Annotated in this window: 104 protein-coding genes, 2 pseudogenes and 1 riboswitch (2 of these 107 only partly in view); of the genes and pseudogenes, 61 read left to right on the top strand and 45 right to left on the bottom strand. The window is 71.1% G+C overall.

Annotated features, from left to right (window positions below; translation table 11 throughout):
• The 4 genes in view from BKA18_RS33995 to BKA18_RS33980 are tightly spaced (each overlapping or abutting the next) and all read right to left on the bottom strand, a layout consistent with a single transcriptional unit that may run on beyond the window.
• Positions 1–1,558 carry the 5' portion of a thiamine pyrophosphate-binding protein gene (locus BKA18_RS33995; protein WP_366047315.1) on the bottom strand. The gene continues 56 nt to the left of window position 1, outside the view, so only the first 1,558 of its 1,614 coding nucleotides appear in the window; the start codon lies at positions 1,556–1,558; its stop codon lies off the left edge, out of view.
• A complete protein-coding gene (gene acdA, locus BKA18_RS33990) occupies positions 1,558–2,778 on the bottom strand; it encodes a 3-sulfinopropanoyl-CoA desulfinase (protein ID WP_366047314.1) in 1,221 nt (406 codons plus the stop codon). The genes BKA18_RS33995 and acdA overlap by 1 nt, the downstream gene beginning before the upstream one ends.
• The gene (locus BKA18_RS33985) at positions 2,766–3,995 is read right to left on the bottom strand and encodes a CaiB/BaiF CoA transferase family protein (RefSeq protein WP_366047313.1); all 1,230 of its coding nucleotides are present in this window, start codon (positions 3,993–3,995) and stop codon (positions 2,766–2,768) included. Before BKA18_RS33985 ends, acdA begins: the two co-directional genes overlap by 13 nt.
• Positions 3,992–5,191: a pyridoxal phosphate-dependent aminotransferase gene (locus tag BKA18_RS33980; protein WP_366047312.1), complete on the bottom strand. Its 1,200-nt coding sequence runs from the start codon at positions 5,189–5,191 to the stop codon at positions 3,992–3,994. The genes BKA18_RS33985 and BKA18_RS33980 overlap by 4 nt, the downstream gene beginning before the upstream one ends.
• Before the next feature lie 101 nt (positions 5,192–5,292).
• Here BKA18_RS33980 and BKA18_RS33975 point away from each other — a divergent pair, with 101 nt between their 5' ends.
• The 3 genes from BKA18_RS33975 (at position 5,293) to BKA18_RS33965 (ending at position 7,944) form a co-directional block, all read left to right on the top strand.
• Positions 5,293–6,189, top strand: coding sequence for a LysR family transcriptional regulator (locus BKA18_RS33975; RefSeq protein WP_366047311.1), 897 nt, complete (start codon positions 5,293–5,295; stop codon positions 6,187–6,189).
• A 405-nt stretch (positions 6,190–6,594) separates the two neighbouring features.
• Positions 6,595–6,855, top strand: coding sequence for a WhiB family transcriptional regulator (locus tag BKA18_RS33970; RefSeq protein WP_366047321.1), 261 nt, complete (start codon positions 6,595–6,597; stop codon positions 6,853–6,855).
• A gap of 519 nt (positions 6,856–7,374) precedes the next feature.
• Complete coding sequence (locus BKA18_RS33965; protein WP_366047310.1) at positions 7,375–7,944, top strand: hypothetical protein; 570 nt, start codon at positions 7,375–7,377, stop codon at positions 7,942–7,944.
• Positions 7,945–8,215: 271 nt separating this feature from the next.
• Here BKA18_RS33965 and BKA18_RS33960 read toward each other — a convergent pair whose 3' ends face one another.
• From BKA18_RS33960 to BKA18_RS33950, 3 genes are all read right to left on the bottom strand, one after another.
• The gene (locus tag BKA18_RS33960; RefSeq protein WP_366047309.1) at positions 8,216–8,764 is read right to left on the bottom strand and encodes a response regulator transcription factor; all 549 of its coding nucleotides are present in this window, start codon (positions 8,762–8,764) and stop codon (positions 8,216–8,218) included.
• A 350-nt stretch (positions 8,765–9,114) separates the two neighbouring features.
• Positions 9,115–9,999, bottom strand: coding sequence for a C40 family peptidase (locus tag BKA18_RS33955; protein WP_366047308.1), 885 nt, complete (start codon positions 9,997–9,999; stop codon positions 9,115–9,117).
• Positions 9,969–11,123 (bottom strand): SPFH domain-containing protein, encoded by a 1,155-nt coding sequence (locus tag BKA18_RS33950; RefSeq protein ID WP_366047307.1) that lies wholly within the window; start codon positions 11,121–11,123, stop codon positions 9,969–9,971. The genes BKA18_RS33955 and BKA18_RS33950 overlap by 31 nt, the downstream gene beginning before the upstream one ends.
• A gap of 343 nt (positions 11,124–11,466) precedes the next feature.
• Here BKA18_RS33950 and BKA18_RS33945 point away from each other — a divergent pair, with 343 nt between their 5' ends.
• Positions 11,467–13,188 carry a sigma-70 family RNA polymerase sigma factor gene (locus tag BKA18_RS33945; RefSeq protein ID WP_366047306.1) on the top strand — a complete coding sequence of 574 codons (1,722 nt, stop codon included), beginning with the start codon at positions 11,467–11,469 and terminating at the stop codon, positions 13,186–13,188.
• Positions 13,189–13,479: 291 nt separating this feature from the next.
• On the opposite strand, the pseudogene BKA18_RS33940 reads toward BKA18_RS33945, so the two are convergent.
• Positions 13,480–13,595: pseudogene (locus BKA18_RS33940) on the bottom strand (IS5/IS1182 family transposase); the annotation flags it as partial.
• Between the two features lie 232 nt (positions 13,596–13,827).
• Positions 13,828–14,934, bottom strand: coding sequence for a non-hydrolyzing UDP-N-acetylglucosamine 2-epimerase (gene wecB, locus BKA18_RS33935; protein WP_366047305.1), 1,107 nt, complete (start codon positions 14,932–14,934; stop codon positions 13,828–13,830).
• 285 nt (positions 14,935–15,219) lie between these two features.
• Between wecB and BKA18_RS33930 the strand changes: the two genes are divergently transcribed.
• From BKA18_RS33930 to BKA18_RS33885, 10 genes are all read left to right on the top strand, one after another.
• A complete protein-coding gene (locus BKA18_RS33930; RefSeq protein WP_366047304.1) occupies positions 15,220–15,348 on the top strand; it encodes a hypothetical protein in 129 nt (42 codons plus the stop codon).
• 692 nt (positions 15,349–16,040) lie between these two features.
• A complete protein-coding gene (locus tag BKA18_RS33925) occupies positions 16,041–16,856 on the top strand; it encodes an RNA polymerase sigma factor (RefSeq protein WP_366047303.1) in 816 nt (271 codons plus the stop codon).
• A gap of 195 nt (positions 16,857–17,051) precedes the next feature.
• The gene (locus BKA18_RS33920) at positions 17,052–18,368 is read left to right on the top strand and encodes a UDP-N-acetylglucosamine 1-carboxyvinyltransferase (RefSeq protein WP_366047302.1); all 1,317 of its coding nucleotides are present in this window, start codon (positions 17,052–17,054) and stop codon (positions 18,366–18,368) included.
• Between the two features lie 604 nt (positions 18,369–18,972).
• The gene (locus BKA18_RS33915) at positions 18,973–19,758 is read left to right on the top strand and encodes a hypothetical protein (protein WP_366047301.1); all 786 of its coding nucleotides are present in this window, start codon (positions 18,973–18,975) and stop codon (positions 19,756–19,758) included.
• A 2-nt stretch (positions 19,759–19,760) separates the two neighbouring features.
• A complete protein-coding gene (locus BKA18_RS33910; protein ID WP_366047300.1) occupies positions 19,761–21,056 on the top strand; it encodes a peptidoglycan-binding protein in 1,296 nt (431 codons plus the stop codon).
• Positions 21,056–21,808 (top strand): ABC transporter ATP-binding protein, encoded by a 753-nt coding sequence (locus BKA18_RS33905; protein ID WP_366047320.1) that lies wholly within the window; start codon positions 21,056–21,058, stop codon positions 21,806–21,808. Before BKA18_RS33910 ends, BKA18_RS33905 begins: the two co-directional genes overlap by 1 nt.
• Complete coding sequence (locus tag BKA18_RS33900) at positions 21,805–23,070, top strand: ABC transporter permease (protein ID WP_366047299.1); 1,266 nt, start codon at positions 21,805–21,807, stop codon at positions 23,068–23,070. The genes BKA18_RS33905 and BKA18_RS33900 overlap by 4 nt, the downstream gene beginning before the upstream one ends.
• A gap of 105 nt (positions 23,071–23,175) precedes the next feature.
• Positions 23,176–23,862: a response regulator transcription factor gene (locus tag BKA18_RS33895; protein WP_366047298.1), complete on the top strand. Its 687-nt coding sequence runs from the start codon at positions 23,176–23,178 to the stop codon at positions 23,860–23,862.
• A gap of 56 nt (positions 23,863–23,918) precedes the next feature.
• The gene (locus tag BKA18_RS33890; protein WP_366047297.1) at positions 23,919–25,304 is read left to right on the top strand and encodes a sensor histidine kinase; all 1,386 of its coding nucleotides are present in this window, start codon (positions 23,919–23,921) and stop codon (positions 25,302–25,304) included.
• Positions 25,301–25,831: a hypothetical protein gene (locus BKA18_RS33885; protein WP_366047296.1), complete on the top strand. Its 531-nt coding sequence runs from the start codon at positions 25,301–25,303 to the stop codon at positions 25,829–25,831. Before BKA18_RS33890 ends, BKA18_RS33885 begins: the two co-directional genes overlap by 4 nt.
• Before the next feature lie 69 nt (positions 25,832–25,900).
• Here BKA18_RS33885 and BKA18_RS33880 read toward each other — a convergent pair whose 3' ends face one another.
• From BKA18_RS33880 to BKA18_RS33870, 3 genes are all read right to left on the bottom strand, one after another.
• On the bottom strand, positions 25,901–26,215 hold the full coding sequence (locus BKA18_RS33880) for a hypothetical protein (RefSeq protein ID WP_366047295.1): 315 nt from the start codon (positions 26,213–26,215) through the stop codon (positions 25,901–25,903).
• Between the two features lie 454 nt (positions 26,216–26,669).
• Entirely contained in the window at positions 26,670–26,978 is a 309-nt protein-coding gene (locus BKA18_RS33875; protein WP_366047294.1) for a hypothetical protein, read from the bottom strand.
• A gap of 289 nt (positions 26,979–27,267) precedes the next feature.
• On the bottom strand, positions 27,268–27,522 hold the full coding sequence (locus BKA18_RS33870; RefSeq protein ID WP_366047293.1) for a hypothetical protein: 255 nt from the start codon (positions 27,520–27,522) through the stop codon (positions 27,268–27,270).
• A gap of 1,268 nt (positions 27,523–28,790) precedes the next feature.
• Here BKA18_RS33870 and BKA18_RS33865 point away from each other — a divergent pair.
• The 3 genes from BKA18_RS33865 (at position 28,791) to BKA18_RS33855 (ending at position 30,696) form a co-directional block, all read left to right on the top strand.
• On the top strand, positions 28,791–29,426 hold the full coding sequence (locus tag BKA18_RS33865; RefSeq protein ID WP_366047292.1) for an ATP-dependent Clp protease proteolytic subunit: 636 nt from the start codon (positions 28,791–28,793) through the stop codon (positions 29,424–29,426).
• Between the two features lie 5 nt (positions 29,427–29,431).
• Positions 29,432–29,740, top strand: a complete 309-nt coding sequence (locus BKA18_RS33860; protein WP_040897762.1) for a hypothetical protein — start codon at positions 29,432–29,434, stop codon at positions 29,738–29,740.
• Between the two features lie 310 nt (positions 29,741–30,050).
• Positions 30,051–30,218, top strand: a riboswitch (cyclic di-AMP (ydaO/yuaA leader).
• A gap of 4 nt (positions 30,219–30,222) precedes the next feature.
• The gene (locus BKA18_RS33855) at positions 30,223–30,696 is read left to right on the top strand and encodes a C40 family peptidase (RefSeq protein WP_366047291.1); all 474 of its coding nucleotides are present in this window, start codon (positions 30,223–30,225) and stop codon (positions 30,694–30,696) included.
• A gap of 193 nt (positions 30,697–30,889) precedes the next feature.
• Here the strand turns inward: BKA18_RS33855 and BKA18_RS33850 are convergent, their stop codons facing one another.
• Positions 30,890–32,104, bottom strand: a complete 1,215-nt coding sequence (locus tag BKA18_RS33850) for an 8-amino-7-oxononanoate synthase (protein WP_366047290.1) — start codon at positions 32,102–32,104, stop codon at positions 30,890–30,892.
• 156 nt (positions 32,105–32,260) lie between these two features.
• Between BKA18_RS33850 and bioB the strand changes: the two genes are divergently transcribed.
• From bioB to BKA18_RS33830, 4 genes and pseudogenes are all read left to right on the top strand, one after another.
• Positions 32,261–33,436: a biotin synthase BioB gene (gene bioB / locus BKA18_RS33845; RefSeq protein WP_366047289.1), complete on the top strand. Its 1,176-nt coding sequence runs from the start codon at positions 32,261–32,263 to the stop codon at positions 33,434–33,436.
• On the top strand, positions 33,429–34,733 hold the full coding sequence (locus BKA18_RS33840) for an adenosylmethionine--8-amino-7-oxononanoate transaminase (RefSeq protein ID WP_366047288.1): 1,305 nt from the start codon (positions 33,429–33,431) through the stop codon (positions 34,731–34,733). The genes bioB and BKA18_RS33840 overlap by 8 nt, the downstream gene beginning before the upstream one ends.
• Before the next feature lie 150 nt (positions 34,734–34,883).
• Positions 34,884–35,594 (top strand): annotated as a pseudogene (gene bioD, locus BKA18_RS33835) (dethiobiotin synthase); the annotation flags it as partial.
• Positions 35,595–35,772: 178 nt separating this feature from the next.
• Positions 35,773–36,444: a class I SAM-dependent methyltransferase gene (locus BKA18_RS33830; protein WP_366047287.1), complete on the top strand. Its 672-nt coding sequence runs from the start codon at positions 35,773–35,775 to the stop codon at positions 36,442–36,444.
• 50 nt (positions 36,445–36,494) lie between these two features.
• On the opposite strand, the gene BKA18_RS33825 is transcribed toward BKA18_RS33830, so the two are convergent.
• Both BKA18_RS33825 and BKA18_RS33820 read right to left on the bottom strand, forming a co-directional pair.
• Positions 36,495–36,866, bottom strand: a complete 372-nt coding sequence (locus tag BKA18_RS33825; RefSeq protein WP_006601620.1) for a hypothetical protein — start codon at positions 36,864–36,866, stop codon at positions 36,495–36,497.
• Positions 36,863–37,135 (bottom strand): toxin-antitoxin system HicB family antitoxin, encoded by a 273-nt coding sequence (locus BKA18_RS33820; RefSeq protein ID WP_006601621.1) that lies wholly within the window; start codon positions 37,133–37,135, stop codon positions 36,863–36,865. The genes BKA18_RS33825 and BKA18_RS33820 overlap by 4 nt, the downstream gene beginning before the upstream one ends.
• Positions 37,136–37,297: 162 nt before the next feature.
• Between BKA18_RS33820 and BKA18_RS33815 the strand changes: the two genes are divergently transcribed.
• The 7 genes from BKA18_RS33815 to BKA18_RS33785 all read left to right on the top strand — a co-directional run bounded on the left by BKA18_RS33815 (position 37,298) and on the right by BKA18_RS33785 (position 44,942).
• Positions 37,298–37,723 carry a GNAT family N-acetyltransferase gene (locus BKA18_RS33815; protein ID WP_366047286.1) on the top strand — a complete coding sequence of 142 codons (426 nt, stop codon included), beginning with the start codon at positions 37,298–37,300 and terminating at the stop codon, positions 37,721–37,723.
• 223 nt (positions 37,724–37,946) lie between these two features.
• A complete protein-coding gene (locus BKA18_RS33810) occupies positions 37,947–39,290 on the top strand; it encodes a hemolysin family protein (RefSeq protein WP_366047285.1) in 1,344 nt (447 codons plus the stop codon).
• Complete coding sequence (locus BKA18_RS33805; protein ID WP_093487592.1) at positions 39,287–40,306, top strand: hemolysin family protein; 1,020 nt, start codon at positions 39,287–39,289, stop codon at positions 40,304–40,306. The genes BKA18_RS33810 and BKA18_RS33805 overlap by 4 nt, the downstream gene beginning before the upstream one ends.
• 93 nt (positions 40,307–40,399) lie before the next feature.
• Positions 40,400–41,170, top strand: a complete 771-nt coding sequence (locus BKA18_RS33800; protein WP_366047284.1) for an SGNH/GDSL hydrolase family protein — start codon at positions 40,400–40,402, stop codon at positions 41,168–41,170.
• Between the two features lie 103 nt (positions 41,171–41,273).
• On the top strand, positions 41,274–42,716 hold the full coding sequence (purB, locus tag BKA18_RS33795; RefSeq protein ID WP_366047319.1) for an adenylosuccinate lyase: 1,443 nt from the start codon (positions 41,274–41,276) through the stop codon (positions 42,714–42,716).
• A 10-nt stretch (positions 42,717–42,726) separates the two neighbouring features.
• Positions 42,727–43,284, top strand: coding sequence for a G/U mismatch-specific DNA glycosylase (gene mug / locus BKA18_RS33790; protein ID WP_366047283.1), 558 nt, complete (start codon positions 42,727–42,729; stop codon positions 43,282–43,284).
• Positions 43,285–43,658: 374 nt separating this feature from the next.
• A complete protein-coding gene (locus BKA18_RS33785; protein WP_366047282.1) occupies positions 43,659–44,942 on the top strand; it encodes an MFS transporter in 1,284 nt (427 codons plus the stop codon).
• A 111-nt stretch (positions 44,943–45,053) separates the two neighbouring features.
• On the opposite strand, the gene BKA18_RS33780 is transcribed toward BKA18_RS33785, so the two are convergent.
• Positions 45,054–45,491, bottom strand: coding sequence for a hypothetical protein (locus BKA18_RS33780; RefSeq protein ID WP_366047281.1), 438 nt, complete (start codon positions 45,489–45,491; stop codon positions 45,054–45,056).
• 180 nt (positions 45,492–45,671) lie between these two features.
• On the opposite strand from BKA18_RS33780, the gene BKA18_RS33775 reads away from it, so the two are divergent.
• Complete coding sequence (locus tag BKA18_RS33775) at positions 45,672–46,829, top strand: ROK family transcriptional regulator (protein ID WP_366047280.1); 1,158 nt, start codon at positions 45,672–45,674, stop codon at positions 46,827–46,829.
• A gap of 18 nt (positions 46,830–46,847) precedes the next feature.
• On the opposite strand, the gene BKA18_RS33770 is transcribed toward BKA18_RS33775, so the two are convergent.
• Complete coding sequence (locus BKA18_RS33770) at positions 46,848–47,594, bottom strand: GntR family transcriptional regulator (RefSeq protein WP_366047279.1); 747 nt, start codon at positions 47,592–47,594, stop codon at positions 46,848–46,850.
• Positions 47,595–47,958: 364 nt separating this feature from the next.
• On the opposite strand from BKA18_RS33770, the gene BKA18_RS33765 reads away from it, so the two are divergent.
• Entirely contained in the window at positions 47,959–48,789 is an 831-nt protein-coding gene (locus tag BKA18_RS33765; protein WP_366047278.1) for an alpha/beta fold hydrolase, read from the top strand.
• Positions 48,790–48,876: 87 nt separating this feature from the next.
• On the opposite strand, the gene BKA18_RS33760 is transcribed toward BKA18_RS33765, so the two are convergent.
• Positions 48,877–49,281 carry a VOC family protein gene (locus BKA18_RS33760; protein WP_366047277.1) on the bottom strand — a complete coding sequence of 135 codons (405 nt, stop codon included), beginning with the start codon at positions 49,279–49,281 and terminating at the stop codon, positions 48,877–48,879.
• A 258-nt stretch (positions 49,282–49,539) separates the two neighbouring features.
• Here BKA18_RS33760 and BKA18_RS33755 point away from each other — a divergent pair, with 258 nt between their 5' ends.
• The 4 genes from BKA18_RS33755 to BKA18_RS33740 all read left to right on the top strand — a co-directional run bounded on the left by BKA18_RS33755 (position 49,540) and on the right by BKA18_RS33740 (position 56,002).
• Positions 49,540–51,114 carry an alkaline phosphatase D family protein gene (locus tag BKA18_RS33755; protein WP_366047275.1) on the top strand — a complete coding sequence of 525 codons (1,575 nt, stop codon included), beginning with the start codon at positions 49,540–49,542 and terminating at the stop codon, positions 51,112–51,114.
• An 84-nt stretch (positions 51,115–51,198) separates the two neighbouring features.
• The gene (locus BKA18_RS33750) at positions 51,199–52,596 is read left to right on the top strand and encodes a GNAT family N-acetyltransferase (RefSeq protein WP_366047274.1); all 1,398 of its coding nucleotides are present in this window, start codon (positions 51,199–51,201) and stop codon (positions 52,594–52,596) included.
• Positions 52,597–52,741: 145 nt separating this feature from the next.
• Positions 52,742–54,436, top strand: coding sequence for a DUF885 domain-containing protein (locus BKA18_RS33745; RefSeq protein WP_366047273.1), 1,695 nt, complete (start codon positions 52,742–52,744; stop codon positions 54,434–54,436).
• A gap of 78 nt (positions 54,437–54,514) precedes the next feature.
• Positions 54,515–56,002 (top strand): GNAT family N-acetyltransferase, encoded by a 1,488-nt coding sequence (locus tag BKA18_RS33740; protein ID WP_366047272.1) that lies wholly within the window; start codon positions 54,515–54,517, stop codon positions 56,000–56,002.
• Here the strand turns inward: BKA18_RS33740 and BKA18_RS33735 are convergent.
• From BKA18_RS33735 to BKA18_RS33720, 4 genes are all read right to left on the bottom strand, one after another.
• On the bottom strand, positions 55,974–56,816 hold the full coding sequence (locus tag BKA18_RS33735; protein ID WP_366047271.1) for an SDR family oxidoreductase: 843 nt from the start codon (positions 56,814–56,816) through the stop codon (positions 55,974–55,976). The two genes, BKA18_RS33740 and BKA18_RS33735, sit on opposite strands and share 29 nt — an antisense overlap.
• A gap of 104 nt (positions 56,817–56,920) precedes the next feature.
• Positions 56,921–60,169, bottom strand: coding sequence for an AAA family ATPase (locus BKA18_RS33730; RefSeq protein WP_366047270.1), 3,249 nt, complete (start codon positions 60,167–60,169; stop codon positions 56,921–56,923).
• Positions 60,166–61,332, bottom strand: a complete 1,167-nt coding sequence (locus BKA18_RS33725) for an exonuclease SbcCD subunit D (RefSeq protein ID WP_366047269.1) — start codon at positions 61,330–61,332, stop codon at positions 60,166–60,168. The genes BKA18_RS33730 and BKA18_RS33725 overlap by 4 nt, the downstream gene beginning before the upstream one ends.
• 226 nt (positions 61,333–61,558) lie before the next feature.
• Positions 61,559–61,948, bottom strand: coding sequence for a hypothetical protein (locus BKA18_RS33720; RefSeq protein WP_366047268.1), 390 nt, complete (start codon positions 61,946–61,948; stop codon positions 61,559–61,561).
• A 710-nt stretch (positions 61,949–62,658) separates the two neighbouring features.
• Between BKA18_RS33720 and BKA18_RS33715 the strand changes: the two genes are divergently transcribed.
• From BKA18_RS33715 to BKA18_RS33640, 16 genes are all read left to right on the top strand, one after another.
• Positions 62,659–64,440 carry a phage tail sheath family protein gene (locus BKA18_RS33715; protein ID WP_366047267.1) on the top strand — a complete coding sequence of 594 codons (1,782 nt, stop codon included), beginning with the start codon at positions 62,659–62,661 and terminating at the stop codon, positions 64,438–64,440.
• A gap of 11 nt (positions 64,441–64,451) precedes the next feature.
• Positions 64,452–64,973 carry a phage tail protein gene (locus BKA18_RS33710; protein WP_358924837.1) on the top strand — a complete coding sequence of 174 codons (522 nt, stop codon included), beginning with the start codon at positions 64,452–64,454 and terminating at the stop codon, positions 64,971–64,973.
• A gap of 5 nt (positions 64,974–64,978) precedes the next feature.
• Entirely contained in the window at positions 64,979–65,704 is a 726-nt protein-coding gene (locus BKA18_RS33705) for a hypothetical protein (protein ID WP_366047266.1), read from the top strand.
• A 1,406-nt stretch (positions 65,705–67,110) separates the two neighbouring features.
• Positions 67,111–67,260: a hypothetical protein gene (locus tag BKA18_RS33700; RefSeq protein WP_366047265.1), complete on the top strand. Its 150-nt coding sequence runs from the start codon at positions 67,111–67,113 to the stop codon at positions 67,258–67,260.
• The gene (locus tag BKA18_RS33695; protein WP_366047264.1) at positions 67,257–68,444 is read left to right on the top strand and encodes a Pvc16 family protein; all 1,188 of its coding nucleotides are present in this window, start codon (positions 67,257–67,259) and stop codon (positions 68,442–68,444) included. Before BKA18_RS33700 ends, BKA18_RS33695 begins: the two co-directional genes overlap by 4 nt.
• Positions 68,441–68,767, top strand: a complete 327-nt coding sequence (locus BKA18_RS33690; protein ID WP_366047263.1) for a hypothetical protein — start codon at positions 68,441–68,443, stop codon at positions 68,765–68,767. The genes BKA18_RS33695 and BKA18_RS33690 overlap by 4 nt, the downstream gene beginning before the upstream one ends.
• 31 nt (positions 68,768–68,798) lie before the next feature.
• Complete coding sequence (locus BKA18_RS33685) at positions 68,799–69,440, top strand: hypothetical protein (protein WP_366047262.1); 642 nt, start codon at positions 68,799–68,801, stop codon at positions 69,438–69,440.
• Between the two features lie 30 nt (positions 69,441–69,470).
• Positions 69,471–69,800, top strand: a complete 330-nt coding sequence (locus BKA18_RS33680) for a LysM domain-containing protein (RefSeq protein WP_366047261.1) — start codon at positions 69,471–69,473, stop codon at positions 69,798–69,800.
• Positions 69,797–70,915, top strand: coding sequence for a hypothetical protein (locus BKA18_RS33675; protein WP_366047260.1), 1,119 nt, complete (start codon positions 69,797–69,799; stop codon positions 70,913–70,915). The genes BKA18_RS33680 and BKA18_RS33675 overlap by 4 nt, the downstream gene beginning before the upstream one ends.
• Positions 70,912–71,445: a phage baseplate assembly protein V gene (locus BKA18_RS33670; protein WP_366047259.1), complete on the top strand. Its 534-nt coding sequence runs from the start codon at positions 70,912–70,914 to the stop codon at positions 71,443–71,445. The genes BKA18_RS33675 and BKA18_RS33670 overlap by 4 nt, the downstream gene beginning before the upstream one ends.
• Before the next feature lie 18 nt (positions 71,446–71,463).
• The gene (locus tag BKA18_RS33665) at positions 71,464–71,817 is read left to right on the top strand and encodes a hypothetical protein (protein WP_366047258.1); all 354 of its coding nucleotides are present in this window, start codon (positions 71,464–71,466) and stop codon (positions 71,815–71,817) included.
• 4 nt (positions 71,818–71,821) lie between these two features.
• A complete protein-coding gene (locus BKA18_RS33660; RefSeq protein WP_366047257.1) occupies positions 71,822–72,184 on the top strand; it encodes a GPW/gp25 family protein in 363 nt (120 codons plus the stop codon).
• Complete coding sequence (locus BKA18_RS33655; RefSeq protein ID WP_366047256.1) at positions 72,181–75,108, top strand: putative baseplate assembly protein; 2,928 nt, start codon at positions 72,181–72,183, stop codon at positions 75,106–75,108. Before BKA18_RS33660 ends, BKA18_RS33655 begins: the two co-directional genes overlap by 4 nt.
• Positions 75,105–78,230 carry a putative baseplate assembly protein gene (locus BKA18_RS33650; RefSeq protein WP_366047255.1) on the top strand — a complete coding sequence of 1,042 codons (3,126 nt, stop codon included), beginning with the start codon at positions 75,105–75,107 and terminating at the stop codon, positions 78,228–78,230. Before BKA18_RS33655 ends, BKA18_RS33650 begins: the two co-directional genes overlap by 4 nt.
• A complete protein-coding gene (locus tag BKA18_RS33645; protein WP_366047254.1) occupies positions 78,227–80,320 on the top strand; it encodes a hypothetical protein in 2,094 nt (697 codons plus the stop codon). The genes BKA18_RS33650 and BKA18_RS33645 overlap by 4 nt, the downstream gene beginning before the upstream one ends.
• Positions 80,321–80,366: 46 nt before the next feature.
• Positions 80,367–81,749 (top strand): DUF6519 domain-containing protein, encoded by a 1,383-nt coding sequence (locus BKA18_RS33640; RefSeq protein ID WP_366047253.1) that lies wholly within the window; start codon positions 80,367–80,369, stop codon positions 81,747–81,749.
• Positions 81,750–81,759: 10 nt separating this feature from the next.
• Here the strand turns inward: BKA18_RS33640 and BKA18_RS33635 are convergent, their stop codons facing one another.
• Entirely contained in the window at positions 81,760–82,116 is a 357-nt protein-coding gene (locus BKA18_RS33635; RefSeq protein ID WP_366047252.1) for a hypothetical protein, read from the bottom strand.
• A gap of 616 nt (positions 82,117–82,732) precedes the next feature.
• Here BKA18_RS33635 and BKA18_RS33630 point away from each other — a divergent pair.
• Together BKA18_RS33630 and BKA18_RS33625 are read left to right on the top strand one after the other, a co-directional pair.
• Positions 82,733–83,845 (top strand): endonuclease/exonuclease/phosphatase family protein, encoded by a 1,113-nt coding sequence (locus BKA18_RS33630; RefSeq protein WP_006601643.1) that lies wholly within the window; start codon positions 82,733–82,735, stop codon positions 83,843–83,845.
• A 20-nt stretch (positions 83,846–83,865) separates the two neighbouring features.
• A complete protein-coding gene (locus BKA18_RS33625; RefSeq protein WP_429638789.1) occupies positions 83,866–84,168 on the top strand; it encodes an acyl-CoA carboxylase epsilon subunit in 303 nt (100 codons plus the stop codon).
• Positions 84,169–84,221: 53 nt separating this feature from the next.
• On the opposite strand, the gene BKA18_RS33620 is transcribed toward BKA18_RS33625, so the two are convergent.
• Both BKA18_RS33620 and BKA18_RS33615 read right to left on the bottom strand, forming a co-directional pair.
• Entirely contained in the window at positions 84,222–85,724 is a 1,503-nt protein-coding gene (locus tag BKA18_RS33620; RefSeq protein WP_366047251.1) for an APC family permease, read from the bottom strand.
• Between the two features lie 211 nt (positions 85,725–85,935).
• Positions 85,936–86,562, bottom strand: coding sequence for a YigZ family protein (locus BKA18_RS33615; protein ID WP_366047250.1), 627 nt, complete (start codon positions 86,560–86,562; stop codon positions 85,936–85,938).
• Positions 86,563–86,824: 262 nt separating this feature from the next.
• Between BKA18_RS33615 and BKA18_RS33610 the strand changes: the two genes are divergently transcribed.
• Both BKA18_RS33610 and BKA18_RS33605 read left to right on the top strand, forming a co-directional pair.
• A complete protein-coding gene (locus BKA18_RS33610; RefSeq protein WP_366047249.1) occupies positions 86,825–87,607 on the top strand; it encodes a type VII secretion system-associated protein in 783 nt (260 codons plus the stop codon).
• Positions 87,608–87,780: 173 nt separating this feature from the next.
• Complete coding sequence (locus BKA18_RS33605; RefSeq protein WP_366047248.1) at positions 87,781–88,188, top strand: CoA-binding protein; 408 nt, start codon at positions 87,781–87,783, stop codon at positions 88,186–88,188.
• Between the two features lie 187 nt (positions 88,189–88,375).
• Here the strand turns inward: BKA18_RS33605 and BKA18_RS33600 are convergent, their stop codons facing one another.
• The 3 genes from BKA18_RS33600 to BKA18_RS33590 all read right to left on the bottom strand — a co-directional run bounded on the left by BKA18_RS33600 (position 88,376) and on the right by BKA18_RS33590 (position 90,381).
• Positions 88,376–89,008: a MarC family protein gene (locus BKA18_RS33600; RefSeq protein ID WP_366047247.1), complete on the bottom strand. Its 633-nt coding sequence runs from the start codon at positions 89,006–89,008 to the stop codon at positions 88,376–88,378.
• Between the two features lie 199 nt (positions 89,009–89,207).
• Positions 89,208–89,765 (bottom strand): YbaK/EbsC family protein, encoded by a 558-nt coding sequence (locus BKA18_RS33595; protein ID WP_366047246.1) that lies wholly within the window; start codon positions 89,763–89,765, stop codon positions 89,208–89,210.
• Positions 89,766–89,808: 43 nt separating this feature from the next.
• On the bottom strand, positions 89,809–90,381 hold the full coding sequence (locus BKA18_RS33590; RefSeq protein WP_366047245.1) for a helix-turn-helix domain-containing protein: 573 nt from the start codon (positions 90,379–90,381) through the stop codon (positions 89,809–89,811).
• A 107-nt stretch (positions 90,382–90,488) separates the two neighbouring features.
• On the opposite strand from BKA18_RS33590, the gene BKA18_RS33585 reads away from it, so the two are divergent.
• Positions 90,489–91,358, top strand: a complete 870-nt coding sequence (locus BKA18_RS33585; protein ID WP_040899570.1) for a DMT family transporter — start codon at positions 90,489–90,491, stop codon at positions 91,356–91,358.
• A gap of 44 nt (positions 91,359–91,402) precedes the next feature.
• Here BKA18_RS33585 and BKA18_RS33580 read toward each other — a convergent pair whose 3' ends face one another.
• Positions 91,403–92,167, bottom strand: coding sequence for an acyltransferase (locus BKA18_RS33580; RefSeq protein ID WP_366047244.1), 765 nt, complete (start codon positions 92,165–92,167; stop codon positions 91,403–91,405).
• Between the two features lie 143 nt (positions 92,168–92,310).
• Between BKA18_RS33580 and BKA18_RS33575 the strand changes: the two genes are divergently transcribed.
• Positions 92,311–92,850 (top strand): gamma carbonic anhydrase family protein, encoded by a 540-nt coding sequence (locus BKA18_RS33575; RefSeq protein ID WP_235448634.1) that lies wholly within the window; start codon positions 92,311–92,313, stop codon positions 92,848–92,850.
• A gap of 102 nt (positions 92,851–92,952) precedes the next feature.
• On the opposite strand, the gene BKA18_RS33570 is transcribed toward BKA18_RS33575, so the two are convergent.
• From BKA18_RS33570 to BKA18_RS33530, 9 genes are all read right to left on the bottom strand, one after another.
• Positions 92,953–93,717 carry an enoyl-CoA hydratase/isomerase family protein gene (locus tag BKA18_RS33570; RefSeq protein ID WP_006601654.1) on the bottom strand — a complete coding sequence of 255 codons (765 nt, stop codon included), beginning with the start codon at positions 93,715–93,717 and terminating at the stop codon, positions 92,953–92,955.
• 23 nt (positions 93,718–93,740) lie between these two features.
• On the bottom strand, positions 93,741–94,979 hold the full coding sequence (locus BKA18_RS33565; protein ID WP_040899572.1) for a cytochrome P450: 1,239 nt from the start codon (positions 94,977–94,979) through the stop codon (positions 93,741–93,743).
• 132 nt (positions 94,980–95,111) lie between these two features.
• Positions 95,112–96,476, bottom strand: a complete 1,365-nt coding sequence (locus BKA18_RS33560) for a cytochrome P450 (RefSeq protein WP_040897786.1) — start codon at positions 96,474–96,476, stop codon at positions 95,112–95,114.
• A gap of 10 nt (positions 96,477–96,486) precedes the next feature.
• Positions 96,487–97,077 carry a GTP-binding protein gene (locus BKA18_RS33555; protein ID WP_006601657.1) on the bottom strand — a complete coding sequence of 197 codons (591 nt, stop codon included), beginning with the start codon at positions 97,075–97,077 and terminating at the stop codon, positions 96,487–96,489.
• Positions 97,052–97,432, bottom strand: a complete 381-nt coding sequence (locus BKA18_RS33550) for a DUF742 domain-containing protein (protein ID WP_006601658.1) — start codon at positions 97,430–97,432, stop codon at positions 97,052–97,054. The genes BKA18_RS33555 and BKA18_RS33550 overlap by 26 nt, the downstream gene beginning before the upstream one ends.
• Positions 97,429–97,842, bottom strand: coding sequence for a roadblock/LC7 domain-containing protein (locus tag BKA18_RS33545; RefSeq protein ID WP_006601659.1), 414 nt, complete (start codon positions 97,840–97,842; stop codon positions 97,429–97,431). Before BKA18_RS33545 ends, BKA18_RS33550 begins: the two co-directional genes overlap by 4 nt.
• Positions 97,839–99,062 carry an ATP-binding protein gene (locus tag BKA18_RS33540; protein WP_366047243.1) on the bottom strand — a complete coding sequence of 408 codons (1,224 nt, stop codon included), beginning with the start codon at positions 99,060–99,062 and terminating at the stop codon, positions 97,839–97,841. The genes BKA18_RS33545 and BKA18_RS33540 overlap by 4 nt, the downstream gene beginning before the upstream one ends.
• 431 nt (positions 99,063–99,493) lie before the next feature.
• Positions 99,494–99,850 carry a DUF4333 domain-containing protein gene (locus BKA18_RS33535; protein ID WP_366047242.1) on the bottom strand — a complete coding sequence of 119 codons (357 nt, stop codon included), beginning with the start codon at positions 99,848–99,850 and terminating at the stop codon, positions 99,494–99,496.
• Between the two features lie 127 nt (positions 99,851–99,977).
• Entirely contained in the window at positions 99,978–100,973 is a 996-nt protein-coding gene (locus BKA18_RS33530; RefSeq protein WP_366047241.1) for an alpha/beta hydrolase, read from the bottom strand.
• A gap of 296 nt (positions 100,974–101,269) precedes the next feature.
• On the opposite strand from BKA18_RS33530, the gene BKA18_RS33525 reads away from it, so the two are divergent.
• Positions 101,270–103,615 (top strand): ATP-binding protein, encoded by a 2,346-nt coding sequence (locus tag BKA18_RS33525; protein ID WP_366047240.1) that lies wholly within the window; start codon positions 101,270–101,272, stop codon positions 103,613–103,615.
• 73 nt (positions 103,616–103,688) lie between these two features.
• Here BKA18_RS33525 and BKA18_RS33520 read toward each other — a convergent pair whose 3' ends face one another.
• Together BKA18_RS33520 and BKA18_RS33515 are read right to left on the bottom strand one after the other, a co-directional pair.
• On the bottom strand, positions 103,689–104,339 hold the full coding sequence (locus BKA18_RS33520; RefSeq protein ID WP_006601665.1) for a DedA family protein: 651 nt from the start codon (positions 104,337–104,339) through the stop codon (positions 103,689–103,691).
• A 275-nt stretch (positions 104,340–104,614) separates the two neighbouring features.
• Positions 104,615–105,070: a DUF4442 domain-containing protein gene (locus tag BKA18_RS33515; RefSeq protein WP_006601666.1), complete on the bottom strand. Its 456-nt coding sequence runs from the start codon at positions 105,068–105,070 to the stop codon at positions 104,615–104,617.
• A gap of 243 nt (positions 105,071–105,313) precedes the next feature.
• On the opposite strand from BKA18_RS33515, the gene BKA18_RS33510 reads away from it, so the two are divergent.
• Positions 105,314–106,597: an MFS transporter gene (locus tag BKA18_RS33510; protein WP_366047239.1), complete on the top strand. Its 1,284-nt coding sequence runs from the start codon at positions 105,314–105,316 to the stop codon at positions 106,595–106,597.
• A 21-nt stretch (positions 106,598–106,618) separates the two neighbouring features.
• Here the strand turns inward: BKA18_RS33510 and BKA18_RS33505 are convergent, their stop codons facing one another.
• The 4 genes from BKA18_RS33505 to BKA18_RS33490 form a co-directional block, all read right to left on the bottom strand.
• Positions 106,619–107,473, bottom strand: coding sequence for a spermidine synthase (locus BKA18_RS33505; protein ID WP_366047238.1), 855 nt, complete (start codon positions 107,471–107,473; stop codon positions 106,619–106,621).
• A 44-nt stretch (positions 107,474–107,517) separates the two neighbouring features.
• On the bottom strand, positions 107,518–108,360 hold the full coding sequence (locus BKA18_RS33500) for a patatin-like phospholipase family protein (RefSeq protein WP_366047237.1): 843 nt from the start codon (positions 108,358–108,360) through the stop codon (positions 107,518–107,520).
• A 135-nt stretch (positions 108,361–108,495) separates the two neighbouring features.
• Positions 108,496–109,668, bottom strand: a complete 1,173-nt coding sequence (tuf, locus tag BKA18_RS33495; protein WP_366047236.1) for an elongation factor Tu — start codon at positions 109,666–109,668, stop codon at positions 108,496–108,498.
• A gap of 109 nt (positions 109,669–109,777) precedes the next feature.
• Entirely contained in the window at positions 109,778–109,927 is a 150-nt protein-coding gene (locus BKA18_RS33490; protein WP_366047235.1) for a hypothetical protein, read from the bottom strand.
• Between the two features lie 177 nt (positions 109,928–110,104).
• Between BKA18_RS33490 and BKA18_RS33485 the strand changes: the two genes are divergently transcribed.
• Entirely contained in the window at positions 110,105–110,845 is a 741-nt protein-coding gene (locus BKA18_RS33485; protein WP_366047234.1) for a TVP38/TMEM64 family protein, read from the top strand.
• A 205-nt stretch (positions 110,846–111,050) separates the two neighbouring features.
• Positions 111,051–111,923 (top strand): undecaprenyl-diphosphate phosphatase, encoded by an 873-nt coding sequence (locus tag BKA18_RS33480; RefSeq protein WP_366047233.1) that lies wholly within the window; start codon positions 111,051–111,053, stop codon positions 111,921–111,923.
• Between the two features lie 216 nt (positions 111,924–112,139).
• Here BKA18_RS33480 and BKA18_RS33475 read toward each other — a convergent pair whose 3' ends face one another.
• On the bottom strand, positions 112,140–113,000 hold the full coding sequence (locus tag BKA18_RS33475) for a hypothetical protein (RefSeq protein WP_366047232.1): 861 nt from the start codon (positions 112,998–113,000) through the stop codon (positions 112,140–112,142).
• Between the two features lie 238 nt (positions 113,001–113,238).
• Between BKA18_RS33475 and BKA18_RS33470 the strand changes: the two genes are divergently transcribed.
• On the top strand, positions 113,239–113,835 hold the 5' portion of the coding sequence (locus tag BKA18_RS33470) for an SCO4651 family lipoprotein (RefSeq protein ID WP_366047231.1). Its footprint extends 276 nt past the window's final position; 597 of the gene's 873 nt are visible here — the first part of the coding sequence; the start codon lies at positions 113,239–113,241; the stop codon falls past the right edge of the window.

The raw sequence follows: 113,835 nt of genomic DNA, 5'->3' as shown, positions 1-113,835 counted from the left end.
CGGATGCGGCGAGGGCCTGTTCGACGGCCGCGGCCAGTTCCTCGCGGGAAGTGGCGTCGAATCCGAGGCCGCCAAGCGAGCGGCCCACGGCGGCGAAGTCGGTACCGAGGAAGTCGACGCCGAGGTTCGGCTGTCCGTTGGCGCGTTGCTTGATCTCGATCAGGGACAGTGATTGGTCGGCGAAGACGAACACGATGACCGGGGTTTTGGCATCGCGTGCCGTGGCCAGTTCGCCCAGTGTCATCTCCAGGCACGCGTCCCCCGTGAACACCGCCACGGGACGCGAGGGGTCGGCGAGTTTGGCCCCGATGCCCAGTGGCAGGGAGCTGCCCATGGTGCACAGTCCTGACGACTGCATGAGCGATCGCGGTTCGAAGCAGGTCCAGGTCTGGCTGAGCAGGATGCGGTGTGCTCCGCTGTCGACCGAGGCAATGGTGTCAGGCGGGAGCATACGGCGGGCGATATCGACGACGGCGGCTGGTCCCCACGGTTCGTCGAGGCGGTAGATGACGGCGAGCTGGTGCTTGACGCGGGCCGTCTCATCGGGCCGCCACGTCGAGGATTTGTCCAGTCCGTCGCGCAAAACCTTGAGGCCGCTTCGGATATCGCCGACGAAACTGTGCGAGGCCTGGTGCATGTAGTGGGTGTTGCGGCAGGCGGAGAGCTCGATCACGCGGTGCCGTTCGTCCCACACATTGCGCCACCCCGCGCGCATCTCGATGGGGTCGTACCCGGCCAGCAGGATCAGATCCGCGTTCCGGACGACGGGCAGCAGCACCTCATCGGCGCGCGGGGACAGGCCTGCGCCGCCGAGGACCAGCTCGTGGCGTTCGTCCACGATCCCCTTGGCCTTGTAGGTGGTGATCAGCGGGATGCCGAACTCGTCGACCAGGCAACGGATCTCATCCTCCGCGTGGTGGTGCAGTGCCTCAACGCCGGCGATGAGCACCGGTCGGCTGGCCTCTGCCAGCCACTGCCGGGCCTGCATGAGATCGTCCGAAGCCGCCGGCGCGCTTGCGGCGGGCGGAGTGCGGCGGGTTCCCGTCGCACGCGTTGCTTGCTGCGTGGCGACGGAGATCGGCACGTCGATGTGCACGGGACCGGGCGGATCGTCGATCGCGATCGCGATCGCCTTGTCGATCAGCGCCTCGGCCGCCGCGGGGGTCATGCGCAGCGATGCCTTGGTGATCGGCTTCATCAGCGCCGCGTGGTCGAAAACCTGGTGGCTATAGGTGGCGGCCTCGTCCTCGTCGACGCAGCCGGTGATGAACAGCATCGGCACGCGATCCTGCCAGGCGTTGGCCACGACGTTGGTCGCGTTCGCGACCCCGGGACCGAGCGTGGCGATCAGAACTCCGGGGGCGCCGCTGCGGTGGAACACGCCCTCGGCCATGAACCCACCCGAGTTCTCGTGTTTGACCAGCGTGAACTTGACACCTGCCTGGTGAATTCCCCGCATGAGGGCGAGAACCTCGCCGCCGGGAATGCCGAACGCGTGCCGGCAGCCTGCTTCGTGCAGCCGTCGACCGATGACCTGTGCGACTGTGGGAGACGCCATTACTGGGCCTTGTCAGGTGAGGGCTCGGGCTTGCGGAGGTAGCCATTGCGCGTTTGGGGCAGCTTCATCCCCAACACTGAACTGGCGAGCTGAGTGCGCAGAATCTGCGCGGTACCGCCTGCGATGGTGAACATGCGCGCGTCGCGGACGTGCCGCTCGAGCGGGAGGTCGCTGCCGTAACCAGAGGAACCGTGGATCTGCAGCGCGTCATTGGTGACCTTGCAGGCCATCTCGGCCGCAAAGATCTTGGCTTGTGCCGCCGCCGCCATGTCCGGGAAGTCCCCTTGGCCGCCGCACGCGGCCGCCCGCAGCAGGTGCCGCGCCGCGGCTATCTGTGTGGTCATGTCGGCCAACATCCACTGCAAGCCCTGGAACTCGGCGATCGGCCGGCCGAACTGATGGCGGTGCTTCGCGTAGGCGACGGCCTCCTCGAAAGCTCCCTGCGCGATGCCCAGCGCCACCGTCCCCGCGCCTACGCGCTGTGCGTTGTAGGCCCGCATCAGTTGAGCGAAGCCGCGCACCAACCCGCCTGGCGGTACGACCAGCATCGACTTGTGAATCATCAGGTCATGGAATTCCAGGTGGGTTTCCGGAATGCCCCGCACGCCCATCGCGCGGGTACGTTTGGTCACCACGAGTTCGCTCGGTGAGTCCTCGCCTTCGCGCAGGCAGATGAAGGCGCCGATACCCTGCTCCACACCATCGTCGACAACGCGGGCGAAGATCAGGTGCAGGCGGGAGACCCCGCCACCGGTGATCCAGTATTTCTCGCCGTTGAGGTAGTAGTGCTCGCCGTGCCGGTCGGCGCGGGTGGTCATCTCGCTGGCGGCGCTTCCTGCTCCCGGTTCCGAGATGCAGATCGCGGGTTTGTCGCCGGCCAGCACGGCAGCGGCGGCGAGACGGCGCTGTTCCTCCGTGCCGTAGCGCATGATCGCGCTGATCGCACCCAAGTTCGCTTCGACCGTGATGCGACCCATGGTGGCGCATGCCTTGGCGATTTCCTCGATGACCAGCACCGTGTCGAGGTAGCTCAACCCACGCCCGCCCAGGCTGACGGGAATGGTCATGCCCATGAACCCGGCTTCGCGCAGCTTGGCCACGTTGTCCCAGGGGTAGGCCTCCGTGCGGTCGGTTTCCGCCGCCGTCGGCGCGAACTCCAGCCTTGCAAGCTCACGTGCCTGAGCCTGCAAGGCCATCTGCTCGAAAGTTAGCTCGTACATGACTCACCTTTGTGGGCAGTGGTCGACGGCCCGGACCGAAGCCAGTCGTCGAGGACCTGGTCGCGGTGTTCGTTCAAGCGCGGCGGCACCCGCCGGTATGTGGGCGGCGTGGCAGACATCCGCAGTGGGTTGGCCAACAGCGTGATCTCGCGGGCGTCGGCCCAGTCACACGGCATGCGCACCTCGGCACCACGGGCCACCACATGCGGATCGGCGAAGACCTCGGCCAGGTCGTTGACCGGACCGCACGGCACGCCCACAGCTTGAAGCGCGTCCAGCCAGTGGCTGCGAGGTCGTGCTTGTAGTCGCTGCGCGATGCGTGCGCACAGCTCCTCGCGGTGCGCCACACGCGCAGGATTGGTGGCAAAGCGGCTGTCGGTGGCAAGTTCGTCCGCGCCGGCGACCGTGCAGAATCGAGCGAACTGCGAGTCGTTGCCCACTGCGAGGATCATCTGCGCGTCGCTGGTGTCGAACACCTGGTACGGCACGATGTTGGGGTGTCCATTGCCCAGGCGCCCGGGCACTGTGCGGGTCAGCAGGTAGTTGGTGCCCGCGTTGGCCAGCCACGCGATCTGCGTGTCCATCAGCGAGATGTCGATGTACTGCCCGGCACCGCCGGCCTGCCGGTGATGCAGGGCGGCCAGAATGCCTGCGACCGCATACATGCCCGTCATCACGTCCGCGATGCCGACGCCGGTCTTCATCGGTTCACCGTCCGGCTCACCCGTCACGCTCATGATCCCGCCCATGCCCTGGATCAGGAAGTCGTAGCCGGTCCGGTCCGCGTAGGGCCCCGTCTGCCCGAAACCGGTGATCGAGCAGTAGATCAGGCGCGGATGCCGCCGCCGAAGCTGGTCATAGGCCAACCCATAGCGCGCGAGGCTGCCCGGTTTGTGGTTTTCCACCAGCACATCGGCGCGCGCGACGAGTTCGAGCACCAGCTCGCGTCCCGCTGGACTGGCCAGGTCGATGGCGATCGAGCGCTTGTTGCGGTTGGCGCACAGGTAGTAGGCGCTTTCCGCGGTGGGCCGACCGTCCACGCCGGACACATAGGGCGGGCCCCACCGGCGGGTGTCGTCCCCTTCGCCAGGCTTCTCGACTTTCACCACGTCCGCTCCGAGGTCCCCGAGCAACTGGGTCGCGGTCGGGCCGGCAAGGATCCGGGAAAGGTCCAGAACCCGTACTCCGGCGAGAGCCTCGGGCGGCAAGCCGTTCATGACAGCCGCTCCAGCGCGGTGGCCAGCCGGTCGGCGGCCAGGTGCAGCCTGTCATCCGAGGTCGCATACGACAGCCGCATGAAGCCGGGCATACCGAAGCCGGAACCGGGGACGACGGCCACACCTTCGTCGAGCAGGTACGAAGCGAACGCGACGTCGTCGGTGATCAACCGGCCGTCCGGCGCGGTGCGCCCGAGAAACGCTCGCACGTCGGGGAACAGATAGAAGGCGCCCTGCGGGCGGGGCGCACGCAGCCCAGGAAACCCGGCGAACCGCTCGAGCAGCAGATCGCGGCGGTGCTGGAAGACCTGACAACGGCGACGTACCTCGTCCTGCGGCCCGTCGAGCGCGGCTGCCGCTGCGGCCTGCGACACCGAGGAGGTATGCGAGTTGATCTGCATTTGGATCTTGGTCATCGCCTCGACCAGGGCACGCGGCCCGCACGCGTAGCCGACGCGCCAACCGGTCATCGCATACGCTTTCGAAACCCCGTTGACGGTCAGGATGCGGTGGCGCAGATCGGGTGCGATCTCAGCCAGTGTCGCGAAGCGCGTGCCGTCGAAGAGGATGTGCTCATAGATTTCGTCACTCAGGATCAGGAAGTCTCGGTGATGGCTGCGGCGTACCACCTCGGCGAAGGCGAGCAACTGCTCGGCGGTGTAAGCGGTGCCGGATGGATTGCTCGGCGAGTTCAGCACCAGCCACTTCGTTCGCGTGGTGATCGCGTCCGCCAGCGCCTGCGGCTGTACTGCGTAGCCGGTATCCGGTGAGGTCTCCAGTGGCCTCAGCACGCCGCCGTTCATGCCGACGCTGTCGGCATAGGACGCCCAATAGGGCGCCGGGATCAGGACCTCATCACCGGGGTTGAGGGTGGCCAGGAACGCCTGGTAGACGACCTGTTTGGCTCCGCAGCCCACGGTGACGTCGGCAGCGGTGCACGGGATGCCGTTGTGGCCCTGGAACTTGCGGACGATCGCCTCCCGCAAAGTCACCGAACCGTTGATCGGGGTGTACCGGGTCTGGCCCGCGGCGATCGCCCGGACCGCGGCCTCGCCGACATGCTCGCGTGTGGGGAAATCCGACTCACCGAGCGTCATGTCGACTACGTTGCGGCCCCCACGTACCGCCTGCCGGGTCTGCTCCGCCATCACCTGGATCGGTGACGGCCGCAGCTTGCTGAGCGTGGTGGAGAACATGACCGACAGGACTCCTTTGTGCTCCGCCGAGCCCCGTTGTGGACTGACAACTCGCAGCCTAGGATTCAGTTTCCTCATCAACAATTGAAGTTGAGTTCAACATGAAGGATCCCGGCGCGTTCCCGACGCTCAAGCAACTGAACCTGTTCCTGGCCCTGGTCACCTCCGACACCATTGCGAGCGCCGGGACCAGTCTCGGCATGACCCCGTCAGCCACCAGTCACGCGCTGCGGGCACTCGAAGCCACTCTCGGGACGGCAGTCGTCGACCGCAACGCACCTGGTGTCGAGCTGACCTACGCCGGGCAGCAGATCCTCCCCCACGTCCGCGACGTCTTCGCGGCGCTGCAGTTGATCCAGACCACCGCAGCCGCCAGCGCGGGCCTGAAAGCCGGCCTGCTGCGGATCGGCTCGTTCGGCGCCAGCTCCTCGCTCACCCTGCTCCCACCTCTGCTCGCCGGGTTCCGGAAGCGCTACCCGGGAGTCGAGGTGTACGTGGCCGAGAAGACCGACCTCGAAATCGAGCAGGACCTGACCGAGCGGCGCATCGAGATCGGCGTGGTCACCCTGCCGAAACCGCAGTTCGACACCCTGCCGCTGGCCGTCGACGAGATGGTCGCGGTCGTCCCGGAGCGGCACGAGCTCGCCGACACCGACCCCGTCGACCTGCGTGACCTGGGGCAGCATCCCGTCATCCTCACCCACGCCGGCTCCCAGGAGCTGATCGCCCGCATGTTCACCCGCGCGGACATCCAGCCGAAGGTGACGCACGAACTGCAGCAGCTGATCTCACTCCTCGAGTTCGTGGCTCAGGGGCACGGCGTCTCGATCGTGGCGTCGCTTGCTCTTCCCGACCACTATGACGGCGTCGTCTATCGCAGGATCACCCCACGCGCGTCACGACGAGTCGGCCTGGCATGTCTCAACGAGGGACGGCTCTCCCCTGCGGCGGCGGCGCTGTGGCGTCAGGCTCGAACCATGCACACTCTCCCGGAGTGAGCACCGCCGGTTCACCGTCGAGATCAGCGCCCCGAGCGAGACCAACCCGGCAAGTAGCGTCGACAGCGCACCCAGCAGGGGCCCACGACGGCTGGTCCTCACAGCACGGAACCGCACCGCGCACAGAAACCGGTTCCAGCGGTCGCGATCATGTCCGTCTCGCCGCACTCAGCGGACAAGCTGAGGGCTCAGCCGGCGATCAGGACGTTGAAGGTGGGTCATCGAGCGCACCATGTCCTGGCTCACCCGCTGCCCCCGGCTCAACCACCAGGGGTGGCACCGGTGTCTTCCTGTCTGCGCATTCAGGAATTAGGTGGGTCGGACGGCGTCATGGACGGCCGAACGCGACTCTCAGTCCATGGAGGCAGATACGCGCTTCAAAGGATTGAAGGAGTGGACGTGTCGGTGAAGAAGCTTGACCTCGGTCTCGTGTCGGAGCGCACGTCGGCATACGAGGAGTGGACCGAGGGGGCGATGTGTGCGCAGACCGACCCCGAGCGGTTCTTCCCTGAATTGGGTGGCACCGCGGCGGACGCGAGAAAGATCTGCAGCCGGTGCGAGGTCAAGGCGGCATGCCTGGAGTACGCGCTGAAGAACAACGAGCCCTACGGGGTCTGGGGAGGACTCACCCGGCAAGAGCGTCGCCGTATGAAGCGCAGTTCTTGATCCGCCGACTGTCACAGCGGCCCGCTGTCATGTCGCAACCGCGCGGAGCCTTCCGCGTCATTTCTGGCCCTCCCGAGACTCAGGACTTACAAAGCCTCCTGCGTTTCGGAGGGGCTGGAATTGCCGTGCGGGGAGGACCAGGAGTCCATGAGCGACCTGAAGAGATCCGGCTGGGGTGGGGCGGGGGACGGCCGAGCCGTTCGGGGCAGCTGGCGCACCACCCGTGCCAGGGCACCAGCGACCGGGGCTGCGGTCGAGCCGGAGACCGTACGGCTGATTCGACTCGGCCGGGACCCGTTTCCGCACACCCTGTCCACCGGCGTTCCGGCTGCACCCGCACTCGCACCCCGCAAGGCCGAACTGGTTCGCCGCGCCAGGCTCGGGGAATGCCGCGCCGTTCACAGACTCTGCAGGTGGGCTTTGCGTCCGGCCAGGAGAATCATCGAGCGTTACCTCGGTCCGGCAGAGCGGGATGGTGCGGAGGAGCTGCTCTTCGGCTCCTGCCGGAGAGCCGTCCAGGTGCTGCAGCAGTCCCCCGAGGACGACCGGACCCTCGACTTCGAGCGAGAGGTGAGGATCGCCGTCAGGGTGGCCGCCGGCTGCCATGTGCTGCGCCGGGAGGTCTCGGGAGACGACAGGAGTACCGAGGAGACGCTTATCGCTTACGACGTCCTGGCCTCCCTCCCTGCGCACCACGCCGACGTCCTGTGGGCGATTGGGGTCGAGGGCGAACCGACGACGCGATACCCGCCCGGCCTGCTACAGACCAGCCGTGATGCCCTCGTCGACGCCTATCTGTGGCGGGCGCTGCGCCGCACCGGGACCGTGGAGTCACGAGGGGATCACCTGTCATATCTGACGGCCGCCTCATACGTGCGGTTCGAACTGACAGCTGGCCGGAGGGCCGACGTCCGCGCCCATCTGCAAAGGTGCACGCTGTGCCGGTTGCTGGTTGCGGAGGTCGCGGTCCCGGGCGCCAGTCTGCCGTCACAGCTCACCAGGGCGGTGACGACAGGCGGGCGAGCACCGGGACCGGGCTGGGCACGACGGGCATCGGTGGGTCGGCGGGCCGCACCGCCCACCGCCTGAGCCGACCGCGGCACCGGCCATGACGCTGGCGCGGACGATGCTGTCTGGCTGACAGGTCAGATGGGCCCGGTCCGCGCCCTGGCCCGGTCGCGCCGGTGGCTTTTGTGGGCGGAAACAAAGATGATCACGGCGAGGACGAGAGCCATCGCGATGGCGAAACCGACGAGAAGAAAATCAGCGGTGTGATAGCGGGGTGGCGGTATCACGTGGGTGAAGCCATTGGGGGCGGCTGCGGAGGGGGCTGCGGAGGCCGGTATCGCATGTGTGGGCGTCATGAAGCGGCTCTGTACTGGGCCTTGGACATGACCTCCGACGCGGAGGACGACGTTCCGGGCTGGGTCCGCGGGCCCCTGCCGGGCACTTCGGGCTGCGGCCGACGGAAGCCAGCAGGAGGCCCGGCCGGCGGCGGGTTGGGCACCGCGCCCGGGTTTCGCACGATTGCCATGGCGAGGGTGAGGGTGGCTGCGCGAACGCAGACCGCGCAGCCGCGCGCATAGACCGGGTGGACCTGGCACGGACTCCACGTCTGCCGGAGAGCGCGAAGTACATGCTCCCGGTCGTGCTTCCAGACAGGGTCGACGTTCTCGCTCAGATAGCCCCGCTCAATGGCTGCGATGACCGCGAGTGCCCGGTTCTTGACCCCGAAGGCCGCGTAGATGGCTCGCAGGTGCGACTGCACAGTGGCGCAGCTGATACTCAGTGCATCGGCGATCTGGTTCGCCGTGGCACCGCTCAGCATGTACCGCAGAACCTCCTCCTGCCGCGGGGTGAGCACGCGAGGCGGCGGTGGTGACGCGGGTGGCAGCGTGGGCATCGTCATGGCTGGGACCTCTCCCGTAGGGGGCAGGGCTGGTGCCGCTGTCAAAGACGGCACCTGGACAGAGACACCAGCCCCGCCCCTATGACGCCATCACGGACCAATGGCTTTGTAGTTCTCCTTCTTCTTGTCCACGAACGACTCAGACCTGGGCGTTCGCGGAGGCCTCTCATCGTTCTGTCCGGGCGAAATTCTCACTACGGCGTCCAGTTCTTGACTGGGCCCGGGACAGGTTGGCTGAGGCGGAGGGGCTGGCCTCGCGTTTCTCATCAACGTCTCCGATCGGGCACCGCGCTGGACACGTTGATGAGAAACGGACAGGTCACATGAGTCCCTACAGGCTTGCCTCCTTGTCAGGGACGGCCGAAGAAGGTGGGATAGTAACTGGACATGTACGAAATACGGATCTTCTTCCCTGGTCGGGGCGCCTCCACATAGCTTTCGTTGCCCAGGTAGACAGCCACGTGGTGGACGCCCGACTGCCGTCCGTTGGACGACCAGAAGAGCAGGTCACCGCGGCGGAGGCTGCTCCGCGAGATCTTCGTGACCGCTCCGTACTGGTCGGAGGCCACGCGCGGCAGGAGGATCCCGGCGCGCCGGTACGCCTGCTGTACCAGGCCGGAGCAGTCGTAGCCGACGGGGCCGTCGCCGCCCCAGATGTAGGGCTTGCCGAGCTGGGCGAGGGCGTAGTCCACAGCTCGTTCGACACCGGAGCTGCGGCTGGTGCGGGTGGGTGCCGTCTTCGGCTCCGAGGAGGTGGACGGGGAGCCGGCGGTATGCCTGCGCTGCAGGTAGATGTCGTAATGACTCGTCCAACGCCATTCCCCCTTGGACTTGAACCAGTACCTGGTCCCGTCCCACCCCTCGTGCTGCGGCGCCAGCCACGTCTGCTTGGCCGGAGCCTGCCGGGTGCGCTGGAGGTAGATGCTGTAGTGGCTCGTCCATCGCCACTCACCCTTGGACTTGAACCAGTACCTGGCCCCGTCCCATCCCGCCTTGCTCGGGGCCGGCATGGCCTCGGCCGAGGGAGCGGTGGCCACCCCCAGGCCCACCACGCCCGTGGCGAGGGCGAGCACCACACCGGCCGCCCGCCTACCACGGGCGCCGCCCTGGCGACTGTGCAGCGGTTGCTCGGTTCCCGCGGCCATGTCCAGGACACCGAGCTGCGTGGTGCAGTACTCGCAGTCGTCACCTCCCTCAACGGCACCTATTTCGACGAACTCTGTCGGTCCGGCCATTGGCTTCCCCATTCCTTGAGGTTCGCGCTCGGGGTGAGCAGCGAAAGCACGAGCAGGCGCAGGAACGAAGGGTCCTGGCCTGCGGACTGTTGCTCGTCGGCGCCTTCCTTGGCCCTGATCTGCTCAAGGGCAGCCCAGGCGACATCGACGGCGTCACTGATGACAGTGCTGCGCAGTTCGGCGTTGAGCTCGGCCTGCTGCAGTCTGCGGATGCTCTCGGCGACCTTCGTGTCGTAACCGAGGGAAAGCTGTTGGACGGAGTAGATCTCCAGGCCCAGCGAAGCCATCTCGGCGACCAGGGCGCGGGTCATTTCCTCGCCGAACCACTTCCCGTCCCGCAGCGTCGGACCGGGTGCGCCGAACCGGTCGCACGGCAGTGTCGCGGCGACTTCGCACACCGTTGCCGCCGCCTGTTCGCGAAGGAACTCCTCGTGGTCACTGACCGCGAAGGTGGCCCGGGCGGTGTCTTTTACCCGCCAGACAAATAGCAGGCTGACGACCACCGGATGACCGACGCGGTCCACAGCGGCCATGGAATCGCCCCGGAAGTGACGCAGCCGTACGTCCACACGGTGCCGCCTGAGGAAGGGGTTCACCCACAGCAGGCCTGCCCTGCGAACCGTGCCCCGGTATCGCCCCCACCGGGACAGCACGACGGCGAAACCTGCCCGGTTGCCCATCAGGCCACTCACCGCGAACAGCAGGAGAACGCCGAGACAGATGAGGGGTACCGGGGCCGGCTCGGGCAGGTTCACCCGACGCGGGAGGTAGGGGAGCCTCCCCGCGATCACGGCGATGGCGGCACCGCACAGCAGCACCCACAGCAGGGCGATCCAGCCGGGCAGGACCAGACGCGGGCGGTACTCACGTATGTCCGTGACGAGCCGCGGTGTCCGCCGCCGTACCTCGCCGGGTGTCGCTGGTTCGGGAGAGAGGTCAGAGCCGGGATCCGGTATCGGCAGGAGATCGGCAGGGAACTCAAGCGTGCTCTCGTTTTGTGTGGCCAACTCCTCGGGCTGATCCGGAACTTTGAATGGCGTGTTCCCCAGACGCTCAACGAAGAGGGGGAACTCATCGTCGGGCGGCATCGAATTCACGAGCGGCCCTACACGTTCGTCCTTCAACCGCGGCTTCCTCTTCACCATGTCAGCCGGCCGCATTGACCGGACCTGGGTTGATGAGGCCCCAACTGGCGCTGCATGACGCAGGGAAATCACGATTCTATGTGACGTACGACACAAGAAGTGTGGGGCGATCACCCCACGAGTGGGATTCCGCAGCTCAACCCCCCTCCACGGGAGCCCGGGTACGCCCACCCACCAGGCATCACCCCATCAATCTCATGGAGGCCGAAACTGGAGGTTATTGACGCTATAACTTACGGCTTTCTAACGTGTCACCACCCATTTCAGCCAAGGGTGCCTCGTTCCGGTAGCAGTCCCCCATCTCACCGCATGTAGAGGTCTCATGAGCGACAGACCTGCCACTCCCCAACCGTCCACCGAGGCCAGCGACGCCACACTGATCGCCTCGGTGCGTGTCGGCGACAGCGCGGCATACGAGGTGTTGTACTCGCGGCACCACAAGGCTGCCGCCGCCTGTGCCCGACGCTTCGCCACTCGCGAGGCAGACGTCGACGATTTGGTCGCCGAGGCCTTCGCCAACGTTCTGGACGTGCTGCGCAAGGGGGCTGGCCCCACCGAGTTCTTCCGCGCCTACCTACTGCGCACGATCCAGCACTGCGCTTTCCGTAGTGCCAGGGAGCAACAACGAACAGTACTCACGGATGTGTGGCACTCCAACGAGTTTGCCGAACCCGTGAGGGATGCCGCGACCGAGGCATTCGACAGCCGGGCGGTCGGCGAGGCCTTCAGATCCCTGCCCGAGCGCTGGCAGGCAGTGCTGTGGCACACCGAAGTGGAGGGCGAGGCGCCGACGGTCATCGGGGGCCTGCTGGGACTCCGACCGAACAGCGTCTCGGCACTGGCCTACCGTGCGCGTGAGGGCCTGCGCATCGCCTATATCCAGGCCCACATCACCACCATGACGGACGAGGCATGCCGCAAACACGCCGCCAAGCTGGGCGCCTACACGCGGGGCAAGCTGAGCCCGACGGAGACCGCCCTCGTGCAGGAACATCTGGACAACTGCGAGCACTGCCAAGGCCTTTACCTCGAACTGGCCGATGTCTCGTCCTCGATCCGCACGGCCGTCGTCCCGCTGTTCCTCGGCCCTGCCGCGGCCACCTATCTGCTGCGCACCCCGAGGCACGTCGCCCAGGCGCGCCATACTCGTATCCTCCACGAGGCCAAGTGGACGAGCGGCAAGGCCCTGATCGGAACGGCCACAGCCGGCGTCGTGCTGGGCGCCGGCGCCCTGGCCCTGACGCTCTCCGGAACCCACCACACCGCCGGCCACCACACGTATGCCGGAACGGTCGAACAGCCCTGGGCGCCTGGCAAGGAGCCATCGCCCTCGACGTCCCCCCGCGCGCCCTCCGTCAGCCCGACGCTGCCCCGGCAGCGTCCTGTGGCCGACGCACCAGCCGCCACGGTGGCGGAGTCGCCCGGCACCACACCAGCTCCCGGAGAGCCGACGAGCCCGAGTGCCTGGCTCGCGCGGCACGGCATTCGGTTGCCTTCCCGCGTCGATTGGGCTGCTGGGGCGCCGACCACCGACGCGGCAGACCACCCCACCGTGGGACCTACCGCCGTGGGACCGACCGTCGGGCCTGCACCGTCGGACGCGCCCGAATCCGCCTCACCCGTGCCGTCCACGTTGATGTCGTCCGAGACCGCGAATCCGAGGGCGACGCCGTCCCCTTCCAAGCCCGCGACCCCGCATGAGACTCGGACCCCGTCCGAGTCGGCATCGCCCACCGCACCCACGGCACCGAGGCCCACCCCGCCGGGCGGGGGCCGGACTGCTCCCCCCCTCCCCTCGACGGCAGTCCCCCCGGTCATCTGTTGGGTGTTCGAGCTGGACGGCCTCGACCTCACCATCGGAACGCGCTGCTCGACGACCACACCAATCCCCGTAGGTGGACCACTTCTTGAGGTCCGCCCGTCAGTGACAGCTGACCGAGGCCGCCCTCTCCCGGTTCGCCCCCTGCCGACCAGGGCTCCCAGTCCTTGTGAACCATCAGCCGTACCGGCCCCCACGAGGCCGCCCGGAACGACCAAACGGTAGTCACCACTGGGCGGCTCCGGACGGCCGAAGACCGAGGTACCGACCGATGACGAGGGCAGGGCGTAGATCCGCCGGGCGCTCGGAGCCTTGATCACCCCAGGCACTACTCCCGGTGACGTTCCGGAGGAACGACAGGCCCGCCGTTTCCATCACGCCGGGATCTTGGGTCCGCCACCATCGCGACCGGCTCCCTTCGAGCCGCCCCCGCGCACGCCCAACAGCACCAGGGTCGGGTTCGCCTCCTCCATGCCTCTCCGCGGGCGGACGCCGTCTGCCCAGACATACTCCTCGGCCCTCGACCATAGGCTTCATACCGTCGCTGTCAGCGGTGCTCCCAGCCGAGACGCCGACGACCAGGAGCAGTCCGTCCGCGTCCGAAGGATGTGCATCTTGGAACCGACTTGCCCCGGTGCACGTGGCTCAGATCTGTAGGTTCGCTGTGACCAGACAGAGGAACTTCCCGCCGCCCGGCAGGAATAGGTGATAGCGCTGACGTACTTGCTGTTCGGCGCTTCTGCGGTGGTTCCTCGGTTCAGGTCCGGGGCCTTCGCGGAAGCCGGGCCGGGGGTGGTGGTGCGGTGTCTGCGGCGCAGCCGCGGGCCTGCCAGGACTGCTGGAGAGAGACCCGTTGCACATTGCTCAGTCCTTCCCCTGTTCAATGAGCTGCTTGGTAGCCCAGGCGATCCGCGCTGCGGCAGTCCCGTTGCCATACGGGCAGGGCTCATTGGCCAGGCGGGCGACAAGTTTTCGGTGACGGGACAGGATTCCCGCGACCGCAGGAACGATCTGGTGCGGCGCAACCAGGCGGGCGAAGCCCGCCTCCATCGACTCGGCTCGTTCGGTCAAGGTGCGGACGACAACCAGCGGCCGCTTCAGAACGGTCACTTCCTCAGCTACGCCACCGGAGTCTGAGACCAGAACGGCGGCGTGCACGGCCAGCGACAGGAATTCGCGCGAGCTCACCGGATCGATGACCAATATCCGGGAAAGCACATCCTTGCAATCGGCCCTCTGCACCGCGTGCCTGGTACGCGGGTGCATCGGGAACAGCACCGGCATCCGGTCCACCAGACTGGCGAGGGCCTCGATGAGGGCACGCAGCGTCCGAGGATCATCGGTGTTTTCCGGGTGGTGGATGGTTGCCAGAATGTAGGCGTCCGGGTGCATTCCGTACCGACGCAGGAAGCCCAGCCGGTCCTCCCTGCTGGGCAGCTGCGACTCGACCGCCTCGACGATGGTGTTGCCGGTCAGTATGACGCGGTTGTTGGGTATCCCCTCGAGTGCCAGGTTGGCGTGGTTGTGCGGCGTCGCAGCACAGCACAGGTCAGCCAGGTGGTCGGTGATGACCCGGTTGTGCTCCTCGGGCGTTGTCCGGTCGTAAGACCGTAGGCCCGCGTCGATGTGGACCAGCGGTACCCCCACAGCATTGGCCGCGAGGGCACCGGCGGCGGCGGTGTTCGTGTCGCCCTGCACCACCACGGCCGAAGGCGCCAAGGCTGCGAACACCCGGCCCAGCTCGACAGTCAAGTAACCGAGGCAGTCGGCGCGGGTCATACCGCCCGCCTCGAGCCTCACCTCCGGCGTGGGCAGGCCGAGCTCGCGCCAGAACCGGCCGGACATGGACTCGTCGAAGTGCTGGCCGGTGTCGATCACCAGGGCGCTGCCGTCACCGAGCAGAGCATTCACCTCGCCGATGACCGGGGCCAGCTTGATGATCTCCGGGCGGGTACCGACGACGACCGCCACCCGATGCCGGTCGGGGACGCGGCGCCCTACCCCCGTCTCAGCTTGCCGCGGGGGCGGGATCTGAGGCCAGTTCATACGTCGCCCCGCGAAGCACGCCGTCGCCACCCAGTGATGCCGACGGCCAGGCTCACGGCTCCGAAAGCGCCAACCGCGACGGAGGAGTCGATCGGCGATCCCCCCAGGGTCTCGTCGACGCTGGTCGTCACGGGCGAGCCGTTTTTCGATGTGTCCTGCTCGGTCAGCGGCCCCGTCCCACGTGCGGTGCTGGTCAATGTACTGTCGGCTGTGCCCGACTCTGTTGCCTGCACTCCGATGGTCGCCGTACTGCCGACGGTACTGCCACAGGAGACCGGGGCCACCGCTGCCTGCGAAGCACCGTCCGTGCCGTCCCAGCTCCAGTCGAAGGTGAACTGAGCGCCACTCGTTGCCAGGTTCGAAACGCAACGCGACAACGTCTCGGGGCTGAGAGACTCGCTTGAGTCCGCCCAGGCACTACCGCCGTCATTCGATTTCCAGCCGCCGGTGTGGTCCCAGGCCGAGGTGGAGCTGAGTGACTGTTCGCAGCTCGGAGTGGCCGCGGAAGCGGTGGTCGCCCCTACGCCGCTCAGCGCGAGCCCGCTCAAGGAAAACAGCGCCGATGCGAAGCCGCGAACCACCTTTCCTGCTGTCCACGGCCGCGTCTCCATTTCCCTGCTTCTCTCGTCGCGTCCCCCACGTCTGCCGGTCCCGACAACATGGGGCTGTGATGTCAACATCCGGTCCTCGTTCTTTGTGAACACTGGCGAAACGAACCAGGCGATACAAGAGCCAGGTTGGGGTCTCGTCTCTACAGACGATCGAGGCGTTCTGCGATTGCACGCGGAGACCAACGCAGTTGTTCGCAGCAGGAGCCGGAGTTGCGCGCGCATGCAGAATCACGGCAGCCGTCCCCGTCGGACCAGCCTCCGAGAGTCAAACTCCCTAGACGAGCGGCCGCCTGGAGATCAAACGAGCCTGTGTGACTCTCCTCACATGAATGGCGTACGGCGTAAGCGATCTGGCCCCACGGTCTCTCGATTGCACACACCGCACTGCTGCGGCGGTCTACGCAGGAGGTACAGGCAACGATGGGGGCATTCCGCCAACGAAGTTGCGACAACTGGGTGCTGGCGACCGATAGAGAACTGGTGGAGGCCACCCGACAAGGGAAGATGGATGCCTATGCTGAGCTGTGGATTCGTTACGAGAATGCCGCCCTCAAACTGTGTCATAGCCTCACCCAAAGCAACGTTGACGACATCGTGTCCGAATCTTTCGCTCGGATCCTGCACCACCTGCGCGCAGGCAAGGGCCCGCACACCAACTTCCGGGCTTACCTGTTCACCACTGTCCGCACCCTGATCATCGACGCCAGCCGGGCAAGGTCCGCCGATGCGGTTCTGATCGGTGATCCAGAACGGCTTGATGCGCTGGCTGGGGCGACGAGGACACATGAGCCCTGCGACGTGGCTGACGTGGCCAAGTCTTCCTGGGACTCATTGGACGCGCTCGATCGATCCGTCGTCTGGGCAAGTGCGGTCCAGGGCTACAGCACGTCCGAGATCGGCGTGAAGCTCGGCATCCCGACACCCAAGGCCTCCGTCTGGCTTCACCGCGCCCGCAAACGGCTGCGCACCGCCTTCCTCACCGCCCATATCCCTGCAACCGATGACCCGGTGTGTGCGGCCTACCGGCGCCGCTTCGCCCCCTACCTCCAGGGCAAGTGCTCCAAACCACGCCGGACTGAACTCGCCGGCCACGTTGCGGCGTGCTCGCCATGCGCTGACGCCTTCGCGGCCGCGCGCCACGTCTACGTCCGGATGGCTCTGGCCAAGCCACGACGGGCCGGGACCCATCGAAGAGACGGACAGATCGATGGCGTCCCGGAAAGGCCGTTGGGCTGATGGGCTCCGTGGTGCTTCAGCCGCCTCCGGGCAAGTGCCTCGCGCTCACCCTGGAAGGCCGCATCGACGAGCCGACGAAATCCGCGTCATAGCGGCGGCACACCGGCCTCTCACTGCCCAGCCGTCAGCGCAAGCTCCCCGGCCTCCCCACGTTACCCCGGCTCTGTCATTCCTTCTCGCCCGTGGAGGGTCTTCGTGACCGTCACCAAGTCGCCATATGCCGACGCTCGTACGGCAACCGTCCGTCCAGGCCGCCCCCTGTCAGGGGTCATACGTGTCGACGGCTCGAAGACCGCGACGCTCATCCTGCTCGCTACAGCCGCCTCCACCCGCCGTGCCGTGAAGCTGGACAACGTGCCCGCCGACGAGGACACACTGGCAATGCTCGCCCTGATCAAAAGCTGCGGCTACCGTATCGCGCGGCCGGTCACCGGCCCAGAGACGGTGGTGATGCTGCCCGCCCCCGGCCGATCGTCGGCACCTGATATCGCACAAGCATCGCGGTTCCGCTCCTCGTACTACCTCCTCCCCGTACTACTGGCCTCCAGCGGCCAGGCAGCCTTGCCCTGGCCACCGGGCGCCGGGATCGGCGACCGCCGTATGGAGTTGCACTTCGGCGTCTACAAGGCGTTCGGTGACACGGTGGTGGTCAATGAGTACGGCTACCGAGTGCGCGCGACCGACAACAACCGCGATGAAGTTCAGATTCGTCTGCCGCGCCGATCCCGTAGCGCAAGCGTCGCAGCCATCGCTCGGGCCGTGATGAGCCAGACTCCTCTGCAACTCCGCAACCCCAACCTCAGTTCAGAGATCATCAGTCTCCTCAAATGCCTCAGCAGTTGTGGATGGAGGGTGGGGTTCAGCAAAGACGTGGTGACCGTCGGCCCACCATCGCACGGTCAAGACTGCGCACTTCCTTGGACAGTTCCGGGCGACAAGCCGGCGGCCGGGGCGCTGGCCTGTGCAGTCGCAGCCACTGGCGGGGTCGCTCGTGTAGAAGGCATCCGCGGTCGAGACCTCGCACCCGTAGTGGACGCCCTGAGGCAGCTCGGCATCCCCATCACCGAGGAGCCCGATGCCATCGCCGTCCACGCGGACCAGGTTCGTCCGACCAACCGTCCGTTGTGGGCCGTGGCTTCACTGGATCCCTATCGCTTGGATTCGGACCTCGAACCCGCGCTCATCGCTGTCGCCCTGGGCATGCCGGGTACACACACGTTCGCTGACGCCATCAACCCGAGGCGCCATGCCAAAGTGCTGTGTCAACTCACCAGGCTAGGTGCCCAGTTCGACGCCATCTCGTCCTCCCAGTGCCGCCTGACCGGACCGCAGCGGTTGACCGGCGGCATCGTGCAGGCGACCGACGACTTCGGCACCGGGTCCGCCCTCCTCGTCGCCGGCTTGACGGCCCGCGGCACCACGACCATCACCGGCTTGATCCGGCAATCGCACGCCGGCTTGCCGGCCGCGCTCCGCCACCTCGGTGCCGACATCACCGAGGTTCCGCGATGACACATCGCCACGTTCAACGGATCCTCACTGCTACCGATCTCCTTGCAGGCCTAAACCGAAGATGGACGGGCCGAGCCTCTCCCGGTCCGCTCCCAGTGACGTACCCGTTCAGCCGCCCAGAACGTGGCATGACAAGGTCATCTCATAGGTGACCAGAAGTTACGGGCCACATCCTCACCACCGTAGCCAGCCTCGCACCGACGTCGTCCCGTTCTTTCTGCTGAAATGCTGTGCCGCTAGCCGTCCGGCCCAAGTCAAGGACAGCCGTACCGGACGAGTCCCGCCGGTAGCGGGCGAGGTCGCACGCTCTCCCAAGACTGTTACACGCTCATGAGCGCCTGAAGTACAGCTCGTGCTCTGCGGCCGCCACCATCGACCGACAAGGAGGTGCGGAGCCGGCCAATTCGCCGGGAGACCCGCACCGCGGACGAACGGGAAAACGGGAACCCATATGAGCTTGCGACCAAGTTCACCTCTTCTCCTTGCGGCCGCAGCCGCAGCACTGTGCATGGCACTGACTGCCTGCGAAGCCGGAAGCGCAGGCTCCACGGGAGACGGCTCGGCCGCGGCAGGCGGTAGCGCGAAACCCACCCCGCTGTCGAGCATGTCCGCCCAGGGCCGGCAGGACAAGCTGCGCGTCATGGAGGACGCGGTCGCCGCGTGTATGCGCAAGCAGGGCTTCCGGTACGTGCCGGCCGTTCCACCGCAGTCGGATGAGACCAAGACGCCGTCGACCTACGCCGAGATGAAGGCGTACCGCAAGAAGTACGGCTTCGGCTACTTCGCCGCCTACGTGTACCCCAACGATCCGCATCTCGACGGTGCGTCCAGCACGTACACGGATCCCAACCAGGCCATCGTCGCCAAGCTCACGCCAGGCCAGAAGAAGGCCTATGACAAGGCGCTCCACGGGAACGAGAGCGAGAAGAAGGGCAACGGGGACCCCAACTCGTGCAATGCCCGGGGAGAAAAGGCGGCCGGGATCACGCGGCCCCCGGCCGGCAACGACGACCAGATCAACGCCCTGCATGAGCGTCAGCGGCAGGAGTTCAACACCGATCCCCAGCTGGTCGCCGCTGCGCAGACCTACGCCTCCTGCCTGCGCGGCAAGGGCTACATCGTGGCCGGCACCAATCCCAGCGCCGTCGAGAATACCGTGGAGGGGCCCTTCGCCCAGAAGCGAGTGCAGATGACCGACTCCTTCAGCCGGAAATTGGGCGCGGACACCGCCCGGCCGCTGATGAACAACGAGATCAAGGCAGCCCTGGACGATCTGGAATGCGGCAAGAAGTACTTCCCGCGGGCCCAAGCCCTGCAGAAGAGGCAGTCCGCCGCAATGGCCGACATCCCGGGGACGAAGGAGTACGCCGAGAAGCGCGGGCTGCAGTAGCCATGGCGACGACAAAGCAGGTACTGCTCTGCGTGGTCTCGGGTGTCGTGGTGATGGGTGTGGTGGGCTGGGCGGTGGGCAGCCAGGTGCAGTCCCCCGCGGACGCCGCCGCGGCTCACCGGCCGCCCGCCGCCTCGCTGATCACCGCCAGCGTGGAGAAGCGCATGCTGACCAGCACCGTGGTCACCCAGGGGACGGTCAGCTATGCCGCCGCCCGCCCGCTCAATTTCGCTGGAACGGTGGAGCCGTCCCGGGGAGCCGCCTCCGTCACACAGCCGCTGGTGACCAAGGTGGCGGTGAAGGCGGGCAGCAAGATCACCGAAGGTTCGGTGCTGCTGGAGGTGAGCGGTCGCCCGGTACTGGTGCTCAAGGGCGGTGTCCCGATGTACCGCACACTGGCTCGCGGAGCCACCGGCGACGACGTCAGGCAACTGCAGCAGGGGCTCACGGACATCGGTTTCCCTACTCCGGTGACCGGCACCTACGACGCGTCGACCGAACAGGCCGTGTCCCGCTGGTACGCGAGCCGCCACTACGCTCCCGCCACAGCGCCCCCCGAGCAGCCCGACTCCCCTGAAAGCAGCCAGCCGCCTTCCCCCACTGCTCCGGCCCGAACCGCCGCAAGACCCGCAGCCCCGGCCGGAGTGACCGTACCCTCAGGCGAGCTCATCTTCCTTCGGGACCTCCCGGCCCGGCTCACCAACCTGTCCGCTTCGGTCGGAGCGCCGGCCACCGGAAAGATCGGCTCGGTCTCCGGCTCCGCGCTGCAAATCCAGGGGCAGGTGATGGCCTCCGACGCCCAGCTGTTCAAAGCAGGAGCCACGGCCACCGTGCAGACCCCGGACGGCAAGCAGTTTCCCGCCTCTGTAACGGCCCTGGGCAGCGGCCGGACAGCCGGCACCAGCGGCGGGAGAGGATCTGCGGGGTCAGGGGGCGCGCCCCGCGATGCGGGCAGCAATACGTCCGGGGGCGACGGCACGCCGGCGACTACATCGATCCGGGTGGCGGTGCGGAATCCGCATGCACTTGCGCCCTACAACGGCCAGGCCGTCAAGGTCACAGTCCAGGTCGGCTCCACTAAGGGTAAGGCGCTGGTCGTTCCGGTCTCGGCGCTCTCCACCAAGGCCGACGGCAGGGCCTGGGTACGCGTCGCCCACGGCAATGGGAAAACCACCGATGTGGCGGTCACTCCCGGGCTGTCGGTGGCAGGCGAGGTGCAGGTGACCCCTGCGCAGGGTGGCGCCCTGAACTCCGGTGACCAGGTCGTCATCGGCACCCGCCAGGGGGGCGGTTCGTGATCGCGCCCCCGGCGACTGACGCCCCCCGCGAGGTGATCAGGCTGGAAGGAGTCAGCCGTACCTTCCCCTCCGAGCCGCCGGTCCACGCGCTGCGCGAGGTCGACCTCACGGTCCGTTCGGGTGACTACGTCGCCGTGGTCGGGCCCTCCGGCTCCGGCAAGTCAACCCTGCTCAACACGCTCGGCCTGCTCGACCGCCCGACCAGCGGCAGCTACCGGCTGGACGGCGTGGAGACCAACGCCCTGGGGGACGTGGACAGAACGTGGCTGCGCGGCAGCCGGATCGGATTCGTCTTCCAGTCCTTCCACCTGCTGGACCACCGCACCGTCGAGGAGAACGTCATGCTCGGCGAGGTCTATCGACGAGCGGACCGGGCCACCCGCAGACGGCGCGCGGTCGAGACGCTGCAGCGGGTCGGGGTGGATCACCGGGTCGGTTTTCGCCCCGATCGGCTGTCCGGCGGCGAACGCCAACGGGTGGCCATCGCCCGGGCGTTGCTGGGCGGTCCCTCGCTGCTGCTGTGCGACGAACCCACCGGCAACCTCGACACCGCCTCCACCTCCTCCGTTCTGGACCTGTTCGACGAATTGCAGGACCAGGGCACCACACTGCTGGTCATCACCCACGACAACCTGGTGAGCCGACGGGCCCGGCGGCGGGTGAGGATCCAGGACGGCCTTCTCACCGAGACCGACGAGTTCATCGAAGCCGCCGAGACAACACTCGTCCTCCCGACCGGAGACAGCCGATGACCGCTCTGCGCGCCCGCAAGCGGCGCCCGCGATCCAAGCGACCGGTCATGCACTGGCGCGACCTGGTGACCGAGGTGCTGGCGGGGGTACTGGCCCGCCCGGTCCGCTCGACGCTGACGACACTGGGCACGGTGCTCGGCATCACCACCCTGGTCATCACGCTCGGTGTCGGCGCCACCGCCGGCAACCAGATCAGTGGCAAGTTCACCGCGGCCGAGGCGACCCGGCTCACCGCCACCATTCCCGAAACGGCTCAGCCACGCGACCCCACCGCACCACCCGTGGTGTCCTGGGACGCCCTGCCGCAGCTCACCAGGTTGAACGGCGTCGTCACCGCCGCTGCGGTGGCCCAGCCCTCGAACATGTCCAACACATCGGTGCGCTCGAACAACCTGATCGACCCGCTGGGCGACAGCGCGCAGACCCTGCCGGTGGTGGCGGCGAGGGGGGCTCTGCCGGCAGCCGCCCAAGCCCGCGTGCGGCAGGGCCGGTTCTTCGACGAGGGCGACGACCAGCGAGCCGAACGGGTCGCGGTGCTCGGCGAGCAGGCCGCACGACAGCTGGGCATCTACCGGCTCGACAGCCTGCCGGCCGTCTTCATCGGCAACGACGCCTTTCTCGTGATCGGCATCCTGGGGGACATTCAGCGGCCCGACGCCGCGACACTCGCGTCCTCTGTCATCCTGCCCCCCAAGACAGCCGCGCAGCGTTTCGGGATCTCGCGGGTCACTTCCGTGCTCGTCACCACCCGGCTCGGTGCCGCGCCGCTGATAGCCCGGCAGGCCCCCCTGGCCCTTTCACCCGGTAGCTCGGAGAAGGTACGGGTGCTGGCCCCGCCCAACCCAGCGACGCTGCGAGCGGGAGTGGAGCACGATGTCAACGGCTTGTTCCTGATCCTGGGGCTGGTGTCACTCGTGGTCGGCGCCATCGGCATCGCGAACGTCACCCTGGTGACGGTGATGGAACGGGTCGGCGAGATCGGCCTGCGCCGGTCACTGGGAGCCTCCCGGCGGCACATCGCCGCCCAGTTCCTGGCCGAGTCAACAATGATCGGCCTGATCGGCGGGATCATCGGGGCAAGCCTCGGCATCGTAGCGGTCGTCGGCGTCTCTCTCGTCCAGGACTGGACACCCGTGCTGGATATGCGACTGGCCCTCGGAGCACCGGTGTCCGGAGCACTGGTCGGCCTGGTGGCAGGTTTGCACCCGTCGCTCCGGGCTGCGCGGATGGAGCCGGCGGAGGCGCTACGCGCCGGTACATGAGAGCGGGCCCCCGCCCGATCATGAGCAGGTGGGGGCAGAGTGACCGTTGCGTAACACTTATTCCCAGCCGATCAGTTTGAGCCAAATCCACGTGATACTTCCGCCATGGCAAGGGTGCTACTCATCGAGGACAACCCGTCGATGCGCGAGGGCCTCGTCCTCGCGCTGCACCGATTGGGCCACGCTGTACACGCCACGGCATCGGGCGAGGAGGGCCTGTCGGTGCTTCCAGATTTCCGGCCCGATGCCGTTGTGCTCGACCTGATGCTTCCGGGAATGCACGGCCACGAGGTCTGCCATCGGATCAGGGCCTTCTCGCAGGCCGCCATCGTCATGTCCACCGCCTGCGGGCAGGACCAGGACATCGTGCTGGGACTGGAGGCCGGCGCGGACGACTACGTGGTGAAGCCGGTCACGGCCCGCGTGCTCGACGCACGCCTCCGAGCGGTGCTGCGCCGGGTGGACTCGACGACCAGCGTCACGCCACCGTCGGTGGAGATTCACGGGCAGTTGAAGATCGACCGGGCAGGATGCCGCGTCTGGCTCGACGAACAACCCGTCGACCTCGCCTACATGGAACTGCGCCTCCTGCTCGAACTGTCGGCGGCCCCCGGCCGGGTCTTCAGTTTCCAGCAGTTGCTCGAGTCCGTCTGGGAACACCGTGACTACGGAGACCCACGGCTGGTGATCGCGTGTGTGTCCAGGCTGCGCAAACGGATCGAGGACCCCTCCGGTGGACAGCGGTACATCCACACCGTCCGAGGCGTCGGTTACCGGTTCGGCCTGCGGTGAGGCGCCCCCTACGCACTCTTCCGTCCAGTCTGCGGCTACGCCTGATCCTGGCATTCGTGCTGGTCACGGCGGCAAGCACGCTGGCCACCACCGTCTTCACCCTCCGTGAGGCGCGGGCGACCGTCCTGCAGGACGCTCAGGAAACCGTGGCCAAGCAGTTCCGGGAGCAGGTGGACTCCGCCGCGTCCGAACTCCCCTTCCCACCGGATCAGCATGGGCTCGACCAGTTCGCCGCGCACGTCGCGGCCGGCAGCGCACACGACTGGCGCGTCCTGGCACGGTACGACGGCCTCACGGCCAGCGCGCCCACCGACCCATCGTCTCTGATCAGCAACGAGCTCAAGGACGCCACGGCCGCTGCGCACGGCGGCTACCAGCGAGTTGTCCATGATGGCGAACCGCTGCTCACGGTCGGCCTCAGCGTGAATTACGCCGGTACATCCGCCACCCCCTCGGGGCTCCGGGCCTACCTGGTCACCTCCCTCAATACGCAACAGCAGACCCTCGACGCCCTGTGGTTGTCCGCGCAGCGCGGCGTCGTGCCGGGAGTACTGCTGGCGCTGCTTCTCGCACTGCTCCTCTCCAGGGGCGTCCTGCGTCCCGTTCGCGACCTCAATGAGGCCGCCCAGCAACTTGGTGCGGGGCGACTGAACGTCCGCCTCGCCGTGTCCGGCGCCCACGAACTCGCGGATCTCTCCCGCACGTTCAACAGCACGGCGGCTGCCCTGGAGACCACCGTCAGCGAACTGCGACGGATGGAGGAGAACGCCCGCCGCTTCGCCGCCGACGTCTCCCACGAGCTGCGCAACCCGCTGGCGGCGATGTCGGTCGTCACCGACGTCCTCGTCGATGACATGCCCGACCTCCTGCCGGACAGCGCCACCGCGGTACGCCTGATCATCGATCAGACCACCAATCTGGCCCGACTGGTGGAAGACCTCATGGAGATCTCCCGGTTCGACGCCGGTACCGCCAACCTCCAGCTGGAGGACGTCGACGTCACCGAACTCGTCCTCAAGGCGCTCAGCCGGCGCAGCTGGCTGGACCGCGTAACCGCAGACCTCCAGGACGGGGTGCGAGCCCGTCTCGACGCCCGCAGAGTCGACGTGGTGATCGCCAACCTCGTCGGCAACGCCCTACGTCACGGCGCGTCTCCAATCCGCATCCGCACCGAGGCCACGACCGACCGCGTGCTGTTCGAGGTGAGCGATCACGGTCCAGGGCTGCCTCCTGAGGTCCTGCCGCATGTCTTCGAACGCTTCTACAAGGCCGACTCCGCCCGCGCACCCTCCGAAGGAAGCGGCCTGGGGCTGTCGATCAGTGCCGAGAACATACGCCTGCACGGTGGAGCGATCACGGCGGAAAACGGTGTGGACGCGGGAGCATCCTTCCGGTTCACCCTGCCTCTGCGCCCGTCGGCCGAGAGCGAGGAGACACTATGACACCCCGCTGCTTCCTCCTCCTGCTGCCGGTTGTCGCCATCGCCGCCTCGGGATGTGCCATCCGCCCCAGCGGAGTCATGCCGCTGGACAGACCGGCGACCGGGATCAAGACCACCGCCAGCCTGTATTTCCTGGGCCCGGCCGGGCCCACCCCTGTGGTACGGCAGGTCGCAGGCCCGACGACCGCCGAAGCCGCGGTCAACACCCTGTTCGCCGGCCCCACCCCCAGTGAGCAGGCCCGCGGACTCAGCACCGAGGTGCCGATCTCGCCCGGACTCGTGCACGCCACGGCCGGCACCGGCAAGGTGGACGTGTTACTGCCCGTGGACGTGAGCGCGCTCTCGCCGCACGCCGTCAGCCAGATAGTCTGCACTGCCGTCAGCGCTCAGCGGTCCACCGACCCCACCCCCGTCAACATCGGGATCACCATCCGTGGTGGCAGCGAGTTCCTCGGCCCCCTCTATTGCGCCGGATCCCGGCCGCACGCCACCTCCAGCCTGCCAGGGTCAAGCTCACCCGGAGGCTGATCACCTCCGGCTACGGCCAAGATGGCGCGCCTGACGGGCAGATGTCGCCCTTGCAGGCGGGCGGATGGTTCAGGTCTTGCCTGCACCGGTGGCGGAGGGGGCTGCGGCGACCGCGTCGTCGACGACTGCCTGCGGGACGGTTTGCGGGGGGCGGCCCTGTTTGATGTGGTCGACGACGGGGGCGATGGCGTCGTACATACGCCGAGCCAGCGGCTCGTCGTCGTTGTCACCGTCGAAGTCGAAGCCGCCGTGGGCGTCGTGGTCAAGCTTGCGCAGGTACTCCACCAGCTGCGGGCCGGTGAGCGTGACCTGGATCAGGCCGCGTTTTCCTCGGTCGCCGCCGAGCTTGACCGGATTGACCTTGTCGAACTTGTCTGAGCGCACCGTGTCACGGCCGCTGTCGCGCGGGTGCGGTCCCACATGTCCTTGGTGCAGGTGACCTTGAACTCAGCCAGGCCAGCGGCTTTGTCCAGCCGCTTTTGGTGCTCAGACGGGGAATCGGTGGCGCAGCCCGAGGACCGCCAGCGCTACGGCGACCAGGGCCGCGCGGCGAGGGCTCATGGAATTCAGCACGACCGCATCCTGGGCGACCACACCAACGGGGCGGCGGTGTTTCGTCGTTCTCGGCCGGATCTGACCACCGATGGCCGGTGACGTATCGCTCGATGGTGTCAGCGAGCACCCCCGGACGCCCTGTGACGCTGAAGCGTGCGCCTTGCGGCGGCTTCGCGGCGGGCGCGACGTACTGCAGCGCCCTTGGCCATGTACAGCGATCCTCCGAGGGGATCCGGGCCACGATGTCCGCCGACGACCGCGATGGGCGGTTCATGGCGGCGCATCATCCGCTCGTGTGCAGGGCGTCGACGACCGCCATGCGGCGCACCCGGCGGGCGGACAGGACCGAGGCCGCGGCCTTGGCCCGCTGCCAGCGGTTGGTCGACAGGAGGTTGTCCAGGACGGCATGACCGATCGCACCCACCAGGGTGACCTCACCGGGGAGGATCCCGGTGGCGGTGGTGACCTGGTCGCGGGCCGTCTCATGGGCAACGGTGAAGCTGATCCGGTCCGGTTCCAGACACGGTCGGCTGGCGGCAGCGTCTGCGGTGACCTGCACGAGTGCCTCGTAGACGGCCAGCACGGCGTACACCTCCTGGTCGACCCCTCCGGGCGGCGCGAGCGCAGGATGCGGCCGTCCAGCATCGTGGCCTTGATCGAGAAGTACGCGGTCTCGGCCTGCCTTCTCTCGTGGTACAGCGCGACCAGTTCGCCGGCGGCGTAGCGGGTGTGGTCGGTGAGGCTGGTGACCAAGCGCCACTGCTCGCGGCGGACGGTGCCGTCCTGGTAGTTCACGGTGATCCATACTTCGACGATTCGCACCGTCAGCGTGCCCATGCCGAAGGTCGACGGGTAGGAGCCGTCCGGCAACCGCTTGGTGATCAGAGGGATGCGCCGGGCCCCGGACCGGCACAGGAAAACCGCCCCGGTGGAGCGGAGCTGATGCAGCAGGGCCAGCCGTCGAAGCCGGTGTCCAACAGTACGAGCATCCCGCGGGTCAGCCGGTCGAGCATCCGCTCGGCATACGTGGTCTCCCCTGCGCTCTCCGGACCGAAAGCGGTGGCGCTGCGACACTGCCGGCCCTCCACCCGGCTGCGCAGATTCCGAGTCCGCTGCAGAACATTTGACGTGCTCATTGATCTTCCACAGCTGCGACAGTGCATTGCGTCATCCGGTCACGTCATTCGACGCGGCGTTTATGCCAAGGCTCGGCCATGTCGCCCGGGCACCCAAGCAGTACGGCACTCCCCCGCCCTTCCCCCCTCCGCAACGACGCATTCCGGCACACGCGCTGCCTGGCGTACGCCTGCGGTCTCACGGCCTCTTGCACGCCCAGGACACCGCGACCGCGCAAGAATTGAGGTCCAAGAATGCACAACCAGAACAATGCGACGGAGCGCACTCCCTGGCCTCGGGTACATCTGCGCCCGTGAAGGCCACGGCCCTCGTCTGCCTCGTAACGTCCCCGCCCTCTGCTGCACTTCGGCCACCGCACCCGCATCGTCACCGCTGCCCTCCCTACGCCGTCGAGAACGGCGAGCCGGAACACAGCAAGACCGCGTCGAACACCACGCACCAGGCTCATCCCGAACGCAGCAAACCTCGCCGGAACCAACCGACGGGGTTCCTCACCTCTCACCTGCTATCACACGCGTCTCACCAACAGCATCGACGCACCTGGACCACAAGGACCTGACCTGAGAGAACGCTCCTGATCTAGACCACCTGGACGGCAAAAGACGCTTCCGACAACCTGCGCCAGGTGGGACCGTCAGCTCGGAGCGGGCGGCTGCAGCCAATCCAACAGAGCCGCAGCCCCAAGGTCTGCATCAGCCAAGATTCGGACCATTCCCGGGCCATCGGTCCCGGCAAAGTCCCCACCGCTGCCATATTCGCAGGTCAGCGAGCTGCTTGCGCTGTACCACCAGCAGACGAAGAACCTGCTGGGCTCTCCACACATGTGGCCGAGCACGACCGCTTGGCACCACGAAATTCCCGGCAACCTGCCACACCTGCGTTGCCAGCAGACCATCTGACCAGCGCCGCATAAGCGACTGACGACCCATCAGGACTAGCGTCAAATGAGCGCCACGAGCGTCATTTCAGCGTCAAGATATCGCCCGTAACGCCCACATCACACGGCCCGTTCGGCGGGATCCGCAGGGCGGCGCCCTTGGATACCCGCGGCCGGCCCATCTCGTCGATCGAGCACTCGACGACCCGCCCGGTCATCCGAAGGGTCTCCACCTTGTGCCGCAGTTCGAGGAACAGCTTGTGAGATATCCGCCCTCAGCGAACAGGAAAACAGCCTCTGACCTGGGACTTGTAGCTGATCACCAGGATGTGCTCCCATTCTCACGGGATGTACGTCCTGTACATTTTTCACAAAGAGAGAGGAGCAGACATGCTGCCGCCGACGGCCCGCCATGTCCTTCCGGAGTTCACCGAGCGCACCTCCCAGGGCACGCGCACCATGGACCCTTACTCCAAGCTGCTCAGCGAGCGCATCATCTTCCTGGGCACCCCGGTCGACGACGCCTCCGCCAACGACGTGATGGCACAGCTCATCCACCTCGAACACGCCGCGCCCGAGCAGGACATCTCGCTCTACATCAACTCCCCCGGCGGCTCGTTCACCGCGATGACCGCCATTTACGACACGATGAACTTCGTGTCGTGCGACGTGCAGACCGTCTGCCTGGGACAGGCCGCCTCCGCCGCCGCGGTGCTGCTGGCCGCCGGCACCCCCGGAAAGCGGCTGGCGCTGCCCGGCGCCCGGGTACTGATCCATCAGCCGTCCCTCCATGAGCCGATCCAGGGCCAGGCCACCGATCTGCAGATCCAGGCGGAGGAACTGCTGCGCACCCGCGAGATGTTGGAGGAGATGCTCGCGCGGCACACCGGACAACCCCGCGAGCGGATCGCCGCCGACATCGAGCGCGACAAGATCTTCGACGCCCACGCCGCCCAGGAGTACGGCCTGATCGACGGCCTCACCCGGCACCGCAAGCAGTCGGCCCCTCCCCTCAGTGCGCGGTGATCCGGATGCTGCCCCCCGAACTCCCGCCGCTGCCCGCCCTCACACGTGCCGAGGGTGAGTTGATCGACCGCTATCTGGAGGTGCTCGATCTGCTGGGCCGTATCAACCCGGCCCGTGGCGGGGGCACCTACAGCGGACTGCGTGCCGCCCAGGCACTGGTCGGCAAGGCCGCCGGACTGCGGGACGCACTGACGCTGATGCACCACCGCGGCGAGAGCGAACTGCACCGCGACACGCTGGCCCGGGCGTTGCGCGTGCTGGACGGCGAACGGCGGGCCGGGCTCGTGGCCGTGCCGCCGCCCGCGGAGCGCTGACGCGACACGCGGTACGGCTGCCCATACGGCGTAGCGCGCACGCCCGTCGCGAACCACCCCCGAATTGCCGGTTCACCCGGATTTTCTCGGGTCCCGGATGTTTCGCTCCTGGTCCGGGGCGTGCGACAGCCGGGACCCTGACACCCGAGGGAACAAAACCCACCATTCAGGCCAAATGTGACCCATCTCACATACGGCATTTTCAGCTCGGACTTTGGGCGGCGGGTGCGTGAGGATCCCTTCGACGACAAGACCCCGCCACAGCGACGGGGCGGTCCGGACGGGCGCCTAATCCCGCCGCCGTCCGGATGTCCGGTCGACGCTTTTGGATCGGCGGGAGCGGAGGACCCGAGCAGGACGGGGTCCACGGCCTTCACGGGCCGGCGGACTCCTTGGGGTGAAGCCGTACGCACGGCCGGGCATCTTCGCCTGCCCGAACCCGACAGGTCTTCCTTCGCAGGCGGCTGACGAAGGGTTTGCGCATGACTGTGCGCATGCATACGCCGAATCTGCTGGCGCGCACCGGCACCGTCGCCGCTCTGACGCTGGTCACGCTCGGCGGGACGACCATCACCCCAGGAGCCACCGGGGGCGCCGAAGCCGCCTCCGTGTCCGCACACGCGCTGCGGGTCGCCGCCTCCAAGAGGGGCTCCCCCTACCAGTACGGCGCCCAAGGGCCGGACGCCTTCGACTGTTCCGGGCTGACGCTGTACTCGTTCCTGCGCGCCGGCCGGGCCCTGCCCCGAACCGCCGCCGCGCAGTACAGCCGGACCCGGCACGTCACGGCCGACTCCCGGCGGCGCGGCGACCTGGTCTTCTTCCATTCGGCCAACGGCATTTACCACGTGGGCATCTACGCCGGGGACGGCAGGATGTGGCATGCGCCCAAGGCCGGGAGCACGGTGCGGCTGGAACGGATCTGGAGCCCCGGGGTCTGGTACGGGCGGGTGCGCTGACCCGGCGCGCTCGTCGTACAACCCGTCAATTACCGGCGGTCGTAAGCGCTTTGCCCGGGTTGCCTGGCAACGGGGCCGACCGCTGACCGCCGGGGTGGGCGGGCGGTTTCCGCCTGCGCACCGACCGGTGACGGTGCTGCCGCGCCGACGGCGGTGCCGCTCATCGGGCAAGCGCCACTTCGAGCCCCCGGGTTCAGTCGGTCGGCGCCGTGGCCAGGATCGTGCCGACCGCCGTGTCGATCTGGTCGTCCGTCAGGTCCGCGCGGGCGGTCAGCCGCAGCCGGGAGATCCCGTCGGGTACGGACGGGGGCCGGAAGCAGCCGACGACGAGGCCGGCCGCGCGGCAGTCGGCGGCCCAGCCGACCGCCGCCTCCGGCGAGGGGGCGCGTACCGAGACCACCGCGGCGTCCGGCCGCACCGCGACCAGGCCCGCCGCGGTGAGCCGGTCGTGCAGCCTCCGTGCGACCTGCCCGGCCCGGGCGGCGCGCTGGGGTTCACGGCCCAGCAGCCGCAGCGCGGCGAGCGCACCGCCGGCCGCCGCCGGGGCGAGACCGGTGTCGAAGATGAACGACCGGGCGGTGTTGACCAGGTGCTCGATGACCCGGGCCGGGCCGAGCACCGCACCGCCCTGGGAGCCCAGCGACTTGGAGAGCGTCACGGTGGTCACCACATCGCCGTCGCCGGCGAGCCCGGCCGCCCACAGTGCGCCGCGGCCGCCCTCCCCGAGGACGCCCAGGCCGTGTGCGTCATCGACGAGCAGTGCGGCGCCCCGCGTCCGGCAGACCTCGGCGAGGGCGGGGAGCGGGGCGGCGTCGCCGTCGACCGAGAACACCGAGTCGGTCACGGCGAGCGCCCGGCCGTCATGACCGTTCAGCGCGGCGCGTACGGCCTCGGGATCGGCGTGCGGGACCACTTGGGTGCGGGCCCGGGAGAGCCGGCAGCCGTCGATGAGGGAGGCGTGGTTGCCCGCGTCGGAGACGACCAGGGTGCCGGCGGCGGTGAGCGCGGTGACCGCGGCCAGATTGGCGGTATATCCGGACGACAGCACCAAAGCGGCATCGAAGCCGCAGAAGGCGGCGAGTTCCGACTCCAGCCGGGCGTGCAGTTCGGTGCTGCCGGTCACCAGCCGGGAGCCGGTGGCGCCCGCGCCCCAGCGGTGTGCGGCCGCGGCCGCGCCACGGGTGACCTCGGGGTGCCGGGCGAGTCCGAGGTAGTCATTGCCGGCCAGGTCGAGCAGCGGGTGGTCGGCCGGGCGGGGACGCAGGGTGCGGACCAGTCCGGCGCGCCGGCGCTCGTCGTGGGCCTCATCCAGCCAGTCGAAGGCGGCGCCGTGGGCCGGCCGGCGGGGCTCGGCGGGAGCCGCCGGCGAGCCGTCGCGGAGCAGCGTGGGGGCGGAGTCCTGCGGCATCGGCGTCCTTCGTCGGTGGGCCTCGATTGTGGGCTGTCGCTAGACGTTAGCGGTCGTTCCGCAGGCCCACAGTGTGGCGATACACACACCTGCATCCTGGGTCGTTGTGGGAATCCTCCTTGGCCGGGGACGGTGCCGTACGCCAGGATCAACGCCATGGACCTGCTGAACACACTGGTGGACAAGGGACTGCGGCGCGAGTTGCCGACCCGCGAAGAGGCGCTGGCCGTACTGGCGACCTCCGATGACGAACTGCTCGATGTCGTGGCCGCGGCCGGAAAGGTGCGCCGCCAGTGGTTCGGGCGGCGGGTCAAACTCAACTATCTCGTCAACCTCAAGTCGGGCCTGTGCCCCGAGGACTGCTCGTACTGTTCCCAGCGGCTGGGGTCGAAGGCGGAGATCCTCAAGTACACCTGGCTCAAGCCGGACGACGCCTCCAAGGCGGCCGCGGCGGGGGTCGCCGGCGGGGCCAAGCGGGTCTGCCTGGTGGCCAGCGGCCGCGGTCCCACGGACAGGGACGTGGACCGCGTCTCGGAGACGATCTCCGCCATCAAGGAGCAGAACGAGGGGATCGAGGTGTGCGCCTGCCTCGGTCTGCTCTCCGAGGGCCAGGCCGACCGGCTGCACGCGGCGGGCGCCGATGCGTACAACCACAACCTCAACACCTCGGAAGCCACATACGGCGACATCTGCACCACGCACGACTTCTCGGACCGGGTCTCCACCGTCCAGCAGGCCCAGGCGGCCGGTATGTCCGCCTGTTCCGGGCTGATCGCCGGTATGGGGGAGAGCGACGCCGATCTCGTCGATGTGGTCTTCGCGCTGCGCGAGCTGGACCCCGACTCCGTCCCCGTGAACTTCCTGATCCCGTTCGAGGGCACCCCGCTCGGCAAGGAGTGGAACCTCACCCCGCAGCGCGCGCTGCGCATTCTGGCGATGGTGCGGTTCGTCTGCCCGGACATCGAAGTACGGCTGGCCGGCGGCCGCGAGGTGCATCTGCGCAGCATGCAGCCGCTGGCGCTGCACCTGGTCAACTCCATCTTCCTCGGCGACTATCTGACCAGCGAGGGCCAGGCCGGCAAGGACGATCTGGCGATGATCGCGGACGCCGGTTTCGAGGTCGAGGGCACGGACACCACGACGCTGCCCGAGCACCGCCGCCCGGGCTGCGGCGGGGCGGACACCGCGGAGTCCGGCTGCGCGGAGTCCGGCTGCGCGTCCGGCGACGGGGCGCCCGCCGCCACGATCCCCGCGCCGCCCGAGGAGACCCGCCGCGACTTGGTCTCGGTGCGCCGACGGGGCGCCGGTACGGAGCTGCCGCCCAATGCCTGAGCCGCTCTCCCCCCGCGAACTGCTGGCGCTCGACCGGCAGCACGTGTGGCATCCGTACGGGCCGATGCCCGGCCGGGCCGCACCGCTGCTGGTGGAGTCGGCGTCCGGGGTCCGGCTCCGGCTGGCCGAACCGGTCGAGGGCCAGGACGAGTTGGTGGACGGCATGTCGTCGTGGTGGTCGGCGGTGCACGGCTACAACCACCCGGTGCTCAACGACGCCGCGCACGGCCAGCTGGGGCGGATGAGCCATGTGATGTTCGGCGGGCTCACCCATGAGCCCGCGGTGCGGCTGGCGAAGCGGCTGGTCGACATCACCCCGGAGCCGCTGGAGCATGTCTTCCTCGCGGACTCCGGTTCGGTGTCGGTCGAGGTCGCGGTGAAGATGTGCCTGCAGTACTGGCGCTCGCTCGGCAAGCCGCGCAAACAGCGGCTGTTGACCTGGCGGGGCGGCTACCACGGCGACACCTGGCAGCCGATGTCGGTGTGCGATCCGGACGGCGGGATGCATGAGCTGTGGCAGGGGGTGCTGCCGCGGCAGATCTTCGCGGACGCGCCGCCGGCCGGCTTCGATGCCGCGCCGGACGAGGCGTATGCGGCGCAGCTGCGCGAGCTGATCGGCCGGCACGCCGAGGAACTGGCGGCGGTGATCGTGGAGCCGGTGGTCCAGGGCGCCGGCGGGATGTCGTTCCACTCCCCCGGGTATCTGCGGGTGCTGCGGGAGGCCTGCGATGCGCATGACGTGCTGCTCGTCTTCGATGAGATCGCGACCGGCTTCGGCCGTACGGGGGCGCTCTTCGCCGCCGAACACGCCGGGGTCGCACCGGATGTGATGTGTCTCGGCAAGGCGCTGACCGGCGGATATCTGACCCTGGCGGCGACGCTGTGCACGGCGGCCGTCGCGGACGGCATCTCCCGCGGTGCCCTGCCGGTGCTGGCGCACGGCCCGACCTTCATGGGCAATCCGCTCGCCGCGGCCGTCGCCGAGGCCTCGATCGACCTGCTGCTGTCCCAGGACTGGGCGCGGGAGGTCAAGCGGATCGAGGCCGGGCTGTGGGAGGGGCTGGCCCCGGCCCGGAGCCACGCCGGGGTCCGCGAGGTACGGGTCCTGGGCGCGATCGGTGTCGTGCAACTCGACCACGAGGTGGACATGGCCGCCGCGACCCGGGCGGCGGTCCGGGAGGGCGTGTGGCTGCGCCCGTTCCGGGATCTGATCTACACCATGCCGCCCTACATCACCGGCGACGACGATCTGGCGCGCATCTGCGCCGCGGTCTGCGCGGCGGCCCGCGAGGGCTGACCCGCGGTCGGCGGTGGCCGGCGGACCGGGGCGTCCAGCCGGCCACCGTCCGTCCACCGCCGGCACGCCACCGCCGTCGCGGCGCACCTCGACACTCTTCACCAGGAACCATTCGCGGTCCTCCCCTGGGGACGGTCCGCGCGGAGTCGGAGGCACACCATGTCAGTGCTGTTCGTGACGGGTACCGGCACGGAGATCGGCAAGACCGTGACCACCGCCGCGATCGCCGCGGCGGCGCTCGCCCGGGGTCGTTCGGTGGCCGTGCTCAAACCGGCCCAGACCGGTGTCACGGCACACGAGACGGGCGATGCGGCGGAGGTCGAGCGACTGGCCGGCCCGGTCACCACCCTGGAACTCGCCCGCTTTCCGGACCCGTTGGCGCCCGCGACGGCCGCACTGCGGGCCGGTCTGCCGCCGGTGCTCCCCCAGGACATCGCCGAGGCCGCCGCGAAGCTGGCGGCCTCGCACGACCTGGTGCTGGTCGAGGGCGCGGGCGGGCTGCTCGTCCGCTTCGACGCGGACGGCCATACCCTCGCCGACGCCGCGCGGCTGGCGAAGGCTCCGGTGCTGGTGGTCGCCCAGGCGGGCCTGGGCACCCTCAACGCCACCGCGCTGACCGCTTTGGCGCTGCGCTCGTACGGTCTCGACTCCCCCGGCGTCGTCATCGGCAGCTGGCCGGCCACACCCGACCTGGCGGCCCGCTGCAATCTGACGGACCTCCCGGACGCCGCCGGCGCCCCGCTCCTCGGCCTGATCCCGGAGCACTCCGGCGCCCTCGCCCCGGACGCCTTCCGCGCCGCGGCTCCCGGCTGGCTGGCCCCGGCGCTCGGCGGATCGGACGCGTTCCGGATCCCCTCGTGACGGCCGCCCCGATCCCCTCGTGACAGCCGCGGAGCGGGAAGAACTGCCCGGCGGGGCACGGCGCCCTCGGCCCGTACGGATGTGCGCACCGCGGACCGGGTGACTCCCGGGGACTCCTTGTCCGCCCGTTTGGGGAGACTGACGGCAGGAGCGGGCATCGCCGGCGAAGGGGTCCGTCATGTGGCAGCGCAGGAGAGTTCCGCACGGCACCGTGCACCACCCGGTGTTCGCCCGCTTCTACGCGAGCTGCTGTGGTCCGGCCGCGGACGCGCGGGCGGGGGTGGCCACGCTCCGCAAGGAACTGCTGGCGGGCGCCACCGGCCGGGTCATCGAGGTCGGCGCCGGCACCGGGCTGAACTTTGCGCACTATCCGGCGACGGTCTCGGAGGTGGTGGCGATCGAGCCGGAGCCCACGCTGCGCGAGGTGGCCCGGTCGGCGGCGGCGCGTGCGGAGGTGCCGGTGGATCTGGTGCCGGGGGTGGCGGAGGCGCTGCCGGTCAAGAGCGAGGCGTTCGATACGGCGGTGGCGTCGCTGGTGCTGTGTTCGGTGCACGAGGTGCCACGGGCGCTGGCAGAGCTGCGGCGGGTGTTGCGTCCGGGCGGTGAGCTGCGGTTCTTCGAGCACGGACGGGCCGCGGGGCGAGGGCTGGCAGCAGTGCAGTGGTCGCTGGACCGGACGGTCTGGCCGCTGCTGATGGGCGGCTGCCACACCGGTCGGGACCCGCTCGGCGAGGTCCGGGCCGCCGGGTTCGAGGTGGTGCGGGTGCGTCGGCTGAAGGTGCCGGAGCGCGGGCCCACGCTGCCGACCTCGCCGGCGGTGCTGGGCCTGGCGAGGCGGCCCGCCGACTGAGCGGCCGCGTGGCCAGGGCGTCAGCGGCCAGGGCCGTCGGACGGTGCCGGTCAGACGGTCCAGGTGCGCAGCGCGTCCGCGATGGCGCAGACGTCGGCCGTACCGTCCTTGACGAGGCGGGCGAGGTCGCGGACCTGCTCCGGGGAGGTGGCGATCTTCAGGCCGCTGGCGACGAGATAGCCGTACGCGACAGCGGTCGCGAACATCGCATTCGAGCCCTCCAACGCCGGTACGCGGAGCAGGAGTTGGAGCAGCGCCGCGGCACGGTCCTGGGGGTCGGTGTAGACGGGCACACCGAATATCTCGGCTTCATGGCGGCTGACGGCGGCCACCAGGGCGCCCCAGTCGGTGACCTGAGGGTCTCCGGGGGTGTGCTGTTCGGCGATCAGTAGGAGCCAGGCGAGGTCGATACGCAGTGTCACGTCGTGCCCGGCAGTCCTTCGCGCGGGACGGGGGGCGTGGCGTCCGGCGCCTCGCGTGGTTCCCGGCCGAATTCCTCGGCGAAGACACGCTCGTACTGCTTCATGAAGTCGGAGGCTGCTTCCACGAAGGTCTGGCCGATCTCGCCGGCGTCCTTCAGGACGAGTTCCTCGATGTAGCGGTTCATGCTCACCCCCCGCTGCAGAGCGCGCTCCCGCGCCGCTTCGGCAGTGGCCTCGTCCACCCGGACGTTCAGCTGTGTCTTCGCCACCCCTCCAAGCTAGCGCGCAGGTGCTAGCAGCGGCAAGGAGGGGTGCGGCGGCGGGCCGGGGCGGAAATCGGGGGCCGGCCGCGGTGCAGCACACCGGTCCGCGGCGCCCCGCGCCAGGAAAACGCTTCGACGCCGCGCTCCCCCCAGTGATGGGATCCGACCATGAATCATCTTCAGGTCCGGGCCGGGACACCGGCCGATCTCGATGCCGTACTGGCCTTCTGGAAGGACGCCGCGGAGGGGACCAGCATCAGCGATGACAGCGACGGGGTGGCGCGGTTGGTGGCCCGCGACCCCGAGTCGCTCCTGCTGGCCGAACGGGACGGCGTCCTGGTGGGCACGGTGATCGCCGGCTTCGACGGCTGGCGCTGCCATCTCTACCGGCTGGCCGTGCACCCCGGGTGCCGTAGGCAGGGGATCGGCGGCACGCTGCTGGCGGCCGCCGAGGAGCGGTTCCGCGCGCTGGGCGGGCGGCGCGGTGACGCGATGGTGCTGGACCGCAACGAGTCGGCACACCACGCCTGGCACGCGGCGGGGTACGCCCCCGAGCCGCAGTGGAGCCGCTGGGTCAAGCACCTCGACGACTGAACGCACCCGCCGACGCACGAGGAGGGCCCGCACCCGGGGGCCCGCACCCGGGCGGGCTCCCCCCTCCCTCACGACTTTGCTGATCCTTTACCATGGAGGCTCACCGACCCCGGCGAAAGGTGTGTGAGCGTCCAGCCATGGGCGAACCTCCCAGTTGTCGAGCTACCTCCCGACATAGCGCGAACCTCCCGATCCTGCTCGATCATGGGACGGAGGTGACTCGATGACCGACCTGCTCTCTCTGGGCGTGGCGCTCCTCCTGACCCTGGCCTGCGGAGTCTTCGTCGCGGCGGAGTTCTCACTGACGACCGTCGAGCGCAGCGACCTCGAACGCGCCGTCGAGCGCGGCGAGCGGGGCGCGGACAGTGCCCTGAAGGCCGCCCGCAGCCTCACCTTCCAGCTCTCCGGGGCCCAGCTCGGTATCACCGTCACCGGCCTGGTCATCGGCATGCTGTCCAAACAGGCCATCGCCACCTTGCTGGCCGGACCGCTGGACGCGATGGGCCTGCCGCGCTCGGCGGCGGACTCGCTGGCCCTGGTCCTCGGCACGGCGATCTCCACGGTCGTCCTGATGGTCGTCGGCGAGCTGGTCCCGAAGAACTGGGCCATCTCCAGCCCACTGCCCATCGCGAAGCGGGTCGCCACCGCTCAGCGCGGCTTCAGCGCCCTGTTCCGGCCGCTGATCCGGCACCTCAACAACGCCGCGAACCGCACGGTCCGCAGGATGGGCCTGGAGCCCGCAGAGGAGCTGGCCTCGGCGCGCGGCCCGCAGGAGTTGGTGGCGCTGGCCCGGCACTCCGCCAAGGAGGGCGCGCTGGAGGCCGACACCGCCGAGCTGTTCGTCCGTACCCTCAATCTCGCCGAGCTGACCGCGGAGAACGTCATGACCCCGCGGGTGCAGGTGATGGCGCTGGACGTGCAGTCCACCGCGGAGGACGTGGCCAACGCGACCCGGGCGAGCGGGCTGTCCCGCTTCCCGGTCTACCGCGGCAGCCTGGACAGCGTCGTCGGGGTGGCGCACATCAAGGACGTGCTGACCATCGCGGCCGAACGCCGCCCCCGCCATCCGGTCTCCGAGCTGGTGCGCGAGCCGCTGCTCGTCCCCACGACACTGACCGTGGACCGGCTGCTCGACCGGCTCTCCGGCAAGCGCACGATGGCCGTGGTCATCGACGAGTACGGCGGCACGGCCGGCGTGGTGACGCTGGAGGACATCGTCGAGGAGGTCGTCGGCGAGGTCCGCGACGAGCACGATCCGATGGAGACGCCCGATCTGGCGCCGGCCGGTGCCGACGCCGAGGGCCGCCCGCTCTACCAGGCCGACGGCGCCGCCCGCACCGACCAGCTGGAGCGGATCGGCCTGTGGCTACCGGAGGGACCGTACGAGACCCTCGCCGGTCTGATCGCCAGTGAGCTGGGCCGGATACCCGTGGCCGGTGACCGCCTGGAGGTGGCCGGCTGGTCGATGGATGTGCTCGACGCCACCGGCCATCGCGCCGCACGGGTGCTGCTGCACGCCCCGCTGCCCGGCAGCACCGACGAGCGCGGGACGGAGGCCGGCCGATGACCGCGCTGCAGTTGTTCGTGGGCCTGCTGACGCTGGTCGTCAACGCCTTCTTCGTGGGCGCCGAGTTCGCGCTGATCTCGGTGCGCCGCAGCCAGATCCAGCCGTTCGCCGAGCGCGGGGACCGCCGGGCGGCCAGCGTGCTGTGGGGTCTGCAGCACGTCTCGGCCCTGATGGCGGCCGCCCAGCTGGGCATCACCCTGTGCACGCTGGTGCTGGGTGTGGTCGCCGAGCCGGCCATCGCCCACCTCCTGGAGCCGGTGTTCCACGCGGTCGGGCTCCCGTCCGCGCTGAACCAGCCGATCGCGTTCGTGATCGCGCTGTCGCTTGCCACCTATCTGCACATGCTCTTCGGCGAGATGGTGCCGAAGAACGTCGCCCTGGCCGAACCGGTGCGCAGTGCGCTGCTGCTGGGGCCGCCGCTGGTCGCGCTCACCCGGGCGCTGCGCCCGGCCATCTTTGCGATCAACGCGCTCGCCAACGGTCTGCTCGCGCTGTTGCGGGTGGAGACCAGGGACGAGGTGGCCGCGACGTTCTCGCACGCCCAGCTCGCGAAGATGGTCGAGGACTCCCGGGCCGCCGGCCTGCTCGACGAGCGGGCGCAGGAGCGGCTGCGGGACGCGTTGGAGCTGGGCCGCCGCCCGGTGCGGGACGTGGTGCTGCCGGCCGACAAGGTCGTCTCCGCGCGGATGGGGATCACCCCCGAGGAGCTGGAGCAACTGGCCGCCGATTCCGGCTTCTCCCGCTTCCCCGTCGTCGACGACACCCGCCGCATCCTCGGCTATCTGCACGTCAAGGACGCCCTGGACGCCACCCCCCGGCGGCTGCCCTTCCCGGTGTCGGCGCTGCGCCCGATCGCCCGCGTCAAGGCGGCGACGCCGCTGGACGACGTGCTGACGGCGATGCGCGGATCACGTACGCATCTGGCCGCGGTGATCGGCGACGAGGGGCGGCTGGCCGGGCTGGTGACGATGGAGGACGTGCTCCGGGAGCTGGTGCTGCAACGGCCCGCGGCCTGACGGGAGGGGGCGTCTCATACACCGCGGGCGCCGGACCACCCCCGGGGACCGGGCCATACCGCCCGGTATGGCGGGCGGTAGGATCACCGCACCATGGAGATGAATGCCCGTTACACCAGTTTCGTCGCGGTCGGCGACAGCTTCACCGAAGGCATGTCGGACGGCCTGCCGGACGGCTCGTACCGCGGCTGGGCCGATCTGCTCGCCGCCCGGCTGGCGGCCTCCTCACCCGGCTTCCGCTACGCCAATCTCGCGGTGCGCGGCAAGCTCATCGGGCAGATCGCCGACGAGCAGTGCGGGCCGGCCGCCGCCATGGGCGCCGACCTGGTGACGCTGGTGGGCGGACTCAATGACGTCCTGCGGCCGCGCTGCGAGGTGGCACAGGTCTGCGCGCGGTTCGAGGAGGCCGCGGCACTGCTGGCGAGGGGCGGCGGACAACTGGTGCTGATGCGCAGCCCGGGCCGACAGGGACCCGTACTGGAGCGCTTCCGGCCGCGCATGGAGCAGTTGTTCGCGCACCTCGACGAGGTGGCCGCGCGGCACGGCGCGGTGGTCGTGGACCTGTATGCCTCACGGGCGCTGTCCGATCCGCGGCTGTGGGCCGACGACCGGCTGCATCTGAACGCCGAGGGGCACCGCCGGGTGGCGGAGGCCGTGTGGCAGGCGATCGGGCTGCCGGCCGGGGCGGACTGGGACGCCCCCCTGCCGGCCGCCGCACCGCCGGGCTGGGGCGCCCGGCGCGCGGCGGATCTGCGGTTCGCGCGGGAGCATCTGGTGCCGTGGATAGGCCGGCGGGTCACCGGCCGGTCCTCGGGCGACGGCCGGCCGGCCAAGCGGCCCGAGCTGTTGCCGTACGAGGGCTGAATCGCCCCGGCCGGCACCCGCCCGTCGGCTTGGAGGAAAGCACAGCCGGGACCGGGGCGCCGACCTGCGTAAACCGCCAGTAGACTCTGACCACGTGACTGCTGTGTCTGCGAAGCCTCGCATCCCCAATGTCCTGGCCGGCCGCTACGCCTCCGCGGAGCTGGCCGTGCTGTGGTCCCCCGAGTACAAGGTCAAGCTGGAGCGGAAGCTGTGGCTCGCCGTGCTGCGTGCGCAGAAGGACCTGGGGGTGGAGGTCCCCGAGCAGGCGCTCGCCGACTACGAGCGCGTCCTGGAGACCGTCGACCTGGCCTCCATCGCCGAACGCGAAAAGGTCACCCGGCACGACGTCAAGGCGCGCATCGAGGAGTTCAACGCCCTCGCCGGCCATGAGCAGGTCCACAAGGGCATGACCTCCCGGGACCTGACCGAGAACGTCGAGCAGCTCCAGGTACGGCTGTCGCTGGAGCTGATGCGGGACCGTACGGTCGCCGTGCTGGCGCGCCTGGCCTCGCTGGCCGGGCAGCACGCCGAGCTGGTGATGGCCGGCCGCTCGCACAATGTCGCCGCCCAGTCCACGACGCTCGGCAAGCGCTTCGCGACCGCGGCGGACGAACTGCTGGTGGCGTACGGCCGGCTGACCGACCTGCTCTCCCGCTACCCGCTGCGCGGCATCAAGGGCCCGGTCGGCACCGCCCAGGACATGCTCGACCTGCTGGGCGGGGGCCCTGAAGGAGCGGCGAAGCTCGCCGACCTGGAGCAGCGGATCGCCGCACACCTCGGCTTCGGGCAGGCCTTCACCTCCGTCGGCCAGGTCTACCCGCGCTCGCTGGACTACGACGTGGTCACCGCGCTGGTGCAGCTGGCCGCCGCCCCCTCGTCGCTCGCCAAGACGATCCGGCTGATGGCCGGGCACGAGCTGGTGACCGAGGGCTTCAAGCCCGGCCAGGTCGGCTCCTCGGCGATGCCGCACAAGATGAACACCCGCTCCTGCGAGCGCGTCAACGGCCTGATGGTGATCCTGCGCGGCTATGCCTCGATGGCCGGTGAGCTCTCCGGCGACCAGTGGAACGAGGGCGATGTGTCCTGCTCCGTGGTGCGCCGGGTCGCGCTGCCGGACTCTTTCTTCGCGCTCGACGGTCTGCTGGAGACCTTCCTGACCGTGCTCGACGAGTTCGGGGCCTTCCCCGCCGTCGTCGCCCGCGAGCTGGACCGCTATCTGCCCTTCCTCGCCACGACGAAGGTGCTGATGGCGTCCGTGCGGGCCGGTGTGGGCCGCGAGGAGGCGCACGAGGCGATCAAGGAGAACGCGGTCGCGTCGGCGCTGGCCATGCGGGAGCAGGGCGTCGAGCGCAACGAGCTGCTCGACAAGCTGGCCGCGGACACTCGGATCCCGCTGGACAAGGCCCAGTTGGACGCCCTGATGGCGGACAAGCTCTCCTTCACCGGCGCCGCGGCCGACCAGGTGACGTCCGTCGTCGCCCGGATCGAGGAGATCGCCAAGCAGCACCCGGAGGCCGCCGCGTACACCCCCGGCTCCATCCTCTGACGCGACTGCCGTGCGCTTCACCCCCGAAGAGCTGGAAGCCGCTCGCGACCGCCTCGTCCCGGACGTGGCCGCGAGCGGCTTGCGCGTGCTCTTCTGCGGGATCAACCCCGGGCTGATGACGGCGGCCACCGGCCACCACTTCGCCCGCCCCGGCAACCGCTTCTGGCCCGCCCTGCACGCCGCCGGCTTCACCCCGCGCCGACTGCGGCCCGACGAGCAGGAGGAACTGCTCGCGCACGGCCTGGGCATCACCAATGTCGTGGCCCGGGCGACCGCCAGGGCGGACGAACTGAGCGCGGAGGAGTACCGCGAGGGCGGCCGGCTGCTGGCCGCGAAGGTGGCCCGGCTGCGGCCCCGCTGGCTCGCGGTCGCCGGGGTCACCGCCTATCGCCTCGCGTTCGACGACAAGCGGGCCGCGATCGGGCCGCAGCAGCGCACGCTGGGCGACACCCGCATCTGGGCGCTGCCCAACCCGAGCGGGCTGAACGCCCATTGGACGCCGACGGCGCTGGCGGAGGAGTTCGGACGGCTGCGCGCCGCGGCGTTCGCGGCGGACGACGACGGCTGAAACACCGGGCGCGGCGCCGGGCCGAGGGTTTTGGGGCGCCGGGTGCGCGGACAGCGATGCCCCCCGTGCCGGCGGCACCGCCCGCTCGGCCGCTGTTCCGCACCGCGTCATCCGATAGCCGTGTACATGCCGCGGTGACGGTTCTACGCTGTCGCCGCCCGCGCACCCCCTCCCCTCCCGTACGGAGGCTCCCGTGCCTGCTCCGTCCCCCTCGGCTGCCCCCAGTTGCCCCTCGTCCCCAGCCTCCGCCCCCTTCCCCCTTAACCCCCGCATCCGCCGCATCCGCCGCTCGCGCCGACACGGTGCCGGTGCGCTCGCCGGGGCGTTCGGCCTCGCCACCGCCGGCCTCGGCCTCGGCATCCGGGCAAGCTGACGTGTATCTCACCGAGCGGCCGTCGGCTGCCGCTGCCACCACTCCGCCGGATGACCAGCGGCCCGCTCCTGGCCGGCGCCGCCTGGCCGCCCTGCCCTCCACCGTGCTCGTCCTGGGCGCCGTGAGCCTGATCACCGATGTCTCCTCGGAGATGATCACGGCCGTTCTCCCGCTCTACCTGGTTGCCGAACTCGGGCTCTCCCCCTTGGGTTTCGGTGTGCTGGACGGGGTCTACAACGGGGTGAGCGCGCTGGTCCGGCTGGTGGGCGGCCGGTTGTCGGACCGGGGCGCGGGCGGTGGTCACAAGACCGTGGCCGCGGTGGGGTACGGGCTCTCCGCCCTCTGCAAGCCGTTGTTGCTGATGGTGCACTCGCTGCCGTGGATCGGTGCGGTGCTGGCGGTGGACCGCACCGGCAAGGGGCTGCGGACCGCGCCACGGGACGCGATGATCTCGCTGGCGGCCGAACCTGCCGCCCGCGGGCGGGCGTTCGGGGTGCACCGGGCGATGGACACAGCGGGTGCACTGTGTGGTCCGCTGGTGGCGTTCCTGCTGCTGAGGGCGGCCGCGGAGGGCTATGACGCGGTGTTCACGGTCAGCTTCTGCATCGCCGTACTGGGCGTGGTCGTGCTCCTGCTCTTCGTCCCGGGCCGCGCCCGGGACGCCGCTCGGCGGACCGCCGAACGGGCCCCGGCTCAGCCGCCGATGCCGGTGCGCGCGCTCCTGGGACGGCCGGAGGTACGCCGGCTGACGGGGTGTGCGGTGCTGCTGGGACTGACCACCATCAGCGACTCCTTCCTCTATCTGACGCTCCAACGGCGGCTGGATCTGCCGGCGGGGTGGTTTCCGCTGCTCCCGCTGGGCACGGCGGCGGCGTTCCTGCTGCTGGCCGTTCCCCTGGGGGCGATCGCCGACCGGCTCGGCCGCCGGAGGCTCTTCCTGGCCGGGCATCTGGCACTGCTGGGCGCCTACGGTCTGCTCGTCGCGCCGCTCACCGGCGGCCCGCTGCTGGTCTGTGCCGTGCTCGTGCTGCACGGTGCCTTCTACGCGGCTACCGACGGAGTGCTGGCGGCCGCGACCGCCGACACGGTGCCGGAGGAGGTCCGCGGCAGCGGTCTGGCCCTGGTGCAGACCGGCCAGACGGCCGCGCGCTTCGTCTGCTCGCTCGCCTTCGGCGCCGCCTGGACCGCCTGGGGCGACCGCACCGCCGTCCTGGCGGCGGCCCTCGGCCTCGCCCTCGCCGCGGCCTTCAGCGCCCGCCTGCTGCGTCGCGCCGCTCCGGCGTGAGCCGGCCCGGGGTGAGCCGACCCGGCGTGAGCCGACCCGGCGTGAGCCGACCCGGCGGGTGACGCGCCGGTCGGCACCCGTCGGACGCACCCCTGCACCCCTGCACCCCACCTACGCCACCCGCTCCTCCCCCACCGCCACCAGCAGCTGGAAGGGGAGTTCGCGCTCGCCCTGCCCCACTCCTACACCTATCCACCGGCCCGCCACCCGCCAGCCATGCACCCGCGGGACGTAACCGCAGAGCGTGTCCAGTGGCGGACGGACCGGGAGGCCCTGCGCGAGGCGCTCCAAATGCGGGGTGAGGTCCAGGACTTCGGGCGGGCCCCACCGTAAGGACAGCGCCTGCACCAGCGCCGTCAGATCGTCCTCGAACTCCTCCTCGGCCTCCGCCACCTCGGCGGGGTCCGCGTCCCAGAAATCCTGGCTGGCCCGTAGACCGGCTATGTGAAAGCCCGGGCCGCTCTCGACCGAGCCGGACCGGAGCGGCTCGGCCGGGAACGCCCGCAGCCGCAGTCGGTCGATGGCGGTCAGCTGCTCGTCCATGGTCATGCCGTCAGTAAACCTGCCGGGTCTGACAATTGACCCACCCGGTGCGGGCACGGGATGCGGGAGGCGCCGCGTGCGGGTCCGTGGCCCCTCTCCCCGGCCGCCGGCCGCGCCTCTCTCAGGGCTCGCCGCGCACCCTCTGACCGGCTACGATCCGCCACACGGCAAGCGAGGGAGATGGACGTGGGGCGGCTCACCGGCGGGGATCCGTCCCTGCTGCGACGGATCAACTCCACAGTGGTGCTGCATGCGCTGCGGGCCGCGGACTCCCCCACGCTCACCGATCTGGTCCAGGTCACGGGCCTGTCCCGGCCCACGGTCGAGGGCGTCGTCGAGGGACTCGTCGAAGCCGGTTTGGTGGCCGAGGCGGCCGCCGGGGAGGGTGCGCGCCGGCAGGGACGGCCCGCCCGGCGGTTCCGGTTCCGTACGGAGGCCGGTCATCTGCTGGGGATCGAGATCGGCCCGCACCGCATCGCGGCACTGCTGTCCGATCTGAGCGGGCGGGTGCTGGACGGCGCGCAACGGCCCGTGGCGGAGACCGCACCGGCCGAGGAGCGGCTGGAGCGGGTCCGTGCCGTAGTGGCCGAGCTGCTGCGCCGCTCGGGCGTGCCCCGCAGTGCGCTGCGCGCCGTCGGCGTGGCCGGCCCCGGCATCGTGGAGGCGGACGGCACCGTACGCCTGAGCACCGCCCTGCCGGGCTGGACGGGTCTGCGGCTCGGTGAGCGGCTGCGGAGGTCCTTCCGCTGCCCGGTGCTGGTCGAGAACGATGCGAACGCCGCCGCGGTGGCCGAGCACTGGCAGGGCGCGGCGACCGGCTCCGATGACATCGTTTTCGTGCTGGCGGGGCTCAGCCCGGGAGCCGGTTCGCTGATCGGCGGACGGCTGCACCGTGGCTTCGGCGGGGCCGCCGGAGAAATCGGCGCGCTGCATCTGCTCGGCCGCGAGGCAACACCGGAGAAGCTGCTGTCGACGACCGGAGAGCCGCTGCACCCCCTCGACGAGGCACAGGTCGCGGCGGTCTTCGCGGCGGCGCGGGAGGGCGCGCCGCGGGCCCGGGAAGCGGTGGACCGCTTCCTGGCGCGGCTGGTGCACGACGTCGCGGCCCTGGTGCTGGCGCTCGACCCGGAGCTGGTGGTGATCGGCGGCTGGGCAGCGGGGCTGGACGGCGTACTGGAGCCGCTGCGCGGGGAGTTGGCGCGCTACTGCCTGCGCCCGCCGCAGGTCGTCCTGTCACAGCTGGGCGAGACGGCCATCACCACCGGGGCGCTGCGGCTCGCGCTCGACCATGTGGAGGGCGAACTCTTCGCGGTGGAGGGAGCGGTGACGAGCCGCCGGCGATGATCCTGGCCGCCCAGCGGCTCAACCCGCCAACAGGCTGACCGGGTCGCTCTCCCCGAAGGTCAGCCGGCAGGTGTCCGCCCGGTAGGTGGCGACCGCAACGGCCGTCGTGCGCCCTGCGGAGACATAGCGGGTGGTGACCACCAGGACGGGCGCGCCCGGCAGCCGGTCCAGCTGCTTGGCGTCCTCCGCACGCGCCGAACCGAGTTCGACGGTGCGGTCGCGGCCCTCCAGCTCCAGGGTCTGCAGCTCGCGCAGGACCGTACGGGCACGGGCCTGGGCGCCCGGTGAGACGGCCGCCGTACAGCCGGGGACCACGGAGGCCGGGACGTACAGCAGCTCGGTGGCGACGGGCTGGCCGTGCGTGACCCGGCTGCGGCGCACGAGGTGCACCCGGTCGCCGGGGGCCGTCTCCAGCAGATTGGCCACCGCGGCGGGCACGTGGTCGGTCTCGACGGCATCGACCGGCTGCCAGTCGTCATCGGCGACGCCGGGCCAGGTGTGACGGGCGGGGCCGACGGGGACGCCGACCCGTGGCGGTGCGACCGTGGTGCCCACACCGCGGCGGCGCTGCAGTCTGCCTTCCAGCTCCAACTGTTCGAGGGCCTGCCGCAGGGTGGCCCGTGCGACACCGAACCGGGCCGCCAGATCCCGCTCGTTGGGCAGAATCTCGCCGACCGCGAACTCCGAGTCCAGCGCCTCGCTCAGCACGGTCTTGAGGTGCCAGTACTTCGGCTCCGGCACCGTTTCGAGTTGCCTGGTCCCCACCGTTGTCCTCCACACCGGCCGTCACCCCGTGGGGTAGTGCCCCCATGGCCCCCGGGCCCGCACACACGGCCGGCGAGGCCGGCCCGTCTGCGTGCCCGTTGATGAGCGCTTCTTTATGAAAGGTTGTTGCAGTATCCCGACGATATGACCGCCCCCACCCTTGGTCAAGACCAATCCCCCCGCACCGTCCGGTTCCTGCGCCCCCGATTCCGCGCGGTTCAGCGGGATTACGGCACACCTCCCCGAGCGGTGCGCTCTCCCGTTACTCGCCCCGACTGCCCCATACCGCTCAGTAGCCTCAGCTGGCATCGTGTCAGTGCACACCCCGCAACACCGCACGTACCGCACCCCCCGAGGAGTTCCCATGGCCGCCCCGGTCTCCTTCGCCCGCATCACGCCCGCGGACCGGCCGTCGTTCACGGTCGCGTACGAACGCAAGGGCGCGGGCGAACCGATCGTGCTGCTGCACGGCATCGGTCACCACCTCCAGGCCTGGCACCCGGTGTCGGACATCCTGGCCGCGTCCCACGAGGTCATCTCGCTCGATCTGCCGGGCTTCGGCGCCTCCCCCGCGCTGCCGGGTGACGCCACGTACGACCTGGACACGGTCCTCCCGCTGCTCACCGCGGCGTTCACGGAGCTCGGCGCCGACCGCCCGCACGTGGTCGGGAACTCGCTGGGCGGGCTGCTGGCACTGGAGTTGGGCCGCCGGCGGGCCGTCCGGTCGGTCACCGCGCTGTCGCCCGCGGGATTTTGGACCAGGGCCGAGCGGCGTTACGCCTTCGGTGTGCTGCGCGGCATGTATGCGGGCGCACAGGCGCTGCCGGAGCCGATGGTGGAGACGCTGGCCCGGTCCGCCCTCGGCCGTGCGTCGCTGACCGGCACCATCTACGCCCACCCGGGCCGCCGTTCGGCCGATGCCGTGGTGGCGGAGACCCGGGCGCTGCGCGACGCGGCCGGATTCGCCGCGACCCTGGCGGCCGGCCGGGGAGTGCGGTTCACCGACGACGTGCCGGACGTCCCGGTGACGATCGGCTGGGGCAGCCGGGACCGGCTGCTGCTCCCCCGCCAGGGCGTGCGCGCCAAGCACACGATTCCGGGCGCCCGGCTGGTACGGCTGCCGGGCTGCGGACATGTGCCGATGAACGACGATCCGGCGCTGGTGGCACGGGTCGTCCTCGACACCGTTCGGTAGGGGAGGGCGACGGCCGGTCGAAGGCGGAGGGGCGCCATGGTGAGACGCAGCGCCGCACGCGGGACGGGGCTGACCACCCTGACATGGCTATGAGTTGGACCAGTCCCGCGACGACAGCACCAGCCGGTATCCGTCCGGGTCCTCCAGGGTGACGCCCCACTCGTCCCAGTAGGGGTTGTAGGCGGCGACCCGCTTGCCCCCGCTGCGCTCCAGCCGGGCGACGAGCTCGGCCGGCACCGCTTCGCCCAGATAGACCACCAGCAGGTCGTCCGCCGTCGGGGACGGCTGGAGCGTGCCGGACGGGTCGAGGGTCAGCTCCAGGTGCCAGTGGGCGTCCGGCCAGCCGAGCATCAGCAGGGCGTGCTCGCCCGCCTCGGATGTGTGCCGGAAGAGCTCGGTCAGGCCCAGGCCCTGCTTCCAGAAGCGTTCGGCCGCGGCCAGGTCGCGGGACGGGCGGGCGATGCGAACGTGGGCGGAGCCGTCGGCGGGCATACGGGGGTCACCTTTCTCGGGGCCGCCGGGCGGCGGCGCGTAGCAGGAACGTATGGGCCGTGGTGGCATCCTGGCGATCGGCCGATGGTCTTGCGACCATGGCCCGGGTCCGGTGGGACCAAGGGCCCGGGACCCGTTCGGGCGAACGGGCACCGCACCGGGAACGGGCCGCTGTTCACCGTCCGTTCGACAACGGGGCACCGGACAGCGATACGAACGGGGCGGCAGGGAAAACCGGTCGAGGCATGGAGGTTCGGTATGGCGCAGGAATCCGGCGGCGGCTTCGGACGGCGGTCGCTGCTGCGGGGCGCGGCGGTGGGTTCGGCCGCGCTGGCGCTGCCCACGCTCTCGTGTGCCGCACCGGCGCAGGCCCGCAGCGGACGGCCGGGCGCCGGGTGGGGCGTCCAGGTCGGCGATGTGACCACGTCCTCGGGACTCGTCTGGGTGCGGTCCGACCGGCCGGCCCGGATGGTGGTGCAGACCGCGGCGACCGAGTCGTTCCGCAACGCCCGGTCCTGGACCGGTCCGGTGCTCGGGGCGGGCACGGACTTCACCGGCGTCACCTCGCTGCACGGCCTGCCGGCCGGCGAGCAGATCCACTACCGGGTGCTGCTCGCCGACCCGGACGATCCCCGGCGCACCGGCGAGCCGGTGGCCGGAACCTTCCGTACGGCCCCGGAAGGCCGGCACACGGACGTCCGCTTCCACTGGTCGGGCGACCTCGCCGGCCAGGGCTGGGGCATCAACCCCGACCACGGCGGCTACCGCATCTACGAGGACATGCGGCGCCGGAACCCGGACTTCTTCCTGTGCAGCGGCGACAACATCTACGCGGACAACCCGATCACCGACAAGGTGACCCTGCCGGACGGCCGGATCTGGCGGAACGTGACGACCGAGGAGAAGGCGAAGGTCGCCGAGACGCTCGCGGAGTTCCGCGGCGCCTTCCGCTACAACCTGCTGGACGACAATCTGCGCCGCTTCAATGCGCAGGTGCCGACGATCACGCAGTGGGACGACCACGAGGTGCACAACAACTGGTACCCGGGGCAGCTGCTCGACGACGACCGGTACACGGAGAAGGACGCGGACGTGCTCTCCGCACGGTCGCTGCGCGCCTTCAGCGAGTATTTCCCGATCCGTACGCTGCGGCCCGACGGGCACGGCCGGGTCTACCGGGTGGTGCACCACGGCCCGCTGCTCGACGTTTTCGTCCTGGACATGCGCCGCTACCGGGACGCCAATTCGCCGGGCCGGCAGACCGACGACACGCAGGGCATCCTGGGGGCCGCGCAGCTGCGCTGGCTCAAGCGGGAGCTCTCCCGCTCGCAGGCGGTGTGGAAGGTGATCGCCTCCGACATGCCGCTGGGCCTGGTCGTCCCGGACGGCAAGACCAACTTCGAGGCGGTGGCACAGGGCGACCCGGGCGCACCGCTGGGACGCGAGCTCCAGCTCGCCGAGCTGCTGCGGCACATCAAGCACGACCGGATCACCGGCACCCTCTGGCTCACCACGGACGTCCACTACACCTCGGCGCAGCACTACGCGCCGGAGCGGGCCGCGTTCAAGGACTTCGAGCCCTTCTGGGAGTTCGTGTCGGGGCCGCTGAACGCGGGCGGATTCCAGCCGGTGAAGCTCGACGGAACCTTCGGGCCCGAGCAGCCGTTCCTCAAGGCGCCGGACCGTGCCAACACCTCCCCTGCGGAGAGTCCGCAGAACTTCGGCGAGATCGATATCGACGGCGGAAGCGGGGAGCTGACGGTGCGGTTGCGACAGGAAGGCGGCCGGATGTTGTTCAGCAAGACACTCCAACCGGGACGGGTGGGACAGTAAAGGCCAATGTGTCGATTGCGTCTTTTACCCGTCGGACACAATGTGTTGGTGATCAGGCAACACCTGTCCGCCAGGCTTGTCTGTATGACTGAAGCATCCTCTGCCCGTTCCGCCCGCCGCCCGCACTGGCGGCGGGACCTCGTCGAGCTAGCCGCCATGTTCACCGCCGTGGCGGTGGCCGACGCCGTCGCCAACACCGTCGCGCACGGCCCGTCGGGCCCCGTGCTGCTGTGCTCCTCCGCGGTGGCACTGCTGGCCACGGCCGTCTTCCACGTGTGGTGGTCACGACGCCACGAAAACGCCCCGCCGCCGACCGATACCGGCGCCACGGCGCCCTCCCCCGCCGGCCCGGCCGCCCGTGCCGCCGGCCAGGAGACGACGCTGTGGCGGATGCGGACCACGGTCCGGGACGAGCCGGGCAGCCTGGCCGCCCTGTGCACGGCGCTGGCCGGGCAGCGGGTGGACATCCTCAGCCTGCAGACCCACCCGCTGTCCGACGGCACGGTCGACGAGTTCCTGCTGCGCGCGCCCGGTTCGCTGCAGCCCGATGAGCTGACCCGTACGGTGGCCGGCGCGGGCGGTGCGCACAGCTGGCTGGAGCGGGCCGACGCCCACGACCTCGTCGACGGCCCGACCCGCATGCTGGGCATGGCGACCCGTACGGCGCTGGATTCCGCCGAACTCCCGCTGGCGCTGCGCCAGTTGCTGGGCCGCTGCACGATCCATTCGGTGCCCGCGCGCTCGCTGCGCGGCCGGCCGCTCGCCGAGCAGGTGCCCACCGAGGGCGTGCTGGAGGAACACCGCATGAAGTTCCGCGACCCCTCCGGGGGCTCGCTCACCATCGAAAGGCCGCAGTTGCCGTTCACCCCCACCGAGTTCGCCCGGGTGCGCGCGCTGGTCGACCTGGACGCCAGGCTCGGCCAGCGGGTGCCGCCGCGGCGTGATGTGCTGACGCTGCCCGAGGGCAACGAGATCACCATCCGCCGCGCCGACACCTCCGACCTGGCCGCGGCCCGCGAGATGCACGACCGCTGCTCTCCGCAGACCCTCGGCCTGCGCTACCACGGCCCGGTCGGCGACGCGGACCGCTACCTCGGCCATCTGCTCAGCCCGCGGTTCGGCCGCACCCTGGCCGTGGAGACCGCGTCCGGCCGGCTGGTGGCGCTCGGCCATCTGCTGTGGGACGGCGACGAGACCGAGATCGCCCTGCTGGTCGAGGACGCCTGGCAGCAGCGCGGCATCGGCGCCGAACTCCTGCGCCGGCTGGCGGGGATGGCGGCCGAGACCGGCTGCGAGAGCGTGTACGCGATCACCCAGGCCTCCAACACCGGCATGGTGGCGGCGATGCGCGGCCTCGGGCTGCCCCTCGACTACCAGATCGAGGAAGGCACGCTGGTGATCACCGCCCGGCCGGCGGGCCTGCCCGCCCGGCGCGAGTCCCGCGAGACCGTACGGATCCAGGACGCCACGGGTCGCCGCTGAGCACGACACCCGCGGCGCCGACGCCGTGGACACGCGTGAGCCGGCCGGGAGCAGCGACCCCCGGCCGGCCACGGCGTCATCATCGGCATGAGCCATTGGCCGATTGATGGTGACGCGGCGGGCCATCCGTACGAGGATGGCCCGTATGCCCCACACCACTACCTCCCAGGGCGGCCCGCTGCCCCGCCAGGTCGCCGACGCGTATGTCGACGCCTTCGTGGACCTGGACCCGATCACCGGCACCTTCCTCGGGATCCCCGAGAGCTCCGGCAGACTCCCCGATTTTTCGCCGACGGGCCAGGAGGCGCTGGCCCAGCTCGCCCGTACGACGCTGGAGAAGCTCACCGAGGCCGAGGCCCGGCCGGGCGCGGAGCTCCCCGCCGAGCAGGTCTGCGCGCGGCTGCTGCGCGAGCGGCTGACCGCCCAGCTGGCGGTCCACGAAGCCGGCGAGGGCCTGCGCACCGTCAGCAACCTCAGCTCGCCGCTGCACAGCGTCCGTGAGGTCTTCACGGTCACCCCCACCGAGACCGACGAGGACTGGGGGGCGATCGCGCAGCGGTTGCGGGCCGTGCCGGCCGCGCTGGAGGGCTACCGCGCCGCCCTGGACGCCGGCCGCAAGCGCGGTCTGCCGGCCGGACCGCTTCAGGTCACCACGGTCATCGGCCAGTTGGACGAGTGGATCGGCACGGACCGCAGCTGGTTCGCCGAGTTCACCGACCCGGGTCCGACGTCGCTGCGCGACGAGCTGGCCGAGGCCGCCGAGCTGGCGACCGGCGCGCTGGTGGAGCTGCGCGAGTGGTTCCGGGACAGCTACCTTCCGGCCATTGAGGGCGCGCCGGACGTGGTGGGCCGGGAGCGCTACGGTCGGCTCGCCCGCTACTACAACGGCGCCGACGTCGACGCGGACGAGGCGTATGCGTACGGCTGGTCCGAATTCCACCGGCTGCTGGCCGAGATGGAGACCGAGGCCGAGCGGGTGCTGCCCGGTGCGAAGACCCCGTGGGAGGCGCTGGCCTGGTGCGATGAGCACGGCGAGGCCATCGAGGGCGTCGAGGAGACCCGGCAGTGGCTCCAGTCGCTGATGGACGAGGCCATCGACGCGCTCGACGGCACCCACTTCGAACTCGCCGAACGCGTACGCCGGGTGGAGTCGCGGATCGCGCCGGCCGGCAGCGCCGCCGCCCCGTACTACACCCCGCCGTCGCTGGACTTCTCCCGCCCCGGCCGCACCTGGCTGCCGCCGATGGGCGAGACCCGCTTCCCGGCGTACGACCTGGTCTCCACCTGGTACCACGAGGGGGTGCCCGGCCATCACCTCCAGCTGGCGCAGTGGGTCCATGTCGCCGACCGGCTCTCGCGGTACCAGACGACCGTGGGCATCGTCAGCGCCAATGCCGAGGGCTGGGCGCTGTACGCCGAGCGGCTCATGGACGAGCTGGGCTTCCTGACCAACGCCGAACGGCGCCTGGGCTATCTGGACGCACAGATGATGCGGGCCATCCGGGTCATCATCGACATCGGGATGCATCTGGAACTGGAGATCCCGGCGGACTCCCCCTTCCACCCCGGCGAGCGCTGGACCCCGCAGCTGGCGCACGAGTTCCTGGCGAGCCACTGCAGCCGGCCGGCCGACTTCGTCGAGAGCGAGATCATCCGCTATCAGGGCATGGCCGGCCAGGCGATCGGCTACAAGCTCGGCGAGCGGGTGTGGCTGGAGGGCCGCGAGGCGGCCCGCGCCCGGCACGGCGCGGACTTCGACCTCAAGGCCTGGCACATGGCCGCGCTGTCCCAGGGCTCCCTGGGGCTGGACGACCTGCGCAGCGAGCTGTCGGCGCTCTGACGCCGGCCCCGGACACGGCGGCCGGCCGGGACGCCCGGTGTGCCGATCGGCCCGCCGCCGTCCGTAGGGTCTGCTGACATGACAGTGGACCCTGCGGCCGGCCCGCCGCTGCTTCTGTTCTCCGGCGCCCCCCGCCACGCCCGGTCGGGGGCGGCTCCCGGCGGGCGGCTAGGGGCGGATCCCCGCTTCGCGCCCGAGGCAGCCGCGGCGCTGTCGGCCGGGGCCGGGTGCGCGGTGCTCGACCACGAGGCGCTGCTTGCCGGGGACGCCGAAGGGGCGCTGGCCGGGGTTCCCCGGGGGGCCGGACCGGTCTGGTACCGCGGCTGGGCGCTGCCGCCCGAGCGGTATGCCGCGCTCGCCGGGGCGCTCGCCGCACACGGCGGCCGGCTGCTGACCTCCCCCGCCGCCTACCGCACCGCCCGGGAACTCCCAGGCTGGTACGAAGCGTTCCGCGCGCTGACGCCGCGCAGCGTCTGGCTTCCGTGCGCCGCCGGCCGTACCCCGGAGCCGGCCGCGTTGGCCCGGCTCGCCGCCTCGCTGGGCGAACCGGGCCAGCCGTGCCCGCTGATCGTCACGGGCCGGTTCACGAGCAGCAAGCACGAAGGAGAGGAAGCCGTCCAGGTCCCCGACGCGGCCGACGCGGAGCTGCTGTCCTCGATCGTCGGCCGCTTCCTCGCCCGCCAGGGGGAGTTCCTGACCGGGGGTGTGGTGCTGCGCGCCGTCGAGTCCTTCGATGCGATGGGTGCGGCACGGGTGTGGTGGGTCGACGGTGAACCGGTGCTGACCGGTCCGCATCCCGACACTCCGGGGCTGCGGCCCGTCCCGGATCTCGCCTCGGTGGCGCCTGCGGTGCGGGCGCTGGGCGCACGCTTCGTCACCACGGATCTGGCGCGGCGGGCGGACGGGGTATGGCGGGTGGTGCAGGTCGGCGACGGCCAGGTCAGCGGCCTGCCCGCGGGGGTGGACCACCGGCCGCTGTTCGAGGCGCTGGTGACCGCGGGCGCCGGGTACCCGCTGGCGCTCACGGCCGGCCGGGTGGCGCTGCGCGCCCTGCTGCCGTCCACCGCCGCACGGGTCGCGGACGGCGAGTCCGCCGGGTTCGACTGGATCGACGGCACCCCGGCCGAGACCACCTCCGGCGGCGCCGGCATCGCCGTACGGGCCGCCGCGGCCGGCCACTACCGGCCCGGCTGGGGCGTCTTCGTGCTGACCGATGCGGTCGCCGGCACGGCGCTCGGCAGCATCGGCTTCCACAGCCCGCCGGACGACGAGGGCTTCGTGGAGATCGGCTATGACCTCTCCCCGTCCGCGCGCGGCGCCGGGTGGGCGACCGAGTCCGTACGGCTGCTGGCCCGGTGGGCGGCCACCCACCCGGAGGTACGGACGGTGTGCGCCCTGACCGAGCCGGAGAACCTGCCCTCGCAGCGCGTACTGGAACGGGCCGGCTTCCGCTTCGTCGGGGAGCGCGAGGGGCTGCGTGTCTACGAGGCCGGTGTGGCGCCGGGGGACGCGGCCGGCGCCACGGACGAGGAACGGGTCAACGCCGGAAGCCGCCCTCGGAGTTGATGACCTGCCCGGTGATCCAGCCCGCCTCGTCGGTCGCGAGCCAGGCGATCAACCGGGCCGGGTCGTCGGGTGCGCCCCACTGCCCGCCGGGGAAGCACCGGGCGACCCGGTCGCGCAGCTCTCCGACCGCGTAACCGGTGTCCACGGGACCCGGGTTGACGGTGTTCACGGTCACCCCGGCGGCGGCGAAGGTGCTGGCGAGGCTGCGGGTCGCCGAGGCCAGCGCCCCCTTGGCGAGGCCGTAGGCGAGCTCTTCTGGCATGCCGTCCCCCAGGTCCTGGCCCGAGGTCATCAGCACGATCCGCCCGCCCGGCAGCCCCGCGGCGCGCCGGCGCGCATAGGCCTGGGCGAGGAGGATCACCGAGCGGGTGTCGACCGCCCAGTGGGCGTCGAGCATGGCCGCGTCGAGGGTGTCCAGGGGGCCGTCGCTGCCGCTGAGCGCATGGTTGGCGACGAGGATGTCCAGCCGGCCGCCGAGCGCCTCGACCGCGCGGTCGAGGAGCCGGGCGGGGGCGTCCGGCCGGGCCAGATCGGCCGGCCCGTGGGCCACCACCGCGCCGGGCGCGGCCACCTCACGTACTCCGTCGGCGACCGCCTCCGGGCCGCCCGGGTCCGCTCCCCAGGGCTGTCCGGCGTCGTGCGGCACGTGGTGGTGCAGATAGACACCGGCGCCGTAGGCGGCCAGCCGCCGGGCGACGGCGTAGCCGATACCGCTGCGCCGGCTGGCTCCGGTGACCAGCGCGGTCCGGCCGAGGAGCGGCAGCGGGTCGCGGTGGGGTGTGCCGGCGGCGGGCCGGTTGCTGGCGTAGGTCATGGCGGACCAGCCTGGTGGGCGCCCCGGGCCGCCGTCACCCGGTTTTCCGTGCGGCGGCCACCGGGACCGCCGACGGCGGCCCCGGCACGGTCCGGGCGGCGGGCTCAGCCGGGTAGCCGGTGCCGGACGGTCGAGCCCGACCGAGCCTTGACGACTTCCAGCTGGGCGGGGATCCGCGCCTTGAGGTCGGCGACATGGCTGACGATGCCGACGCTGCGGTCGCGTTCGCGCAGCGAGTCCAGCACGTCCAGCACCTCGTCCAGGGTCTGTTCGTCCAGGCTGCCGAACCCCTCGTCGATGAAGAGGGTGTCCAGCCGGACGCCGCCCGCCTCATCGGTGACGACGTCCGCGAGGCCGAGCGCCAGCGCGAGCGAGGCGAAGAAGGTCTCGCCGCCGGAGAGGCTGGCGGTGTCCCGTTCGTGGCCGGTCCAGGAGTCGATGACATGCAGCCCGAGGCCGGACCGCCGGGCGCCGCCGGCCCGCTCGTCGGAGTGGACGAGGGTGTAGCGGCCGGCGGACATCCGCTGGAGCCGGGCGCTGGCGGCGGCCGCGACCTGTTCGAGCCGGGCGGCGAGGACGTAGGACTCCAGGCGCATCCGCCGGGCGTTCTCGGCGGAGGTGCCGGAGGCGAGGGCGGCGAGCCGGGCGATGCGGTCGTGGTCGGCGCGCAGCGGGGCCAGTTGGCGGGCGTCGTCCTCGGCACGGGCGGAGAGCCGGTCGAGCGCGGCGCAGCGCTCCTGTGCCGCGGCGAGGGTGGCCGAGGCGGTACGCAGCCGGGCCGCCGCGTCCTGGTGCGCACCCTGCGCGGCGGCCGGGTCCGCGGGCGGCAGCGCCGCGGCGGCGCGGGCCTGCGGATCGGCCAACTCCGCCTCCACGGCGGCGGATTCGGCCTGCCAGTCGTCGAGCCGCTGCTGCAGCGCCCGCCATTCGCCGTCCCTCAGCAGCGCCTGCGCGGCGGCCTCGGCGGTGTCGAATCCGGCACCGGAGGCGGCGTCGGCGAGCCCGGCCCCGGCCTCTTCGAGCCGCCGGGCGCAGGACTCCGCCGTACGGGACGCCTGCGCCGCCTCGGTGAGCAGGGTCACCTGCCGCTCCAGCCTGGCCGCCCGGTCGGCCACGCTCGGGCTGTCGCCCCGCGCCCGGGCGAGCTCCTCCTCCAGGGCGGCTCGCTCGCGGTCCAGCGCCTCGCGGTGGGAAGTACGGGCGGCGGCCCGGCGCTCGGCCTGCTGCTGCTCGGCACGGCGCCGCTCGTATTCGCGCTCGGCGTGCCCCCGTGCCTCACGGGCGGCGTGCAGTCCGGCGCCGAGCGCATGGGCACGGGCATACTCGGCGCGCAACTCCTGGACCTGCGCGGCGAGTTCGGCGGCCGAGGCGTCCCCTGCCGCGGCGGCCGAGGCGGCCAGTGCCTCCTTGGCCGACTGGTACTCGGTCTCCGTCTGCCGGCGGGTCTTCTCGGCCTGCCGGTGGGCCTCCTGCGCGGCCTCTTCGGTCGCCCGGTCGACATGGCCCGCACGGGCCCGCGCCGGGTCGGGGTGCTCGGTCGCCCCGCACACCGCGCAGGCATCGCCGTCGCGCAGCCCGGCCGCGAGCTCGGCGGCGATCCCGCGCAGCCGCTGTTCCTTGAGCTTCAGCCATTGTTCGTGGGCGGCCGTGGAACGCTCCCGCGCGGCGAGCAACTCCCCTTCCGCCGTGCGCACTTCGTCGCTGAGCCGGTCGCGCCGACGGGCCGCCTCCGCGCGCTCGACGGCCGGTGCGATCCGGGCGCCGAGCTGTTCGGCCCGGGTGGCGGCCTCCTGTGCCGCCTCGATGCGCTGCTGATGGGCGCGCTGGGTCTCGTCCCATGCGGCGAGCCACTCGGCGGCGTCCAGCAGCGTCTGCTCATCGGCGCGCGCCTCGCGGTCGAGGGCGGCCCGCTCCCGCGCGATGTCGGCGGCCCGCCGCTCGGCCCGCCGGGCCGCGGTGAGCGACCCGAGGTCTTCCCGCAACGCCCGCTCCCGCGCCGCGAGTTGCTCCCCCGGGGCGTCGGCGAGGCCGACGGGCAGCGGACGCCGGCACTCCCGCTCGGCGCGCCGGGCGGTGTCGAGCTCACGCCGGGCGGCGTCACGCAGGGCGAGCGCGGGGGCGACCTCCGCCGCCGCGCGGGCCCGCTCCAGCCGGCCGCGGGTGTGTTCCCGCTCCTCGGCGTGGGCTTCGAGCCGGTCGGCCCGCCGCCGGGCGTCGGCGTACCGCTGCTGGAGCCGGTCCCGCTCGCGGGCCACCGTCCACTGCTCGGCCGCCGCCCGCTCCGCGGCCTCGGCGGCCGCCACCGCGCTGCGGGCGACCGTCAGCCGCTCCCGTGCGCTCACCCGGGCCACGGCCGCCCGCACCAGCACCGTCTCCACGAATCCCGGTTCGCCCGGGCCCGGTACTGCCGGATCGTCCGCGGCGGAGGCCTGGGCCGCTCCCCGTCCGCCGGGCTCCACCGCTCCGCCCTGTCCCGGCACCGTCGCCGTGACCGCCGGGCGTGCCATGACCGCCGCCGGGGCCCGGCCGCGCCCGCCGGCCGCCGCGCTGCCGCGCCCACGGGCCGGTGTGCGCGCTGCCGGCTGCCCGTCCCGGTCCGGCGCCGGGACCGACGGGTCGGTGAGGTCGGCGCTCTCACCGGCCGCCTGCGCCATCCTGTGCGCCAGGGCCAGCAGCCGTTCGTCGCCCGCCAGGACCGTGTCCGCGGCGGTCTTTCGGCGCGCGTTCAACTGCTCTTCGAGCGCCGCGAACCGCCGGGTGTCGAAGAGCCGCCCCAGCAGCCGCGCGCGGGCCTCCGCGTCGGCCCGCAGAAAGCGCGCGAAGTCGCCCTGCGGCAGCAGCACCACCTGGCAGAACTGCTCCTTGCTCATCCCGAGCAGCTGGCCGATCTCCTCACCGATCTCCTGGTGGGAGCGGCTCAGCGCCTTCCAGTGGCCGTCCGGGCCGGGCCCGTCGCCGCCCGCAGCTCCCCCGGCGCCGGGCTCGGCCGGCACGAATTCCCGCAGCCGGCTCTGCGCCTTCTCCTTCGTCGTACCGCTGCCCCGCTTCTTGGGGCGGGGCTGCTCGGGCAGCCGGGTGATCTCCAACCGCCGTCCGGCGACGGTCAGTTCGAGGACGACCTCGGTGGGTGTCAGCGGGTCCGCCAGATCGCTGCGCAGCGCCTGACCGCTCTGCCGCGCTCCGGGCACCGACCCGTACAGCGCGAAGCACACCGCGTCCAGGACCGAGGTCTTGCCCGCGCCGGTCGGCCCGTGCAGCAGGAAGAGGCCCTCGCCCGCGAGCCGGTCGAAGTCGATGGTCTGGGCGGCGCCGAACGGTCCGAAGGCGGTGAGCGAGAGCCGGTGCAGCCTCATCGCGCCACCTCGGCCGCCATCTCGGCGGTGCGGACCTCGTCGATCGCCGACTGCAGCTCGGCCCGCTCCTGCGCATCGGCCGCGCGGCCGGCCCGTACGTGTGCCACGAAGTCCTCGGCGATCTCCTGGTCGCTGCGGCCGCGCAGCCGCTGTGCGTACGAGGCCGGCGAGTGGCCGGGCACCTCGTCGGGGTCGAAGACGAGGCTGACGAGGTGCGGGAAGCGTTTGGTGAGCCGGGCCATGGGCTCGTGCGGGCGGGCGGTGTCGGTGAGCGTCGCCTCGACCCAGGAGTCCTCGTGCCGCGCCTGCGCCGGGTCGTCCAGCAGCGCTTCCAGCGTTCCCCGGAGCCGGGCCAGCGGCCGCGGTACGGGGCAGTCCACCCGCTCGGCCTGTACGGAGCCCGCCGCATCGAGCTCGATGAGCCAGGTGGACTTGCGGTGCCCGGCCTCGGAGAAGGAGTAGGCGAGCGGCGATCCGGAGTAGCGGACCCGCTCGGTGAGAGTCTGACAGCCGTGCAGATGCCCGAGGGCGGCGTAGTCCACCCCGTCGAACACGGCCGCCGGGACGGACGCGACCCCGCCGACGGTGATGTCCCGCTCGCTGTCGCTCACCGCGCCGCCGGTGACGAAGGCATGCGCCAGCACCACCGAGCGCGTCCCCGCGGGCCGTCCGGCGAGGTCGGCCCGTACCCGGTCCATCGCCGCGCCCAGCACCTCGGCATGGTCGGCCCGCCGGGCGCCGAGGGTGTCCCGCACCATGGCGGGTTCGAGGTACGGCAGCCCGTACAGCGCCACCGGGCCGTGCGCGTCGTCGAGCAGCACCGGCGTGCCACAGCCCGCCGGGTCGGTCCGCAGATGGATGCCGGCCCGTTCCATCAGTCCGGAGCCGACGCCCAGCCGGCGGGCGGAGTCGTGATTACCGGAGATCATCACGGTCGGGACCCCGAGACCGGCGAGCCGGTGCAGCGCCTCGTCGAACAGCTCGACGGCGGCGAGCGGCGGCACCGCACGGTCGTAGATGTCACCGGCGACCAGCACCGCATCGACCCCCCGGGCGCGCACCGTCTCGACGAGATGATCGAGGAAGGCCCGCTGCGCGGAGAGCAGATTCACCCGGTGAAAGGACCGCCCCAAATGCCAGTCGGAGGTGTGCAGAAATCTCAACTATCCGCTCCGGCCTGCATGTTGTCCTTCCGTGGGTGCCCTCCGTGGGCGGTGGGTCGCACCAGGTCAGCACAAGTCTACGAGCCGGCACGGCCCACGTTGGTCACGACAAGCACCCCGGCGGTTACGGACCTCGTTCGCGTACCCGCCCCTGGCATGACATGACAGCACATGTCAGATGTGCTCCGAATTACGGCATGCCCGGCCCGCGAGAGACCTCTGGGTGTTAAAGGGTTCCCGGCCCCGGCGCTATTTCGAGGTGTGGCTCGTTTTCAATGTGCTTGTCTTCCTCTCGGAAGAGATCTTCGAGTGCTTCACGGAATCCGCGTTCGAACTCTTCCAAGGTCGGACCGCCGATGTCAGGGCCGATTTCCGGACCTTCGTATTGGTCGAAATCACCCCGCTTTCCGCGGGCCGCCCCGACACCTTCGAAATAGGCCTGTAGGTACGGCTCATCCAAGGGTGCCGGCGCCTCAGGTTGACCTTCCGGGTGATTCCAGCCGAAGTAGAACCCTTCGGCAAACCAGTCCGCAACGGTTTTGGGAGACTGGTTCGGGTCTCCCACGATGATGACTTCGGGAAGCGTGATGGTGTTGCCGTCATTCTGCTCAGTCATGGTGAATACCTTTCACGGGACGCTGTCGAAACGGCGTCGCACTTCCCTGAAGGGGCTTGCGAGTGACCGACACACCGTCAAGCCAGCACCTAAAGGCTGTCGACTCATGTGGAGCTGTCTCCGGAGCTGCCTGATGGTTGAAATCGGCACTGCCAGAGGTGCGATAACCCACTTCAGAATCACGCTGACGAGAGATGATCGCAACCCAATGTCTCGCGTCCCTGACTTCACGCGGTCAAGGAGCGTGAGAGCGAAATGGCGTGGTGCGAAAGGTAGTAGTTGCTTTCGGGTGACTGGATCGCCGCTCCCTCACATGACCAGCAATGACCGATCGCCAACGACCGATCGCTCCCGGCGTGCCGAGCCCCGAGGGAGCCGCGGAGGCCGCCGGTACCTATGTGACGCTCCCGAACCGGTTCGCCCAGGCGAGCGGCTGCCGCGCCCTGTTCCGGCGACGCTGTCACCGTGACCGTGTCCGCCCTCTGGCGGGGCCGTCCTCCGAGGCTCTTCCGGGGCCGAACAGCGCACGCCGCGTCACCTGATCGAAGCGCACGTCCCGCGTCGGACCACCACACGTGACGCTCGCGGCTAGCGTGCCCCGTGATCACGAGCACCGTTCTTCCCGGGTCACGTCTGCGGTTCCCTCTCTCCGCGCACTCCCCGGCCCACCGGGGGAGAAGGCCGTACCAGATGGACAGAAGGGGCCCTGCATGCCGATGAAGCTCACGTATCCGGGCGTCTACATCGACGAGGTCAAAAGCTCCGTCAGGACGATCACGGGCGTGCCCACGTCGGTCGCCGCGTTCGTGGGCTACGCGCCCCGGGGCCCGGTCGACCGGCCCGTGCACGTCACGAGCTGGGCCGACTACGAGACCGTGTACGGCGGACTCCAGATGAACAGCCCCATGAGCTACGCCGTCTACCAGTTCTTTCTCAACGGCGGCAGCGACGCGGAGATCGTCCGGGTGGTGAAGGCGGACCCGAAGCAGCTGAACACGGTCCGCGTGCCGCTCCCCGGCTCGCAGCGGCGGCAACTGCCCAGTGCCTCCTCCCCGCCGCCGGCGAGGAGTACGGGCCGGAGCAAGCCCGCCGCGGAAGGGGAGGCCGAGAATTCGCCCGCGGGCGAGGAGGGCGGAGAGGCCGGCACCCCGGCGGCCGACGCCCCCGCCGCCAAGCCGGCCGCCGCCAAGCCGGCCTCCGCCGGGCAGCCCTTCGAGCTCCTTGCCGCCTCGCCGGGCCGCTGGGCAGAGCGCCTTGAGGTGAAGGTCGACTACGACGTGGCGAAGCCCGAAAAGGACGGCGCGGGGGCAGCCCCGTCCTCCGCCAAGCCGGTGTTCAACCTCATCATCAAGGACAACGGCAACGGCCTGACGGAGACCTACCGCAACGTCACCACCGACCCGGACAGCCCCCGCAGTCTCGATCACCAGCTGGCCTCCTCCCAGCTCGTCCGGCTCGACCCGGACGAGGCCAACCGCCTCGCGGATGTGCTGCCCTCGGAGACGACAGGCCAGGCCCGGCCCTTGGGAGGCGACGCCGACGACCGCCCGTCGTCGGTCGCCGACTACACGGGCAGCGAAGCGCAGAAGACGGGCGTCCATCAGCTGCTGAAGACCGACATCTTCAACGTGCTCTGCCTGCCCGACTGCGAGTGGCTCCAGCAGAACAACCAAAACCTCACTGATCTGCTGACGCAGTCGGCAGCGTTGTGCGCCGATCGCCGTGCCGTCTTCCTGGTCGACCCCCCGGCCGCGTGGACGGCTCCCGAGAACGGTGACCCGGTGTCGGTCACCCAGCTGGTCGACCGGGTGAAGAGCACTCCGGTGCTGGAGGGCGACCTGGCGAAGAACGCCGCGGTGTACTTCCCCCGCGTCCTCGCGCCGGACCCGCTCCGCGGCGGGGCGCTGCGGCCGTTCCCGCCCTCGGGCGTCATGGCCGGCGTCCTCGCCCGTACCGACGTACAGCGCGGCGTGTGGAAGGCGCCGGCGGGTACGGACGCCTCCCTCAACGGTGTCGTCGACCTCGAAGTGCCGCTGACCGACGGGAACATCGGGGAGCTCAATCCGGTCGGGGTCAACTGCCTGCGACGGCTGCCGGCCGCCGGCCCCGTCGCGTGGGGAGCGCGGACCTTGCGCGGGGCCGACCGGCTCGCCGACGAATGGAAGTACCTCCCCGTGCGGCGCCTGGCGCTGTTCGTCGAGGAGAGCCTGTTCCGCGGCACCCAGTGGGTGGTGTTCGAGCCCAACGACGAGCCGCTGTGGGCGTCGGTCCGGCTCAACATCGGTGCCTTCATGAACACCCTGTTCCGCGCCGGAGCGTTCCAGGGCCGCACGCCCCAGGAGGCGTACCTGGTCAAGTGCGACAAAGAGAACAACCCGCAGAACGACATCGACCGCGGCATCGTGAACATCCAGGTCGGCTTCGCTCCCCTCAAACCGTCGGAGTTCGTGATCGTGCACATTCAGCAGCTCGCCGGGCAGATTCAGGTCTAGGAGGACGGCCGATGGCAGAGGTGACACGCCGGGACCCGTTCAAGAACTTCCGGTTCCGGGTGAAGTTCAGCGGCGCCACCGAGTACATCGCGGGAATCAGCCGGGTCAGCGGGCTGAAGCGGACAACCGAGGTGATCCGGCACCGGAACGGGGGTGACCCCGGAACCAGCCGCAAGCTTCCCGGCCGCACCGAGTACGAGCCGATCACCCTGGAGCGCGGCTGCACGGTGGACACGGCCTTCGAGGAGTGGGCGAACCGGGCCTGGAGCCTGCGCAATTCCTCGGGCGGCCTGGAGACGTCGCTGAAGGACTTCCGTCGGGACCTCGTCATCGACGTCTTCGACGAGAGCGGTAAGCAGGTGCTGTCCTACTCCGTGCACGAATGCTGGGTCTCGGAGTATCAGAGCCTGCCCGAACTGGACGCCGCCGCCAACGGGGTCGCCTTCGAGCACATCAAGGTGGAGCACCACGGCTGGGTGCGGGAGCACACCAACCCGCCGCAGGAACCGCAGTTCACCGACACCGCGGGGTGACGCGGGTGCCGGGGGAACTGACGGAGGAACGCGTCCTTGAGGTGTGGGAGCACGGGCTCCGGCAGCCGCCGACCACGCGGGCACCGCTCCTGGCCACCCTCGCGGCAGCCACCGGAGCGGACGTCACCCGCCTGTCGGTGGCCGCGCTCAACGCCCTCCTGCTGGACCTGCGTTCCGAGGCCTTCGGCGACACCCTCCCCTGTACGTCCGACTGTCCGGGCTGCGGCGAGAGCCTGGACGTCACGGTCAGCACGCGGGAACTGCGGCCCCCGGGGGCGGAGGCGGGTGGTGTGCCGGCCGAAGCCGGGACGGCGAGGCTGGTGGCGCAGGGGCTCGACGTCACGTACCGCGCCCTGACGGGCGGTGATCTGCTGGCCGTCGACCCGGACGGTCCGGACGCCCTCCACGCCCTGCTGCGCCGCTGCGTGGTGAGTGTCAGCCCGGCACAGGACCCGGTGCCCGACACGGTGCTGGAGGAGGTGGGACAGCGGCTGGCCGACCTCGACCCCGGCGCGGACACCACGGTCGCTCTGGCGTGTCCGCGGTGCCACCACCAGTGGACGGCGGCCCTCGATATCGCCGAGCACCTGTGGGCCGACATCGACGGCTGCGCGCGCCGCCTGTTGTACGAGGTCCATGCGCTGGCGCGGGCGTACGGCTGGTCGGAGGCCGATGTGCTGTCGGTGAGTCCGGTACGGCGGCAGTTCTATCTGGAGGTCGCCGCGCGATGACCGACTTCGTCGCCCGGTTGCTGCGGGAGCCGGGACCGAGGCTGCGGCCCCTGCCGCCCCACGTCTTCGATCCGTCCGCCCCACGCCTGCGCGGTGACACGCCCCGCGGGAGGCGTCGGCCCGGCGCCGCGACCGCCCCGACGACTACGGCCCCGGATCCGGGCACCGTAGCCCCCGCCCGCCACTCCGCAACGGGCTCACCCGGTCAGGAGGAGCAGGCGCCGAGTGCCGCGGCCGGGGAGGGGCGGGGCCGGTCAGCCGCCCGGACGAGGGAGGGGGGCGATGGCCGTACGGCGACCGGGGAGACGAGCCAGGCACCGGACCATGGGCAGGCGCCGGACCACCGGCAGGCAGCAGCCCGCCGTGGCGGCGAGGGGCACGGCCGGGCCGTCAGCGGCCCGCTGCGGGACGGCGGCCCGGCTGACTCCGGCGGACCTGTTCCGCCGTCGGCCGCGGCCGTACGCCCGCCGGTCGGCCAGGCTTTGACGCACCCCGTCCGGCCTTCGAACGACTCCGCTGCCGGCCGCCTCGGTCGGCGGCCGGATGGCCGCGGGCACCGCGCCGAGCGGGATGCGCAGAGCGGTCCGCAGGGGCGGCCGGCGGCAGGCGAACCGGTCGAGGACGCGGCGGCTCCGGAAGCCGTCGTCGCTCCGGCGATGCCCGCGGTGTCCTCTTCGTCTCCGGCTGGCCCGGATTCCGGACCGTTCCGCGCCGCCGCGCCGTCCCCCGCCACCGCGTCGTCCTCGACGGCATCCACGGCATCCACGGCATCCACGGCATCGAAGTCTCCGACGTCCCCGGCTCCCGGCCTGACCGGCGCGGACAACGAGCCCTCGGCGGGTCCCGGAATCCGGCGTTCGGCCCGCACGGCACACGCCCGACACGAATCGCCGGACACCGACCAGTCCCCCGTCACCCCCGCGGGACGCCCCAGGCCCGGCACCACGCCTCCCACTCCCGCGGACCTCCGACCGGGCGGCCGCAGCCCGCACGCGGCCGCCGCCGCTTCGCCACCGCATGCGGCCACCCCATCGAGCGGTGACGGTGATCTCCCGGGACGCGGGTCGGCGGCCGCAGCCCACCGGCCCACCGCCGCCGAGCCGCCCGCGGTGCCCGCGGCCCCCCGGCGACCCGCCGCCACGTCCGATCCCCGCACCCCCTCCGGGCGGCCGCTTGCGCCCCCGCAGGCCGGTGCCGCCTCCCTCCGTCCCCGGTGGCCCGCGCCCCCAGCCCGACCGGCTGCCACACCAACCGGCACCACCGACCCGCCCCGCCCGCCGAATCGGCTCGCGCCCCCGCACGCCGACCTCGCCCCGCCCCCGCCCACGCCCACGGACCCGCCCTCGTCCGTCGCGCGGCCAGTCACGGAACGGCCAGTCACGGAACGGCCAGTCGCAGAACGGCCGGTGGACACCGGAGCGCCCGAAACGGTCGTACGGATCACCATCGACCGGGTCGACGTGCGTACCGTCGCCCCGTCGAGCGCGGAGCGGCCCGGCCCCCGGCGGCTGCCCCGTCTGAGCCTCGACGCGTACCTCTCGGGGAGGCGGTCGTGAGCGACTGCCGGTCCGTGGCGGCGGTGACGGAGACCCTGCGTGCGCTGCTCCAGGACGCCGTGAGCGGTACGGTTCCCGGCGCCGTGGTGACGGCCGACGCACCCCGCGAGGCTGCCGACGAGCCGACCGCTGCCGAGCTGAACGTGTTCCTCTACCGGACGAGCGTCGACGGCGCCTGGCGGAACACCGACCCGGTGGGTGCCCGGCCCGGTGAGACCCGCCGCCCGCCGCTGCCCCTGGTCCTGCACTATCTGCTCAGCTGCCGCGCGCCCGCCGACGCCGCGGCCGCCGTCCCTCAACTCCTGCTCGGCGCGGCCATGTCGGCCCTGCACGACCGGCCCGTCCTGCCGCCCGACGCGTTGAGGGCAGCGGCCGGTTTCAGCGACCTGCACCAGCAGCCGGAACCGGTGCGGATCACGCCGGCCGTCATGAGCACCGAGGAGCTGACGCGGCTGTGGCGGGCGCTGGGCATCGGCGGCCGGCTCACGGTCGCCTATGAGGCGCGGATCGTTCTGATCGACAGCACGGTGCCGGGCCGGACCCCGCTGCCCGTGCTGCGCCGCGGGGAACTCGACCGTGGCCCCGAGGCCGCCGCGTCGGTCGCGGCTCCCTGGCCCGTCCTCCATGCCGTCCGCCCGACGGTCGCCGCCCCGAACACCGAACTGGAGCTGACCTGTAGTGGCCTCGACGCCGCAGCGGTGAGCGTCCGCCTGACGCACCCCGTGCTCGGCGGGCCCGTGGAGTTGCCGGCGCGGGTGACCGGTGCCGGGACCGTACGTGCCGTGCTCGGCAAGGATCACGGCGCGGGCCGCTGGTGGGTCGTCCTGGTCCTCACCGCCGCCGACGGCAGCCAATGCACCGCCGGCACCCGGACGGTGGACGTCGCCCCGCGCCTCACCGGCCGGCTGCCGTTGGCCACCGCTCGGGACGCCGGCGGCGCGGTGGAACTCATGGTGGAGTGCGCGCCCCGGGTCCATCCCGGGCAGCGCGTCGAGCTGCTGGTGGGCGATCTGCCCGTGCGCGCCGAGCTCTTCACCGAGCCCACCGGGACGCTGCGGTTCCGGATGGCCCGGGGCGCACCCGGGCGGCACGCGCTCCGCTTGCGCGTCGACGGGGTGGACAGCCCGCTCGTCGACGCCTTGGCCGAGCGGTTCGACGCGGACACGGCGGTGGTGATCACATGACCGCGCCCCGCGTCGAGCTGCGCATCCGGCGGCTGGTGCTGCACACCGCGCACGGTCCGGCGCAGGCCTCGGCGGTGCGGGCGGCCCTGGAGGCGGAACTCGCCGAGCTGATCTCGCATACGCCCGTGGACGGGCCGCGCGACCGGCAGGTCCACCGCGCCACCGCGTGGGCCGAGGCCGACCCCGCCGCCCTGGGCCGCCGCATCGCCCGCGCCGTCCACCATGCCCTGTACTCCGGCGAGTCGGGAGATCCGCGACGGGCACCGGGAGAGCCGGGACGGAGACCGGGAGAGCCGCGTCGGCAACCGGGAGAGCCGCGATGAGGACACGACCGACAGCAGGTGATCGAGCAGCATGACCACCCCCGCGCCGCACCGCGGCGGCTTCGTCTTCCTCGACCCCGAGCGGGGACAGGTACTGCGGGTCGTGCCCTTCCAGTACAACCCCGACCAGCTCACCCGCACACTGCGGCCGCAGGGCATCGGTGACGACCCCGGGGACCGGCTGGAGGCGCTGCGGCTGCACGGCCCGCCCCGGGAGACCTTCCACGTCGACGCGGAATTCGACGCGGCCGACCAGTGGGCCTCCACGGCCGGTCCCGAACCACCCGCGGACATCGGCCTGTTCGGGGCGCTGTCGGCCCTGGAGCTGGCGATCTGCCCCACGAGCGAGCAGCTCACGCAGCAGCACGAGCTGGCCTCCCGGGGCCTGCTGGAGATCGCGCCGGTGGAGGCCCCGCTGCCGGTGCTGGTGCTCGGCCCGCGCCGGGTCCTGCCGGTGCGGATCATGGACGTCGCCGTGACCGAGGAGGCCTACGACGGGCAGTTGAACCCGGTCCGGGCCCGGGTGTCGCTGACGGTGCGGGTGCTCACCGTCGACGATGTCGGTTTCGCCCACAAGGCGGGCGGGCTGTACCTGCGCTATCAGCAGGGCAGAGAGCGGTTCGCGGCACTGGTCGGCTACGGCCCCGGAGCGGTCGGCTACCCGGGCGGGTGAGCGGCGCGCGATGACCCCGAGGAGGACAACATGTTCGAGCCCAGCAGCAGGTACTACGGGATTCCCACGACGGTGCACACCCTCCCGGACGGCCGGCGGGTCAGCCACCTGCGGCGCCGATTCCTGCCGCAGCCCGAGGAGCTGGCGGCCGTCGGCGTGCACGTCGTGGCGGCCGGGGACCGGCTCGACCGGATCGCGGCCCGGCACTACGGCGACCCGGAACAGTTCTGGCGGATCGCCGACGCCGGCCGGGCTTTGTGGCCGGCGTCGTTGACGGCGGTGCCGGGCCGGCGGTTGCGCCTCACCCTGCCCGCCGGCGTACCGGGAGGCCGCGCCTCCGACGGGGCCGGGCGGCCATGACCTCCCGTCTGCATCTGATGCTGCTCACCGGTGACGCGGTGCCCGAGCCCGCCCCCGCCGCGCTCATGGACGCCCTCCACCATGTGCGGGTCACGTCCGCCTCCGGCGTGACGAACGGCTTCCAGCTGACCTTGGCCTTGAGCCCCCGGTCTCCACTGCGGCAGGCGGTGATGCCCGGCGGAGCACTCGGGGTGAAGAAGCGCGTCGTCGTGGCCGTGGTCCTCGCGGGCCGCTGCCAGGTGCTCATGGACGGGGTGATCACCCGTCAGGAGGTACACGCGGGGCAGGCGCCCGGTTCGTCGTTCCTCACGGTCACCGGCGAGGACCTGTCGCTGCTGATGGACCTTCAGCACGTACGGCGCGCCTATCCGGGGCTGCCGCCCCACCTGCGGGCGGTGACGGTGTGCGCCCGCTACGCGCAGTACGGGATCACCCCGCTGGCCGTGCCACCGCTCCTCACCGACCGGCCCGACCCGGCGGTGGCGATCCCCGTGCAGGTGGCGACCGACCTGGCTTACCTCCGCGCGACGGCCGCCGACGTGGGACACGTCTTCCACCTCGAACCGGGGCCCGAGCCGGGCCTCAGCACCGCCTACTGGGGCCCGCAGAAACGCCAGGGTGACGCGCAGCCGGCCCTCACCACGGACTGCGGCGCCGCGGACAACGTCGAGGAGCTGAGCTTCGCCTTCGACGGTCTGGCCGCCACGCGGTACGGCACCCACCATGTGGACCCCGGCTCGCGGGACATCTCGGAGGTCGTCCCGCCCGAACCACAGGTGCTGCGCCGGAATCTGGCCGCGCAGCCGGCCCCGGCCCTGTGCGAACGGCCGCTGACCGGCCAGACCGGGCGGTCCCTCACCCGGGCCCGACTGGCCGGGCTGGGCCGGGAGGTGTCCGGCGACCCGGTCACCGCCCAGGGAACGCTGGACGTGCTGCGCTACGGCCATGTGCTCAGCGCCCACCACCTCGTGGGCGTGCGCGGGGCCGGGCCCTCCTACGACGGGAGCTACCTCGTGCGCAGTGTCGCCCACGACCTCACCAGGAGCACGTACCGGCAGCACTTCACCCTGGCGCGCGAGGGCCTGGTCTCCGATACCCAGGTGGTGAGCCCATGACCGTGGAGACGATGCGGCAGTGGCAGGGCCTGTACCAGGGCGTCGTGGTCTCCGCCGTGGACGAGTCAAGGGCGGGGCTGCTGCAGGTCCGGGTCCCGGAGGTGCTCGGTGCGGACGTCTGCGTGTGGGCCGCTCCGCTGACCCCGCTGGCCGGGGCGGACTGCGGCATGTACGTGGTGCCGCCGACCGGGGCGGGGGTGTGGGTGCAGTTCCTCGACGGGGACCCCGACCGGCCGGTGTGGGTGGGTTTCTGGCGGGGCGGGCCCGGGGATGTGCCGTCGGCCGCCCGGTCGGCGGATCCGGGCACGCCGCAGATCGTCCTCGCCACTCCGTCCCAGAGCGCCCTGGTCATCAGCGACCAGCGGGGGCCCGCGGGCGGGATCAGGCTGCAACTGGACGGCGAGAACGGGCCGTTCATCCACCTCAGCAACATGTCCATCGAGATTTCCTGCGGCGGGCCCGAAGGAGCCAGCATCAAGCTCGCGGGCAACCAGGTCATCATCAACGGCGGCGCTCTGATGGTGCAGTGAGGAAGAGCGAGGAAACCGATGCCCGGACTGCTGCTTCACTACGGCGCCACGATGATGTGCGCCCATCCCCCCGGCAACGTCACCATCCCGGCGCCGTCCCAGCAGCGGGTGCTGGTGGGCTCGTTGCCCGTCGCGACCGCCGCCGACACGTTTCTGGTGGCCGGTTGCTCGTTCCCGGCCACGTCGCTGGGGGCTCCGCCCTGTACCAGCGTCACCTGGCTCCAGGCCTCAAGCCGGGTCTTCGTGCAGGGCGTGCCCGTCCTGCTCCACCCGACGCCGGCGCCGAGCCTGGCCCCGGCGCTGGGCGTCGGCACGCCGCCGCCCAACCCTCCGATGGTGATGGCCCTGCAGTACAGGGTCTCGGGGATGTGACCGCATGGACATCGGCTTCCCGTACCGCGTCGACAGCCGCGGCCGCACCGCACACGTCGAGCACGGCGGACACGTACGCGACATGGTCGAGCAGGTGCTCTTCACCACCCCCGGGGAGCGGGTCAACCGCCCCGACTTCGGCTGCGGGCTGCTCGACCTGGTCTTCGCCGGGAACAGCCCGGAACTGGCGGCGACCGTGGAGATGACGGCCCAGTCCGCGCTCCAGCGCTGGCTCGGCGACCTGCTCACGGTGGAGTCCCTGACGGTCAGCAGCGAGGACTCCGCCCTGGTCGTGCACGTCACCTACGCCCTGACGGCTACCGGGGAGCGCGGCAGCCTGACGGTCCGCGAAGGGACGCCGGCATGACCGTCACGAGCGAGCCCGGCAACCCGGGCGGCGGGGACCGCGGCGGCGCGACGGCGTACGAGGAGGTCGCCGGGATCGAGCAGGTGCACGTGGACGCCGGGCGGCGCACGCTGACCGTCACCTTCTCCGGCACGCTCCCGGCCCGCCTGGACCGCCACAGCTTCCGGGTCGAGGGCGGGCAGCGGGTCACCGAGATCCGCGTCCTGCGCGTCGTACGGCACACCTCGGCGGAGGCGGGCGGCAGTCCGGCGAACCGTCTGACGTTGACGCTGGACCGGCCGGGAGACGAGTCCACCTACCGGCTGCGCGCCCTCGGCAGCGGCTTCCGTCGCGGCCGCGACCGGGCCGCTTTCCGCTTCCACCCCACCGACCGCGCGCCGGCCCCCGCCCCGTCCGCCCCCGAGCCGGCGCCTCGCCCCTCCGCCTGGCCCGCCCCGGCCATCGACTATCTGGCCAAGGACTTCGCGAGCTTCCGGCGCCTGCTGCTGGAACGGCTGGCGCTCACGCTGCCGAAGTGGACCGAGCGGCGGGCGCCCGATGTCTGGGTCACCCTGGTGGAACTCCTGGCCTACGTCGGGGACCACCTCAGCTACCAGCAGGACGCCGTGGCCACCGAGGCCTACCTCGACACCGCGCGGCTGCGTACCTCGGTGCGGCGCCACGCCCGCCTCGTCGGCTACCCCATGCACGAGGGCTGCGCGGCCCGTGCGGTCGTCTGCGTACAGACCGACGCCGCGGTGCCGGTGCGGACCGCCGACCTCGCCTTCACGGCGTTCCCGGTGGACGGGACCCCGGAGACGGTCGGGCCGGTGCTGCCCCTGGACCTGCTGGTCACCGGCCGGCACCCGGTGTACCGGCCGATGGAGCGCCGGGAGATGGTGCTGCGCCCGGAGCACAACCGCATCCCGCTGGTCCCGGACAGCCGGACGGAGGCCCACCTGCCGGCCGGTGCGACCCGCGCCGGCCTGCTGGACGGTGACGGCACGGAACGCGCCCTGCGGTTGGTCCCCGGTGACCTGCTCGTCCTGGAGGAGGTGGCCGGTTCCGGACCCGACGACGGCGCCGGCCCCGGTCCCGCCCGGCGGCAGGCCGTCCGGCTCACCCGCGTCACACCGGACGTCGACCCGGCCACCGGCACGCTGCTCGTCGACGTGGAGTGGGCCGACGAGGACGCGCTCACCTTTCCGCTGCGCGTCGGCCCGGCCGACGGCCCCGGCCGCCCGCGCCCCACCGCCGTTGCCTGCGGCAACGCCCTCCTGGTCGAGCAGGGCATCGAGAACACCTGGCTGTCCGGCGGTGGCGGGGAGGAAATCATCCAAGTCCCCGGGCCGGCCGAGGGGCACGCCGCCCCGGCGCCCGGCGACGCCGTCGGGCCGGATGCCGCCGTATCGTCCCGCGACGCCGACGGCAGACCGCGCACGGCCGCGGCCGTGCGCCGTGCCCGCCCCTTCGTGACGACCCTGAGCGGCCGCCACGTCACCTGGTCGCCGCCCCATCCCCGGCCCGCGGATCTCGCCGCCGCACAGGCCCGGCAGCTGACGGGCCTGGCCACCCGGGCCCGGAACCGGCTGCGCGATCTCCACCAATCGGTGACGGCGCTGTCCGACGAGGACCGGGATTTTCTCGACGTCCTGTTCGGGGAGCGGCAGTTGCGCGGCCTGTCCGACGACGACGATCCCGGCAGGGTCCTCGGCCGACTGCTGTCCCGTTTCGACGAGTTGCTCGAACCGAAGCTGCGCCGCCTGGAGGCCCTGGACCGGCGCGCCCGGTCCGGATATGTGCTCGACCCCGAGGACACCGGCTGGGAACTGGCCCAGACCTGGGGCCGGGCCGCCGCATGGGCGGTCCACCCGGACAATCCCGCCCTGCACGGCTCGGTCCGCGGCGCCCTGCGGCCCGACCCCCGCGAGGCCGTGCCCGCGCTGCGCCTGCACCCACCGAAGGACGGGGTCGACGGGGACGACGCCGGGCTGCCCTGGACGCCCCGGCGGGACCTCCTCGCGAGCGGACCGTGCGACCGTCATGTGGTCGGCGAGACCGACGACGACGGAGTGCTCGCGCTCCGTTTCGGCGACGGCCGCAGCGGAGCCGCGCCCCGCCCGGGTACGCGGCTGTGCGCCGAGTACCGCATCGGCAACGGGCAGGAGGGCAACATCGGTGCGGAGGCCGTCAACCGGATCGCCTCCCGGGTCCCCGGTGCCCTGGAACACGTCACCGCGGTGCGCAACCCGTTGCCCGCCACCGGCGGAACCGACCCGGAACCGGTCGCCGAGGCGCGGCTTGCCGCCCCCCGCGAACCGTTCCGCGGGCTGCTGCGCGCCGTCACCGCGGAGGACTACGCCACCCTGGCGGCGGCCCGCTCCGACGTGCAGCGGGCCGCCGCCACGCTGCGCTGGAACGGAAGTTGGTACGAGGCCGAGGTGGCCGTGGACCCCCTCGGAGCCCCCGATCCGTCGCCCCGCCTCCTGGAGGAGGTGCGCGCCTCCCTGCACCGCTTCCGCCGCATCGGGCACGACGTGGTGACGCGTCCCGCCGTACAGGTGCCGCTCGACGTCGCCCTCGACGTGCTGGTCGGCCCGCACTGCATCGCCGATCACGTGCGCGCGGAGCTGCTGCGCCGGCTGCTGCCGGGGCGCGGGCCCGACGGCGGCCCGGGATTCTTCGATCCCGACGCGCTGACGTTCGGCACCCCGGTCCGGGCCGGCGCCCTGATCGCCCTGTGCATGAGCGTGCCCGGTGTCCGCAACGCCGAAGTGACCCGGCTGCGCCGGCTCCAGGCGCCGGGCGAGGGCGTGGCGGCCGGGGTGGACGTGCCGCCGACGGGTGAGCTGAGACTGCGCCCGCTGGAGATCGTCCGGCTCGACGCCGACGCCGCCCACCCGGAGAACGGGCGCCTCGTGCTGCGTGTGAGAGGAGGACGATGACCGGCTCCCCCGAGGGCCACGGCCCCCGTACCGACGGCAGGGACCCCCGTCCCGCTCCGGTGTGGAACCGGCCCGGGCTGCCCGCGCTGCGGTACCGCGTGGGCACGTACGAAACGTTCCTCGACGCGATGCTCGCCCGGCTGCCCCGGGCGGGGAACACCGCCCTGGCCGGACTCACCACCCGTGAACCGGACGACCCCTCCCTCGCCTTGCTGGACGCCTTCGCCGTCCTCGCCGACGTGCTGACCTTCTATCAGGAACGGATCGCCGACGAGGGCTACCTGCGCACCGCCACCGAGCAGGCCTCGCTCGTGCGGCTGGGACGCCTGGTCGGCCACCGGCGGCGGCCCTCCCTCGCCGCGTCCACCCACCTCGCCTACACCCTCGAAGCGGGCGCCCGCACGGTCGTCCCGGCGGGATCGCGGGTCACCAGCCGGCCGGCCCCCGGCGGCCTGCCGCAGACCTACGAGACCAGCGAGGACCTCGTCGCCCGCGCGGAATGGAACCGGCTTCCCGTACGCACCACCCGGCCGCCGTCCCTGACCGCCGACGTCGCCGCCCGCATGCCGTCCCTCGACATCGCCGGGGTCCAGCACACCCTGCGCCCCGGCGACCGGCTGCTGTTCACGTACGACGACCCGCGCCTGAACCTGACCCGCCTGGTGGACAGCGCCCGGCCCGACCCCGCGCACGGGCGGACCACCGTGCTGCTGAAGGTGCCCGACGCGCCCCGGCAGCTGCGCAACGCGGTCGAGGCGCTGCGCGAGGACGGGGAGGAGGCCGCGGCCCGGCTGCCGTCGGGAGGGCCGCTGGAGGACCTGCTCCAGCTCATGCGGGAAGTACGGCACCGGGCCAGGGAGTTGCGCGACCCGGACGCCCTGGCCGCTTCGCTCGACCGCAAGCTCCGCGCGCTGCGGGAGTGGCCGGCCGGTGCGCCCCGGCCTCCCGAGGCCGAGGCGCTGATCGAGCGGGCGGCCGTCCGGATCGCCACGATCAAGGCCGCCGCCCGGCAGATCGCCGAGCCAACGGCCGGCGCCGCCCCGGCTCCGCCCGACGGCTCGGCCGAGCGTGCGGCCCTGCTGCAGGACCACGCCGGCGCCGGCCGGCACATCCTGCATGCCCTCGATCCCCTGCTGCACGCCATCGGGCGGCACCCCGCCCCCGCGGGTGGGGCCGCAGGCGTGGCCGACGTCCTCGGCGCAGGGTCCGACGCGCTCCCCCGGCTGCTGGCCGACGGCGGCACCGACGTGACCGCTTCCCTGGGCCGCGCGCTCGGCGTCGTCTCGGTGTCGACCGCCCCGCCGCCCGGCGTGTGGTGCTTCCGCGTGAAGGCCACGCCGATGGGCGCCACCCTTCCCGACGACGCGCGGGTGCGGCGGCTGCTGCACGCGGCCGCGCCGCACGCGGCGGAGGCGGCCGAGCAGCTCTCCGGTGACGTGCTGCTGCTCGACTCCGTCTACGACGAGATCCTGCCGGGCAGTTGGATCGCCGTCCGGTGGGCGGACGACTCCCCCACCCGCGTGCTGAAGGTCACCGAGGTCGCCCAACTCGCCGTCGCCGACGAGCAGTACGCCCTGCGCGTGACCCGGCTGCGCCTGGACCGGCCCTGGACCGACGACACCGGGGACATCACGGCCCGCCGCGCCACCACGGTGTGGGCCGCCGGTCAGCCGCTGGTCCCGGCGCCCTCGCCCGACCCGTCCGCCGTTGCGGGCGACACGATCCGGCTCGACGGGGTCCACGAGGGGCTGACGCCCGGCCGGCCGCTGATCGTGGCCGGGGAACGCACCGACATCGCGGTCGAGGACGCCTCGGCGGGCGGCCGGAGCACGGGGGTGCCGGGCGCCGAACTCGCGGTGCTCGTGGGCGTGCGGCACGGCTTCGACGGAACGCCCTTCGACGACCGCGTCAGCACGACGCTCCTGCTGGACGCGCCGCTGACGCACGCCTACCGGCGCGACACGCTCGTCGTCCACGGCAACGTGGTCCCGGCGACGGCCGGGGAGACGTGCGAGGAGGTCCTCGGCAGCGGAGACGCCGGCCGGGCCGGCCAGGTCTTCCCGTTGCGGCGGGGCCCGCTGGCCTGGATGCCGTCGGCGACGCCCGACGGGGGCCGGGAGGCGCTCACCGTCCGGGTCGACGACGTGGTGTGGCGGGCGTCCGCCGACCTCGCCGACGAGGGGCCGGCCGCCCGGGCGTACCAGCTGCGCGCGGGCGTGGACGGCGCGGCGGCCGTCGAGTTCGGCGACGGCCGGCGGGGCGCGCGACTGCCCACCGGCAGGGAGAATGTGACGGCCCGCTACCGGGTCGGGGGCGGCAGCGCGGGAAATGTCGCGGCCGGGCAGATCAACCAGCTGGTCGACCGGCCGTTGGGGGTCAACGGAGTCACCAACCCGCTGCCCGCCGCCGGTGGCGCGGACGCCGACGGGCCCGACGAGCTGCGGCGGCCGATCCTCGTGCGGCCGGCCGCGCTCGACCGGTTGGTGTCCGTACGCGACCACGAGGACTTCGCCCGGGCGTTCGCCGGGGTCGACAAGGCCGTGGCGCGCCGGTGCGCGGCCGACTCCCGCCCCGTCGTGCACGTCACCATCGCCGCCGCCACGCCGGACGCCACCTCGCCGGAGGCCGCCGCACCGCTGCTGACGGCCCTGCGCACGGCCATGGCCCGGTACGGTGACCCCGCTCTGGCGGTTCGGGTCGAGCACTGCGAACGGGTGCGGCTGGTGCTGGCGCTCGGTGTCCGTACGGCACCCGGGCACCGCCCGGACAAGGTGGAGCAGCGGGTCCGGGACGCGCTGGCGGCCGCCCTGGGCTTCGCGGCGGCGGAACTGGCCGAACCGGCCTTCCTCAGCACCGCCGTGGCCGCCGCGCAGGCGGCGCCCGGCGTCGACTTCGTCACCGTGGACGCCTTCGGAGGGTTTCCGGAGAGCGCCGAGGCATCCGAGATCGTCCGGTTCGCCGGCCGTCCCTCGGTGGCTACCTACGTCCCGGCCCTTCCTGCCGGGTACCGCGCGGTGCGTGACGCGCCACCGGAGGCCGCGCGAACCGTGCTGCGGCCCGCCCAACTCGCGCTGCTGGACCCGGCCGTACCCGAGACCCTGGTCCTGCGGAGGATCCCATGACACCCGACGAGTGGTACGAGCTGCTGCCCGCGCTGCACCGCAGACTCGACGCGGAGGGCGGCCGCCGCCTGTACGCGCTGCTGGACGTCATCGCCGAGCAGGCAGATGTCGTCCAGGCGGACATCGAGCGCCTCTACGACAACTGGTTCATCGAGACGTGTGACGACTGGGCTGTCTTCTACCTCGGCGAACTCATCGGCTACCAGGCGCTGCCGGGAGCCACCGCCGTTCCCCGGCGCGACGTCGCGGAGACCGTGATCAACCGCCGCCGCAAGGGCACGCTCGCCCTGTTGGAGGACTTGGCGGCAAGCGTGGCGGACTGGCCCGCGCGCGCCGTCGAATACCGCCGGCTGCTCAGCATCACCCAGCCGGTGCGCCGCTATGCGTCGAACAGCCGGGTCGACCGGCGCCGACTCGGCTACGGCGGGCTGGTGGACGTGCGCCGGGTCGACGCCCTGGACCGCCTGGGCGGCCCCTTCGACGAACTGGCGCACACGGTGGAGGTGGCAGGCACCGGGTCCGGTCGGCGTCCGGGCAGGTACGGCCTCGGCGGGGTCGGGCTGCACGTGTGGCGGTCGCGGACGTACGCGGTGACCCGGGCCCCGGCGTTCTGCCTGGATGCGGACCGGGGCTGTTACGCCTTCCACGTACTGGGAATCGACACCCACCTGGTCACCAGGCCCGTGCCCGAGCCCTCGCCATGCCACACCGCGGACGAGACCAACGTGCCGGCGCCGATCCGGCGCCGGGCGCTGGCCGAGCGACTCTGCGACTACTACGGGCCGGGCAAGAGCCTGTGCCTGTGGACCGGACCGGAGGCGCACCGCGAGCCGGTGGCGCTGGACCGGATCGTGGCCGCCGACCTGTCGGACTGGCACTACCGCCCCGGAGCAGGCCAGGCTGCCGTCGATCCCGTCCTCGGCCGTCTCGTCCTGCCGCCCGGTGACAGTCCGGACGGCCGGGTGTGGGTGAGCTACCACCACTCCTTCGTCGGTGATCTCGGCGGCGGCGAGTACGCCCGGCCGGACTCCGCCCCGACCGGTGCGGAGGTCCACTACCGGGTCGGCCCGGGGCGGGACCACGGGACGATCGGCGAGGCGCTCGCACGCTGGCGCGCGGAGAAACGCGCCCACCCCGGCAAGGCCGCAGCGGTCGTCGAGGTCTTCGGCAACGGCGTCACCGAGGATCTGACGGACGTCCTCCTCGACCGGGGTGATCGCCTCACCCTCCGGGCCATGGACGGGGCCCGCCCGGTCATCAGGCTGGGCACCCCGTTCCATGACGAGACACGGAACCTGCGGATCACGGGCACCGGCAGTGGTCCCGGCACCGCCCCCCTGCCGCGGATCGTCCTGGACGGCTTCCTGGTCACCGGCGGAGGCGTCCAGGTCCAAGGGCCCGTGGGACGGCTCCTCGTGCGGCACTGCACTCTCGTTCCCGGCCGTCAACTCGGTCCGGGGTGCGTCCCGTTGGCGTCCGGGATGCCGAGCCTGGAGATCGTCGGCAGCCCCGTCCGTACCGAGGTGCACCGCAGCATCCTCGGCACGATCGCGGTGGCGGGCCCGGACGGCACGGCCGAACCGAACCCCGTCGTGCTGTACGACAGCGTGCTGGACGCGACCCACCGGGACGTGGCGGCGCTGCGGGGCGCCGACGACGGCCCCGCCGCGGTCCGCCTCACGGCGTGCCGGACCACGGTCATCGGAACGGTGCACGTTCAGGCGGTGGAGGTGCTGGACAACTGCCTGCTGGACGGGCAGGTCCGGGTCGCCCGCACGGCCGAGGGCGCGGTGCGGTTCTGCTGGCTGCCGCCCGGCTCCCGCACACCGGCCCGGTCGCACTGCCAGCCCGAGCAGTCCGGTGACCCCGCGCGCGTGGTCCTGCGCTTCGCCGGCCGACGGTACGGAATGCCGCACTACGTCGAGCTCGCGGACGACTGCGCCGAGGAGATCCGCCGGGGAGCCGACGACGGATCCGAACCCGGCGCGCTGCACCACCTCTTCCGGTCCCAGCGGGAGGACAACCTGCGCACCCGCCTGGCCGAATACACCCCTGCGGGGTGCGACGCGGCACTGTTCTTCGCCACCTGATCCGCTTATCTCCCTCCGCTATCTCCCTCCTCTCTCGGAGCCCACCATGCACGGCGACTTCTCACGCGTCACCTTCGACCCCGCCCAGCGGTTCTCGGCGGTCCTGGCTCAGCAGGGCCGGGTCCAGCTCGACGCCGACATCAACGAACAGGCGGCCATCCTCCAGTACTTCCTGCGCACCCTGGTCGTGGATCTGCTGGGCCCCGCCACGTACCCGCCGGACGAGGACGAGGATCGCCCCGGCGGGTTCGGCGTGGACGCCTTCGACGGGAAGAACTTCACGCTGGGCTCCGGCCGGATGTACGTCGACGGCATCCTGTGCGAGTGCGACGGCGCCGAATACTTGAGCCAACCCCACCACCACCTCGACCCCGACCGCGACGGCGACCGGCTGCCGCAGCAGCCCTTCCTGGCGTACCTGCGGGTGTGGGAGCGGCTGGTCACCGCCGTGGAGGCGCCCCGCATCCGGGAGGTCGCCCTCGGGCCGCACAGTCCGGACACGACCGCGCGGACCCGGGTGATGTGGCAGGTGTGCTGGCTTCCGCTGGAGGAGAACGAGTACATGCCCGACATGAAAACCGGCACCCGCTATCTGCGGGACCGCATCAGCAGGATGTTCGAGCCCCGCGGGCTGCTCGCGGCCCGGGCCCGGCGCCCGGAGGACGACGCCTCCCCCAGCCACCTCTCGCCGTCCTCCGGCTACCGGGGGCCCGAGAACCAGCTGTACCGGGTGGAGGTGCATCAGGGCGGGACCGCGGAGACCGCGACCTTCAAGTGGTCCCGGGAGAACGGCTCGGTCACCTTGCCGATCAGAGCGGTGCACGGCCCCTCGGTGGAGCTGGAAACGCTGGGGCGCGACGACAAGCTCGGCATCGAGGTCGGGGCCCGGGTAGAGCTCGTCGACGATGCGTCCGTGTACCGGGGCGCGTCGGACCGGCTCGACGAGAGGGCTCCGCGGTTGTACACCGTCCAGGAGATCGACCACGCGGCGTACCGGGTGGTGCTGGACGCCGACCCGGCCGATGACCCGCACCACCCCACGGGTGGACGGGTGCCCGGACTCCACCCGTTCCTGCGGCGCTGGGACCACGGCGGGACCGAGTGGACGAGCGGCGACGACGCCGGGGGCGAACCGACACCGCGCACCCTGAAGGAGGGCGAGTGGCTGCGGCTGGAGGCCGGGATCGAGATCCGCTTCGAACCGAGTACCGAGCGGCCCCGCACCTATCGACGCGGCGCCTACTGGCTGATCCCGGCGAGGGTGCTCTCGGGTGGCGTGGAGTGGCCCACCGACCAGGACGGGCAGCCACGATCGCGGCCCCCGCGCGGCGTCGCCTACCACTACGCACCGCTCGCGGTGGTGCAGCCCTTCGCGGCGGGCGACTACCAGATGGTGGATCTGCGGGTGCCCCTTCCGCGTCGCCGCTAGTCGGCGCGGCTCATCCCTGCGACATCATGACGATGACGAAGATCATGAAGCCGATGAAGATCAGAACGAAGATGACGACCACGGCCACCGGCGTGGTCTTCGCGCTGACCTCGGCGCCGGTCGTCAGGTTGAGCAGCTCTTTGACGCGGAGCGTGCCGCGCTTGACCCGGCCCGTCGCCCGCACCCGGTCGCCGTCGCCCACGGAGCCCTCGAAGGAATACCCCCGCATCTCCACGGGCACCAGACCCACCGGGGCGCCCGTCGCGTCCTGCACCTCGATCCGGAAGGTGCACACGACGGTGGTACTGACGCCCCTGTTCTCCGTGCCGCCCTGCATCTCCGTCCGCAGCTGTACCCCCCGCGCCACGCCCTCGACGGTCCCGGGCCACGATTCCCCCGCTCTGTACTCGACATAGCGTTCGGGGGGACGTGGTGGTTCATGGGGGACGGGGCCCGGGGCTGTCCATGTCTCGGGCGGCGGCTTCGGGGGCGGGGGCGGTTCGGGGGGCGGTTCTTCGTAGCCAGGCCTGAGCAGCTCGCAGCGGCTGCACCGAATGTTGTCGCCCGGTTCCTGACTGTTGCAGTTTTCGCACGTCCACGTGTCGTCTTTTTTCATACCCACGTCACGCCGGCGGATCGCCGCTCTCCGGTCGCAGGGCGACCTGTTGCCACTCAGGTCTCTTTCCCCCATCATCACGCCGGTTGGCCCACGTCGCTACAGGAACGCCGTGCCGTCGGGGGCCGGCCCGGCGGTCGACCACGCGGTCGGCCGCGACTTCGACGCCTTGAGCAGAAGGGCCGGTTGACGCGCAGGACGCGTACCGACCACACCGCCCCACGGCCGCAGCACATCGTGTCTGCGGCGCCCCCGCTGCGTTGGACAGGAACCGCCCACCCTCGGACAATTGACAGTGTCGGCGAGCAGCGACTCGGCGGCGCCTGTTCCGTCGGCTGGGTAGACCCGCGCCGCGTGAGGAGGCGCCATGACCATCCGTATCGCCACCTTCAACACCGAGAACCTCTTCCGGCGGCCCCGTGTTTTCGCCTTGGCCGACGAGGAGAAGCGCCGCAAGACCCTGGAGGACTTCGCGACCCTGGTCTCCCTCCTCGATCACGCGACGTACACGACCGCGGACAAGAAGGCCATCGCCGCGATACTCAAGAAGTACGACGTCCCCAACAACCAGTCGAAGACGCGGCCGTTCTTGGTGAACGAGACCCGCGGAGGCGCCAAACTCTTCTCCGTCAAGCAAGGCGGCACCCTGGAGATCGTCGCCGATGGGCGGGCAAAGTGGGTCGGTTGGGCCGAGCTCATCCCAGATGACATCAACCGTGACTCCGTCCAGAACACCGGCCGGGTGATCGCCGAGGTCGACGCCGATGTGCTGCTCACGGTCGAGGTCGAGGACCGGCTCACCCTGGAGCGCTTCAACGAGCAGGTGCTGACCGATCAGATGGGCCCGAAGAAGCGGTACCCGTTCAACATGCTGATCGACGGCAACGACAGCCGCGGCATCGACGTCGGACTGTTCAGCCGCCGTCCCATCACCGCCATTCGGTCGCACATCTTCGATCCCGACCCCAAGACCGGCCGGCCCGTCTTCAGCCGGGACTGCCCGGAGTTCGAGATCGAGCTCGAAGGCGGCAAGCGGCTGTGGATCCTGGGCAACCACTTCAAGAGCAAGGGGTTCGGCAACCCCACCGACAGCGCCAACAGACGAAAGGCGCAGGCCAAGCGGGTCGCACAGATCTACGAGGAGGCCCGCAAGCGCTCCGCGCACGTCGTGGTCGCCGGAGATCTCAACGACACCCCGGACAGCGTGCCGCTGCAGACGCTCCTGGACACGGGCCTGCAGGACGCGATGTCGCACAGCAGCTACACGGGAGAGCCCGGCACGTATGAGACGGGCCAGTCGCTCAAGCAGAAGATCGACTACCTGATGTTCTCGCCGGGCCTGTTCAAGCGGGTGCAGGCGGTGGACGTCGAGCGGCGCGGTGTGTTCGCACCGCACACGTTCAAGTCGTTCCCGACCGTGACCGGGAAGGACACCGAGGCATCCGACCACGGTGCGCTGTACGCGGATCTCGACATCTGAGCCCGTACCGGGCAACGGGCATCGCACGTAAGGCAGTTGGCGGTGCCCGGCGCACCGCGCGGCTCCCCGTTGGAGGGGACTCGGACCGGCGGCCGCCGCGGACGGGCCGGCGAGACGCCGACGTCGCTCCTGCCGAGACCTCTCTCCTACGGGTCGAGAAGGGCCGGGCCGGCCCCGAGGAACTCGCCGCGCTCACCGCGCTCCTGATGGCCCGCGCCGCGGCCCGGCCCGAGCCGGCCCCGTCCCGCCGCCGCTCCACGGCCGGCTGGCGCCGACTGGAGCGCACCCCTGGCTTCCGGGCGCCGCACAGCTGGCAGGTCTGACATCGAGGCGCCGCAACGGATCGAAGGAGCGGGGACTCGACCCCGCGGGCAGCTCAGCCCACGGCCCCGACCGATCCTCCCCCCACGCCCCGGCCACCCTCCTCGCCCCCGGGCCGCACCGTGTCCGAACCCACCCCGCCCAGATACTCCGCACTGATCCGCTTCGGTCCGAAGGGCCACTCCTTCTCGTGCCGGGCCCAGGCCAGGAAGGCCACCACGCCCGCGCCCACCCAGGCCAGCGACCACTCGATGGGGTGTCTGCCGGGCGAGTTGCGGTCCGCGTAGCCGTAGATGACCAGCCAGCCGAGCAGTGCGACGACGCTCGGCAGCGGATGGAGCCATATCCGATAGGGCCGGCGGAGCCCCGGCTGGCGGCGGCGCAGCACGGTCACCGCGGCGACCTGGGCCAGCGCCTGCACGAGCACCATGACGGTGGTCAGCAGCTGGATGATGGTGGCCAGGTCCGTGTGCCGGCCGAGCAGAAAGCCCGCGGCCATCACCCCGCCCATGGTGAGCAGGCCCAGCACCGGGAAGCGGTGCCGGGGGTGGAGCGTGCCGTACGGGCGGAAGAAGACCCGGTCGCGGGCGGCGTCGTAGGGGACCCGGGAGCCGCCGAGGAGTCCGGTGAAGACGGAGGCGACGGCGGTGAGGAGGATGAGCACCGTGACGGCGTCGGCGGCGCCCCTGCCCCAGGCCTTCTCCAGCACGGCGGAGGCGACGGACGAGGACGCGGTGCTGTGCGGGTCGAGCATGTCCTTCCAGTCGATGACTCCGAGGGTGCCGATCTGCAGCAGCAGATAGATCGCCATGATGCCGAGGATCGACTGGATGATGGCGCGCGGAATGGTACGGCCGGGCCGTCTGATCTCGGCGCCCATATAGGCGACGGTGTTGTAGCCGAGGTAGTCGTAGATGCCGATCGTCAGGCCGGCCGCGAAGCCGGTCCAGAAGTGACTGGCCGTCAGCTCGAAGGCGTGCGCGGGATAGGTGAAGGCCCGCTCCGGGCTGAAGTGGGTGAAGGCGGCGGCGATGACCAGGACGACCGAGGCGATCATCACCGTCCACAGGACGACGGTGAGCCGGGCGATGTTCTCCACCCGCCGCCACAGCAGCACGACGACGCCGACGGTGACGGCGAGTCCGACGAGGTCACCTTGCCCCGGGCTCATCTTTGGCCACAGATAGCCGAGGTACTGGACGAAGCCGATCACGCCCGTGGACATCCCGAGGGGGATGAAGAGCATGGCCGTCCAGACGAACAGAAACGGCATCAGCTTGCCGGTGCGGTACTGGAAGGCCTGCCGCAGATAGACATAGCTGCCGCCGGCACCGGGCAGCGAGGCTCCCAGCTCGGCCCAGATCAGCCCGTCGGCGAGCGCCAGCACCGCGCCCGCGAGGAACCCGGTCACGGCCTGCGGCCCACCGAAGGCCGCGACCATCAGCGGGATGGTCACGAACGGTCCGATGCCGCACATCTGGCTCATGTTGAGGGCGGTGGCCTGGAACAGGCCGATACGCCGGACGAATCCCACCCGCTCATCGAGGAGTTCGGCCATGCGGCAGACCTTTCTCTCGCCGGCGCGCACGCCGGTCGGTGGTCCCTTCTCGCCGGGCCACAGGCTGACACGATCGCCGCACCGGCGCATTGGCCCGGACGGAACTTTCCGGCGCGGTCCGCGCACTCCCCCCGCCATCCCGGCCCGGCGCTCGACGGCGGCCCCAGTGCCGAGCCCGGCCGCCTCCCGCCCACCGCACCGCTCCGGCCCGTCAGACCTCCCCGTACGCCTCGCCGCCGAGCTCCAGCCGCGCCGTGCCGGCGGTGGTGTCCGCGAGCCAGGCGCGGAAGGCCGCCAGATCCGCCTCCGGCACCCCGACCTCGATGCGTACCTCCGCCCCGTACGTCACCTCGCGCACCGCCCGGCCCGTCGTGCGCAGATCGTTCTCCACCCGGCCCGCCCGCTGGTGGTCGACGGTGATCGTCACCAGCCGGAAACGCTGCCGGGTGACCGTCCCCAGCGCGTCCAGCGCCTCGCCGACGACGCCTCCGTAGGCGCGAATCAGGCCGCCGGCGCCGAGCTTGACGCCGCCGAAGTAGCGGGTGACGACAGCGACCACGTAACGGACCTCGCGGCGCACCAGCATCTGCAGCATGGGTACGCCCGCGGTGCCGCCCGGCTCCCCGTCGTCGCTGGCCTTCTGGATGCTGCCGTCGGCGCCCAGGACGTAGGCGAAGCAGTGGTGGCGGGCGGTGGGGTGCTCCTTGCGGATGCGCGCGATGAAGTCCTGGGCCTCGGCCTCGGTCGCCACGGGCGCGAGCGCACAGAGGAAGCGGGACTTGTTGATCTCGATCTCATGGACGCCCTCGTGCGCGAGCGTGCGGTACTGCTCCTGCATCGGACCAGCCTATGCGGCCGCTGTGACCTGCGGACACCGGCCGGTCGGCGGTCCGCGCCGCGCGGGGGTGTCCGCCGTAAGGGCGCGCGGGTCCGCCGGACGGGCGCAGACCGCACGGCCAGGCGGCGTACCCACCCCGTCCGCACGGTGCGTCGGGGAGACGTCCGCGCCGCACCGTGGGCACTGTGAAGCCAGTGCGAGAGCCTCGTGTTTCCGGGGCCCCGCTCGTACACGTAGGAACGGCGGGTTGGCGGAGGGCGGCATGGAAGAAAGCACACAGGCGGCGATGACGGCGGGCGTTCCCGTGACAGGCCAGGAGATGCCCGAGCCCCCGCCGGAGGTCATCGAGGCGGCACGCAATGCGCCCGATCACTGGTTGGCCATGGTCGATCTGACCTGGCAGGGAGAGGGGCCACCGCCCCTGTGGTCGCTGATCGGGCAGTGGCGCTCGGGCCCGACGGGGGAGATCGAGGAGTGGCGGGACAACCCCGAGTACCGGCCGTCACCGCAGATGCTGGACTGGCCGGAGCCGACCGATGCGGTCGACTGCGCCGTGCAGCTCGCCGCGACCGGCTACGGCCCGGGGCAGGACGTCTCCGAGGCGCTGGCACGCGCGGAGGTCTCCGTGCTGGTCACCGCGACCGGTTCACCGCTGGCCGCCGCCTCTCCCGAGGGCACTCCGGTGATCCCGGTCTACACCTCGCAGAGCTATCTCGAATCGGTGGGCCGGCTGCTCTACGACCGCCGGCCGGTGGCCGCACTCGTCGAGCAGCTGCCGCCGGGTCATGCGCTGTACCTCAACCCGACCGGCCCGGTGAGCATGCTGGTGGACACCGAGGAGCTGCGCGCGGCGCTGGCCGGGGCGTCCGGCACGGCGGACGAGGCGCGCACGCCGGCCACGCCCTCGCGCCCAGGAATCGGAGCCGGTGGGGCCGAGCCGGTGAGCGGCGGCCGGGCGATCGGCAAGCCGGCCCGTGCGGCGAACGGCAGCACCGTGGTCGGTGCCGGGATGGCCAGTAGTGGAGTGGCCCGCGGCGCGAACTGAACCGCCGGCCCACAGGACCCGCCCCGCCCGTCTTCCCCTTCGGGCGGGGCGTCTGCCGTACGGACGGCGCGGACGCCCGTCCGGTCCGCGATCCGGCGTCCTTCGCAACGGGAATCTCCGGGCGGCGCCGTCCGTTGAGCGCACAGGACCCTTCCATCCGCAGGAGGCAGTGCGTGTACGGCGACCCCACCACGATCCGCAGGATCCTCACCGAGCTCGGCGACACCTGGGCCGTCGTGGGCCTGTCCAGCAACGAACAGCGCGCGGCGCACGGCGTCGCACAGGTGCTGCAGCGCTACGGCAAGCGGATCGTGCCGGTGCACCCGAAGGCCGAGACCGTCCATGGCGAGCAGGGCTACGCCTCGCTCTCCGCGATCCCGTTCCCGGTCGATGTGGTCGATGTCTTCGTCAACAGCGAGCTGGCGGGCGGCATAGCCGACGAGGCGGTGGCGCTCGGCGCGAAGGCCGTCTGGTTCCAGCTCGGGGTGGTCGACGAGGCGGCCTGGAACCGCGTGCACGACTCCGGGCTCGACATGGTGATGGACCGCTGTCCGGCGATCGAGCTGCCCCGCCTGGGCTGAGGGGCCGCCCTGCGCCGCACCGTTGTGCCGACGAGGCGCTGGACGGGCCGGAGTACTTGTATGTGTCGCTGGACATCGACGTGTTGGACCCGGCCTTCGCCCGGCCCACCCACGCCCGGCCCCCACAGATAGCGCCACCTGCGCACCCGGCAGGCCGAGGGGGACCGGCCCCGCCGGCGTCCCGACCTCATGCGATACCGAAGTACGTCTTGATCCCGCCGAGCATGAGCTGGATCCCGATCGTGGCGACGAACAGCCCGCCGAACCGCGTCATCAGGGCCGCGCGCTGCGGAGACAGGTTCACCCTGTTGGCCAGGAACAGGTGCCCCACCGGAATCAGCGCCACGGTGATGCCCACCGCGATGAGCGCCGCGATCGGGCCGGACCAGCCGCTGCCGGCCGAGGCGATCGTGATGACAGCGGTGATGGCGCCCGGCCCCGCCATGAAGGGAATGGCGTAAGGCACCACGATCGAGTCCTCGGCCGACTTCGGCTCGGGCACCTCGTGCGCCGGGGCACCGCCCTGAGCCCGCGAGGGTTCCCCGCCGAGGAGCATTTCGAATCCCATCAGGCCGAGCACCAGACCGCCGGCGAACCCGAACGCCCCCAGATTGATGCCGACCAGATCGAGCAACTCCTTGCCCACCAGGGCCGCCACGCCCAGCGTCACCCCGATCGTCGCCATGATCCGGCCGACGTACTCACGCCGCCGCTCCGGCTCGTTCTCCGTGAGCAGGCGGAAGAAGATGCCCCGCATGAACGGATCCACCAGCAGGACCAGCGAGATCGTGGCCTGAACCGTGAGCTCAACAGTGCTCATGCGTCTCCCGCAGGGTACGGAGCAGCCGTCGCCGTCTGCACCGCATCCGCGGTGCGTGCCGTCCTCCTCATCCTCCCGCCGACGAAGCCCGCTCGCTACCTGACTGCGACAGCGGGCCCTGCGTGCGTGGCGGTGCAGTCGTGGGCAGCGGCAAGGCGGGAACCCGAGCGCAAGGGCGGCGGGTCCCGGCGGACGCCCGTCAGGCGGTGCCCAGCCCCTCCAGGAGCGTGGCGCCGGGGAGTTCGGCCAGTGCCTTGCCGGGCAGGATGAGCTTGCCGCGGCGGCTGCCGCTGCCGATCAGGGCGTACGGGGTATCGGCGACGGCGGTGTCCACCAGGAGCGGCCAGTCGGCGGGCAGGCCGAGGGGGGTGATCCCGCCGTATTCCATCCCGCTGTCGCCGACAGCCTTGTCCATCGGTGCGAACGACGCCTTGCGGGCGCCCAGTTGACGGCGCACCACACCATTGACGTCGACGCGGGTGTGCGAGAGGACGACGCAGGCGGCCAGGGTGGTCTCCCCACCGCGCTTGCCGGCCACCACCACACAGTTCGCCGACTGCTCCAGCAGCCAGGGGCCGTAGCGCTCGACGAGCAGCGCGGTGTCCGCGATGGCCGGGTCGGTGTCGACGTAGCGCACCTCCTCGACCGGCACGGAACCGCGCCAGTTCCGCAGCGCGGTGGCCACCGGCCCGACCAGCAGGTCCAGGCACTCGACGGCGGGCCGGACCTCGTCAAAAGCATCCATCGGCACGGGCATACGCGCCAAGCTAACAGTCGTGCCCGCCGGACGGCGGACCGTCTCAGCGAGCGAGCGGGATGATCACCGACATCGTCATCTCGATCGGCTCGTCGCCGTCATTGCGGTACGCATGCGGGACCTTGGCCTCGAACGACGCCGCGGATCCGGCGGGCACCCGGTGCTCCACGCCGTCCACGACCAGCGTCAGGGTGCCGCTGCGGACCTGCAGCAGTTCGACGGTGCCGGGCGGGTGCGGATCGGAGGCGCTGCGGTCACCGGGCATCAGCCGCCAGTCCCACAGTTCGAAGGGTCCGGGCGCCTCGGAACCCACCAGGAGCGTGGTGTGGCTGCCGGCCTCGGTGGACCAGAGCCGGACCGCCTCGTCCGCGGCCACGATGCGCACCTGCGGGCCCTGCTCGTAATCGAGGAGCGTGGTGATGCTGACGCCGAGCGCGTCGGCGATCTTGACGGTGGTTCCCACGCTCGGGTTCGTACGGGCCTGCTCGATCTGGATGATCATGCCGCGGCTGACGCCGGCACGGGCCGCCAGCGCATCGAGGGTGAAGCCGCGCTCGGCGCGCCAGTGCTTGAGGTTGCGGGCGAGCGACTGGGTGAGCTGGTCGAGATCCGTCACGGGTCCGTCCAAGTCGGGGGCGAATATATTCGATGCCGCAGTTCAGTTTCTTGTACTACGGTGTGGTGTACTTCAGCGTCCGGTTCACTGTACTGCGAGGTTTCACCATGACAGCGGTCTTCGCCCTGGCCACCAGCCTTCTGTGGGGGCTCGCCGACTTCGGCGGCGGACTGCTCACCCGACGGCTGCAGGCGCTGACCGTCGTCGTGGTCTCGCAGACCCTGGCCGCCCTCGTACTGGGTGCCATCGTGGTGGCCACCGGCGGCTGGCGGGAGGCCGGACCGCAGCTGTGGTTCGCGGTCGGGGCGGGCGTCGTGGGGCCCGCCGCCATGCTCTGCTTCTACCGTGCCCTGGCGCTCGGCCCGATGGGCGTGGTCTCCCCGCTCGCCTCGATCGGCACCGTGTTGGTACCGCTCGGCGTCGGGATCGTGGCGGGCGAGCGGCCGGGCCTGCTGCAGACCGCCGGCATGGTGGTGGCCGTGGTCGGCGTGCTGCTGGCCGGCGGCCCGCGGATCAGCGGCGCGTCGGTGGCCCGCCAGACGATCGTGCTGACGCTGGTCTCGGCGCTCGGCTTCGGCGCGGTGATGGCGCTGATCTCCGAGGCGTCCACGACCGTGACCGGGCTCTTCCTGGCTCTGTTCGTCCAGCGGGTGTGCAATGTCGCCGTCGGTGGCGCCGCCCTGTACGCCTCGGTGCGGCGCGGCACCCCGGCGCTGCCCGACGGCGGACTGGCCGCCCTGCGTGGCTCGCTGCCCGCCCTCGCCTTCGTCGGGATCGCCGATGTCGCCGCCAACGGCACCTATGCGATCGCCGCCCAGAACGGTCCGGTCACCATGGCGGCGGTGCTCGCCTCCCTCTACCCCGTCGTCACCGCGCTCGCCGCACTCGGCGTCCTGAAGGAGCGGCTGCAGGCCATCCAGACCGCCGGCGCCTCACTCGCGCTGGTCGGGACGGTGCTGCTCGCCTCCGGCAGCTGACCGGGACGGGGGACGGCGGCGGCGCGAGCGCGTCTGACGACCGGTCAGGACGCCTCGTACGCCTCCCCGGCCTCCTCCGTCTGCCATGCGCTCAGCGCGCGCAGCTGCTCGGGGGTGACGTCCTCGGGGATCGGCACCGGCGCCGGCGTGCGCAGCGGCGGCTGCCAGCCCTCCTGCGGGTCCCAGCGGCGGACGATCTTGGCGGGTGCGCCGGCGACCACCGCATGGTCGGGGACCTCACCGCGGACCACGGCGCCGGCCGCGACCACCACGTTCCGGCCCAGCCGCGCGCCGGGCAGGATCACCGCCCCGGTACCGATCCAGCTGCCGGAGCCGATGGTGACCGGGTCGCTGCGCGGCCACTGCTTGCCGATCGGCACCTCGGGGTCGTCGTAGCTGTGGTTGGTGGTGGTGACGTACACACCGGGGCCGAAGAAGCAGTCGTCGCCGATCGTGAGCCGGACATCGGCGATCACATGGCTTCCCCTCCCGAGCACCACGCCGTTGCCCAGCGTGAGGATCGGGTCCGGGCCGAGATCGAGGTCCGGCATCATGCCTGCCGTCAGCGTCACGTCCTGGGCGATGATGCAGTGCTCGCCGAGCTCGATCCAGGGGGCACCGAAGACCGTGCCCTGCGGGAAGGCGAGCCGGGTGCCGGCGCCGATCCGGCGGAAGCGGTACGGACCGGGGCGCCCGGCGGTCACGGCCGCGGCCTCCCTCACCCAGCGCGCGCCGCGGTGCACGGCACGCGACACGGCCCGGCGCCGCCAGGCCGCGACGGATGAGAACACGTTCTGGTTTATCGGCACCCGCACACCGTACTCAGCCCGCCGGGACACCGGCCGCGCGACGGGCTGTGATCTTCGCCCCACCCGTGGCCGTCCCCGCCGGCCACCGCCGCGGTCGTCTACGGTGCTGGGGGCGCGGCGCAGCACGGCAAGGAGAGCGAAGGATGACGGGACGAGCCTTGATTTCAGCGGTGGGCGGCAAGGAGCCGAAGGTCGATCAGGCGGCGTTCACCGCCCCGACGTCCGTCGTGCTCGGCGAGGTCTCCATGGCGGCCGGCTCCAGCGTCTGGTACCACGCGGTGCTGCGGGCCGACTGCGGCCCGATCGTGCTCGGCGCCGACAGCAACATCCAGGACAACTGCACGGTGCATGTCGATCCCGGCTTCCCGGTCACCGTCGGCGCACGGGTCTCGGTCGGCCACAACGCGGTGCTGCACGGCTGCACCGTCGAGGACGACGTCCTGATCGGCATGGGCGCCACGGTCCTCAACGGGGCGCACATCGGCGCGGGCTCGCTGGTCGCCGCGCAGGCGCTGGTCCCCCAGGGCATGCAGGTGCCGCCCGGCTCCCTGGTCGCCGGGGTGCCGGCGAAGGTCAAGCGGGAGCTGACCGCCGAGGAGCGCGAACTCATCACGGTCAACGCCACGATGTACGGGGAGCTGGCGGCCCGGCACCGGGAGGACGTGCCGGACGCCGAGGTCTGAGCCCGGCCGCCGCCCGAGCGGCACAGGGTGCGGTCCGACGAGGTCCGGGGCAGCCTGGTCCGGGACGGCACCCGTGCCCGCGCCGCCTCCCCTGGCGCCACGTCAGCCGAGCCGTTCCGATCCGGCGGCCGCCAGCACCGACGTCAGCATCTCCGCGTCGAAAAGGGTGGCGTCCGCCAGGCGGTGGGCGCCCGCGTAGGCGTTCATCATCACCTTGGCCGTCCGCAGGGCCGCAGGTGACCTGCGGACCAGCGGTCTGGTCCACCGTGCGATCACCTCGTCCAGTTCGTCCTCCGGAACTGCCTTGTGGAGGAGGGCGAGCTCTGCCGCCTTCGCCGCGTCGAAGCTCTCCCCGGTCAGGATCAACTCGCGGATTCTGGCGGCGCCCGACTCGTTCAGCAGTCGGGGCAGCACGCCTCCCCAGGCGGGGGGCATGCCCAGCGCGAGCTCCGGCAGCCGGAAGCGGCAGCTGTGCGCACCGGCTCGCAGATCACAGAACACCGCGAGCGCGATCCCCGCGCCGATCACCCGCCCGTGCAGCCGGGCGATGGTGACCGTGCTGGTGGACGCCAGCGCTTCACACACCCGCCGTGCCTTGTTCCCCATGACACGAAGGGCCGCTCCGGAGCGATCCGCGGCGAGGGACTCCGCGAACTCCTGGCGATCTCCGCCCAGGCAGAAATCCGCTCCCGCGCCGGAGAGGATCAGCACCCGTATCTCGGGCCGGTCGTTCAACGCCCCCAGTACGGTGAGGAGTTCGTCGAGCATCGGCTCACAGAGCGCATTACCGGTCTCGGGGCTGTTCAACTGGACGTGGAGCAGGGGGCCCTGGTGGGTGACAGCAAGGGTCTTGAAGTTATCGATCACAGAACTCTTCCTACTCGGCGCTGTCAGGACTCGACGACGGGCAGCGTCATGAGCCGTCGGAAGGCCACCCGCGGCGCCCAGTCGGGCGTACGGCTCAACTCCAGGGCGGGGAACCGATTGAGCACGCCGGTCAGCAGAGTCGTCGCTTCCAGCCGGGCCAGCGCGGCACCGAGGCAGTAGTGGATGCCGCCGCTGAAGCTGAGATGGCTGGCCTTGCGGCGGACGTCGAAGACCGCGGGATCGACGTGGTGGGCGGGATCGTGGTTGGCGGCGCCGACCATGAGGTGCACCATCTGGTCCTTCTCCACGGGCACGCCCGCGAGCGTGGTGTCCTCGCCCGCGATCCGGCTCACCACATGCGTCGGGGAGTCGTAGCGCAGCACCTCTTCGACGGCCCCCGGTATGTATTCGGGGTACGCACGCAACCACCCCATCTGACGGGGGTGCTCGGCGATCAGCCACACCATGGTGGACAGCAGGTTCGAGGTGGTCTCCAACGCCGCCAGAACCACGAACAGAGCGAGTCGGTAGACGGACTCGTCCGCGGCGTCCTGATGCGGTTCGAGTTCGTCCCAGGTCCTTATCCACGACGAGATCGGGTCATCGCCGGGCGCACGGCGGCGTTGCCGCACCAAGGCGATGAAGTAGTCCCGCAGATTCCGGGTTGCGGCGTCGGACTGCGCGAGCTGACTCGCCGAGGGCAGCAATTCCTGGGCGAATACCTGATCGTGGGTGAGTGACCGCAGCAGCGGGTAATCCGCGGTCGGCAGACCGAGCCACTCCCCTATCGTCATCACCGGCAATTCTTCGCTGACGAGGGCACTGAAATCGGCCTCACCGTCCTTCAGACTTTCCGCGAGCCGGTCGAGCAACTCTTCGGTGCTGCGCTCGACCGAATTCTTGATGCCGTCCAGGGACTTACGGTCGAACATATTGCCCACCGACCGCCTGGCCCGCGTGTGGTGCGGCGGATTGAGCCCGGGCAGTGTGCTGGCCATTTGCTGCGAAGACGGGGCCATCCAGCGAGTCGCCGCTCCCTGTCTGGCCCGCCAGCCGCTGTCCGGCACCAGCCATGACCTGTTGCGCAACACGTGATCACACAGTCCGAAAGAGGTCACCAGATGGCCGCCCCAAGGTGCCGGAACAATATCTCCCATCGATCGGAGTTCTGCGTAGTGTGGCAATGGATTCGCTTGGCCGTCCGGTGTGCGCAGGCGAGAAAAAAGCCTTGCCACGGAGCGTCGGTCGACGGACGGAACCATGCGCGGGGCAACCATGGCGGATTCCACTGACAGAACTCCTTCATTCAATGCGTCAGGTCAGAATGACCAACCCTGACTACCCCCGCGATTGAACGTTTACGCGCCACCGAAAGCGAAAATCTGTCGCGAACGTCACACCTTCCACCAGGAGAGGAACGAGCTCCACCACTTACCCCGTTGGGCCCCGTTCCCGGCCTGTGCAGGGGTTTTTTCCGCCGTTTGGCCACCCGTCGCCGAGGAAATGGAGGCAGGCCGCTCGGGGCGTACCGGGGTGAAACGGGCGGGCAGCACGTCCAGCGCCCGGTGGAACGGGCCCGGCCGCCAGGTCAGGCTTTCCACCGGCAGGGCCAGATCGATGTCCGGCAGGGTGTTGAGCAGTTTCTCGATGGCCAGGACGGCCACCAGCAGGGCGGGGTCCTTGGCGGGGCAGGCGTGCGGCCCCGCCCCCCAGGCGAGATGCGCCCGCTTGCTGAATATCTGACGGCCCGTCGAGAGCGTCGGGTCGGTGTTGGCGGCCGCGAAGCTGATGACCACCGGATCGCCGGCCGACAGCTTGGCTCCCCCGAGCTCCACGTCACGCACGGGGTAGTGCACGCCGTAGTTGGCTATCGGAGCGCTGTTCCACAGCACATCGTTGATGGCATCGTCGACCAGCAGTCCGGCCGTGTGCTCATCGCCCGCGTACTTCTCATCCGTCAGCAGCAGCCGCAGCGCGCTGGCGATGATGTTCTGCGTGGGCTCGGTGCCCGCCGCAATGAGGGTGACGAGCTGATGGACCATCTCCTCGTCGGAGAGCCCGGACGGGTGCGCCATCAGCCATGAGGTGATGTCCTCGCCCGGCGAGCGCCGCTTGAGCGCCACCAGTTCCAGCAGCGCTTCGGTGAGGACCTCGTTCGCCTTCTCGGCGTCCACCCCGTCAAATATGCCGGATATGCCGAAGACCAGGCGGTCTCCGATCTCGGCGGGGCAGCCGAAGAGGTCGTTGAAGACCAGCAGCGGCAGCAACTGGGCGTAGTCGGCGACCAGCTCCACTCGGCCGCGGCTGCTGAACTGGCTGATGAGGTACGCGGCGACGCGGTCGACGTGACGGCTCAGCCGGTGGGTGTCCACCCGGGCCAGACTCGCGGTGACCGACTGGCGCAGCCTCAGGTGCTCGGCGCCGTCGGAGAACAGGCAATTCGGCCGGTGCATCATCATCGGCAGCACGGGGCTGTCCAGCGGGACACGCCCCTCGTTCAGCGCGCGCCAGCGGCGGGAGTCCCGCGCGAAGGTGTCCGGGTTCTGCAGGACGTGGAGCGCGGTGGCGTAGTCCGTGACGAGTTCGGCCTCCACACCGGGAGCCAGCTCGACGGGCGCGCTGGGGCCGTACTGCCGCAGCGTCTCGTAGAAGGCTTCCGGCGCGGCGGCGAATTCCGGTCCGTGCAGGGGCACCCTTTCGCCGCCGGCGTGCGCGGGGCAGCCGGGCGGCGGAGTCTGGAATTCCGAGTGAGATTGCATGCCTGAGCTCCTAGTTGACGCGGGACTGTAGATATCGGACGAGCGCGATCAGGGAATCCGCCGAGGAACGCTGGTCCCGTGCGTCACAGTGGACGACGGGCGTCTCAGGGAGAAGGTCCAGCGCCTCCCGGATCTCGTCGAGCGAATGGGAGGGAGTCCCGTCGAACCGGTTCACGGCGATGGCGTACGGGATTCCGTAGTGTTCCACCAGGTCCATGACAGGAAAGGACTCGTCGAGTCGCTGTGGGTCGACCAGGACCAGCGCACCCAGCGCCCCCCGCGTCATGTCTTCCCACACCTGAACGAACCGCTGCTGTCCGGGCGTTCCGAACAGATAAAGGACCAGTTTCTCGCTGAGCGTGAGGCGGCCGAAGTCCATGGCGACCGTGGTCGTGGTCTTGTCCGGTGCGCCCTTCGGGTCGTCAATTCCGGCACCCGCCTGGGTCATTACCTCTTCGGTCCGCAGCGGAGGAATCTCGGACATGGTGCCGATGAATGTCGTCTTGCCCACGGCGAAGTGTCCGACCACGAGGATCTTCGCCGCGGTCTGCACCGAATTGCGCAGGTACACGCCGTCATCCAAAGCGAGCCTGGAGCCCATTCAGCACCTCCTCAAGGATTTTCCGGTCGACAAGCTGAGCGCTAGGTATGGGCGCGCGGGAGTAGAGATGACCCTCCCGCGCGAGATCGGCCACCAGAATCTTGACGACACCCACCGGCAGCCGGGTGTGCCCGGCTATCTCGGCGACCGAGAGAAAACCTCCCGAACACAGCTCCAGCAGGCGGAGCTTCTCCGGATCGAGAGGTTTCGTCCGAGGCGGCTCCGCATGCACGGTGACCAAGGTGATCAGCGAGAACTCACTGCCGTCAAGAAGATCGCGGCCGTTGGTGATGACGTACGGCCGTACTAATTCTGCTGCTTCGTGTTCCAGCTCCGGCTCGTCGTCAGGTGTCATGACTGGATATCAGCCCTATCGCGAGGCGGGCTGGTCAGTGCCTTGCCGAGCTGCCCGACAAGCTGTTGCATACGGAACGAGATCTCCGCCATGTCGACATCGGGTGAGGCCGAAACGGCGAGATAGGCGCCTTCGCCGGCCGAGATGAGAAAGACCCAGCCATGGTCGAACTCCACCAGCGTCTGCCGCCATTGCGGCCGATTGACGGGCGCCCCGCCGTGGCAGAAATCGGCGACCGTACGGCTCAGCGACTGCATTCCGCTCATCGCGGCGGCGACGGTGTCGGCGTGATCCCGGCCGACGTCCTTCGAGCGGGCCATGAGCAGGCCGTCGGCGGAAACGAGAATGGCGTGCTGCGCTTCGGGCAATTCCAGAGCACTGTCAAGCATCCACGACAGATCGTAGTTCACTGAACCTCATGCCCTTCATTGCTTGCATTGGTGGAACGACGGCCGGACTGTGTGCCGCGCTGGAATGCGCCCATGGCGGACGCGGTCCTTGCGCTGTCGCGGGCCGGGGTTTCCGTACTCTCGGTCTGGGTCGGCACGATGGAAATCGCACCGCGTCGGCGACGCTTCGGCAGCCCGCCGGCGGTCGTCTCGGTGATCGGTTGAACAGGCGCCGGCTGTCCCGTGGGCGCCGGCCCCGGAGCCGGGTACGCGGGGGCCCTGGGAGCCGGAGCAGCGCCGCCAGGGGCCGGGTGACCAGGAGGATGCTCGGGCGGCAACGGGGCGGACGCGGCCACGGCAGGACTCTCCTCGGGCTCGTGCAGAGACGTCAGTAGATCGTCGGGGAGCAGGACGACCGCGCGCACGCCACCGTACGGAGAGGTGGAATCCACCGACACCGTGAATCCGTATCGGGCGGCGAGCACACCCATGACCGTGAAACCGAACTGCGGCGGGTTACCGAGGCTGGAGACGCTGGCGGAATTCTCGCTCGACAACAGCTGAGCGGCGCGCGCCTTCTCCTCCTCGTTCATGCCGACACCGGCGTCGTCGACGACGATGCAGACGCCCTTGGGCACCGGACGGATATTGATCTCGATCATCGTTTCCGGTGCCGAATAACTGGTGGCGTTGTCCAGCAATTCGGCAAGAACCAGCGCAACCGGTTCCACGGCGCGGCTCACGATGGCGAAGTTGCTCTGCGAGCGGATTTCGACGCGCGTGAAGTGGCGGATACGCCCCTTCGCGCTGCGGACCACATCGTAGAGCGAGGCATTGTGCCGCCGCCGGCCGAGCCAGCCGTCGCAGAGGACGGCGATGGACTGGGCGCGTCGCGCAAACTGCGAGTTCATATGGTCGATGTCGAGCAGATCCTGCAGGATCTTGTGCTCGCCATAGGTTTCCTGCAACTTGGAGATCGCCAGCTGCTGTTCGCTCGCCAGTCCCTGCAGGGTCCGCATGGCGGCCTTCAAGGTGGTCTTGGTGGCCTCTTCCGCCCGGTCCTTGGCCTCCTCCACCGCCTCCGTGTAGTGGTGTTCCAGATTGGTGTAGTGCTGCTTGAGTTCAGCCTTTTCTGCTCGAAGCTCCGATATCTTCTTTCTGCCGCGAATAATCGCGGTTGCGGCGACAGGTGTGCCAGCGATCAGTCCCCAGAGCGCTGGATCCTGGAAGTATTGCGTCATAAGACTCTCTTCGGACGACGGAGCCACCAGGTGACGTGTGCCTGGCTGCGACGGGTCTGCTCACTCGCGGTTCCAGACGTACGTGAACGGCCGCGCACAGTCGCCTGCCAGAAAGCCATCAAAGGGCCGGCTAATGGCATAATTCTCCCGGGGTGGCAGTTTTCATAGGCCAATGCGCGGAATTTCTTTCCTGCCTTAGCAGGTGGTCGACCCGTTGGCAAGTGCGATGATCTTAGCATCACGACAACGACCATCGTCCAACCGCTATCTGAACAGTTACTCATCTGAAGGCGATTCAACAAAGGCCCCCTTTGGGGCCGTTGGATGCTCTCAAGGGGTTCCGGAGCAGCTCGATCAGCCGCTTCCTGACGCTCCGCCAGCGCGCTGTCCTGCGACGTCGCGAACGCAACGACGGAAACGATCAGCAGGACTCAGCGGTGCGGGGCGTCGTGGACATATGTGATCTCGCCACCACGGACCCGGATGACGCGGACGGTCATCTCGCGGTCGGTCCCGCGCAGATAGTGGGCCGTGCACCGGGTTCGCGCCCCCTTGACGGCACGCAGATCCTGCACGCAGTCGACCGAGCGCGGCCCCTTGGGGATCACCGGAAGCGACAGATGACCCGAGATCGAGCGGGCCACCTCGTCGCGCGGGACGGTATCGGCCGTCCCCTTCACCTCGCTGGTCGCATCCCGGTCCCGCAGCCACTGGCTGCCGGCCGTGAGGCTCCCCGCCAGCAGAGCCGTACCGACCAGCGCCAGGCCGACCGCTCGCAGTGTGCGCACGACTCTCCTTCCCGGGGGTACACGCCGTCAGCCGGCCGCGGCACGGCCGGATCAGGGACAATTCTGGCCGCTTGCCGGGCGTCGGCAACATGAGTCCCCCGAGGTGCGGCCAGCCAGGCGACAGGCGTCAGGCGGACGGCACCGGGCCCTGCATCCGCTCGCTGATCCAGTGCAGCGATTCGGGCATCCGCTGGATGTAGGTGTGGGCGCTGTGCACGCCGTCCGGTATTTCGAAGAGGGTGGAGTGGATCGGTCCGCCGGTGTGGTCCGCGATGAAGCGCTTCACGTCCGGTACCGCCGCCTCCTTGCCGCCGAGCTCGAACGCCAGATAGACGTCCGGGCCCTTGTGTGCGGCCAGTTGCCGTGCGAGGTGGCGTGGATCGTTGTCCCGCATCTCGGCCGGATGCCCCTGCCACATCGGTGAATCCGGCGCCGTGTCAGGCCCGTTGACGATGGCCGCCTTGAACTTCTGCGGCTCCTTCAGGACGGCCTTCAGGGCGGCGAAGCCACCGGACGAGGAGCCCATGAAGGCCCAGCCGTCACGGCTGTCGTACGTACGGAAGTTGGCCCGGGCGAAGTCCGGCACGTCCTGGGTGAGCCAGCTGCCCATCTTCGGCTGCCCCGGGATGTCGCTGCCGTCGTAGTACTTCGTGCCCGGATTGAGCACCGGCATCACCAGGATGAACGGCAGCGTCTTGCCCTGCCGCGACCACTCCGCGATCCGCTCCTCCAGCGAAAAGGGCTCCCCCGCCCAGTAGTTGAACGGATAGCCGTAGGACCCGGGCAGCGCGATCAGCACGGGGAAGCCGCTCCGGGCGTACCGGGGCCGGTGGTACTCGGGCGGCACCCAGGCCCAGATGTCGCCGGTGAAGCCGGACTTGCGGCCGTGCCATGTCGTCCGCACGACCTGGGTGCCGTCGTTCCCGGTCGTCCGGAAGGGAGTGAAGGAGGAGCGCGGTCCGCGCGGCGGCACCGTCCGGGGCCGGCCGTTGTTGGCGTCCGCGGTGCGGGCCCGCAGCCGGGGCACGTGGGAGGCGTCGACAAGGTCCCGCTCGGTGCCGCAGCCGGCCAGCAGCACCAGGGCCACCACGCTCACCGCCGCACGGACACGCAGGCACTTCATCGGGGCGTTCTCCTTGGCTGCTCAGTCCGGCCGAGGGGCACCACGCTGCCAGCACGGCACCGGTCGAAGGGCACCACTCTAAGATCGTCCGGAGCCCGCCCGGCGCCGCCTTCGGCCGCCCTGACCTGGCGGTCCGCGGTCCTGGGACCTCAAGAGGGCGCCCCGGTACGTCAATTGGGCCGCCCGGCTTTCCCCCGTTCGATAGGCCTTTGGCGTGTTTACCGGACGGTCGGTTCTGGCATCGTGGGTTCCCAGTTCGCAAGGGTGCGGCGCTGTGCCGATGTGGGGGATGACCGATGACCACGTGGGCCGACCGCCGGCCACTGCCCGGCGTAGTGGGACGCACGGTGGAGCATGAGCAGTTGTCCGGACTGCTGGACCACGCCCGGCTGGTGACGCTCACCGGCGCCGCGGGGGTCGGCAAGAGCGTGCTGGCCCGCGCCGTCCTGGAGGAACACACCGCCCGGTACGACGGCGCGGTCCTCCGGGTCGGCTGCTGGGACGGCCCGGCCGGGGGCGGACCGGCCGAGGCACTGCTCCGCGCGGCCGGACCGTCCTACGTCGCCGGCAAGGACACCCCACGGCCTCCCGCCGGTCCCCTCGCCCACCCCGGCGCCGGCGCACCACCCGGCGGGGCCCACCGGTCGGATGCCACCACGGACCACCTCGCGGCGCTCACCGCCTACTGCCGGCAACGCCGGGCGATCGTGCTGCTGGACGACTGCGACCCCCAGCTCGATGCGTGCGCACGGCTCGTCCGGCGGCTGTGGCGGGCCGACCCGGCGCTCCGGATCGTGGCGACCGCGCGGTGCCCGCTGGGGCTGGCCGAGGAGCGGGTCGTCGAGATCGCGCCGCTCCCGGTGACGCTGGGCGAGGGGATCGCCGGACCGGCCGTCGAGCTGCTCGCCGCCCGGACCGGGAGCGCCGCGCCGGAACTCCTGGTCGCGGTGTGCCAGGCGCTGGAGGGCTCGCCGCTGGCGATCGCCCTGGCCGCGCAGCAACTGGACCGGATGTCGCTGCCGCAGCTCGCGGCGCAGGTGGGCACGGACGGTCCGCTGTTCTACGCGGGGCCGGCGGCGACCGTGCGGCACACCTCGCTCTACGCCGCGCAGGCCGCGGGCTATGCCCTCTGTTCGCCCGTGGACCGGCAGGTGTGGGCGAGGCTCTCGGTGCTGCCCGGCGATTTCGATCCCTGGCTGGCCGGATGCGTCTGTGCCAGCAGTGACGTTCCTGCCGCCGCGGTCGAGGGCGCACTGGAACGGCTCCGTACGGCCTCGGTCGTCGAGTGCGTACGGGATGCGGGAGGGGTCCACGAGGACACCGGCGCCGCGCTGCCGCCGCGCTACCGACTTCCCCGCGCCGCCCGCGACTTCGGACGGACACAGCTGCGCGAGGCGGGCGAGGAGGCCGGGGCGCTCAGGCGATTCCGGCAGGCGTGTGCGGCGCTCGCGGCCGAGGCCCAGATCGCCTGGCAGGGCCCGGACCAGCAGCTCGCCGTGGGGCTGGTGGAGGACGAACGGGCCAACTTCGATGCGGCGCTGACCCGGCCGCCGCAGGACGCGGAGGATGCGCTCGGCGCGCTGGAGATCGCGGTGTCGCTGTGGTTCCACTGGGCGGCCTGCGGCTTCCGCCGTGAGGGGCGGGCGCATCTGGACCGGCTGCTGCTGCTCTCCCCCGACGACACCGCGCTGCGGGCCCGGGCCCTGTGGCTGTCCGGGTATCTGGCGGCGCAGGAGGACTCGCCCGCCGCCGGGGCACTGCTCGACCAGGCATGGACGGCGGCCGTGATGCATGCGGACAGCGACGGGCTGGCCCGGATCGCGCATGCGCACGGGGTGCTGGCGCTGTACCGCGGAGACCTCACGGCGGCCGTGGCCTGTCTGGAGGAGGCCTCCCGGCACCGTTCCCGGGATCCGTGGTTCGGCCCGGGGCCCGCCCACAGCGGGGCGCTGCTCGCCATCGCCCTCTCGTCGCTCGATGCCCGGCGGGCGAGGACGACGGCCCACCGGGCCTGGGAGGCCCGGCACTCCGACGGCGATTTCTGGCTCTACTCGACGGTCCTGTACGCACTGGCCATGACCGAACGCGCCCACGGGGAACCGGCGGCGGCCCTGCGGGCCTGCCGTAAGGCCCTGGCGGCCAAGAAGCTCGTCGGTGACCCGCTGTCCATCGCGGGGCCCGTACGCTGCTGGCCGGACTGCGGCGCCAACTGCGCGACAGGGCCGCACCGCCGGACCGGGACGGGCAGGAGCCGTGGTGGCAGCGCGGCGGCTCCGGCGTACGGTCACGGCCGTTCTTCTCACGGCTGCGGGCGCGGTCCTGAGCGGCGTGGAGGTACGGCGTACGACCGGCCCGGGGCGGTCGGTCACGCTGTGCGACCTGCCGGCCACGTTCGGGATGCGGGTGCGGCGGCCCGGTCGCATGCTGAGGGTATGAAGCGTGCCCCCGTGATCGTGCATCCGCCCTGTACAGGCGGGCGCCGTGTGACGCTCTACGGACAGGATCTGGGCCGCGCCCTGCGCCCCGGCGATGTGGCCGCGATACTGCGCCGGGCCGGTTTCGGCACCGCGAAGTTCGTCTGGGACGACACCGGCGTCTTCGAATGGCGCGACGGCGGGCCGGACGTCTGGCTGATGCCCTGACCCGCCACCACTGCGGCACCGGCCGGACAGGTCAGTCGAGTTGGGCCACCGAAGCGTCCATCCGCGCCGCTGGTCAGTCGGCCGTGGCGGCGACCGGGCTCTCCTTCGCCTCGCGGGCGGCGGCCGCCTTCTTCACCCGGCGCTTCATGACGAGGAACGAGCCGATGCCGAACAGCACCGCGGCGCCCAGGCCCCACCACGAGAAGCGCTTGAGCCAGGGCTCGGCGACGATGCCCACGCTGTAGACCAGCGCGGTCGTCCCGCCGGCCCAGATGATGCCGCCGAGGACGTTGGCGATCAGGAACTTCCAGTACGGCATCCGCAGGACGCCGGCGAGCGGGCCGGCGAAGATGCGCAGCAGCGCGATGAAGCGGCCGAAGAAGACCGCCCACATCCCCCACTTGTCGAACTTCGCCTCGGCCATGGCGACATGGTCGGGGCCGAAGTGCTTGGGGAACTTCCGGCCGGCCCAGTGCAACAGCGGCTGACCGCCCTTGCGGCCGATCAGATAGCCGGCGGAGTCACCGAGGATCGCGCCGGTCGATGCGCAGGCGCCCAGCACGAACGGGTTGATGTGATCCTGGGTCGCCGCGAGGATCGACGCGCTGACGAGGACGATCTCACCGGGCAGCGGAATGCCGAGGCTCTCCAGTCCGATGACCACCCCCACCAGGAGGTAGACGCTCACGGCCGGTACGGTCTCGAGCCACTCCTGGATGTGCAAAGCCGGTTCCTCCGCTGGTGTAGGGCCCCCGTGGGCCGTGGCCCGATGCCCCCGACACCGTGACCGCTCGATCCCCTGACACGCCTGGGCGCGCCCTCGGAAGCGTACTCGATCAGGTCACCCTGGGGCCGATTCGTCCCGCGGTGGGCGGCATCCTCCGCCTGCCCCGATCCGGCGCGAGATGCCCGCCCCGGTACGACGACGGCCCGCCGTGCGGTGACACGGCGGGCCATGGGGAGAACGCAGCTGTGAAGCGATTCACCCGGTGAAGCGGCTCACTTGTTGGGGCGCAGGGTCCACACGATGCTCATCTCGCCGGTCACCGCGCCGTCCTCGCGGGTGAGGGCGATGTTCACCGGGAATTCCGGGCGCCCGCCGGCGTCGAGCTCGGCGACCACCTCGGCGACCGGGCGGCCCAGCTCCGCGGTGGCGGTGACCGGTCCCATGGCGAGCTTCTTGTAGCCGATCTCGGCGCGCACCGCCAGCGGCACCGCGCGGCCGAGCTGGTCACCGAAGGCGGTCATCACGATCGCGCCGCTCGCGGACTCGGCGAGGGTGAACATCGCGCCGGCGTGCGGGCCGCCGACGTGGTTGTGGAAGTCGGACTGGTCGGGCATGCGGACGACGGCACGCTCGGCGGTGGTCTCGGTGAACTCGAGGTTCAGCGTGCGGACCATCGGCACGGAGGCCGCCATCATTTCGCCGATCGACGGCAGGGTCTCGGAGGACATGGGCAACATGTTACCTAGCAGTAGCTTAGGTGTGAAGGGCCCGCGCGGTCCGGGCGTCCCATCCGGCGACAATTCGGGTGCGGCCGACTCCCCGCCCGGTCTAGCGTGAGCGCCCATGTGGCCAGGACAACAACACTGCGCGTACGCATGGGTGAGGTACCCCGCCCGGGGCGGGCACCGGGCGCCGGCCTTCCCGCGCCGCCTGCCGGCCACCGCTGAACCCGCCCCGGGCATCCGGCCTTGGTGAGAGCCCGTCCCGTGTGGGCGGGACGCAACTATCTGCTGCTCACCGGCGCCACGGTGATCGCGAACCTCGGCAACTCCGGCGCACTGATCGCGACCGCCTTCGCAGTGCTCGCCGCCGGCGGCACCGCCACCGACGTCGGCCTGGTCGCGGCCGCCCGTACGGTCCCGCTGGTCCTCTTCCTGCTGATCGGCGGCGCGGTCGCCGACCGGCTCCCCCGGCATCGTGTGATGGTCGCCGCGAACGCCCTCAACTGTGTCTCCCAGGGCGTGTTCGCACTGCTCGTCCTGACCGGGGAACCGCGGCTGTGGCAGATGGCGCTGCTGGCCGCCCTCGGCGGCACCGGACAGGCCTTCTTCGAGCCGGCCTCCGAGGGCATGATGCTCGCCAGCGTCTCCGGGGAACAGGCGGGGCGCGCCTTCGCCGTGTTCCGGATGGGCGTGAACGGCGCGACCATCGGCGGTGCGGCGCTCGGCGGCGCCCTGGTCGCCGCGGTCGGCCCCGGCTGGGTGCTGGCCGTCGACTCCGCCTCGTTCGCGCTCGCGGCGGCACTGCGGGCCTTCCTCGACGTCAGCAAAGTTCCCCGGCGGGCGGCCGGCGGCGGGATGCTGCACGATCTGCGGGAGGGCTGGCGGGAGGTCGTCTCCCGGCCCTGGCTGTGGGCCGTGGTCCTGCAGTTCTCCCTCGTCAACGCGGTGGTCGCGGCCGCCGAGGCGGTCTACGGGCCGCTGGTCGCCGCACAGTATCTGGGCGGCCCCGAACCCTGGGGGCTGGCGCTGGCCGCCTTCGGTGCGGGTACCGCGGGCGGCGCCCTGGTGATGACCCGGCTCACACCGCATCGCCTCCTGCTGACCGGTTCGCTGTGTGTCTTCCCGCTTGCCCTCCCGTCCGCCGCGCTCGCCGTGCCGCTCCCCACGGCCGGGCTCACCGTGATCATGTTCGGTACCGGGGTCGCGATCGAGATCTTCGCGGTGACCTGGATGATGGCGCTGCACCAGGAGATTCCCGAGGACAAGTTCTCCCGGGTCTCGGCCTACGACTGGCTGGGGTCCGTGGCCATGGTCCCGGTGGCCACCGCGCTGGCCGGCCCCGTACAGGACCTCATCGGCAGGCGGGCCGCGCTGTGGGGCGCTTCGGCGCTGATCGTGCTGCTGACGGCGGGGGTGCTGTGCATTCCCGGCGTACGGCAGCTGACGCGGCGCCCGAAGACGGAGCCCGTAGCCGGGCGGGCGGACTCCCGTGCGGCCGGTGCGCCGGATCCGCAGACGTCGGGGACGCCGTGAGTCCCGGCTCCGGCCGGGCGCTCAGCCGACGCTGAACGCGCCGCCCGGGGGCACCGGGGACGCCACCGCCTCGGCATCGCCCACGGGTGCCGCGTCCGCGATCAGCCGCCGCACTGCCGCGCCGTGCTCGACCCGGGCCGGGAACACATCACCGGCCGCCCGCCGGGCCAGCGCGACGAGGGGGAGCGGGGCGCGCGAGGCAAGCAGCACGGCGTTGCCGAAGCGGCGGCCGCGCAGCACCGAGGGCTCCGCGATCAGCGCCAGATGCTCGAAGACCGTGGCGAAATTGGCGAGTTGGCCGCGCAGAAAGCCGAACGGCGCACTGTCCGCGAGGTTCGCCGCGTAGCAGCCGTCTTCCCGCAGCACCCGGGCGGCGGCCCGCGCATACTCGACCGAGGTGAGCTGCGCCGGCACCCGCGAGCCGCCGAAGACATCCGCCACGATCACATCGGCGCTGTCCTCCGGCGCCGCCTCCAGCGCCGTCCGGGCGTCGTCGGCATGCAGCGTGATGCCGCAGTTGCCGGGCAGCGGCAGATGCTCCGCCACCAGGGCGAGCAGTGCGCGGTCGGCCTCGACGACGTCCTGACGGGAGTGCGACCGGGTGGCGGCAAGATAGCGGGGCAGGGTCAGCGCCCCGCCCCCCAGGTGCAGCACGTCCAGCGGCTCCCCCGGGGCGGCCGCCTCGTCCAGGACGAACGCCAGCCGGCGCACATACTCGAATTCCAGATGCAGCGGGGCATCGAGGTCCACGTACGACTGCGGTGCACCGTCCACCGTGAGCAGCCAGGCCCGGGGACGGTCGACGTCGGGCAGCAGCTTGGCGGTGCCGCAGTCCACGGTCCGGGTGACGGGTATCGGCTCGGGTGCTTCGTCCACCGTCCCATTGTGCCGGTGCGGACCAGGGCGCTCCGGCCGGGCGGTCAGTCCGGCCAGACCTGCCGGATCTCCGCCACATGGGAGACGGCCTGCCGGCGCCCGGCGCGGGCCGCATCCGCGCGCCTGGTGGGGTCCAGGACATTGCGGCCGAACGCCGACCTGGCCGCGCGGTCAGGAGTGATCACGCACACCCGGGCACCGTCGCGCGCCAGTTGCGCGCCCTGCGCCCGCGGTCCGGCGATCGGCCCGCCGGAGGCCGCCATCGGCGCGACGACCACCACCCGGTCACAGCCGGCGGCCAGATCCGCGTTGGCGCTGGAGTGCACCCCGCCGTCGATCCAGCGCGTGCCGTCGATGGTGACCGGCGGATAGACACCGGGGACCGCGCAGCTCGCCCCCACCGCGTCGAGCAGCCGCACACCGCTGGTGTGGTCGAAGGCGGCCCGCTCCCCCGTGGCCGCGTTCACCGCCGTGATCATCAGCCGGCGGGCCGGCCAGTCGGCCAGGTCCAGCGTCCGGGCGATCACCGTGCGCTGGGCCTCCTCGGGGACGGTACGGGCCGCGAGAGCCAGCTTCCCCATCCGTACGCCGAAGGACGCGGTGTCCCGGGAGCGCAGCGCGATGGTCGCGAACCGGGCGAGCGCGGCCGGGCCCATCCGCTCCGCCGAGCGGGACTGGGGCACGACGAGCTGGCGCGCGTACATCTCCTCCAGGGGGAGCTGCCGGGAGGTGAGATGGGCGCCGACGATCGATCCGGCGGAGGTGCCGATGACGACGTCGGCGTCGGCGAGACCGATGCCCGCATCGGCGAGACCGGCCAGCACACCGATCTCCCAGCCGATTCCGGTGAGCCCTCCACCGCCCAGGACCAGCGCCGTTCCCGCCATCAGGTCACCCTCGTCATCCGTGTGCGCAGCCGTTCCTTCGGGCGTGCAGTGTCGCACTCCGCGTGCCCCCGGGACAGGGGCGGCTGTGTCCGGCACCCGTGACGGTGCCGGACACAGCCGCTGACCTGCGCTGCCTCACTCCTCGACGGTGCGCACCGTCCCCGCGCCGATGGTCCGTCCGCCCTCCCGGACGGCGAAGCCCAGGCCCGTCTCCAGCGGCACCTCACGGCCCAGTTCGACCGAGACCGTCACCGTCTCACCGGGGCGGGCGATGCCCCCCTCGCCGAGGTCGAGGTCGCCGACCACGTCCGCGGTGCGGAGGTAGAACTGCGGCCGGTAGCCGGTGGACAGCGGCGTACGGCGGCCGCCCTCCTCGGTGGAGAGCACATAGAGGTCGGCGGTGAAACGGCGCCGCGGGGTGACGCTGCCGGGCGCGGCGACCACGTGCCCGCGGCGCACCTGGTCGCGGTGGAGTCCGCGCAGCAGCAGGGCGACGTTGTCCCCGGCCTCGGCGGACGCCATGGGCTTGCCGAACGTCTCCAGCCCGGTGACGGTCGTCTCCGTCCCCGCGCCGAGCACCGCCACCCGGTCGCCGACCCGCACCGTGCCGCGCTCGACGGCTCCGGTGACGACCGTGCCGCGTCCGGTGATGGACAGGACGTTCTCCACCGGCAGCAGGAACGGCGCGTCCACATACCGCTCGGGCATCGGGACACAGGCGTCCACGGCGTCCAGCAGCGCATCGATCGCCGCCGTCCAGCGCGGGTCGCCCTCCAGGGCACGCAGCCCCGAGACCCGTACGACGGGTACGTGCTCCCCGTCGTAGCCGTGCGCGCTCAGCAGTTCGCGCACCTCCAGTTCCACCAGGTCGGTGAGCTCCGGGTCCCCGGCGTCGGCCTTGTTGAGGGCCACGACGAGGTGCCGGACGCCCACTTGCTTGGCGAGCAGCACATGTTCGGCGGTCTGCGGCATGATCCCGTCGAGCGCGGAGACGACGAGGATCGCCCCGTCGAGCTGCGCCGCGCCGGTGACCATGTTCTTGATGAAGTCGGCGTGCCCGGGCATGTCGACATGGGCGTAGTGCCGGGTGCCGGTCTCGTACTCGACGTGCGAGATGTTGATGGTGATACCGCGGGCGGCCTCCTCCGGGGCCCGGTCGATGCGGTTGAACGGTACGAACGTGCCGCTCCCCCGGTCGCTGAGGACCTTGGTGATGGCCGCGGTCAGCGTGGTCTTGCCGTGGTCGACATGGCCCATGGTGCCGATGTTCAGGTGCGGCTTGGTGCGCACGTATGCCGTCTTGGGCATGGTGTTCTTCCTCGCAACAATGCGGTGAGGACGGCGACTTGGCGCCGTGGGGACCCCTGAGGCCGGCCGACCCTCCCCCTGCGGGGTCCGCCGGACGATCCGGAGAGGGTCAGCTTCGTGCGCCGTCGGCCGCCACGGCCGCTGCGACGGCGGCGGCGGCGGCATCATCCGCTGCGGCGACGGCCGCGAGGAGTGCGAGGGCAGCCTTCGGCTCGTCCGCGACTGCGGACGGGAGCAGGAGGAAGGCGTGCCGGATCATGCGTCCTATGGTGCCGGGCGCCCGCACCGGCGTCGAACGAATTAACCGTCGGAGCCACGGCCGGGATCGGGACGACAGGACAGCCGTTATCCGTCGGTGCCACGGCCGGGATCGGGACGACAGGACAGCCCGAGCCGATCTCCGTCCGGTCCCGAAACGCGCAGGCCACGGGGCGGGATGCCCGCTCCCCCGCACCCGGTCGGTTACGCTCCCGTGGTGCTCCCACCCGCCGCCACGCCCGACGGCCTCGCCGCGCGCTGCACGCGTGTGCTGCTCTCCCCCTGGTCCCGGCTGGGCTTGCTGCTCGCCCTGCTGGCGGGGGCCGCGGCCGCCATGCTGCTCTGGCGGCCGCAGCAGCTGCTGACCGGCGACTGGGCCGCGCAGCTGTCCGGCCCGACCGCCCTGGTGGACTTCGCGCTGGCATACGGCGTGTGCACCGCCGCATTCGTCCCGCGCCCGGTACTCAACATCGCGGCCGGTGCCCTCTTCGGCTGCCGGGCCGGCCTTGCAGCCGCGCTCGTCGGTACGGTGCTGGGTGCCGGCCTGTCCTTCGGGCTCGGCCGGCTGCTCGGGCAGGACGCCCTGCGCCCGTTGTTGCGCAACCGCTGGCTGACGTCCGCCGACCGGCAGTTGAGCGAGCACGGCTTCCCCTCGATGCTGGCGATCCGGCTGTTCCCCGGCCTGCCGTTCTCGGCCACCAACTACTGCGCCGCGGTCTCCCGTACGGGCTGGTCCCCGTACCTCCTCGCGACGGCTCTCGGCAGCATCCCGAACACCGCGGCCTACGCCCTCGCCGGCGCACGCGCCTCGACGCCCACCTCACCGGCGTTCCTGCTCGCCATGGGCTTCCTCGCCGTCACCGCCCTGGGGGCGCTGGCGGTGGCGTGGTGCAAACGCAAGGCGCTGCGCGGAAGCTGACCGCGGACCGCGGACCGGGCCGCGGGCGCAAGCCGCGCGAGCCGCCATCCGGCAGGTGTGCCAGGTCCAGGACCCTTTGGCCATCCGGACATCTTCGGACGTTACGCTGCCCCCGATCGGCGATGATCCACATCCGCCGCCATTGCCCGCTTTTTCACATCTGGCGCAGGTCAGCGCCTGATCACCCTTGGATAGCGTATTTTCCATGACTTGGTTTGAATCATTCGTGCTCGGACTCGTCCAAGGGTTGACCGAGTTTCTTCCCATCTCGTCCAGCGCCCATCTCCGGCTGACCGCGGCGTTCGCCGGCTGGCACGACCCCGGCGCGGCGTTCACCGCCATCACCCAGATCGGCACCGAAGCGGCCGTCATCATCTACTTCCGCAAGGACATCGGGCGGATCATCTCGACCTGGGCCCGCTCCCTTTTCCAGCGCGAGCTGCGGCACGAGCACGACGCGCAGATGGGCTGGCTGGTCATCGTCGGCTCCATACCGATCGGCGTCCTGGGCATCACGCTCAAGGACGCCGTCGAGGGCCCGTTCCGCGATCTGCGGCTGATCGCCACCACCCTCATCGTGATGGGCGTGGTCCTGGGCATCGCCGACCGGCTGGCCGCCCGCGACGAGACCGGCGGCCGGCACCGCGCCGCCAAGCAGCGCAAGACCCTCACCGACCTCAGCGTCAAGGACGGTCTGCTGTACGGCGCCTGCCAGGCCATGGCTCTCGTCCCCGGCGTCTCCCGCTCCGGCGCGACGATCAGCGGCGGCCTGCTGATGGGCTACACCCGCGAATCCGCGGCCCGTTACTCCTTCCTCCTCGCCATTCCGGCCGTACTGGCCTCCGGCGTCTTCGAGCTCAAGGACGCCGGCGAGGGGCATGTCGCCTGGGGCCCCACCCTCTTCGCCACGGTCATCGCCTTCGTCGTCGGCTACGCCGTGATCGCCTGGTTCATGAAGTTCATCTCCCACAAGAGCTTCATGCCGTTCGTGGTCTACCGCATCCTGCTGGGCATAGCCCTGTTCGCCCTGGTCGCAGCCGGAGTGCTGACGCCGCATGCGGGGGAAACGGCGGGGTGAGGCCCTCGCGTTCCCGAGCTACCTGATGCCCTGGACACGGGCGTTGGCCAGGAGCGCCACCTTCCCCTCCAGCGCCCCCGCCCGCGCCTCGTCCGTCGCCATGGCTCCGGACCACTCCCTTCTCCCACGGGGAACCGGGCGAGGACCCGCCGCCCCGGGCACGGCCGGTGACGGCCTGCGAGGCGGCGTACGTACGTATCGCACATCATCGGGCGGTCAGGAACTGAGGTGGTATTGGGCCCAGGGCTGATGGGACGCCACGGAATCCTCGTGCGAGGGCGCGAGGGTTCCCCATGGGGCGAGGGTGTTGTCCCATTCGGAGGCGAGGGCGGCCATGTTGTCCGGGACGGACTCCGCGGTCGGCATCGTGCCCGTGTGCCAGGCGGATGCCATCGGGTGCGCCGAGTGCGCGGAATTCCAGGCGGCCGTCTGCTGTGCGGGAATGGTGTATTCGGTTTCATGGACCTCGCCGGGGCCGCGCCGATGGCGTCCCGCATGGGTCTCGACCGGCCCCGGATAAAACCGCCCCTGGGCGGAGAGCTGTTGGGCCCGGGTCACCAGGCGGGTGAGATCGAGCCCGAATTCGGCGGCGAGTTCACGCAAATCCACCCCGGTCTGCCAACTGCCGATGAGCACCGCATCCATCGCCGGCGACCAGCTCTGTTCCGCTGCCCCCGGGCCGCCGCTGTCGCGGGCCGGACCGGTGGGGCGCGTTCCGGCAGAGGAGTTCTGGTGGGGATATTCCGCGGCTGCCTCGGGCGCCGGCGGGGTCTCCTCGGACTCCCGCGGTGCTGCGGCAGGGGTCGCGGCCGCCAGCAGTTCTTCGGCGACGGCGCGGGCGTCGTCCTTGCCCACCGTACGCCGGGCGACGCGCACTTCCCGCTCGTTCAAACCGAACAGACCGGCCACCGCGCCGGCACTGCCCACCGTCACGGCAAACGCCGCCAGCACCCGTGACCGGTCGGCCTGCGCCTCGTCAAGTCTGGCCTGCGCCTCACGCACACGCTCGTCGCCCAGACAAAACGCCTCTGCCAGTACGGCGTTGCGGTCCCACAACTCTCTAGGATCCATACTCATTCAACGCCTCGCGCGCGCTGGTGTCCCGATGTAGCTAAATAAAACACCCCAAAGCACCCATCGAACCACCAGATGAAAATCACCTCGGGCGCGCGGCTCCGGGCCGCTCCCCGCCTCTCCTGATCTCATATGCCCTGGCCACGCGGTTGCGCTTCAGACGCCAGGTGGATTGTCAGTGCCGTGCGTTACTGTCTCGATCAGTCGCATTTCCATATGTCCGTGTGTTCATGGGGGGACCATGACTCGTATTTCCCGTAGTTCGTTCCGCGTCGTGGGGGCGTTGCTGACCGGCGCCGTGCTGTGCAGCACGGCGGCATGCTCGGCGTCCCCAGGGCCGTCCGCGCAGCGCTCGGCACCGGAGGGCTTCCACGCCACACCGGTCGCCGCGGTGCAGAAGGCCGTCAACAAGGGCGCCAAGCTCAACTCCGCGTCGTACCGCCTCTCCGGCAGCATCCCGGGCCAGGGGACCGTCGAGGGCAAGGTGTCGTTCAGCCTCCGCCCTCGGGCCGTCGATATGCGGATGCAGGCATCCAAGGGCAAGCAGGAGCACGAGTTCTCGGTGCGGCTCGTCGGGGACTCGGTCTATCTCGGCGGGGGCTCGGCCGCGGCCGCCGAGATGGACGGCAAGCACTGGATCAGGTTCGCCATGAAGGGCAAGGGGGCCGGCGGCTTCGGGGGGATGCAGCGGCAGGCCGACCAGGACCCGGCGGCGCAGGCGTCGTTGCTTCCGCAGTCCGATGACGTCGAGAAGGTCGGCGAGGAGACCGTCGACGGCGTGCGGACGACGCACTATGCGGGCGCGGTGGAGGTGGCGGATCTGCTCACGAAGCGGGCG

This window comes from Streptomyces auratus, from assembly GCF_050433025.1.
Classification (GTDB): domain Bacteria; phylum Actinomycetota; class Actinomycetes; order Streptomycetales; family Streptomycetaceae; genus Streptomyces; species Streptomyces sioyaensis.
Note: the sequence above shows the minus strand (reverse complement) of the source record. Positions and strands in the feature narration are given on the sequence as shown.

Excerpts from the sequence above, each read along its gene's own strand:
- BKA18_RS33925 (WP_366047303.1), top strand. The coding sequence starts at position 16,041 with ATGGGGGCATTCCGCCAACGAAGTTGCGACAACTGGGTGCTGGCGACC.
- BKA18_RS33870 (WP_366047293.1), bottom strand. The coding sequence starts at position 27,522 with ATGAGCACGTCAAATGTTCTGCAGCGGACTCGGAATCTGCGCAGCCGG.
- BKA18_RS33780 (WP_366047281.1), bottom strand. The coding sequence starts at position 45,491 with ATGACCATGGACGAGCAGCTGACCGCCATCGACCGACTGCGGCTGCGG.
- BKA18_RS33755 (WP_366047275.1), top strand. The coding sequence starts at position 49,540 with ATGGCGCAGGAATCCGGCGGCGGCTTCGGACGGCGGTCGCTGCTGCGG.
- BKA18_RS33715 (WP_366047267.1), top strand. The coding sequence starts at position 62,659 with ATGCCGATGAAGCTCACGTATCCGGGCGTCTACATCGACGAGGTCAAA.
- BKA18_RS33585 (WP_040899570.1), top strand. The coding sequence starts at position 90,489 with ATGACAGCGGTCTTCGCCCTGGCCACCAGCCTTCTGTGGGGGCTCGCC.
- BKA18_RS33975 (WP_366047311.1), top strand. The coding sequence starts at position 5,293 with ATGAAGGATCCCGGCGCGTTCCCGACGCTCAAGCAACTGAACCTGTTC.
- bioB (WP_366047289.1), top strand. The coding sequence starts at position 32,261 with ATGGACCTGCTGAACACACTGGTGGACAAGGGACTGCGGCGCGAGTTG.
- BKA18_RS33575 (WP_235448634.1), top strand. The coding sequence starts at position 92,311 with ATGACGGGACGAGCCTTGATTTCAGCGGTGGGCGGCAAGGAGCCGAAG.
- BKA18_RS33730 (WP_366047270.1), bottom strand. The coding sequence starts at position 60,169 with ATGAGGCTGCACCGGCTCTCGCTCACCGCCTTCGGACCGTTCGGCGCC.
- BKA18_RS33600 (WP_366047247.1), bottom strand. The coding sequence starts at position 89,008 with ATGAGCACTGTTGAGCTCACGGTTCAGGCCACGATCTCGCTGGTCCTG.
- BKA18_RS33735 (WP_366047271.1), bottom strand. The coding sequence starts at position 56,816 with ATGACCTACGCCAGCAACCGGCCCGCCGCCGGCACACCCCACCGCGAC.
- BKA18_RS33840 (WP_366047288.1), top strand. The coding sequence starts at position 33,429 with ATGCCTGAGCCGCTCTCCCCCCGCGAACTGCTGGCGCTCGACCGGCAG.
- BKA18_RS33830 (WP_366047287.1), top strand. The coding sequence starts at position 35,773 with ATGTGGCAGCGCAGGAGAGTTCCGCACGGCACCGTGCACCACCCGGTG.
- BKA18_RS33595 (WP_366047246.1), bottom strand. The coding sequence starts at position 89,765 with ATGCCCGTGCCGATGGATGCTTTTGACGAGGTCCGGCCCGCCGTCGAG.
- BKA18_RS33980 (WP_366047312.1), bottom strand. The coding sequence starts at position 5,191 with ATGTTCTCCACCACGCTCAGCAAGCTGCGGCCGTCACCGATCCAGGTG.
- BKA18_RS33745 (WP_366047273.1), top strand. The coding sequence starts at position 52,742 with ATGCCCCACACCACTACCTCCCAGGGCGGCCCGCTGCCCCGCCAGGTC.
- BKA18_RS33680 (WP_366047261.1), top strand. The coding sequence starts at position 69,471 with ATGTTCGAGCCCAGCAGCAGGTACTACGGGATTCCCACGACGGTGCAC.
- BKA18_RS33985 (WP_366047313.1), bottom strand. The coding sequence starts at position 3,995 with ATGAACGGCTTGCCGCCCGAGGCTCTCGCCGGAGTACGGGTTCTGGAC.
- BKA18_RS33630 (WP_006601643.1), top strand. The coding sequence starts at position 82,733 with ATGACCATCCGTATCGCCACCTTCAACACCGAGAACCTCTTCCGGCGG.
- BKA18_RS33740 (WP_366047272.1), top strand. The coding sequence starts at position 54,515 with ATGACAGTGGACCCTGCGGCCGGCCCGCCGCTGCTTCTGTTCTCCGGC.
- BKA18_RS33710 (WP_358924837.1), top strand. The coding sequence starts at position 64,452 with ATGGCAGAGGTGACACGCCGGGACCCGTTCAAGAACTTCCGGTTCCGG.
- BKA18_RS33850 (WP_366047290.1), bottom strand. The coding sequence starts at position 32,104 with ATGCCGCAGGACTCCGCCCCCACGCTGCTCCGCGACGGCTCGCCGGCG.
- BKA18_RS33800 (WP_366047284.1), top strand. The coding sequence starts at position 40,400 with ATGGAGATGAATGCCCGTTACACCAGTTTCGTCGCGGTCGGCGACAGC.
- BKA18_RS33650 (WP_366047255.1), top strand. The coding sequence starts at position 75,105 with ATGACCGGCTCCCCCGAGGGCCACGGCCCCCGTACCGACGGCAGGGAC.
- BKA18_RS33620 (WP_366047251.1), bottom strand. The coding sequence starts at position 85,724 with ATGGCCGAACTCCTCGATGAGCGGGTGGGATTCGTCCGGCGTATCGGC.
- acdA (WP_366047314.1), bottom strand. The coding sequence starts at position 2,778 with ATGTACGAGCTAACTTTCGAGCAGATGGCCTTGCAGGCTCAGGCACGT.
- BKA18_RS33500 (WP_366047237.1), bottom strand. The coding sequence starts at position 108,360 with ATGGCGGGAACGGCGCTGGTCCTGGGCGGTGGAGGGCTCACCGGAATC.
- BKA18_RS33750 (WP_366047274.1), top strand. The coding sequence starts at position 51,199 with ATGACTGAAGCATCCTCTGCCCGTTCCGCCCGCCGCCCGCACTGGCGG.
- BKA18_RS33560 (WP_040897786.1), bottom strand. The coding sequence starts at position 96,476 with ATGCAATCTCACTCGGAATTCCAGACTCCGCCGCCCGGCTGCCCCGCG.
- BKA18_RS33900 (WP_366047299.1), top strand. The coding sequence starts at position 21,805 with ATGACCGCTCTGCGCGCCCGCAAGCGGCGCCCGCGATCCAAGCGACCG.
- BKA18_RS33490 (WP_366047235.1), bottom strand. The coding sequence starts at position 109,927 with ATGATCCGGCACGCCTTCCTCCTGCTCCCGTCCGCAGTCGCGGACGAG.
- BKA18_RS33805 (WP_093487592.1), top strand. The coding sequence starts at position 39,287 with ATGACCGCGCTGCAGTTGTTCGTGGGCCTGCTGACGCTGGTCGTCAAC.
- BKA18_RS33810 (WP_366047285.1), top strand. The coding sequence starts at position 37,947 with ATGACCGACCTGCTCTCTCTGGGCGTGGCGCTCCTCCTGACCCTGGCC.
- BKA18_RS33945 (WP_366047306.1), top strand. The coding sequence starts at position 11,467 with ATGAGCGACAGACCTGCCACTCCCCAACCGTCCACCGAGGCCAGCGAC.
- BKA18_RS33860 (WP_040897762.1), top strand. The coding sequence starts at position 29,432 with ATGCTGCCCCCCGAACTCCCGCCGCTGCCCGCCCTCACACGTGCCGAG.
- BKA18_RS33855 (WP_366047291.1), top strand. The coding sequence starts at position 30,223 with ATGACTGTGCGCATGCATACGCCGAATCTGCTGGCGCGCACCGGCACC.
- BKA18_RS33610 (WP_366047249.1), top strand. The coding sequence starts at position 86,825 with ATGGAAGAAAGCACACAGGCGGCGATGACGGCGGGCGTTCCCGTGACA.
- BKA18_RS33475 (WP_366047232.1), bottom strand. The coding sequence starts at position 113,000 with ATGAGTATGGATCCTAGAGAGTTGTGGGACCGCAACGCCGTACTGGCA.
- BKA18_RS33665 (WP_366047258.1), top strand. The coding sequence starts at position 71,464 with ATGCCCGGACTGCTGCTTCACTACGGCGCCACGATGATGTGCGCCCAT.
- BKA18_RS33550 (WP_006601658.1), bottom strand. The coding sequence starts at position 97,432 with ATGACACCTGACGACGAGCCGGAGCTGGAACACGAAGCAGCAGAATTA.
- BKA18_RS33815 (WP_366047286.1), top strand. The coding sequence starts at position 37,298 with ATGAATCATCTTCAGGTCCGGGCCGGGACACCGGCCGATCTCGATGCC.
- BKA18_RS33655 (WP_366047256.1), top strand. The coding sequence starts at position 72,181 with ATGACCGTCACGAGCGAGCCCGGCAACCCGGGCGGCGGGGACCGCGGC.
- BKA18_RS33885 (WP_366047296.1), top strand. The coding sequence starts at position 25,301 with ATGACACCCCGCTGCTTCCTCCTCCTGCTGCCGGTTGTCGCCATCGCC.
- BKA18_RS33765 (WP_366047278.1), top strand. The coding sequence starts at position 47,959 with ATGGCCGCCCCGGTCTCCTTCGCCCGCATCACGCCCGCGGACCGGCCG.
- BKA18_RS33955 (WP_366047308.1), bottom strand. The coding sequence starts at position 9,999 with ATGGCCGGACCGACAGAGTTCGTCGAAATAGGTGCCGTTGAGGGAGGT.
- BKA18_RS33555 (WP_006601657.1), bottom strand. The coding sequence starts at position 97,077 with ATGGGCTCCAGGCTCGCTTTGGATGACGGCGTGTACCTGCGCAATTCG.
- BKA18_RS33480 (WP_366047233.1), top strand. The coding sequence starts at position 111,051 with ATGACTTGGTTTGAATCATTCGTGCTCGGACTCGTCCAAGGGTTGACC.
- BKA18_RS33525 (WP_366047240.1), top strand. The coding sequence starts at position 101,270 with ATGACCACGTGGGCCGACCGCCGGCCACTGCCCGGCGTAGTGGGACGC.
- BKA18_RS33670 (WP_366047259.1), top strand. The coding sequence starts at position 70,912 with ATGACCGTGGAGACGATGCGGCAGTGGCAGGGCCTGTACCAGGGCGTC.
- BKA18_RS33690 (WP_366047263.1), top strand. The coding sequence starts at position 68,441 with ATGACCGCGCCCCGCGTCGAGCTGCGCATCCGGCGGCTGGTGCTGCAC.
- BKA18_RS33960 (WP_366047309.1), bottom strand. The coding sequence starts at position 8,764 with ATGACGATGCCCACGCTGCCACCCGCGTCACCACCGCCGCCTCGCGTG.
- BKA18_RS33685 (WP_366047262.1), top strand. The coding sequence starts at position 68,799 with ATGACCACCCCCGCGCCGCACCGCGGCGGCTTCGTCTTCCTCGACCCC.
- tuf (WP_366047236.1), bottom strand. The coding sequence starts at position 109,668 with ATGCCCAAGACGGCATACGTGCGCACCAAGCCGCACCTGAACATCGGC.
- BKA18_RS33910 (WP_366047300.1), top strand. The coding sequence starts at position 19,761 with ATGGCGACGACAAAGCAGGTACTGCTCTGCGTGGTCTCGGGTGTCGTG.
- BKA18_RS33915 (WP_366047301.1), top strand. The coding sequence starts at position 18,973 with ATGTCCGCCCAGGGCCGGCAGGACAAGCTGCGCGTCATGGAGGACGCG.
- BKA18_RS33675 (WP_366047260.1), top strand. The coding sequence starts at position 69,797 with ATGACCTCCCGTCTGCATCTGATGCTGCTCACCGGTGACGCGGTGCCC.
- BKA18_RS33645 (WP_366047254.1), top strand. The coding sequence starts at position 78,227 with ATGACACCCGACGAGTGGTACGAGCTGCTGCCCGCGCTGCACCGCAGA.
- BKA18_RS33615 (WP_366047250.1), bottom strand. The coding sequence starts at position 86,562 with ATGCAGGAGCAGTACCGCACGCTCGCGCACGAGGGCGTCCATGAGATC.
- BKA18_RS33640 (WP_366047253.1), top strand. The coding sequence starts at position 80,367 with ATGCACGGCGACTTCTCACGCGTCACCTTCGACCCCGCCCAGCGGTTC.
- BKA18_RS33720 (WP_366047268.1), bottom strand. The coding sequence starts at position 61,948 with ATGACTGAGCAGAATGACGGCAACACCATCACGCTTCCCGAAGTCATC.
- BKA18_RS33530 (WP_366047241.1), bottom strand. The coding sequence starts at position 100,973 with ATGAAGTGCCTGCGTGTCCGTGCGGCGGTGAGCGTGGTGGCCCTGGTG.
- BKA18_RS33485 (WP_366047234.1), top strand. The coding sequence starts at position 110,105 with ATGCCCGCTCCCCCGCACCCGGTCGGTTACGCTCCCGTGGTGCTCCCA.
- BKA18_RS33515 (WP_006601666.1), bottom strand. The coding sequence starts at position 105,070 with ATGTCCTCCGAGACCCTGCCGTCGATCGGCGAAATGATGGCGGCCTCC.
- BKA18_RS33865 (WP_366047292.1), top strand. The coding sequence starts at position 28,791 with ATGCTGCCGCCGACGGCCCGCCATGTCCTTCCGGAGTTCACCGAGCGC.
- BKA18_RS33895 (WP_366047298.1), top strand. The coding sequence starts at position 23,176 with ATGGCAAGGGTGCTACTCATCGAGGACAACCCGTCGATGCGCGAGGGC.
- BKA18_RS33760 (WP_366047277.1), bottom strand. The coding sequence starts at position 49,281 with ATGCCCGCCGACGGCTCCGCCCACGTTCGCATCGCCCGCCCGTCCCGC.
- BKA18_RS33660 (WP_366047257.1), top strand. The coding sequence starts at position 71,822 with ATGGACATCGGCTTCCCGTACCGCGTCGACAGCCGCGGCCGCACCGCA.
- BKA18_RS33540 (WP_366047243.1), bottom strand. The coding sequence starts at position 99,062 with ATGACGCAATACTTCCAGGATCCAGCGCTCTGGGGACTGATCGCTGGC.
- BKA18_RS33565 (WP_040899572.1), bottom strand. The coding sequence starts at position 94,979 with ATGGTTCCGTCCGTCGACCGACGCTCCGTGGCAAGGCTTTTTTCTCGC.